We start from the raw sequence: 115,343 nt of genomic DNA on the forward strand, positions 1-115,343 counted from the left end.
ATTTAGTTGTAGTAAACCAAATTTCTCATTTTTGATGCTTACTTTTTTATTCTTTAACTAGCAACTTGAATTAATTAAGTGTAATGGGGGAATTAAATCGCTATCTGCACTAACTAGAATAGAAACATCTGCTTTTTTAAAAATCACATTTCTAATCATTTCAACTGCAATATTTACATCCGTTTGTTTTTCCTCGAAAGTTTTGTGATAACCGCCTTCAATTTTAATTTTTTTAGCTAGGAATTTCCCAAAAACTAATTTAAATTTTGGGTTTAATTTATTTGCAGAGAATAATAAATCTTGCCTATCTTTTTTTCCAATATCTTTTTGAACAGCAGTAAAGTAAAATACCGTTCCTAGTTGCTGGTCTTCTTTTAAAAATGACTCGCAAAACTTAACAATATCAAGCCAATAATATTTCTTCCATCCCTTAGAGCGTAACCCAAAGTAGAAATTGAATCCATCGATGTAGAAATTCACTGTTTTCATAGGCAAAAAAAAAGCCCTCTGTAAAGAGGACTTGGGTCCTATGATTTCTCACATAGGAGGGGTAAGTCACAATTATCGTAAATACTTACGAAATATGCAAGTTTTAAAAGTCATTTATTAAAAAGCCTTTCCGTATAATTTCGAAAGGGCTTTAAACTTTTAACTCTAAACTTTCAACTTAAATCAAACTCACGCTTCTATTCACAAAAGCAGTCAACTCTGCTCCGGTTAGTAAACCTTGGGAAAGTAATGCTAAATCGAAAGCTTGTTTGGCCAATTCTGCTTGTTCTTTTTCATCGGCGGAAGCCAAAATTTTGTTTACTATTTTATGATTTCCATTAATCGCTACTTTATAGCTATCTGGCATATTTCCGTAGAAACTCATACCGCCACCCATCGCAGCCATGTCTTTCATACGGCGCATAAACTCATCCATAGTTACGGTTACTGGCAACTCATCCGGACTTAAAGCTTCAACTTCTACTTGGTAAGCAGGTTTGTTAATGGCTTTTTCGAAGATTTCTTTTACTTGCTTAGTTTGGTCTTCGCTCAGCACATGTTCCAGTTTCTCGCCCTTGTCAATCAGTTTATCGGCAGTGCCAGAATCCACACGTTTCAATTGTGTCTTTTCTAATTTCTGCTCCATCTGGCTCACAAAATGCGTATCAATTGGCGTATCCATCAATAAAACATCATACCCTTTTTTAGTTGCCGATTGGATAAAACCATCTTGCTTCGCCGGGTCAACCGTATATAAATACACCAAGTTTCCGTCTTTATCTGTTTGTATGTCCTTTACTTTATCACGGTATTCGTCCATGGTAAAGTTCTTTTTATCGGTATTGGTAAATAGGGCGAAATCTTTAGCCTTCTCATAGAATTTCTCTTCAGAAATCATTCCGTATTTCACAAATAAGCCGATATCGCTCCATTTTGCTTCATAAGCTGCTCTGTCTTTTTTAAACAATTCGCCCAATTTTTCGGCCACTTTTTTAGTGATGTAGCTATTGATTTTCTTCACGTTTCCATCAGCTTGTAAGAAACTGCGGGAAACATTAAGCGGAATATCCGGAGAGTCGATTACCCCATGCAACAACATCAAAAACTCAGGAACAATGTCTTTCACCTCATCTGTAATAAACACTTGGCGACTGAATAATTTGATTTTGTTTCTTTGGATCTCCACATCGTTCTTCAATTTAGGGAAGTATAAAACGCCAGTTAAATTGAAAGGATAATCTACGTTTAAATGGATCCAGAACAATGGATCTTCTTGGAAAGGATATAATTCTTTATAAAATTGCAGGTAATCTTCATCTTTTAATTCAGATGGAGATTGGGTCCAGATTGGCTTTGCTCCGTTAATTACATTCGGAACCTCAACAGATTTGTATTTTTTCTTTCCTTCTGCATCCTCGCCATCTTCTACGCTTTCAGATTTAGTACCGAAAACCAGTTTTACCGTTAAAAACTTAAAGTATTTTTCTAAAATCTGTTGTAGTTTGTATTGGTCTAAGAACTCCTCAGACTCCTTATTGATGTGCAAAATAACATCCGTTCCGCGGGTTTTGCGCTTTCCGTCTTTAATCTCAAATTCGGTACTGCCATCACATATCCAAGCAGCGGGTTCTGCACCTTCTTGGTACGATAAAGTTTGAATTTCTACATGATCAGAAACCATAAAGGCCGAGTAAAAACCCAAGCCAAATTTACCGATGATTTCATTGGCATCTTTAGCGTCTTTAAATTTCTCTACAAATTCGGTTGCGCCAGAAAATGCGATTTGGTTGATGTATTTCTTGATTTCTTCGGCGGTCATGCCCAAACCATTATCAGAAATGGTAATGGTTTTTTTATCCTTATCAAAAGAAACGTTCACTTCTAATTCGCCAAGCTCGCCATTATATTGGCCCAAACCCGCTAATCTTTTGATTTTTTGTGTGGCATCTGCTGCGTTAGAAACCAGTTCTCTTAAAAAGATTTCATTATCTGAGTATAAAAACTTTTTGATGATCGGGAAAATATTCTCCGTGTGGATTGAAATCGTTCCTTTTTCCTTCATGATATATTTATTGTGTTATTAAATTTTATGTTTACGATAGAGCTAACATCAATGCTTGTTCCAAATAGAATTTGGGTGTCAAGTTGACAGAAGTTTTTTGTGAGGTTTAAAGTTTAAAACGGGATGGCTATTGTTTCTAAACCTGATTGTAGTGGAAATCCCCGCCTGCAGCAGGCAGGCTTTTTCTTTTTTTGGAAGCAAAAGATTGCAGCGGAAAACAGGGCTATCGGAAGTAATTGACGGATTGCTTTGCTTTTCCAAAAAAATCCTGTCTGTTTGTGAGATTTTTAGTTCTTCAAATCAACGAAACTGAATAAAAAAAACCGGCATTGAAACGAATCAATGTCGGTTTGTAATTTTTAAAAGACCAATCTTATTTCTTAGGGTTCAATATCAAATCAATCCTTGCCAGGGCATCAACCAAATGTGCTTTTAAAATAGAATTACTATATTTTGGTAATGCTCTTTTAATATCTGATTGCAATTTTGTAAGCTCTAAACGAGCCATTGGCCTAATATCAGATTGCGAGGCATCAATCCTGGTACCTACAAATCTTGCGATATATTCTGCCGGGATCCCTTGCGGAACGGTTTGTTCTTCGGTCATTAAATATTCTAAACGTTCTATATATGCTCTTTGTAAGTTTCTTCGGTAAACATCAATATTCGCTCCGGTAGAAAGCTCTGTAAAAATACCTTTATGCAAATCAGAAAATAATTCGTCGATAGAATAAGCATTGTTGCCATTTTGTGCCGAGTTATCAATTACTCTTGCCAATCTGGCGAAATCTAAAATGCTGCCCAAAACGCCAACTTGCATCCTTCTGATCTTATCAACCATCATGGCGTTGTTAAATTTATTGGTTTCGGCGTTTACAAACATCCATTTTGGCGTTTGAAAAGCTTGATCTACAATAAATTTCATGCTTGCTTCTTGTTTTGCTTTTTCTACATGGGTATAAACCGCACCTTTTTGGTCATACGTTTTATCGTTTTCATAAATACCACCAATACTAGATTTTACATGGCCCATATACCTGCTGAATTGATTTAAAACTTCGCCGTAAATCTCTTCTAAATTATCATAAGGCTTACCTTCTTCATAAGTCCATTTTTCTATGTTTGGGATAATTCGTTTTAAATTTGCGATCCCATAGGTAGATGCTTTAACGGCATCGTCTCCTAAATCTTCTGATTGTGATCTTGGATCAATTGGATTGCCGGTTTGTGCGCCAAAGAAATAAAGTGGGTTACCCGCTCTTTCAATAGTCCATTTGTTCAGAATTTTAGCTTGCTCTTCTTGGGTTTTATTTGGGAAATAAGTGTAACCCCATTTAATTGCCCATTTATCATACGGGCCAATACCTGGGTATAAAACCACGCCTTTATCTTCTGGTTGTGCTATATAATTAAAACGGGCATAATCCATAATAGATGGGGCCGTACCGCCCATTTTTTGGGTAAACGAGGCAGAACGTAAACTATCTACTGGGTAAGCATAAGAAGAACCGAAGTTATGCGGTAAACCTAAAGTGTGGCCAACTTCATGAGAAGAAACAAAACGGATCAATTGCCCCATAGTTTCATCACTAAATTTTGGCATACGAGCAGCCGGATTTACAGCTGCAGTTTGTACAAAAAACCAGTTTCTTACTAAATTCATTACGTTGTGGTACCAACCTATATCAGATTCTATGATTTCGCCAGAACGTGGGTCAGAAATGTGCGGCCCATAAGCGTTTGCGATGTTTGAAGCAAAATATCTGATTACAGAATACCTGGCATCTTCTGGCGACCAATCTGGATCATTGGTTGGTGGTTCTAAACAAGTGATGGCATTTTTAAAACCTGCGGCTTCAAAAGCCTTATTCCAATCTTTTACACCTTGTATTAAATAGGGCCTCCATTTTTTTGGGGTTGCTGGATCTATGTAGTAAACAATTTGTTTTTTTGGCTCTACCAACTCGCCCCTGGCGTAAGCAGCTTCGTCTTTTGGTTCTAAACGCCATCTAGCTATATAACGTGTAACTGTTGCTTTTTGAGCATCTAAACCATAATCTGTTTGTTTTCTAGAAAAATAACCAACCCTATCATCATTTAGGCGAGCTTCCATAGGTACTTTTGGTAACAAAACCATTGAAGTGTTTAGCTCTACGGTAATTGAGCCTAAAGATTCGTCTCCCGGAGGGTTAGCGGCGGCATAAGTTTTAACCGTTCTTGCTTCTATATTTAACGGGTAAGATTTAATAGAATCGATATATGAACGGCTATCGTCTAACCTTGTGATTTTAAATTGCGTTTTGGTACGTTGTTGTATGCCTAAAGCTTGAACATCCTTTGCAAAGAAATCGGTTACATCGATCACCACTCCTGCAGAATCTTTACTTAAGGCCTTAATATCAAATGATGCTAAAATTGGGGAAAGGTTAGAGTTTCTTACCGATTCATACATATCTGTTCCTTCTGCGGCGATATTGGTATAAGAAGGTACACGTATCAAAACTTGTTTATCCCTTTTTTCCCACTTCCATACCTGCTCGTTCAATTCTTCGCCTCCGTAAGTACCGTCTTCTGCGGGTACTTTTGAATAACGGGTTACGGCAAGCATTTCCCTGCCAAACAAAGAGTCTGGTATTTCATAATAATATTTACCATCAAGGTAGTGAACCGTAAATAAGCCTGTATCTGTTTTTGCTTTTGAGGTAATAATTTCTTTGTAAGGCTTTAAACCACCTTCTTTTTTTGGAGTTGCTGGTTTAGCCGCCGAAGTAGCGGCCATCTTAGCTTTTTCTGCCTCTTTCTTTTTTTGAGCAGAACAAGCAGATACCGCAACAGCTAGAGAAAATAATCCCGCTAGCTTTAAGGTCTGTAAATTTCTTTTCATATTAAATATTTGGTTTTTCTAATCTCACAATGTAGGGATTAAATAAAAGCGAAGGAAATATTAACCGTTTTGTTACTTTAGGTTGGGGTTTAAAGGTTTATGAAGCCATGAAAACGGAAAACCTTTGCAAGGAATGATTTAGATTTTAGATGAAATTGGCTAAAAGATAGTTCTTGTAGAGATTCTAAAAGCTATAAATTATAATGTTCCTCAAAAAAGAAAGACCAATTTTAGTTGGCATTGTAGAAGATTTTGATTTGAATTACTAACACCTAAAACCATAAAATTTATAATTTAAAGGCTGCAAAAAAAAGGGAGAATTATTTGATCGTAATGTCCCAAAATTTTGAAGGTGTTAAATATCCCAAATTAAGACCAAGGTTTTGGATTTAGTTATGCAAAAAGCACCATGTTTTTAGCAGTAATCTTTTTAATTGTTGGTAAGGTAACTTGGTGTTTTATTCTGGCATCTCTACAATTTAATTTCGAGGATTGCCATAAGCTTGTAATTAATTAGAATAAAGTTAGAACAACAACACTAAAAACACGCTCATTGTTGTTGCATATCAACAAACTTTCTATAAGAATTAATTGGGGCGGTTTCTAAGCCATAAACAGGGTCGGTTTGTTCTAAAGATGGGAGAGGGTCGTTTTCATAAGCAACAGAAACTTTTACTTCTAATTTATGATTGGAAGTACCCTTATATATTCCTTTTACCGGGCTACAATCTACAAAATTACGGCCTACCGCCAATCTAACATGGGTATCATCCACAATGCAATTATTTGTTGGATCAAAACCCAACCAACCATAATCTGGCAAATAAGCTTCTACCCAAGCATGGGTTGCGCCTTCGCCCCTCATTCCGTTTTTATTGGGGCAAATATAGCCACTAACATACCTTGCTGGTATTTTCATATACCTTAACATTACCAATAAAATATGGGCAAAATCTTGGCAAACACCAGATTTTATCTTCCAAATTTCTTCTACGGTGGTTTCTACGGTGGTTACCCCTTTTATGTACCTAAAATTTTTAAATACATAATCGCACAGGTTTTTTGCTACTTCAAATGGAGAATTGTTTTCTTTTTGAGAAAGGTTTATGGCGGCTAATATTTCTTCTTGGGAAGCTACGATTTCTTGTTTTAAAAAATTGATATAAGGGAGTTGGTAGGATAATACCTTGAGGTTTGCCCATTCATCTTCTTTAAAGATAGAGGTCTCTGGCATTATTCGCTTTTTTACGTTTACGATAACTATAGATTCTATCTTTAACTCTCTATGTGCCTCGGGATGGGTAAAAGTACCAACTTCGTTACCATAATAATCGGTATAAACATCTACGGTTGGATCATTAGTAATTTTTATTTGTTGCTCTACCACTTCTTGCTGTTTATCTTTTATGGGATAAAGCATGATCTGGTTTGCGCTATCATATACCGGCGTTTCGTAAGAATAGTTGGTACTATGATGGATAGTAAATTTTGGCATTAGGTTTAAGCTTGGTACAATTTAGTTAAATGCAAAGTAATAATGATTAAACGCACTTCCAATAGCTAATAGTTCTTGTTTTATATCGTGAAGATACTCTTTCAATCCTTTTTCTTCTAAATCTTTTAGATCTGAATAACGGATATGGCTTTCTAATTTGCCAATCATAAAGCTTATTGCCTTGTAAGCCTCGCTATTACGATCTGTTTTTAGGGTCTCAAAAGATTGTTTTAATCTTTTTACCGAGTAAATAATTGATCTTGGGAAATGTTCGTTCCAAACAATTTGATGCAAGATGTTTCTAGAATCTAAAGCAGAGCGGTAACTTTTCAAGAAAATTTCGTAGCCAGAAATAGAGAGCAATAGATATTTCCAATAGGTAGGGTCAGATCTTTCTTCCAAAGAATAACCTAGCTCACTAAACTTCACGTTTAAAATATCTACGGATTGCATGGCCCTTTCTAGATATTTACCTATGTTCATGAAATAATAACCTTCGCCCCTGGCCATCGTAATTTCGCAAATGCCATAATAGTGCATCCCTTGTTGCACCAGATCATCCAAAACAGAAATTGGATCCTCTACTTTTAAGGCGGTTACTAAATCCTTATTTCTGGTAACGTGGTAATAATCGTTAAGGCATTGCCAAAGCTCTTTGGTTACATTATCTTGTACCGATCTTGCATTCTCACGAGATTTGTTAACTAAACTAAAAACAGAGTTTTTGTTCAGTTTATCTGTTACCATAAACTCTAAAACCTTTCTGCCTTCGTATTTGGTTTTTTCTATGGTAATGGGCAACATATCCGTAAAAATCATCAATACTGGTCGCCAGCTAAATTTATCGAACTCATCTTGCGAATAAGCATAATTAACCCTTAACAACCTTAAAATGCCATCGCAACGCTCCATATAACGAGACATCCAATACAAAGAATTTGCAACCCTACTTAACATATTTATTTCTTTTAAAGTCTGTATCCCAAAGACCAAAGCCAGCTTTGTTGACTTTCAATTCTAATGAACCAATGCCTAATGAACTGTTTCCTAATCAACTAACTATTCAAAACCCAAGTATCTTTACTGCCACCCCCTTGTGATGAGTTTACCACCAAAGAACCCTCTTTTAGGGCAACCCTTGTTAAGCCGCCCGGCACAATTTCTATACCCGATGGGCCAAAAATTGCGAAAGGTCTTAGATCTATCCTCCGAGGTTGTAATTTGCCGTTGATATAACACGGTGCCGCGGATAAACTGATGATAGGTTGTGCTATAAATGATCGAGGATCTAAAACCACTTGCTTTTTATATTCTTCAATTTCGTTTTCTGTTGCCGAATTACCAATAATCATCCCATAGCCACCAGAAGCGTTGGTTTTTTTGATCACCATATTTTCTATGTGCTCAAAAACATATTTTCTTTCAGAAACATCTTCCATTTTATAAGTTGGTACGTTTTTGAGGATTGGTTCTTCGTTCAAATAATATTTGATCATATCGGGTACGTAGATATAGATTGCCTTATCATCTGCTACGCCATTTCCGGGAGCGTTTACAATGGCAACATGGCCTCTTCTATAAGCCGACATTAACCCTGCAACACCTAACATGCTTCCAGAATTAAAAACCAATGGATCTAGATATTCATCATCAACACGTCTGTAAATCACATCTACCCTCTGTAAACCTTCGGTGGTTTTCATAAAAACCCGATGGTTATCCACCACCAAATCCCTCCCTTCTACCAACTCTATACCCATTAACCTAGCCAGTGTAGAATGTTCAAAATACGCCGAATTATAAATTCCCGGTGTAAGCATCACAATATTTGGGTTAGAATTATGCCTTGGTGATAAAGCGGCCAAACTTTTATAAAGCAATTGAGGATAATTTGTTACCGGCCTAACCGAATTTTGGGGGAGCAAATCGGGGAAGATACGTTTAGTGATTTCCCTGTTCTCTAACATATAAGAAACACCAGAAGGCGTTCTTAAATTATCTTCTAAAACGTAAAAAGTGCCATCGGCATCCCTAATGATATCGATACCAGAAATATGAACAAAAATATCATGTGGTACTTTAAGGTTGTGCATTTCTCTTAAATAATGCTCACAAGAATAAATCATATCAATAGGGATAATTTTATCCTTAATGATAAATTGATTGGAGTAAATATCGTTGAGAAAAAGGTTGAGCGCTTTTAATCTTTGCTTAATGCCGCTTTCAATATAATTCCATTCTTCTGCTGTTATGATGCGGGGTACAACATCAAAAGGGAAAATTTTTTCTATCCCTTCATCTCCAGAATAAACCGTAAAAGTTACACCTTGGCTCATAAACAACCGTCTGGCCATTTCCTCTTTTTTATTGAGTTCTTCGGCAGGATAATTTTTTAAAAATTCATACAGCTTTTTATAAGGAGCTCTAATAGAACTTCCATTGTACATCTCGTCGTAAAACTCGTTACCCGAAGTGTAATTGTTAAATATTGCTGATGAACCCATGAACAAAGTGGTTATTTTTTTAAAAACTGCTTAAAAGGTATAGATAATTTGATAATAAACAAAGAAATAATTACCATATTTTTATATGTAGCATTATTTTATTAATAATAATTGAATTTTAAATCCTAATATTTGGGATTTATTAAAATTAAGATTGAGAAATAAATAAAAAAGCACCTTGTTTAATTAACAAAGTGCTTTAAATCTTTTTAATGTTTAAACTTTATATGCTGTCTAAAACTTGTTGGTTAAGCCTCTCATATTCTTCGTTGTTTGCTGCTTTAGCTAGTTCTTTACCCTGCATGGCGGTTTCTCTAGCGGCTTTTTTGTTTCCCATTTTTAGTTGGATTTTGGCTTTCCATAATTTAAACCAAGGGGCTTTCATGTCGGTTTTTTCGGCTTCATTAATCCATTCTAAAGCTTTATCCAGATCTTTACCATTACTGTAATAATATTGGGCAGCTGCGAAGTAAGGTTTTTTATCGCCCATCATGGCTTTATCAATATTGGCCATTACTTTGGCATCGTAATCTATTGTCATAGGGATGCTAATGGCAACATTTTCCCACATCAAATTTAGGTTCATGCTCCCAGGGGTAACGTTAGAGAACTGCATGGTAAAAGTTTCAGTTAGGTTTTTGGTCATCATAGGTTTAACCGTGAAACGTAAAAGATCATCATCTTTTTTATAATCATAAGCTCCCCATTGATCTGATGTTTTGTTTAAAATGATAGTCCACCGATCTTTTTCTGGGATGGTAAATAGCGCATACTTACCGGGGGGCACTTTATTACCCGCAATAGAAACTTCATCTGTAAACGCTATGGTGGTTGCATTATTTGCTCCGGTACGCCAAACCTCGCCGTAGGGAGTTAAACCGCCAAATATTTTCCTGCCTTTTACATTTGGCCTAAAATAGGTTAAAGTAACTTTTCCCAATCCAAAATCTTGGATAATGGTTTGCCCTGTACTTGGCATTGGCATCAATGCTTGCGCCTTAAGGCAGTTGGTGCTAGTTAAAATTGCTAATAATGCAATAATACTTGATAAGATTTTTTTCATTTGATTAATTTTAATGGTAACCTAGTTCTTTTAAAGATATGTATTTAATTTTATTCACCCTTATTTGGCCGCTAAAAGGCTAGGATGATAAATGTTTGCAATAGAAATTTTACCTAATAGATTTTCTTCTAAAAAATTGGCCCAAGTTTCAAGATAAGTAATTACGTCTTTTTTAACGTTATGCTTTAAAAACCTATCTTCTAAAGGTAATTGCTTTAAAACCTGAGGGTCAGAAAGTTTCTCTAAATGGGAAAGATCATTTCTTGTAAAACCTAAGGCAAGAATTTCATCTATAATATGGTCTATTGGCAAACCGCTAGTTGGGCAATAATCTATCAATTGCTCGTTCCAATCGCCATGGCCCCTCATGGCAGATTTATGGATTTCTGCTTTGCTCTTATTGGTGATTACTTGGGCCAAGTTACCGCAGTTACAGCTTCCCATGTGACCCCATTGGTATTTAGAGCCTTTTTCTAAATTACTGGCAGTTTTTCTTAAAACCCGGATAATTTCTATTGTTACTTTCGCCATTGATGATTAACAATTGAGGGTTTAAAAAGTTTAAGCATTAAGATTTCTTCAATAAAAAAGAGGCTGTCTTAAGCGTGGTGTCATTCCGTTAGCCAGCTGGCTAATCGGAATCTTATGAAAATGAGCTCTTATATAACTTGAAAACCTACTGATGAGATGCTGAATCCGCTAGTTGTCGGACAGCATGAATTTGTTCCTTTTGTGACATTCTCTTGTAATTATTTAAAAGATATTTACTTAAATCTCAAATTCATGCTCACAATATTAGAATTTAAACCATTGCTTCTATTATAATGTCCGTATCTTAACTCTATCATTGAAAGTCTATTAACACCAAATACACCTGTTGGAGGCGCAAATCTAATTCCTGCGCCATAATAATCGCTATGAAACTTTGATAAATCGTTATCACTAGTATAAAACTCGTCGTTGGCATCGTGTTCTCCATATCCAGCAAAATATCTTACAGCGGTTTGCTGATAATATCTATAAAAAGGACTAATAGAAAAAAACGGATTTATCTTTATTGAGGTCTCTAATTCTGCTGTTTCAGAACTTAGACCCCAGTCATCGGTATAATATCTTAAGAAAGAACGAAGCACTAAATTATCTCCCAAAAAGTAATTTAACCTTGCTCCAATAGGTAGTTTCAATCTATTGTTAGGTAAGAATTCTGCTAAATGAGAAAAATTTGTGAAATAAACCCTTTGGTATCGAGTAGCCAATAAACCTTTTTGATAGGCTGGCTCTACCATTAACAAAGCTTGAAAATTCTTGGTAAAAACATGCGACAAACTAATTGCCCCACTAAAAGAATTTCTTGGTGCTCGATCATTTTGTTGGTAACCCGGCCCACCGTTATCATCCGGTCGTAGTTCATAAGGCAAAATAACTTTCCAAGTATCAAAAAATGCTTTTAGCTTTATCTCTACATCTGTATTTTTATCTTTTGATGATTTAGCGTAATGTAAGCCTGTGCCAAAAGAAGTATAATCAAATTCATTAGAGGTAGAAACATCAAAACCAAAACTATGGCCTTTTTTCTCATTCGCAATATCCCAACTTAAAGAAGGATAAATACGAACATCTGAATATGAAGGCCCAGTATGGGTGCTTGGGTCTATATTATCTGAAGATGCCGAGCTATAGGTATCAAAACCCAACTCAAAATTATAAGTATGTTTTAAGCCAGTTTTACCGTAACGGGAAAGTTGTAAATCAAAAGTGTTAGAAAAATCCGTCAATTTTTCTGTCCCAATTCCTCCTGTTACAGCAGAGTTGTTCCCATCTTGGTGGTAATAACTATTCACCAAATCGGCTTGTTCAAATTTTAACTTTCTCTTTTCATAAGATACAGTATCCTTTTTGATAGCCTGGGCAAAACTTGCTGCAATTCCTAAATAAAGCGCAACTATGGTTAATGAAATATATTTCATTTATTATTAAGATTTTTTAAGGTAGTTTTAACACGCCGCCAGCTGGCGGATATATCTTTTGTCTTACCCTTCGACTCCGCTCGGGATGAAAAAAAAGCCAGCCCGACTACTGACGGGATGTCGCTGCTATCGTTAACGTAAATTATTAATTGCAACCACAACCGCCGCCACTTTTTCCTCCGTTAGCACCAGCAGAACCTTCGCGATAGAGCTGAAAATTTTGTTCAAACTTCTCGGCTTTTCTTGCGCCAAGTTCCATTTCGGCATCTTTTAATTTTATTTTATCATAAGCTTTAACGCTACCGCAAGAGCTAAAAGCAACCAGCATAAAAGCTAAAATTGCATAAGGAGTTATTTTTTTCATTTTGGCTTTAAGCATTAGATATTTAATTCTTAACCTTATTGATGTTGACGTTTTTTGAAGTGTAAAGTCTGTTTTGATCATCTATGATAATACATGCAACGTTACTTAATTGGTTAATTAAATTTAAACCAATTGTTACGCCCATTACCATCACAGGTGTTGCCAAAGCATCGGCAAGCTCTGCTTGGGGGCAAATAATGCTAACGCTATTGATTCCAAAAACAGGAAAACCAGTATTTGGATCAATGGCATGAGAATATTTTTTACCATCTATAATAGCAAATTTTTCATAATTGCCAGATGTTGCAATAGACATGTTGCTAATATCCATAAAAGAAAAAGGCGTTAATTTATGTTGAGGACTTGCAATGCCAACCGTCCAAGGTTTGCCATTTGGCTGAAACCCCCACGTTGTTAAATCTCCAGAAGCATTAACAATTCCGTTTGATATTCCTGCTTCTTGTAAAACTCTTTTAGCTCTATCAGCAGCGTAGCCCTTTCCTATACCTCCAAAACCAATGCGCATTCCTTTTTCTTTTAAAAAAACAGTTTGATTTATGGCATCTAACACTACGTTTTTATAGTTTATTAAAGAGACCGATTGTTTGGCCAAATCTTTATCTGGAAGACTGACCATATTGGCATCAAAATTCCAAAAACGTTTATCTAAAGAGCCATAAGTAATATCGAAAGCTCCTTGGCTAATCTCTGATATGCGAATAGAACGCTGAATGAGATAAAAAACTTCCGCATCTACTTTTACAGCGGCAACGCCTGCATTTTCATTAATTTGATTGGTTTGGCTATCAGATTTAAAAGTGGTTAGTAATTGCTCTATCCTTTTAATTTCTACAATTGCTTTTTCTATATTTTGATCGGCGAAAGCCTGGTCATCTGCAACAACGGTAATCTCAAACTGATTTCCCATCAGTTTTAAAGATTGTTTAAATATTTGTTGTTGTTCTGTATCAATGAGCGGCATCTTGTATTTTCTTTACAAATTCATCAGAAGAACAATCAGGAAATCCTTTCCATTCTTTAATCACTTTTCCTTCTTCATCTGTTAAAACCGTTAAAGGGAAATCTCCTTCAGGATTGTATTTTACGGCCAACTCATTATTTTTTTTTAGTTGATCTTCTGGTAATTGGTTCTTTTTTAATCGAGGAAAATCAGCCTTAACCAATACTAAGTTTTTATCGGCATAATCTATAAATGCCTGTTTTTCAAAAATTTCTTTATGTGTTCTAATACAAGGGCCGCACCAATCCGATCCAGAAAAACTGATTAGAATAAGCTTATGGCTTTCTTTTGCCTGATTTTCTGCTTGTTGGAAATCCAATACCCAAGAGTTTCCAGAAATTAAGAATGATAAAAATAAAATACTCAAAATTTTCATACTAAAATATTTATATTTTAAGAAAAGATGCGAAGATTTGTACCCGTAAGTTGGGTGTTATATTTTGTTAATGGTAAATTGGTTTCAATACCGGCAGAAACCCCCGTTTCTGAATAAGTTGCACCATGCCTTTGGCAATAAAATTGATGATTATTTGCCCTATAAATTACATTGGTGTTTTCATGTCGGCAAGTTTGCGAAACGGCAATATACTCGCCTGCTGTTGTACGGGCAACAATTATCCCGTTGGCATAAATATAATTGCCATTAGTATTTAAACTGGTATTTGCAGAACTTGTTAGATCTAAAGTAAAATCAACATTAGTTGGAGCAGGAATTAAGGGGCCAGAAGTAGGAGATTTTGAGCACCCAATGCAATTAAAAACAGCAACAGAAACGGCGCCCATTCCTATGGAAGCTAAAAATTCTTTTCTATCCATTAAACAGTGTTTGAATTAATCCGATTAAAACGGGCTTTACCCTAACTTTATTTTAATTAAAAATCAATTTCAATATTGAGTATTTTCTGAATTTTTAAACGTTTTTTATTCCATTTTATTAAGTTTTAATTATTTTAATTTTCAGGATTCTAACTGTTTCGATTAAAGTTTCTTAAACCCAAAAAGCCCATTCCAAAATAAGAACGGGCTTTCAATAAGTTAAAATGAGATATTAAATATGTATAAACAAATCTTCTTTAGATTTTCTCACTTTAGCAAAATGTTGGTAAGCATCGTCTGCTGATCTAAAACCGGTTGGTGCAATTACAACAGCAGTCAGGTTTTTATCTCCCAAATCTAAAATCTCATCAAATTGAGCGTTGTTGAAACCTTCCATTGGGCAAGCATCAATTTTTGCTATTGCAGCGGCCTCTAATAGAACGCCCAAAGCAATGTAAGCTTGCCTTGCGTTCCAAGCGGCTAATTCTTCTTGCGAACGAGAATTAACAGTACCTTTCATGGTATCTACAAAACCTTGTATGTCTGCTACTTCTATAGTTCTGGTAGCGGCAATGTTATTTGCATAATCATCTACGTGTTGGGTGGTGTAATTTTTTGTGATCGCAAAAACAAAAATATGCGAAGCATCTGCTAACTGTGGTTGCCCGTAAGCCGCGGCTTTCAATTTTTCTTTAACTTCTTGGTTGCTAACTACAACAATTTGGTAAGGTTGCAAACCATAAGAACTTGGCGCCAGCTGCACCGCATCTAACAATAACCCCAGTTCATTTTGGTTTAATTTTTTAGTAGAATCAAAAGCTTTTGTTGCATACCTCCAATTAAGGGCACTTATAATTTCTTTGTTATTTTCCATGATTAATATTTTTCTTCAAAAATAGATGTTTAAACTTATATTTTGTGTCGTGTTAGTTTATATGACGGTTTTATGATTTTTTTTGGGTTAGGTTTTTGGGTTCTGTAAGCTCTGCCCTTGTTCTTGGTAAGCTTTCTGGATAGTTTTTCTGGATAAAAGAAACAAGCCCTTCTCTTATCTCGCAACGTAAATCAAAGGCATCGGAAGAGTTATTTGCGCTCATCAAAATCCTTACTTCCATTACGCTTTCTTTGGTATCGGTAACCTGTATCACCTTTACTTTTTTATCCCAAAGTTTGTTATTATCAATTAGCCTGTCATATTCTTTTCTTAATTCTTCTAGCGGGAGCGTGTAATCAACATATAAAAAAACGGTTCCTAAGATTTCTGCAGAAATTCTTGTCCAGTTCTGGAAAGGTTTTTCGATAAAATAAGTAATGGGTAAAATCAATCGCCTTTGGTCCCAAATATGTAGTACCACGTAGGTTAAAGTAATCTCTTCTACCTTGCCCCATTCTCCTTCAACCACCAAAACATCATCTATACGAATGGGTTGCGTAAACGCTATCTGAAACCCCGCAAGCAGATTCCCTAAAGATTTTTGCGCCGCAAACCCAATAATGATACCGCCAATCCCAACGCTGGTTAACAACCCCGTACCAATTTTGCGCATTCCCTCAAAACTAAAAAGTATAGCCGCTACGGTTAAAACCAAAATTAAGGCTACCATAAATTTTCTTAAAAATTGGAGCTGTGTCCGTATTTTACGTTCTTTTAAATTGTTCTCTTTTTGGAGGTTATAGGTAGATACCACAAAATCTTGTACAACCTTTATCAGGTTGATCAAAATGTATGAAAAAGCGATGATCAAACCTATTTCTACCGCTTTATTTAAGAAACCTCTCTCTATTGCAGAAAGCCTCATCAAGCTAGAAAACGAACTGATGAAAACCAATGGCAGAAAAAAGTTTAAGGGTTTGCTTAGGTACAAAACAATAGACCTTAAGAAACTAAATTCTTCTTGCTTTCTATAATAAGAGGTTAATCTATAAAATATTGCTTTTAGTAGAAACGCCAACACAACAGAAATCAGTAAAATAATAATGTTGAACACTAAATCGGGCAGATGGCTGATGTTAGAAATGAAATCATTATCAAGATTTAAGGAAAGAAAAATCATATATCAATATATTTTTGTAATTTAAGCAAATAACAAGCCAGTAAATTGTATTTTTTTGTCTTATAAACTTATTTTTTTATTAAAATATCAATTCTGATAATCTTTAAGCTGTAAACTGGTCGTATTATTGCTTATCATTATCCCGAAACAAAATTACATCCAAAGATCATGAGCAAAACCATTATAGTTTCTAACCGCCTACCGGTTAGGATCGCTAAAGAGAATGACGAATACCAACTTAAAGTGAGCGAAGGCGGATTGGCCACGGGCTTAGGATCTATTTATAAGCAAGGAGATAATGTTTGGATAGGTTGGGCGGGTTTAGATGTAGATAAAGGCGATGAAGCAGAAATAACCAATAAACTTAAACAAGAAAATCTTTGTCCGGTTTATTTAGATCCAGAAGAGATACAAAACTATTACGAAGGTTTTTCTAACGAAACGCTTTGGCCAATTTTTCATTACATGAGTACTTACGCCCAGTACGAACAGGTTTATTGGGATTATTACCAATCTGTAAACGAAAAGTTTAAAAAAGTGGTACTAGAGATTGCCGAGCCTGGCGATATCATTTGGATCCATGATTATCAATTGCTTTTGCTTCCGCAGATGATTAGGGAAGCGTTGCCAAATACCACCATCGGTTTTTTTCAGCATATCCCGTTCCCGTCTTATGAGCTATTTAGGCTGATACCTTGGCGGGCTGAATTATTGAACGGGATGTTGGGTTCTGATCTGATAGGTTTCCATACGTATGACGATGTGAGGCATTTTACCAGTTCTGCAACAAGGGTTTTGCCCATACAAACTACCGCAAACGTTATCCATAAAGACGATAGGAATATCACTATTGATGCTTTCCCGATGGGTATCGATGCAAAAAAATTTAACGATCTAACCCATACAGAAGCGGTTTTGCAAGAGAAAGAAGTTTATAACCAAATTATTGGCGATACCAAGATCATCCTTTCTATTGATCGTTTAGATTATAGTAAAGGTATTATCCAAAGGTTATTGGCTTTTGATAAAGTATTGAGCGAAAACCCAGATTATATAGAAAAAATATCCATGCACATGATCGTTGTACCATCTAGGGATAACATTCCTCAATACAGGGATTTAAGAGACGATATTGATAAGTTGGTGGGCAACATCAACTCAAGATATAGGACCCCAAGCTGGCACCCTATACATTATTTCTATCGCTCGTTTCCGATAGAAACACTTTCTGGCTTATACTCTAGAGCAGATATTTGTTTGGTTACGCCAATGCGTGATGGGATGAATTTAGTGAGCAAAGAATATATCGCCAGCAAAACCGATGAAACGGGTGTGCTGATCTTAAGCGAAATGGCGGGCGCTTCAAAAGAGTTGATCGAAGCGATAATAGTTAACCCAAATAATTTGGGAGAAATGTACCGGGCAATTGTACAAGCTTTAGAGATGCCAGAAGAAGAAAAAATATCGAGGATGAAAAACTTGAGGGAAACGGTAATGAAATTTGACATTAACCATTGGGTAAAGATATTTATGGACCAATTAGCGGCGGTAAAAAACCACGAAAAATCTAGAAGGGCGAAACACGTGAATAGCGATTTAAGACATCAATTTAAAGAGGCCTTAAATTCATCAAAAAAAAGGGTTTTCTTTTTAGATTATGATGGCACACTAGTAAATTTTAAAGGAAACCCATTAGAAGCAAAGCCAGATGCAGAGCTTTATCAGATTATTGATGATTTGAACAAGGATGAAAAAAACCATATCGTAATTATCAGTGGAAGAAAATACGAGACCTTGGGAGAATGGTTTGGGCATTTGCCCATAGATCTAATTGCAGAACATGGGGCGTGGAAAAAATTTGATGGTGGCGTTTGGAAAGAAACACCCAATTTATCTGATAAATGGAAACAAACGGTACGCCCCATGTTAGAATCTTATTCTGATAGGACCGCAGGAAGTTTTATTGAAGAAAAGCGTTTTTCTTTAGCTTGGCATTATAGAAAAGTAGAAAAAGGTTTGGGAGATTTAAGGGCAAATGAATTGATCAGTAACATGAGGTACCTAACCCGTGAAAAAGGTTTACAATTATTGCCAGGGAACAAGGTTGTAGAAATCAAGAACTCAGAGATCAATAAGGGAAAAGCGGCACTAGCCTATGTTTACGGAAAAGGGTTCGATTTTATAATGGCCATGGGCGATGACCATACCGATGAAGATATTTTTGAGAGTTTGCCAGAGAAAGCTATTACCATAAAAGTAGGCAGTAGCGTTTCTGAAGCAAAATTTTATTTAAGGAGTGTTGATGAAACCAGGGCTTTACTTCAGCATATCAGTAGTTAAATAAAGTGGTTTATTTAACCTGTTAGAAATACGGTAAGCGGCATTCATTAAACCAACATGGCTGTAGGCTTGTGGGAAATTACCCCACATTCCTCCGGTCTTTTCGTCCACATCTTCACTAAAGAGCATTAAATGATTGCAGTATGGCATTAATTTTTCAAATTCTTTAATGGCATCATCAACCCTACCCACACAGGCCAAGGCTTCCACGTACCAAAAAGCACATATTAAAAAAGTAGTCTCTGGTTTTCCAAAATCATCGCTATGCAAATACCTGTAAAACAAACCCCCTTCTGTTTTCAACTCTTTTTCTAGAGCTATCAAATGGTCTTTTGCTTTTTGAGAATGAGGATCTAAATAATTCATCATGATCAATTGCAGCGTACTTGCGTCTAAATAAGGGCTTCCTACTGCGTGGGTATAAACTTTGCGTTCTGGATCATAACAATCTTCAATGTGCTTTGCCGCCCTATCCCTTAAATCCATTGCCTTTTTCTCTAGCTTTTCATCTTTGATGCTTGTGGCTATTTTTAAAGCAGCACAACAACCCGCCCACTGAAACAAGTTACTGTAACAGTGTATATAGGCACTATTTCTAAATTCCCAAATTCCGGCATCTTTCTCGTCAATAGTATGTTCTATCCTATCTAAGGCAACCTTAACCAGGTCTGCAGAATCTTTTCTTTCAGAAAAAACAAAACGATGATCGGTGTAAAGTGGCAGTAAAGAAATTAAGGCTTGCCCATAAATATCGTTTTGTATATGCTCATAAGCTTGGTTTCCTATCCTAACCGGGCCATTTCCTTCATAACCTTTTAGGTGATCGGCAATCTCTTCTACCAGATTTTTTTGGCGTGAGATGCTGTACAAAGGTTGGTACCTTAACCCTTCCTCAAAAGAAATATCGGTGATGTAATCAAAATATCTTTCGGTTTCTTCAAAGTGCCCAATATGGTGCAATGCGTTTATCACATAATAAGTATCCCTTAACCAACAATACCTATAATCCCAATTGCGCCCGCTACCCGGGAACTCTGGCAAACTGGTTGTACTTGCCGCAATTATTGCCCCAGTATCTTCATATTGATGGATTTTTAGGGCCAAAGCAGAACGAATGACGTACTCTTGGTAAAAATCTCCGATAGAAGATCTTTTTATCCATGTGCGCCAGTAGGCAACCGTTTCTAACAAGAACCTCTCTGCGGTGGCTTCTACAGCGGCTTCCATGGGTTGCCCGTAGGTTAAAATCACATATTTTGTTTCTTTCAGAATAAAATATTGGTCTTCTACTATGTAGGCGATGGTTGCATTTGTGGTTAAACGGATATTATCATCGCAACCAGAATATTCTATATGATTGCTTCCTCTTACGGCTTTTAAAACATCTTTTCCATAATTATATACGGGTTTGCATTTAATTTTTATATGAGGGTTTCCTTCTAAAGGCTCAATTTTTCTGATGAGCATCAATGGTCTAAAATATCTTTTAGATTGCTCAAACCGCGGTGCAAAATCGGTTACTTTGTATTTACCAGAGTCTGTTGTAACCTCGGTACAAAGAACATTGGTGTTTTCTAAATAATATTGTTTAGAGGTAAAATCGCCGCTGGGCTTAACAGAAAATTCTCCGCCTTTCTCGTCGTCTAATAATCCTCCAAAAATGAAAGAACTATCAAACCTGGGCCAACACATCCAATTGATGTTGGTGTTTTTGTGAACATGGGCTATAAAGGCACAATTCCCAATGATACCTGTTTCATAAATGTGTCGTGACATATTTTAAATTATAAGATTTAATATAGGTGTTGCCTATATTTAAGTAAATAGATGGCATTTGGTTTTAAAAAATTAAAAATTTGTTTAATTGTTACCTTCCTGTCTCCTTCTTCTCCGTTCTTGCCGTATTTCTTTTGCTGATTTTGTTGAGGTATCTTTTTTAAGAGCCTCACCGCCAAATATCTTTTTTAAAAAGGTTTCTCTTTTCTCTATGGTATCTTTTTTAATGGTCTTAAAAATATTGAGGTTAAAAAAACCATTATCTTCGTCTTCGGCCTGTAAACTATCTGGTACATAATCAGAAGGGGCAATTTGCTTGCGCAAACTTTCTTTAAGTTTTACGCCATAAAAGCCATAGTTGCTGCTATCCTGTTCAATATATCCACGCCTCGCCATTAAACCACCGATCATGTTAAAATATCCGGTAAGATAACTTTTTAAGCTCCCGTTTGGCTGCCAACAGTAAAGGGAAGATTTTGGTTTTGGCACAATATGAGCCAGATAAATAGACTCGCCAACCGTTAGATCACTAGCGTTTTTACCAAAATAATAATGGGATGCTTCGCCAATACCATAAACATTCCTGCCCCATTCTATAATGTTTAAATAAACCTCGTACATTCTGCTTTTGCTGGTTAAATGTTGGTTTTCTATCAACCAAACAATCAATATCTCCTCAATTTTACGGGCCAGGGTTTTTTGCCGGTTTAAATAAACGTTTTTTACCAATTGCATAGAAATGGTGCTACCGCCTCTTTTAAAAGATTTTGCCTTAAAATTGGTAGCGATAGATTGCCTGATGGATTCTTCTACAAAACCATGATGAGAGAAAAAGGATGGGTCTTCTGAAGTAAGCAAAGCGTTTTTTATGTTTGATGATATTTGATCGAAGGGAACGAAATTTGGATTGCTTGGTCCTATCACAATATCCCTTACGGGTTTTCCCTTCTCATAGGGCGTATATGTAAAAGGGGCGTTAATTTTTTGGAAATTGGTTTTCCCAAACTTCAAGATCTTAAAATCATTAGTCCCGTTTAGATCAGATGAGAAAACAACTCGATCTGGTTTGCTGCTATCCAAATAAAAATTTAGGGCGTATTGTAAGTTGCCCTGTACCTTGATCCCCTCTAGAGATTCAAACAAACCTTTTGGGAAAGCATCAAAAATATCTTGTGCATTTTGATCGTAAGCGTTTACTTTAAGTTCATAGATCTTGTTTTTGCCAAGGGTTAATTTTATATAAGGATTAAATTGGGCTTTACCTAAAGAAACAATTGAAGAACTATCTAGGGCAACATAGTTTGGGCCAATTAAAATTTTTGCATCAATAGATCCGTTTTTAATAATTACATCGTTAGATGCAATTCTGGGCTGGTTGATCAATAAGTTAGAAACAGACCAGCTCCCCTCGATCTCGAATCTATCGCCAGATTTTTCTGCGCTTCTCATTACCGTTCTAACGGTATCAAAGTTTAGTTTTAATCCAAATTTTCTGTCAAGATATGGAAATTCCACCTTTTTATTATCGGCAAAAAGCTTTAAATCTAATTGTTGTTTAGATGGGTTTGCTGTGCCTGCAACATGCCAAACAGCTTGGTTTTTATTGTATTTGATGGTAGAATTTACATTTCCGTTTGTGATCGTTGCCGATTCTGTTAAAAGGCTAAAATGGGTGGTATCTTGGTTATAGGTTATCAAAAAATCCTTAATATCCATATCGTCGGGGATTTTATCTAATGCTTGGTTTAGCAATTTATTCGCCAATTCTGATAAATCTACCTTTGGGTTATTATCTAATGTATCTTTATTTTTCCTCTTAAATAGAAAATCGTAATTACTGATGCTGTCTTTTTTTATAAGGAAAACCAATGCTTTGTGGATTGCCAATTCCGAAATTTTTACGCTACCAAAAATCAAAGGGAAAAGCTTTACACCAACTTCTAAATCGTTGATTTTTGCTAGGGTATCTTTTTGATCAGGAACAATAGAGACGTTTTGAAAATGGACTTTACTTAAACCACTAAAGCCATAAGAATTTATTTTTACGTTTAGATCATAATCTGTTTTTGCTTTCTTTATGGCTTTGGCGATGGCTGCATCAAGCAAGCTTTGTCTTTTATTAAAAGCGATAGTTATCCCGATAAGGAATAACATAAAGATGCTTATAAGAGAGATAATAATTGGTTTTTTATATTTTTTCCACTTTATATCGGTATATATTTTTCTCATAAATAATTTAAGACTGCTGCTTTCTTTCCCCAAAAAAATAATAATCTTCTAATTTAAGTCAAAAACAAAGCCTAAACAAAAGTTATCCACCTAGTTTTTGTAATTTTGGGGATAAACTTTAAAAATGTCTATTAGCAAAGAGAATATACTTGCCGCATTAAAAAATGTAGAAGATCCCGACTTAAAGAAAGATTTGGTAACGCTTGGGATGATAGAAAACTTATCCATAGATGGAAATAAAGTAAGTTTCTATGTTGTTTTAACCACGCCCGCTTGCCCCTTAAAAGATATGTTAGAGAATGCTTGCAGAAACGCGATCAAGCATTTTGTGAGTAAAGATGCCGAAATTGAAATTGTGATGACCAGTAGGGTTACTTCTACGCCAACCCAATTAACAGGGAACATTAAAAACATCATAGTGGTTGCATCTGGAAAAGGAGGGGTTGGCAAATCAACAGTTGCAGCCAACCTGGCTATTGCCTTAAACTTAAATGGGGCAAAAGTGGGTTTAATAGATGCAGATATCTATGGGCCATCTGTACCTATTATGTTTGGTTTACAAGGCGCAAAACCCAAGGCAACAGAAGTAAATGGAAAAACCAGCATAGAACCGATAGAAAAATACGGTATTAAATTGCTATCGATAGGCTTTTTTACCGATCCTAACCAGCCTGTGCCATGGCGAGGCCCAATGATCTCTACCGCAGTTAAACAATTGTTTAATGACGCTAGTTGGGGAGAATTGGATTACCTAGTTGTTGATCTGCCCCCGGGAACAGGGGATATTCATATCACGGTTGCACAAAGTTTCCCGATATCTGGGGCGGTAATTGTTACCACACCACAACAGGTTGCTTTGGCAGATGCTAAAAAAGGTATTGGTATGTTTAGGATGGAGGCGATAAATATTCCCTTGTTGGGGATCGTAGAAAATATGTCTTATTTTATTCCGGCAGAATTGCCCGATAACAAGTATTATGTGTTTGGCAAAAACGGCGGAAAGGAATTGGCAGCGCTATATAATGCTCCGTTTTTAGGCGAGTTGCCCTTGGTACAAAGCATCAGCGAAGCTGGTGATGCCGGTAAACCCGTTGTTTTGCAAGAAAACCATCCAACTGCAACCGCATTTATACAATTGGCGCAAAGAGTGGCCCAACAAGTGGCCATACAAAATGATAAAGCCAATACAAATAAATAGCAATAAATCCCTATTTTTAAATTAAAATTAGCTTATGAGTGATCAAGAAAATTTATTAAAACAAGTAGAGGAAGCTTTAGATACCATTAGGCCCTATTTATTGGCAGATGCCGGAAACGTATCTATCTTAGAAATTACCGAAGATAAGGTTTTGAAGATAAAATTATTGGGGTCTTGTGAGTCTTGCCCAATGAGTATCATGACTTTAAAAGCAGGCATAGAGCAAGCTGTATTAAAGGCGGTACCAGAAATTACCGCCGTGGAGGCCATCAACATTACACCTGTTGATGACCCTAATGCTGTTTTGCCCCACACTTTGAAGTAATCTAAAAACATTATAAAATTTATATCGTTGTAATAATAAAGTGTTTTAACTTTATTTAACAAATAATATCCTTTAAGGGTAATAGATTTGAGAAATATAAATTTGAAAAAGATACTAACCATATTATTGATCGCCATAGGCTTTGCGGCACATTCACAAACGGAGAAACCCTTGGTGCAATTTAGTGGCGTAGTGTATGATTTGGATAGCAATAGTATAGTACCTTATGTTTCAATTAAGAATGTAAGCAACCATAATAATTCTTTCGCATCCAACTATAAGGGTTATTTTTCTTTTGTTTTACAAGAAGGTGATACCGTTGTTTTTAGTTCTATTGGCTACAAGAATTTAGAGTTGGTTATCCCATCTAACCTTAAAGAACATAAATATACCGCAATAATTAGGTTAAAATCAGACAATATCCAACTGCCGATGGTTAGGGTTTTTCCTTGGGCTAGTTATGATGAGTTTAAGAAAGATTTCTTAACAATGAAATTTGCGGACGATGACCTTGAGATTGCCAGAAAAAACCTCTCAAAAAAGAGTTTAAGAGAGCTTTCTGAAAATATACCCAGAGACGGCGAGGAACACAACGCTATGAGCTTTAATAATCTGCACCAGGCCTTGGGTAATAAAAACATGGTTCAAACCAACCCATTGCTAAACCCTTTTGCTTGGGGGGCCTTAATAAAACAGATTACCGAGGGCAATAAAAAAAGAAGCCAAGAATAATAACCACATTTTATCTTCCTTTTTTGGCCAAGGGGAATTTCATTTTATAATCCACTGTTATTGTTCCTTTAGAGATAGCATCCAGTTTTCCTTTTAACATGGTTTTTCTTAAAGGATTTATCCGATCGGTAAATAGCTTGCCCTCAATATGATCGTATTCATGCTGTATAACCCTTGCTGCCAATCCGTTAAATTTCTCTTCGTGGTTTACCCAGTGTTCATCGTAATAGTTAATGAGAACATTTTCATGTCGGGTAACGTTTTCCCTAATATCCGGTATGCTTAGGCAGCCCTCGTTAAACTCCCATTTTTTACCATCTTCATCAATGATATTGGCGTTGATAAACACTTTCTTAAACTCTTTAAGATCTGGTTGATCTTCCGCAAACGGAGAGGCATCAACTATAAAAAGTCTAATGGGTAAACCAACCTGTGGTGCAGCAAGCCCAACGCCATTTGCGGCGTACATTGTTTCAAACATATTGCCTATTAAAGCCTCCAATTCAGCATAATCCTCATCAATATCTAAAGCTTTTTTCTTTAATACAGGGTCTCCGTAAGCAACAATTGGTAATTTCATTTTACAAAAATAAACATTTATGTATCTATTTATAAAAAAACGGGTATAACTATCATAAATTGATATTGTTTGAAATACTAATTTAATTACCTTTAAAAAAAATTATCTTGTATGAAGAGATTTCTATCGTTTCTAATTGTTTTTCAACTATTTGCAATAATTGCTAAATCTCAAACTTGTACACCGCCCACAGGTGGCTCTATAGATGGCAGCGACAAAGGTTGTGTTGATAGGGTTGGCACTTATAAAATCACGGGAGTTACAGGAGCTACCACCTATCAATGGGCCGTTTCTGGGCCAGCTAGTTTATCTAAAGTATCTGATGATACTTACAGTTTGGTTTTTAATGGCCCCGGTAACGTAATTATTTCTGTTACTCCTATCAATGCTTCAAATGGTTCTTGCGCTGGGGCAACGGTTACAAAACCAGTTGCGGTTTCTTCTACTCCAAATAAACCCGTAGTAACCCAAACTGGGCAAACCCTAAGTGCTTCTATTAACCCGCCTCCCACAGTTGCCATTACTTATCAATGGTATTTAGGCAGTACTGTATTAACAAATCAGACTGCACAAACAATTAGCCCTACACAAAATGGCCAATATAGGGTAGAGGTTAAAAACCCATCTGGCTGCAGCATTTTCTCTGATCCTTTTAATTATACGGTAACGGCTGTTAAAGAAGATAATAAGTTTGATGGTTTAACTTTTTATCCAAACCCGGTTACAACGACCGTCCATGTAGAGTTTCCTCAAAAATTCGACATCGAGTTTTTTGATATCTCTGGCCGGAAAACCTTACAGAAATCTAATTTAAAAGGTAATGAAGAAATAGATTTAAGCCAATTAAACCGAGGGATTTACATTATGCGTGTAAATAGTGGCGGCAAATTTGCGGTAAGGAAGCTAATACTACAATAGAACAAAAGAAATTTTATCATCTTAAACCCTGAAATTTCCTTTTCGGGGTTTTTCTTTTTATAAAACAATGACTACAAAAAATATACAAATAGAAACAGTTGAATTAAGGACTTTAAGAACAGAAGACTATGCCGATCTAAAATCAGCAATGCTATCTGCCTATGAAGGGATGGGAGAGAGTTATTGGAGGGAAAAGTCTATCGATAAATTAATTGCCATTTTCCCCGAGGGGCAACTTTGCGTAGAGGTAAACGGGAAGGTGGTGGCCATTGCATTAAGTATTATTGTAGATTATGCCAAACTTGGCGAAACACACACCTATTCGCAAGCAATTGGTAATTATACTTTTAGTACCCATACTTATGATGGCGACATACTTTACGGGATCGAGGTATTTGTTCATCCAGATTACAGGGGGATGAGGTTGGCAAGAAGGCTATATGATGCCAGAAAGCTGCTTTGCGAAAACCTAAATCTAAAATCCATCATCTTAGGCGGAAGGATCCCTAACTATGAAAAATTTGCTCAAGATAATACACCAAGGCAATATATAGATAAGGTTAAGATGAAGGAAATCTATGATCCCACCTTAACTTTCCAAATCTCTAATGATTTTCACGTAAGAAAGATTTTAAAGAATTACTTACCAGAAGACCAACAATCCAAAGAGTTTGCCACCCTTTTAGAATGGAACAATATCTATTACATAGATGAACATAAAGACAATCTGCTCAAAAAAACCACCGTAAGAATTGGTTTGGTTCAATGGCAAATGCGTTTGTTTAAAGATGCCAAAGACCTAATGGAAAGCGCAGAGTATTTTGTTGATGCCGTGAGTGATTATTCGTCTGATTTTGTGGTTTTCCCCGAGTTTTTTAATGCGCCTTTAATGGCAGATTATAACCATTTAGGCGAGGCAAAAGCCATTAGGGAATTGGCAAAACATACCGAAGAAATTAGAAATAGATTTTGTGAACTAGCCGTTTCTTATAATGTAAACATTATTGCCGGCAGTATGCCATTGCTAGAAAATGATAAGCTTTTTAATGTTTCATACCTATGCAGAAGGGATGGAACTTTTGACAGGGCGGTAAAAATACACCCAACCCCATCAGAAATTCACTCTTGGGGAATGAGCGGTGGCGAAAGTTTAAAGGTTTTCGATACCGATGCTGGCCGCATAGGGATATTGATCTGTTACGATGCCGAGTTTCCAGAGCTGGCAAGGTTGCAGGCCCTAGAAAAAATGGATGTTTTATTCGTCCCGTTTTGGACCGATACGCAAAACGCCTATAACAGGGTTAGGATCTGCTCACAGGCCAGGGCAATAGAAAACGAATGCTACGTAGCCATTACAGGCTCTGTTGGTAATTTGCCAAAAGTAAACAATATGGATCTGCAATACGCACAATCTGCCATATTTTCCCCATCAGATTTCGCATTCCCCTCTAACGCCATTGTTGCAGAAACAACCCCTAATAATGAAAACATCTTAATAGCAGATGTAAATCTAGATTTATTGAAAGAGCTTCACGAGCATGGCAGCGTAAAGAACCTAAAAGACAGAAGAACAGATTTTTACGATTTGAAATTGAAAAAGAAGCCCTGATTTTTTTTAACGGCAAAAATAAATTTGGCGCAACACAAGTTTTTAAAAGGCTATGAGATACTCCTCAAAAAAACTCTTAAAATCTTTAGGATAAAGAATATCAATTTATTTGCTTCAATAAAAAAGATTAAAATTATAGCATAATGCCCATTCCCAAAAGCAAAACAACCGCTTCTGCAATTGGTCTAGTACAAACGTAAACCTAATTATTACAAACCTTAATCGTTGCATTTAAAACAACATTAATTATATTTGCATTCCTTAATTAATTTTAGAGACATCATAATGAGAGAAATACAATTTAGAGAAGCCCTACGTGAAGCGATGAACGAGGAAATGCGCAAAGACGACAAAATTTACCTGATGGGTGAGGAAGTTGCCGAGTATAATGGTGCGTACAAAGTGAGCCAAGGGATGCTAGATGAATTTGGTGCGAAAAGAGTGATCGATACACCAATTGCCGAACTTGGTTTTGCAGGTATCGCCATAGGTTCTGCCATGAACGGTTTGCGCCCAATTGTAGAATTCATGACTTTCAATTTCTCTTTAGTTGCAATAGATCAAATTATTAACGGTGCCGCTAAAACCTTATCTATGAGCGGCGGCCAGTTTGGTTGCCCAATAGTTTTTAGGGGCCCAACCGGTAACGCAGGGCAATTAGGGGCGCAACACTCCCAAAATTTCGAGAATTGGTATGCCAATTGCCCCGGTTTAAAAGTGGTTGTTCCATCTACCCCTTATGATGCAAAAGGCTTATTAAAATCTTCTATTTTAGATAACGATCCAGTTATATTTATGGAATCTGAATTGATGTATGGCGATAAAGGAGATGTACCAGAAGAAGAATATTATTTAGAAATTGGTAAGGCAAACATTACCAAAGAAGGTACTGATGTAACTATTGTTTCTTTTGGTAAGATGATGAGCCGCGTGATCTCACCAGCACTAGAAGCATTAGAGAAGGAAGGCATCAATGCAGAAGTGATAGATCTAAGAACGGTAAGACCTATCGATTACGATTGTATCATCAATTCTGTAAAAAAGACCAACCGTTTGGTAGTTGTTGAAGAGGCTTGGCCATTAGCTTCAATCTCTTCAGAAATCGCTTTCAATATTCAAAGGAACGCTTTTGATTACTTAGATGCGCCGGTTATCCGTATCACTTGTGCCGATGTGCCACTTCCTTACGCCCCAACTTTAATTGCAGCTAGTTTACCAAATGCAGAACGTGTGGTTAAAGCCGTGAAAGAGGTGATGTACGTTTCAAAATAGAATCAAGAAAATTATTTAAGATATATAGAGGCTGTCTCAAAAAATAAATTGAGCCAGCTTTTTTTGTTCTTTGGATTTCCTGTGGTAGTGATTTGTGGAGGTGCCTATTTCTGGCTTGACCAAATTAGGTCAGCAAGTTCAAACTGTTTGAGGGTGTAAATAAAATACAGATATAATTAATTGTGATAACATTTAAAATTTAACGTATCACTTATAATGCTCAAAATAAAATCTTTTACAAAATATCTCATATCCAAAAGTTACCTAAACACCATATAAAATAGTAATTTTGCAGCCCAACAATGCCATAATGGCTTATACTCGCCCATGGCTTAATTGTTGATTTTATCATATTTTAATTACAAGAAAACAAAGATGTTAAGTTTTATCAATAAATTGTTTGGGAGCAAGTCTGATAGAGACGTAAAAGCAGCCAAACCTCTAGTAGAAAAAATAAAAGCCGAATACGAAAAACTGGGTAGTTTAAGCAACGATGAGTTAAGGGCAAAAACCACAGATTTTAGAAATAGGATAAAAGAAGGTTTAAAGGAAATAGACGATAAAATATCGGAAATAAAAAGCAATGTAGAGGCAAACCCAGATATGCCCTTGCAAGAAAAAACCAACTTATACGATGAAGTTGATAAGCTTGAAAAAGACCGTAACAAATCTTTAGAAATAATTTTATTAGAGATCCTTCCCGAAGCATTTGCGGTAATGAAAGATACCGCAAGAAGGTTTACAGAAAACGAAACAATAGAAGTTACCGCTTCAGATTTCGACCGTGAACTGGCCGCCAAAAAGCCAAACGTAATCATTAAGGGAGATAAGGCTATCCATCATAATTCTTGGTTGGCCGCCGGTACAGAAGTAAAATGGAACATGGTTCATTACGATGTTCAGCTGATAGGGGGTATTGTTTTACACGAAGGTAAAATTGCCGAAATGGCCACGGGTGAAGGTAAAACTTTGGTTGGTACCTTACCCATTTATTTAAACGCCCTCTCTGGCGAAGGTATCCATGTGGTAACCGTAAATGATTATTTGGCAAGAAGAGATAGCGAGTGGAACGGCCCAATTTTCGAGTTTCATGGTTTAGCCGTTGATTGTATCGATAAACATCAACCCAACTCTCCACAAAGAAGAAAGGCTTACCAAGCCGATGTGGTTTATGGCACAAACAACGAGTTTGGTTTCGATTACCTGCGTGACAATATGACACGCTCGCCAGAAGAATTGGTTCAAGGGAAATTACATTATGCCATTGTAGATGAGGTGGATTCTGTTTTGATTGACGATGCCCGTACGCCTTTGATCATTTCTGGGCCTATCCCAAAAGGAGACGAGCATGAATTTTACGATCTTAAGCCACGTATTGAGCGTTTGGTTAATGCACAAAAAAATTACGTTACCACCGCTTTAAATGAAGCAAAGAAATTAATTGCAGACGGCAAAACTGGCCCTAGCGAGGGCGAAGGAGGTTTGGCATTATTTAGGGCTTATCGTGGTTTGCCAAAAAACAAAGCTTTGATCAAGTTTTTGAGCGAGAGCGGGATGAAGGGCATCCTCAATAAAACCGAAAATTACTATATGCAAGATCAAAACAAAGAAATGCCATTTGCAGATGCAGAGCTATTCTTTGTAATTGATGAAAAAAACAACCAAGTAGAATTATCAGAAAAAGGCATAGATCTAATTACAGCCTCTGGTGAAGACCCACATTTTTTTGTGATGCCAGATGTAGGTACCGAAATTGCCGACATAGAGAAATCTAACTTGAGCAATGAAGAAAAAATCACAAAAAAAGACGAACTAATTCGCGATTTCTCCATAAAATCAGAGCGTATCCATGCGGTAAATCAATTATTAAAAGCTTATACTTTATTTGAAAAAGATACAGAATACATTATTGACGAAGGCAAAGTAAAAATTGTAGATGAACAGACAGGGCGTATCATGGATGGCCGTCGTTACTCTGATGGCTTACACCAAGCAATTGAAGCCAAAGAGAACGTAAAGGTAGAAGATGCCACACAAACCTACGCAACCATTACGCTTCAGAATTACTTTAGGATGTACCACAAATTATCCGGCATGACGGGTACTGCGGTTACAGAGGCTGGCGAACTTTGGCAAATCTATAAACTGGATGTGGTAGAAATACCTACCAATCGCCCAATCATCCGTGATGATAGACAGGATAAAGTTTATCGTACCATGCGAGAAAAATATAACGCCGTTGCAGAAGAGATTGTAGAATTAACGCAGGCAGGCCGCCCGGTTTTAGTGGGTACAACATCAGTAGAGATTTCTGAACTGTTAAGCCGTATGCTTAAAATGAAAGGAATTAAACACAATGTATTAAATGCCAAACTTCACCAACGTGAAGCGGATATCGTTGCCGAAGCGGGTAAAGCAGGCCAGGTAACCATTGCCACCAACATGGCTGGGCGTGGTACCGATATTAAATTGGGCGAAGGCGTTAAGGCAGCGGGTGGTTTGGCAATTGTGGGCACAGAGCGTCATGAATCTCGCCGTGTAGATAGGCAGTTAAGGGGTCGTTCTGGTCGCCAGGGCGATCCTGGTTCTACACAGTTCTTTGTTTCTTTAGAAGATAATCTGATGCGCCTATTTGGCTCAGAACGCATTGCCGGACTAATGGTAAGGATGGGCATTGAAGAAGGGGAGGTTATACAACATTCAATGATCACCAATTCAATAGAAAGGGCACAAAAGAAAGTAGAAGAGAACAACTTTGGTATTCGTAAACGTTTATTAGAATATGATGATGTGATGAATTCACAACGTAGCGTAATTTATTCTAAACGTAAAAATGCGCTTTTCGGAAACCGTTTAGATGTGGATATAGAAAACATGATCTTAGACGTGGTAGATGATGTGGTTTTTGAGTATAAAGAAGAAAACAATTATGAAGGCTTAAAATTAGAGCTTTTAAGGTTATTTGCTTTTGATAGCAATGTTTCTTTAGATGATTTTTCTAGCCTAAACGCAGATAAACTGGCAGATACGGTTTTTTTAGAGGCCATTAACCATTATAAGCACAAATCAGAAGCCATTGCCAATCAGGCTTACCCGGTTTTAAAAGAGATTTATGATAGCCGTGGGCAAAACATAGAAAGCATCATTGTTCCTTTTACAGATGGTACACATGGCATACAAGTTGCTGCCCCATTAAAAAAATCAATCGAAAACAAGGGCAAAGAGGTGGTAAAAGCTTTTGAAAAAACCATTACGCTTTCGCTGATAGATGATAGCTGGAAAGAGCATCTGCGAGAAATGGATGATTTAAAGCAATCTGTACAAAACGCAGTTTATGAGCAGAAAGACCCATTGGTTGTTTATAAGGTAGAAGCTTTTGATTTGTTTAAAGGTATGCTTACGGTGGTAAATAAAGATGTTGTAAGCTTCTTGTTTAAAGGGGGGATCCCCGTTCAAGGCGATGCCCCGTTAAGAGAAGCCCGTCCACAGCCAAAAACAGACATGAGCAAATTAAAAATCTCTAAAGCAGAAAGCGTTCATGAAAACAATGGCGTACCCGCAGAAGATACTCGTGAATTACAAAAAACACAACCAATTAGGGCAGAAGTTAAAATAGGCCGTAACGATCCTTGCCCTTGCGGAAGTGGCAAAAAGTACAAAAGTTGCCATGGGGCAAACGCATAAATGAAGTTTAAAAACAACATATTAATTATAGCCTTTACCTTGGCCTCGTTTTTTGCCTCTGCACAAAACGAAGCTAAGGTTACCGTTGTTAAAAACCCTTTAATTGATAGCTTAATAGCAAGAAGAATTGCCCTTACCAAGGGTGTATTAAAAGATGGCACCACTATTCCTGTATATGGTTATCGAGTGCAGATCTATTATGGGCCCGATAGAAAACAAGCTTATAATGAACAAGCAAGGTTTAAATCTTATTATCCCGAATATGAGACCTATCTTTCTTATATGCAGCCCAATTATAGCATTAAAGTTGGGGATTTTAGAAACAAAGCCGATGCCCAAAAATTATCGAATGATCTAAGGCCCGCATTTCCCACCGTTTTTGTGTTTAACCTGCCTATTAATCCGCTTAAAGCCGATGAATAATCCATTAAAAGATAAAACCAGAGCCCTTGCTGCTCAAATTCATGAAGAGGTAACGCAAAAAAGAAGACATCTACATTCGCATCCCGAGCTTTCATTTGAAGAATATAACACCTCTTTATTTGTTAAAAACGAATTAAAGAAATTAAACATTCCGTTTACAGAAATGGCAGGGACAGGCGTAGTGGGCATTATCAAAGGAGACAAAAATTCTGATAAGGTAATTGCCTTAAGGGCAGATATGGATGCTTTACCTATTTTTGAAGCTAACCAAGTTGAATACAAATCTAAAAACGAAGGTGTAATGCATGCCTGCGGACATGATGTACACACTTCGTCATTATTAGGGACCGCAAAGATTTTAAGCGAGTTAAAACCTGAATTTGGAGGAACCGTAAAATTAATTTTTCAGCCCGGCGAAGAACGCTTGCCGGGTGGCGCCAATCTAATGATACAAGAGGGCGTATTGGACAACCCCAAACCAACTGCGGTAATGGGGCAACACGTAATGCCATTGATAGAGGCCGGCAAAATAGGCATCAGGTCTGGCAAATACATGGCCTCTACAGATGAGATTTACGTTACCATTAAAGGTAAAGGTGGCCACGGTGCCCAACCACAACAAAATATAGATCCCGTGGTGATCATGGCACAGATGATCACCGCTTTACAAACCATTATAAGCAGATCATCAGACCCCCGCTCCCCCTCTGTGCTTTCTTTTGGGAAAGTAATAGCCCAAGGCGCAACCAATGTAATCCCAAATGAAGTTTACTTGGAAGGAACCTTTAGAACCTTGAATGAGAAATGGAGGGCAGAAGCCCACCTCAAAATGAAAAAATTGGCAGAAAACATTGCAGAGGGTATGGGCGGTAGCGTTGATTTCAGAATAGAAAAAGGTTATCCTTTTTTGGTAAACGAAGAAAAACTAACTGCCAGAACCAAAGAGGCCGCTATAGAATATTTAGGAGAGGAGAATGTTTTGGATCTGGATATTTGGATGGCCGCCGAAGATTTCGCTTACTTTTCTCAAGCCTCTGATGCTTGTTTTTACCGCTTGGGCACTAGAAACGAAACAAAGGGAATTACCTCATCGGTACATACGCCAACCTTTGATATTGATGAAAAAGCATTGGGCTTAAGTACTGGTTTAATGGCTTATCTGGCTTTAAAAGAATTGGGGAACTGATCAACTATCTTAGGCTAATTTTAATCCACATAAATTTAAGGGGTTTAAAGAAATTTGCGTTAACCTACAATTTATCATTGCCTTTATAGTTTTCTAATCAAGAATAAAAATAAGTTTTAATGCTGTATTTTAATTTATCCTATTGAAAACATCCTCTACAAAATATCTTATTATCCTGTTTTTAGGCCTTGTATTTAATTTTAAATATGCTTTCTCTCAAGCCATCCCTCGTTTTAATCCCGATACCCTTCTAACTGTAAAAATAGATAAAGATGTGGTTGTTAAAGTGGGCAAATCTGGTTTAAATGTAGAAGATTTTATTCATGAAATTGTAACCGATACCAGTTTTTATGAGGCTTTTAGAAATATGAAAAAGTATTCTTTTACCGCTGAAAACAGTATCTACACCTATAATAAAAAAAATAAAGTGGTAGGCAGCATCTACCGTAAGCTGCAACACTCACCTACGGGCAATCATCTAAAAATAATTTCAGAGAAATCAGAAGGCGATTTATACAAACGCAATGGCGATTATGATTTAACAACACTGAAGCTTTTCGATTATATTTTTATGCGGGCCTATAAAAGCGGTTATACCGCAGAAGATGATAAAAGTGATGATGGCAGCAAAAGCGAGTCTTATAAGGATAAGTTAAAAACACTTATTTTTTCGCCCGGAAGGCCTGTGAAAGGGGTCCCGTTTATTTCTAGTAAAACAGAAATTTTTACCGCTAATATGCGCCAAGATTATGATTACAGGTTTTTTAAAGGGATGTATTTAGATTCTATCCCTGTATATCGCTTTAAGGTAACGGTAAAAAATGATTTAAGTAAAGGAGAAAAAGACGGCATCATGATCAAAGAACTAACCACCATATTTGATCAGCGCAATTTTCAAATTTTGGGCCGATATATAGATATGAAGCTTAATAATTTAGCTTTTGATTTTGATGTACAAATGAATATTGAAATGGGTTATTTTGATGGCGAGATATTACCCACCAAAGTAAGCTACCAAGGAAACTGGGATGTTCCGTTCAAGAAAGAAGAAAGAGCAAGCTTTTTAGTTTTACAAAAAGGATATAGCATGCCTTAAACAATCATATTACATCAGCGGCTTAATTTATACTCCTTCTAAATAACCTCAATTGACAAAGGGTTGACACATCATACGCCCCGCTCGGTTACTTTTGTGATGTTTAAAAAAAACTAATTGAAGTATCTAAAAGTAATAGCATTCACACACAAACTTATCGATTTGAAAGAATTGGGATGCTTGGTTTTATGTGAAGAAGCTATATACAGTAGGCTTGAATTAGTAAAATCTACTTTTGACATTCCCGAAATTTTTTATTTAGCCACTTGTAACCGAGTAGAGTTTGTTTTTACGGCAAACAACCAGTTAGATAAGGCTTTTGTTAAATCTTTTTTACAGGCTTTACACGCCGATGCTTTAAGCGAAACCCAATTGCAAAGCATTACCGATAACAGCGAATTATATGAGCAAGAAGAAGCCTTAAATCATTTAATGCGTGTTTCTAGTTCTTTAGAAAGCCTGGTAGTTGGCGAAAAGGAAATTTTAGCACAAGTAAGGAAATCTTACGAGAACTGCCGCTCTAAAAAGTTTACTGGTGATTATCTAAGAATGGTAATGAATACCGTGGTAAAAACGGCCAAGGAGGTTTATACCTTTACCAACATCGCAAAAAACCCTATTTCTATTGTTTCATTGGCTTACAGAAAACTAAGGGATTTACAGGTTTGCTCCAATTCCCGAATTTTGATCATCGGTGCAGGCGAAACCAATCAGAACATCGCAAAATATTTGAAAAAGCATACTTATACCAATTTCGCTATTTTCAATAGAACGTTAAGTAAGGCTCAAGATTTAGCCAATGAATTGGGCGGAAATGCTTATCCGTTAGAAAGTTTAAAAACTTTTGATAAAGGCTTTGATGTAATCATTACCTGTACCGGCTCAAAAGAACCAGTAATAACAAACGAGATATATAAACAATTGTTAGCTGGGGAAGAAAATGCTTCTAAGGTAATTGTTGATTTGGCAGTTCCTGGAGATACCTCACCAGAAATCTTGCAGAATTATAAGGTACAATATATTGAGATTAACTCCTTAAAAGAAATTGCAGAGAACAACCTAAAAGAACGCTACCAAGAGTTGATCAAAGGAGAGGCAATTATTGCCGATAACATTGTACAATTTAGACCTGTTCTGCAACAAAGAAGGGTAGAATTGGCCATGAAAGAAGTTCCGCAGAGGATAAAAGAAATAAAAGATCGGGCGTTAAATTCTGTTTTCGCCAATGAAATCGAGGCATTAGATGAAAACTCTAAACAAGTTTTAGAGAAAGTAATGGCTTATATGGAGAAAAAGTATATTAGTGTGCCCATGGTAATGGCTAAAGATATTCTTATCAATTGCAAATGATATAAATTTCTATGATCAACCACTAAACTTTATTGCGTTTTTAATGGTGTTCTTAATCCAGAAACGGTATTGATCTCTAGGTTTATGGAACCCACCAAAACCTCGGCTTTAGCCTTTACGGGAATCCTGTTCGCATCGTCGCTAATCCATAGATAAAGCTTGCTATCTTTTCTAAAAACCCTGCCCGGCCTAATTGAGGGGCTAAATTTAAGACAGGCTATTTTGCCTAAATTTGTCCTAATTGTTTCTTTACCCAGATACTCTATGTCCAAAGGGGTAATTTCATCGTCTAAAAAATAATTGATACTAAGTTTGTCGCCAATCTTTACGCCAGATAAATCTAAATTTCTGGCAAAATAATAAGCAGAAACCAGATCAAAGGTTTGTGAAACCGGGGATTTAAAAACACCTTTTGTGGCTACAACTTTTCTTTGGTCTTGATAAAACCTGGCTTTATCGTTTCTGGTATATTTATCCTCTCTTATGTTTTCTGTATATAAATAAGGGGTGTACTCCTTTTGGTCTATGTAAGAATCATACCTGTTCCTTACTTTATAAAAAATATCGAAACTGCCTGAGGTTCCTCCTTCAACCATTAAATGGTAGGTGGGCTTATTATCAAACTTAATATCTGTTGGCAATACCTGTATGGTTGCCTCGGCAGCGGTAAAAAACCCATATTTCAATTTATAGGTTATTTTTTCGCCTGCTTTAAAAGATGATCTATTTAGATAGTCTAAATCTTGTGCTGATATTATTTTGATGGTTAAAAACAGCGATAATAAGACGGTGGATAGTTTCTTCATAATTGATTTAAAATCAATAAACGCACCAATTTAATCTTTACGTTTATAAATAGGTACGGTAGAACAAGGTTCGCCGTACATAACGCTTTTGGCAACATTATTTAATTTATTGGTTATTGCCATAAACGCAGAAGTTGGCACATAGGTTTCCCCACAACCTTTAATTACAATTCGCTGATCTTTAAACCGAGTAACATCCAAAGCATCAATAGACTTTAGATACAAAGCTGTCTCTAAGATTTCTAGATCGCCAAAAACAAAGAAATTAGCCATTGGGCTTAGTTTTGATGCAATTAACATATAAGCCCAAGTTGGCACAATGGCATCTGCAGAACAGATCACGCTCACATTTTTATCTTTATATTTTTCCCAGTCGTTCTGCTTCACAAATTCCCTGAAATCCTTTTCTCTAAGTATCAAGCCCTGAAAAAGATTGTCTTTAATATCATAAACAACACGTTCTCCCGCAACCTTCAAAGTTGCCAAATCAAAAGATACCAATCCGCTTTGGGCAACTTTATTTACTATGTTTTCTTGAATATCCATTTCTTTAAAATAAAAAAACCGAAGACATAACGAGCCTTCGGTTTTAAATTTAAGCAAATTACCGTTAATAGAAATTTGCCCTGTTATCTTTAATATTAGCTTTTTTCTTTAAAACTTCAAAAACCGCTGCGTCAACTTGCTGTGAGATAGCTTGTTCCATCTGTTCTTTTACTTTTAAAGTGTTGGCAAGCGGTGCCGGGCTTGTAAAACTTTTTACAGTATAAACATAAATTCCCCTATCGCCTTCTATTGGTTTAGAAACTTTATTAGGTTGTGCGCCAAAAACGCTACCGATCACTTTGTTTTCTTGCGCAACGCCCGGTATTACCGGATTCGCAAAAACAATGTTTTCTACCGGCACAACCTGTGCGCCCATTTTTTGAGCAATTTGTGCTAAACTTGTTGCGCCATTGGTGTTTTTCTCAAACTGGGCTTTTAAAACCTTAGCTTGTACCAGCCTTTTAACATCTGGTTCAATTTGTTTTTTTACATCCTCCAAAGATAGGGTTCCCTCTGGTTTAATTGCCGTTAAAACCGCAACTACGTATTTCTCGCCAATATCAAAAATCTCGTTAGAAACATCTCCTTTATCGGCTTTAAAGGCCCAGCGTACCAAGTTACGGGCATCATCTAAGCCGGGTAAAGAGCCTTGTATCGGCGTAACATCTGCCCCAACTAGTTTGTTTAACCCCTCTTTTTTAACGTTATCGTCAAACTGTTTTTCATTGCTCACATTGCTTAAGAAACTTTGTGCTTTTTGATAGGCCTCTTGCTCTGTTTTAGAGCTTGGGACCAAAGATTTATCAACAACTGCCACTTTAACAACTTTTGAGGAACCAATTTGCTTTTCAATTTCTATAACGTGAACCCCGTATTGAGTGGTAATTACCATTACTTGGCCCGTTGTACCATTAAATACCGCATCTTCAAACTTAGGTATCATTGCGCCTCTTGCAAATGTTCCTAAATCCCCGCCTTTATCCTTAGAGGCATCTGTTCCGTATTTAGCTGCCAGGGCGGCAAAATCAGCCCCGTTTTGGATCAGGTTCTTTAAAGAATCTGCTTTTGCTTTTGCTTTATCCATTCCCCCTTCTGTTGATGGGTTAAGTAAGATATGGCGGGCTTTAACAGAATCTGGACTTATCCTAGAATCGATAAGTTTGGCTACTTTGTAACTTCCGTTAGAAAAATAAGGCCCATAAACAAATCCTTTATTTGCGTTAAACATTACAGAATCTAAGGCTGGGTCCAATTGCCCTTTCTTTTGATAAACAATAGGTGTTTTAGTATCGGCATTAATGGCCACAAATAAAGAATCGTTTGTAGATGCTTTTAAACCTTCGGCAATTTTATCAATTTTTACCTTTGCGTCTAAAGTGTCTTGTTTAGATGGTGCTGCATCAAAAGCTACATAATCAAAAGTCCTGGTTTCGGTTGGGTTTTTGAATTTGTATTTGTTTTGCTCGTAGTATTCTTTATAATCTGCATCTGTAATGTTAACCTGTGCATCGGGCACACTCGCATATTCTTTAAAAACATATTCAAAGTTTACCAACTTATTACGGTTGTTGTAATCGTCCTTAGCATCTAGCGAGTTTACATAAACCCCGTTTTTAACCAAGTTGATGTATTTTTCATTAACACGTTGCTGCTGTACGTTGTCTTCTAATGCCACCCATTGTTGCTTTAACTGCCCGCTAGGGTCTGTATCTGCGCTTTTTCTAGAGTTTATAGCGGTAGATCTATCAAAAACCCCGGTTTGCGGGTTGCTAAAAATCTGTTTAACTTGTTGTGTGGGGTTATTGAATAACAGATCAAACAGTTCTTCTTCTCCAACGGTTAATCCTAATTTTTCTGTTTGTTTTTTTAAGATGATGGAAGAAACCGTCTGATTCCAAGTGTTTTCTACCACATAGCTTGTCATTTGGCTGTTCAAACTTCCCATTTGCTGTTTAAACTGTTGAGAGTTTTGATCTACACGTTGGTTAAAATCTTTATAAGATACAGACTCTCCTGCAACCTCTCCAACTTCTGTTCTAGAGTCTGAAATAAACCCTTGTCCGCTTCTAATCGCATCGCTTAATAAAAATGCTACAATTGCAACACCGATAGCAACCACAATGATTACCCCTGCTCGGTTACGCAAAAAACCCATTATACCCATACTGTATTTTTTATTTTTAGAGGGCGCAAGATACAAATTTACTTATGAAAGCTTAAAATTTTTGTAATCATATATAGGTAAGTTAATTAAGCTAATTTGTTTTTTAAACTTTATTGCAAAAAACCAAAACAAATAACCCCTTTAATTGCTCATAAAGTGTGAAAAAACCAACTTTTTTAACCGCACAGTGGCGAAAGCTGATTATGGCCAATTACCTTGTAGATGCAAAAGTTTTAAAAAAATATATCCCGCCGCATACACAATTAGATAGTTATAATGGCAAATATTACGTCAGCTTGATCGGCTTTATGTTTATGGATACCAGAATTAAGGGTTTTAAAATCCCCTTTCACATCAATTTTGAGGAGATAAACCTAAGGTTTTACGTGAAATATAACTCCGGAGAAAACCAGAAACGTGGTGCAGTATTTATTAGTGAGGTGGTTAGCAAGCCCATGATCGCTTTGGTTGCAAACACATTATTTCACGAACATTACGAGATATTGAAAACCAAACACTCTTGGGAAAGATTTGAGCATCATCAGAAAATCAGTTATCAGTTGAAAAAGAAGCAATGGTATGAGCTTTCTGTTTCAACAGGTTTAGAAGCCCGAAAAATCATCAGCGGAAGCGAAGAAGAATTTATTACCGAACATTATTTTGGCTATACCAAAGCTGGAAAAAACAAATCTTTAGCATACGATGTGGAACACCCAAGATGGGAGATTTACGATGTAAAAGATTTTACAATTAAAGCCGATTTTGAAGATCTATACGGGGCTGATTTTGGTTTTTTAAATCATGCCGAACCTAGTTCTGTGTTTTTGGTAGAGGGATCGGATGTTTTGATAAGGGATGGTAAAAAAATTTGATGGGATTGTTTAGTTTAGTGGTTCAAAACAGATTTATGAAAAACCTTTTGTTTTATACCTTCTTCATATTAAGTTCCCTAAATGTTTTTTGCCAAGAAGCAAAAAACGACAGGTACACGAGAAGAACGCTGTCCCAAGAATGGGAATTGGATCCTGCCGATAAAAAAGGGACTTTTAGGATCACTTCGTATAAACAAACTTATGTAACCGCCGGAAGATGGTCTAGCAGCCCAAACAAGCAACCTTATAGTGAAAACCCAGATTTTAGTGCCGCTAGCCCCGTAGATTATAATGCCAGGGAGGCCAAGTTTCAATTAAGCTTAAAAATTAAGGCCATACAAGGCTTGTTTTGGGGAAGTGCAGATGTTTGGGTAGCATATACCCAAAAAGCTCATTGGCAAATTTACAATACCAACATTTCTAGGGCTTTTAGAGAGCTAAATTATGAGCCAGAAGTGATATTGAATTTCCCTCTAGATCTAAATTTATTTGGCTTTAAGGTGAAAATGGCCGGTATCGCCTTCAATCATCAATCTAACGGAAAAGATCTGCCACTATCAAGAAGCTGGAACAGGATCATATTTAATACCGGTTTTGAGGGTAAGCATTGGCAATTGGCTTTGAGGCCATGGATCAGGTTAAAGGATGAAGAAGACGAAAATCCGTTGATCGTGAATTATATTGGAAAGGGCGAGGCGGTGGTTAGGTATGGTTTTAAAAAGCATCAATTCATGTTTCTTGCCACCAGCCCTTTCGATAATTGGAAGAGAGGGAGCTGTCAGTTAAACTATCTGTACCCTATAAGCGGGAAATTGAACGCCCAAATCCAATTGTTTAATGGTTACGGAGAAACCTTGGTAGATTATAATCACAAGCAGTTTACGGCAGGTTTGGGCATCTCTTTTTCTGAATGGTGATCAAGCAAAAGTTAAAACGCGATAAAGTGGTTTTATTGGACATAAATAGCCTTAACCATTAAAATGCCGCTTTTTTTCAATAACCATTTTGTGAACGGCAAAAAAATATCAGTTAATTTTTAATGTGTTAAAACACCTGCAAATAAAGCTTGCAAAAACGGATTTCAATAGGATGGCTATGGTTTGTTAGTCATTTCTTCCTTAACCGCATTATAAAACTCTGATTGCTTTTGGGTACCGATGATGTAAACCAAACCGTCTCTATCCACCAGTTTAAGTGCATCTTTACCGCCGGCATAAAACCTTATAGTCCCATTTCTGTGAAGGTTATAAACAGGGTTGTTCAAAAAGTAGCTGCTATACTTTATTTTTTCTATCTTTATGATACTGTTCAAATCAATTTTTACCAAACGGGTAGTCCATAATCCGTTTAGCACAACAGATTTATTGTTTACAATGGTACGATAATGGATCATGAACAACATAATAATGCTCACCACCAAAATCCCGCAACCAACTACCAACAACAAATCGCCGTTACGTTCACGGTTCTCTGTCCAGTAATAGGCCAAAAAGCAAAAAATCGCCATAACCATCCTTATGCTTATATAGTTATAATCCCTGCCCAGGTATTGGTTTTCGTGAAATGAGTATTGTTCTGACATTTTAAGGTTTCTCTACTTCGAAGATAATTATTTTTTTGGTGTTTGATCTAACTTTAAATCTATCATCGCCACGCAAACCGCAAACCCAAATAATTTTGCCATCACCATTTATTAAAATGGGGATGCTGGCTTTTTGTTTTACATTAACTTTCTGATTGATAAAAAAATCGCTGATTTTTTTTACGCCCTTCATCCCGAAGGGTTTAAAAACATCTCCTTGCTGCCAAAACCTAAGCTTTAAGGGGTAAACCAATAGGCTTTGATCTACAAAAATAGTGTTTTCATTACTTGTAAAAGAGCTTGGAAAAGCCGTTAATTTGTTTTGTTTAAAACGATAATTATCAAATTGAAAAGTAAGATCGCTTTCAAAAACAGCTAAATCTGACAAGTGTTTATTTTCAATTTTATGGATAATGATGTTTTCCCTATCAAGGATGATGTGGTGGGTATCAGAAAAAAACTGTTTGCCAGGGATGCCATTTAAAGCGTTGATCAAATCGGTTATTGAGGTTTCATTAAAGCTAAAATCTTTTAAAACCTCATAAAGCAAAAGTTTTTGGGGTTTTAAATTTTGTATCGCTTTTCTTTCTATTTGATAACCCCGATCATTTTTTATCAAAATATCCGCTTTGATTTTAGCAACCTCGCTATTTAAAAAAGCTTCTAGATCGCTAAAATATTTAAGATGATGATCAAAGGTTTTCGCCAACGAAGGGTTGATTTTTTCCATTTCGGGGATAATATCCATCCTGATCTTATTGCGGATGTACTTATTAGAGGCGTTAGAACTATCTTCTACAAAAGCCCAGTCGTTTTCTTTAACCAATTTCAAAATATCATCAGCTGTAAAGCAAAGCATAGGCCTTATAATGTTATTTCTATCGGCTTTAATGCCATGCAAACCTGCAATCCCGGTTCCCCTTATCAGATTGAGCAAAACGGTCTCCATAGCATCGTTTTGGTGTTGTGCAACGGCTATTTTTTTATAATCAAATCCTTTTCTGATTTCCTCAAAATAAGCATACCGTAAATCCCGGGCGGCCATTTGTGTGCTTATCTTGTTTTTTTCGGCAAATTTTTGGGTATCAAAAGATTTGAGGTGAAAATCGGTTTTTAGGGCCTTTGCCAAACTTCTTACAAATTCTTGGTCGCGGATCGTTTCTTGGCCGCGTAAATTAAAATTACAATGCGCAATACCAAAACTAAAACCAAGCGAACGGAACAAATGCACCATGGCAACAGAATCTTTGCCGCCACTAACCGCCAACAGAATTTTATCTGTTGGTTTAAACAGGGCGTTAGATTTGATAAATTCTTGTAGTTGCTTTTGTGCCGATAACATCAATCAAAATTAACCGTTTAAAATCGATAGCAAAAAACTAATTTTGCCAAGTGAAAAAATCTCTGCTGCTTTTATGTACAATTTGCTTTTCTGTAGCCGCAATGGCGCAACAGATTACGCAGGTCCAACTGTTAAAATCAGATTCTTTTATTGGCTTAAAACGTAACGGAGAAAACACCAATAAGGTAATTAACCCTGTTTTTCAGCAAGATAACGCTACTTTAACTTGTGATAGCGCTTATTTTTACCTTACCAAAAACAGTTTTGAAGCGTTTGGAAATGTGCACATCAACCAAGCAGACACCATTAACATTTATGCCGACCATTTGAATTATGATGGTAACACCAAATTGGCCATTTTAAAAAACAACGTAAGATTGACCGATAAAAATGCCGTTTTAACCACCAACGATCTTGATTATAACCTTGGTACAAAAATTGGCCAATATTATAACGGCGGTAAGATTGTTAATGATAAAAATACCCTAACCAGTAAAAACGGCTATTATTTTACCGATAACAAAGATGCTTATTTTAGATATAATGTAGAGGTAAAATCTCCGGATGTGCTGATAAAATCTGATACCCTAAAATACAATACCATTTCTAAAATTGCTTATTTCTTTGGCCCAACCAACATTTATGGCAAAACAGATACGCTTTATACAGAAAACGGGCAATACAACACCTCTAACGATAGGGCTGAATTTGGGAAAAACAACCTCTACACCCAAAACGCAAAAAGCCTAAAAGGAGACAGCCTTTTTTACGATGGAAAGGCAGGTTATGGAAGGGCCGTAAAAAACATTCTTTTTATTGATACCGCACAAAAAGTAGAATTGCGGGGCGATTTGGGCATTTATAAAAAGGCCGATGAAAGCATAACCGTTAGCAAAAATGCTTATACGGTTTTTATTACCGAAAAAGATTCTGTAACAAAAGATAGTATTTGGCTTACCGCCGATACCCTAAAGAGCAGGGTAATACGTAAAATGGATTTATATGCTTTGCAACAAGCAAACATTGAAAAAATCCCCTCTGTTAAATTAGATAGCATTGGCAACAAAGAGATTGAAAAAAAAATTGGAAATAATATAACCATCATTACCGATAGCGTGGTTAAAGACAGTTCTAAGCTAAAACCCGCAATTATCAAAAACAACAAAACAGATTCCCTTGCCGAGGCATCGGTTGTAAAACCAACAGAAAAACAAGAAAAAGCTAAAGCAAAGGAGGCAAAGCCAAAAAACAGTCGCCCAGAAGCAATTGATGTGGGCATTGTAACCAGGGCCCCAAATATTTCGGCAAAAATTGTGGAGGCAAAAATCGATAAAGAGAATAAATTGGGTTTGGTTGCTATTAAACCCCAAAATAAATCGGTGCCAAGGATATATGGTTTAGACTTGCCCCCAGAAGCAACCGATACGGCAAAGATCAGGATCGTGTTGGCTTACCATAAAGTTAAGATATTCAAATCTGATTTACAGGCAAAGGCCGATTCTGCGTTTTTTAGCTATGGCGATAGCACCATCAGGATTTATAAAAACCCTTTGGTTTGGGCACAAGGCAGCCAATTGAGCGCCGATACGATGTACATACAAATGAAGAACAAAAAGATCGACAATATGGACCTGATAAGGAAATCCATCATCGTAAATACCGATAAAGATTCTGTGAAGTTTAACCAAGTGGCGGGCAAAAACATGAAAGCCTATTTTAAAAACGATAAGCTGGAAGTTGTTTTTGTGAACGGGAATGCGGAAAGCATTTATTTCCCAAAAGATAGTTCGGGCAGTAACGGAATGATGCGTTCTATTACCTCAAAAATGCGCATCAATTTTGACAAGGATAGCGTGATGAGCATTGCATTTATCCGTAAGCCAGAACACACTTATTATCCCTTAGAAAAACTAACGGAAGAATTAAAAACGCTCCCCAACTTTAGCTGGAAACCTAAAGAAAGGCCTAAATCTAAGAACGAGATCATCCCGAATAAAAAAGTTTCTGCTACAAAACCCACTAAAAAGAAACCTTTGGAAGAAAAGCCCAAAGAAGACAAGCCTTTGTATAATGATAAGGTAAAACAGGCAAAGCCAGCTTATGAGCCTAAAAAAAAGGTTGATTAAGGGTTTAAAGCTTTAAAAGCTATTTTAAAAAGTAGGATTTTGCCTGTTATCCCAAAAATATAATATTATGATTTTGTCTCCTTCAACTTTATAAAAAAAAGATGTTTGTTTTGAGATTGCTGCTTTTCTAACATTTGGATTATCCTCAGAAGCTTTAAAAATAAAAGGCTGTTTAGAAATCGTTAATAATGTCGAATTAACACTTTTAAAGAACTTTGCTGCTTGCTTTGGACTCCAATTAGATTCTAGGTGGTTTAAAATTAGTTCGAAAATCTCTTCTGCCTCTTTAGTCCACGCTATATCCAAGCTCATAGATACTTTTCGTGTTTTTTCATAACCTCTTCATGAGGAGTTACCAAACCTTCTTTTGCCTGATTTAAACCTCTATATATGCCGTCCTTAACTTGCTTTGGCAACTCATCCCAAAAATCACGCTCTCGCTTAACAAATAAATTTTTTATTTCATTTAATAAAGAAACATCCTCAGTCTCTAAAAGCATTTTAGCTAATTCTATTTTTTGAGTTTGTAAGTCCATTACCAAATTTAAGGATTATTCTTAATATCCGAAATTGGAATAATTAATAGGCTCTCTATCACATTTCCCCTCAATTAAAATTCCCTAAAAATATATTTAAACTTATATTTGGCTCTCATAAATCGGCGTAAGCCAAAACAAAACAAACGATAATGCACAGAACACACACTTGCGGGGAACTAAGCCTCTCAAATTTAAACCAAGAAGTAGTTTTAAGTGGTTGGGTACAAAAATCTCGTGATTTAGGCGGCACCACTTTTATTGATGTTAGGGATAGGTATGGTTTAACGCAATTGGTGGTAAATACTGATGATGCTGCCGATCTACGAACCAAAGTAAAAGATTTAGGCCGTGAGTTTGTGATAAAAGTTACGGGAACTGTTGTAGAACGCTCTAATAAAAACCCAAAAATCCCTACCGGGGAAATAGAAATCAAGGTTTCTGATTTAGAGATCCTGAACGTTGCAAAACTGCCCCCTTTTATGATCGAGGATGAGACCGATGGCGGCGATGAACTGCGCATGAAATATCGTTACTTGGATTTACGCCGTAATCCGGTTCGTAACAACTTGATTTTACGACATAAAATGGCGCAAGAAATACGCAAATATTTAGATGCTCAAGGATTTCTAGAAGTAGAAACTCCGGTTCTCATTAAATCTACGCCGGAAGGTGCAAGAGATTTTGTGGTGCCAAGCCGTATGAACCCGGGTGAGTTTTATGCTTTGCCGCAATCGCCGCAAACTTTTAAGCAATTGCTGATGGTTTCTGGTTTTGACCGCTATTTCCAGATCGTAAAATGTTTTAGGGATGAAGATTTAAGAGCGGATAGACAACCTGAATTTACCCAGATTGATTGTGAAATGGCTTTTATTGAGCAAGAAGATATTTTAAATATGTTTGAGGGTTTAACCCGACATATGTTTAAAAACGTGAAAGGAATTGAGTTTGAAGATTTTCCAAGGATGCATTATGCCGATGCAATGCGCTTGTATGGCTCTGATAAACCAGACATTAGGTTTGGGATGGAGTTTGTGGAACTGAACGATATTGTAAAAGGTTTCGGGTTTCCGGTTTTTGATAATGCCGATTTTGTAGTTGGAATCAATGCAAAAGGTGCGGCTTCTTACACCCGCAAACAAATTGACGAGCTGACAGATTTTGTGAAAAAACCACAGATTGGTGCAACAGGCTTGATTTATATGCGCCACAATGAAGATGGGACTTTAAAATCTTCTGTTGATAAATTTTATAACGAAGAGCAATTACAAAAATGGTCGGTTGCGTTTAAAACCGAGCCCGGAGATTTAATCTTGATTTTAGCCGGTGCAAAAGAAAAAACCCGCAAACAATTGAACGAATTACGTTTAGAAATGGGAAACCGCTTAGGCTTGAGGGATAAAAATAAATTTGCGCCACTTTGGGTAATAGATTTCCCTTTGTTAGAGTGGGATGAAGAAACAGGGCGCTACCATGCTATGCACCATCCGTTTACTTCGCCAAAGCCAGAGGATATTGCGATGTTGGATACCAATCCTGGTGAAGTAAGAGCTAACGCTTACGATTTGGTAATCAACGGTACCGAGATTGGCGGTGGTTCTATCCGTATCCACGATAAAAAACTGCAATCTTTAATGTTTAAGCATTTAGGGTTTTCACCAGAAGAAGCTCAAAAGCAATTCGGTTTCTTGCTAGAAGCTTTTGAATATGGTGCGCCTCCGCATGGCGGTATCGCTTTCGGTTTTGATAGATTGGTTTCTATCTTAGCCGGTTTAGACAGTATCAGGGACGTTATCGCCTTCCCTAAAAATAATTCTGGCAGGGATGTGATGATTGATTCTCCTTCTACGATTGATGATAAACAGAAAAAGGAGTTGAGTATTGAGACTACAGTTTAGATTTGGGTATTGAGATGTGAGAATTGAGTTTCCTGCTGAATGATAAAATTAAGCCTAACCGATTTGGTGAGGCTTTTTTGTTTTAAAATTATTCTTATTGAGCAACAAAACTTACGGTTAGTGAACCTGTTCCAAATTTATCTACCAAATTATTTGGATCGTTTGGGCTAAGGGTTTTAGAAACGGTGATATGAACATCTACATCTTTACGGTTAGAGGTTAACGTAAGCGTTTGGTTTTGCCCTTTAATGTAATCTACATCTAAAATATAGCTTCCGCTAAAGTCTTTAAGCGTTTCTATATTTGTGCCAGAAAGTGTTAATAAAGCGGGGTTTCCGGTGTAAATCCCTGTAGAAGCTAAGATGTATAGTTTTATCTTTTCTTTGTTAGAATTAGCGTCTTTTTTACATGCCAGTAAAAATAAGATTGGCAATAAGAGTAATAGTTTTGTTTTCATAGAATAGATTTGAGTTTTTCAAAAATCAGAAAATATTTCAAATAAAAAAACCTTAGTTTTTTATTCTAAGGTTCTTAAAATATGAAGGTTTTCATATTAAATTTTCACTACCATTTTACCTTCGTTTTTGCCTTCAAACAAATCCATAAATGCTTGTGGGATATTTTCGAACCCTTCAACAACGGTTTCTGAATAAGTGATCTTACTTTCTTTTAGCCAAGTAGCCAATTGTTTAATTCCCTCAGGGAATTTATCGGCATAATTAGAAACAATGAAGCCTTGCATCAAAACGCTATTTTTAATTAAAATGGGTTGAGGCCGTGGGCCTGTTGGTATTTCTTCATCATTGTAAGATGCAATTGCGCCACAGGTTGGGATCCTCCCAAATTTATTGATGTTCATTAGAACGGCATCGGTAATTTCTCCTCCAACGTTATCAAAATAAACATCAACCCCATTTGGTGCAGCTTCTTTAATTGCTGCATTTATATCTTTTGTGGTTTTATAATTGATACCCTCATCAAACCCGAATTTAGATTTTAATATTTCTATCTTTTCATCTGTCCCTGCAATCCCAATCACTTTACAGCCCAAAATTTTACCAATTTGCCCAACTATACTTCCCACGGCCCCGGCCGCCCCAGAAACCACCAATGTTTCTCCTTTTTTTGGTTTCCCTATTTCTGTTAAACCGAAATAAGCAGTTAAACCTGTCATCCCTAAAACCCCTAAATACGCCGTTAAATCTGCGGCTTTATGATCTACTTTATTTAATCCTTTTGCATTAGCTATTTGGGTTTCTTTCCAAGCTAAATTTCCGGAAACAAAATCGCCTTTCTTAAAATCATTGTTTTTTGATCCTGTTACTTCTGCAATGATAACAGAAGTTATAGGTTTGCCAATTTCAAACGGTGGAATGTATGATTTAACATCGTTCATCCTACCTCTCAAATATGGATCAACAGAGACAAATTTTGTTTTTAACAAAAGTTCTCCGTCTTTTAATTCTGGAACTTCTTCTTCGCTAAATTTAAAGTTTTCTTTTGTTGGCTTAGCGCTTGGGCGGCTATTCAGTAATATTGTTTTAGTTTTCATGATATTTATTATTTGATGATTAATAGGTTCAAATACCTTACCATGATGTCTTAAAATAGAAATATCCCATGTTTTAAAACATAGGATATTTGTACGTTCTTGTTTTCCCATGGCTTCAGCCATGGGCTATGTGGTTTTATCTAATCGGCTTTTATCCCATATTTATCGGCATATTTTTTATACAATTGCTTTTGAACGTTGTTTAGATCAATCATTCTTCCTTGTATAAAAGCGCCTTCAATGTTATTTGTTCTCATATCCAAAGCATCGCCAGAAGAAATGATGATGTTTGCATCTTTGCCAGCTTCTAAAGTACCTGTTATGTTATCAATCCCTAAAATTTTTGCTGTGTTTGAAGTAATCAAAGCCAATGCTTCCTCTTTGCTCAAACCATAAGCTGCGGCTGTACCTGCCATAAACGGAAGGTTTCTTTCTTGCCAATAACCTTCAACGCTCATGGCGATCAATAAGCCTGCATCATGCAAAATTTTAGCGTTTTTATACGGGAGATAAACATCATCGTCATCATTATAGGGCAAAGAATGGCTTTGATACATGATAATCGGTACGTTATGTTCTTTTAAAAAAGGGGTAATCTCTACGGCTTCTTCTGCCCCTACCAAAACCGGGGCAATACCAAATTCTTGAAAGAATTTTACCGCCAAAATAATGTCCTTTTGCTTATCAACATTTACAAAAGCTTTTTTTGTGCCATTAAAGAGGCCTTTCATCGCATCAAATCTTGCGTTAAAAGTATTCGGTTTATCAACATCGGCGTAAGCTTTGGCTTCTTCAAAATAGATCTTTAAATCTGCCATTTGCTTTTGGTAACGTTGTTTTTGCTGCTCTTCTGTAAGCCCACCCGCTCTTCTGCCATATCTCAATGCAGAAGAAGGCCAATTAAAATGAACGGCAATATCTTTTTTATAGGCTGCATCTTCCCAATTCCATGCGTCTAATTGCACCACAGAAGATGTCCCAGAAACCAAACCGCCCTGTGGCGTTGGTTGTGAAAGTAAAATCCCGTTAGATCGTACGGTTGGGATAATCCTAGAATCTGTATTATAGGCAATTAAAGACCTTACGTGAGGATTAATTGTGCCTGTTTCTTCTGCATCTACCGTTGCCCTAACGGTTTCAATTTCTACCAAGCCCATCATATTTACAGGGGCAATAAAACCCGGATAAATCTGCTTGCCTTGCGCTTGCACCACCATTATATCTTGAGGTTGTGCATTGCCCTCTTTTACCGAGGTGATTTTACCATTAGAGAAAATAATAGTTCCGTTTTCAATTATTTTTCCGTTGCCAATATGGATGGTACCGCCAACAATGGCAATGGTTTGGCTTTGAGGTTTTGCCGGAGAAATGGTTGCTTGTGCAAATGTTGCAGTAGTAGCAAAACAGATGGCAAAGCATTGATATATCAGTTTTTTCATGTTTTTACTGTTTTAGAGCTGTAATTAATTAGAATGTATAACCGAGTAATCTTCTTCAATGGTATCACAAGTATTTAAACTTGGTTTTACATAAGATGGGCGTTGGGTTTTAGCACCTCCGTTTTTAGAGTCGATCATTTTTTGGATCAACCTAGCTTCATCGGCCTTCATCTCTTTTTGCTTTTGGGCATCTTTATCAAGATCCCAATATTTTACGCCATCAACAAAGGTTTTTTCTGCCTTAGCATAAATAGAAAGCGGGTTATCTGACCATAAGACCAAATCTGCATCTTTACCTACTTTTACACTGCCTACCTTATCATCTACATGAAGCATTTTTGCCGGGTTTAGCGTTACAAATTTGAAAGCTTCCTCTTCGCTAACGTTTCCATATTTTACCGCTTTTGCAGCTTCTTGGTTTAACCTTCTCGCCATCTCAGCATCGTCAGAATTAAAGGCTACCAATACGCCTTCATCATGCATAATTTTTCCGTTGTAAGGGATTGCATCCCAAACTTCCATTTTATAAGCCCACCAATCTGCAAAGGTAGAACCCGCAATACCGCGTTTTGCCATTTTATCGGCTACTTTATAGCCTTCTAAAATGTGGGTAAGGGTATTTATTTTAAAGCCCACAGAATCGGCAACATGCATTAACATATTAATTTCTGACTGTACGTAAGAATGGCAAGTGATGTGGCGGGTATCGTTTAAAATCTCTACCAGGGCATCTAATTCCAGATCTTTTCTTGGTTGGGTTAAACCCGATTTATTCTTTGCCGCATTATAAATAGCCCATTCTTTTTGATATTCTTTTGCCCTAGTAAAGGCATCCATATAAACCTGTTCTACGCCCATGCGGGTTTGAGGGAAACGGATGGTATTGTAATCGCCCCAATTACTTTGTTTTACGTTTTCTCCCAAGGCAAATTTGATAAAGCCCTCCCAGCCCGCAAACTTTAATTCTTCTGGCGTATGTCCCCAACGCAATTTTATCAATTGGGTTTGCCCACCAATTGGGTTTGCAGAACCGTGTAATATATGTGAAGTGGTTACTCCGCCCGCCAATTGTCTATAGATCTCGATGTCTTCAGAATTCAAGACATCCCCAATCCTAACCTCAGAAGTTACCGCTTGTGTGCCTTCGTTTACGCCTCTGCTTATCGCGATATGCGAGTGCTCATCTACAATCCCAGGGGTTAAATGTTTACCCGTTGCATCAATTACCGTGGCATTTCCCGCAGATAAGTTTTTACCAATAGCTTTTATCTTTCCCTTTTCGATCAGTACATCTGTATTTTTTACGATGCCTTCTTTTTCATTGGTCCAAACGGTGGCGTTTTTAAATAAAACAGTTTCTTGTTGTGGAATTTCTTTGTTGCCGTTTGCGGTAAACGGATAGATAATATCGCCCACTTTTAAGGGTGTTTTCTCTTCTTCCTTTTTCTCTTTTTCTTTAAACGGGGCGGTAAAAGTCGCGGTAAAATTAGATTGATTTCCGTCGCTGGTTAAAGCGTCTCCTTTTAAAACAATAGGGTCGTTTTTATCTAAATATCCCGTTAAGCGAATATCGCCGGCAGGCATTTTTTTTAAATCAAAAAAAGCACTAACCAAATCTCCATTACGGGTTAAATTTCCTTTTGTTTTAACGCTATCGGCCCCTGTTCTCTCGATATTTAGATCATAATTGCCAACGCTGCCGCCAATCTTCATTTTCAAATTGCCAACGCCTCCTATCGTTAAATCATACTCGCCACGCAAATCTTTTATATCCATTTGCGAAACGATATAGCGTTTCCCTTGCGTCCAGTTTTCATAAATGATATTCCCCTTTTTGAAGAGGGAATCTGAGGTGATCAAAAAGTTGGCTTCTTTTCCTTTAGTGATAGAACCTACCATAGCATCAATCCCCAACATTTTGGCGGGGATTTCTGTCAATGATTTCAAAGCCTGTTTTTCGCTCAAACCATTATCTATGGCCGTTTTCAATTTAGTCCAAAAATCTTTGCTGTTTTCTAAATCTGCCGAAGTAATGGCGAACTCTATCCCTGCTTTTTCTAACCTTGCAGGATTTGTGGGCGCCAATTCCCAATCTTTCATCTGGGCATAACTTACCGCTCTTGCATCTGCAGGGTCTTCTACATCATAAGCTTTGGGAAAATTGATTGGGATAATGAATTTTGCCCCTGTTGCTTTAATGGCATCAATTCTTTGATATTCATCTCCTCCAGACTTAAAAATATATTGTTTACCAAACTCTTTGGCAATTTTATTTGCCCTTAACACATCTTCCCAATCTCCAACTTCAAAAATTTGTGGGAGGTTTTGTTGATCGTTAAATTCTTTTAGAGAAATATTATATTCTTTATTTTGGTTCTTATACCAAGCCGCATCTAAATAGGTTTGGCGGATCAATGCGATTGCGCCCATTAAAGAGCTGGGATAATCGGTTTTTGCGGTTCCCTTGTTAAAAGAATAATTTGCAGCGGTTTCTCCTTTTAAAACCACCAAGTTGGTGCTTTCATTGTTTAAGGTAACCGCTACAGAGGTTCCTCTGGCTATGCCATCGGTAATTATCGTATTTACTGTACCAAAGCCGTTTTTCTTTAGCTCTTCTGCTTTTTTTGCATCAACACTAAAAATGGTATTTGCATGCATTTCGGGCCTTATAGCTTCGTTCCAACTGTATGCACCGCTTTTTGTGGATGTAAAAATGGGCGTACTCCCCCTAAAGCTGAAACTTTGCTTAGGGCTTTCTGGTAAACCATAAGTAGAAAAAGCATCTACCAAAGATGGATAAATGTATTTTCCTTTTAGATCGATAACCACATATCCTTTAGGGATGGTAATGCCGCTGCCAACATTTTCGATTTTATTGTTTTTAATCAATAATGTGCCGTTGTTAATGGCTTTATCGGCATTAACAACTATAGTTGCATTGGTAAAAGCAAATTGGCCGGTGCGGTAATCCGCAGAACCATTTACGGGGTATGTTTCTTGTGCATTTATAAAGAAACTACATCCAAAAAGAAGAAGAAAGAGTAATATTTTTTTCATACAAAAGGGTTTAATCTCTAAATTTAATGAGTTTAGATTAAAATGTTTAATCCCCATTGTAATTTTTTTGTGCGATAATAAAATCTAAACGCTCATCAATGCCGTAATTGCCAATATAGTGTTAATAATAATATCAATATTTTGATAATTTTTGAGTGTTGTTGAGTGGAGCGGCTTGTAATTTTACGAGCCGCTTTTTTTGTGATATAATTTTAAGATTAAACCGTTTTAACAGATAAAAGTCTATGCTTTAAAAAATAAGTATGTATAAATTTAAGATCATTTTATTTTCGATATTAATATTTTGCTTTTTTTCTTCATTTAACGGTGTGCAAAAAAGCCGCCCCCTTTTAGAAAACAACAAAATGTATTTCCCTCCAAAAAATTCTAATGATTGGGAAAAAATTAGCCCTAAATCATTAAACTGGGACGAAGAAGAATTAAACAGGCTATATCCTTATTTAGAAAGTAAACATACCAACGCTTTTATTATCTTAAAAAACGGAAAGATGGTATGCGAAAAGTATTTTGGGAATTTTACCGATAAAAGTTTTTGGTATTGGGCTTCTGCGGGCAAAACTGTTACCGGGCTTTTGGTTGGTATTGCACAAAGCGAAGGCTTGCTTAACATCAACCATAAAACCTCTGATTATTTAGGTGAGGGTTGGACGGCAGCCCCAATTGAAAAAGAGAATCTCATTACTATAAAGGATCAGCTATCAATGACAACCGGGCTAGATGACAGCGAGGCAGAGATACAGTGCACACAGCCCAGTTGTTTTCAATACAAAACAGATGCGGGTACTAGATGGTCCTATAATACCGCAACATATACCGTTTTAGATCGGGTTATAGAAAAAGCAAGTGGTAAATCTTTTAATGATTATTTTAACGCTAGAATAAAAAATAAAATTGGGATGATCGGTTTCTGGAAAACAACAAAAACCAACAACAATGTATTATTTAGTGATGCAAGAAGCATGGCTAGGTTTGGATTGTTATTATTGAATAAAGGTAAATGGGGCGAGAATTATATTCTAAAAGATGAAAATTATTTTAATGCCCAAATAAATAGTTCGCAAGGCATAAACCCTAGCTATGGTTATCTAACCTGGCTAAATGGTAAAAACGGATATATGTTGCCTACATCGCAAAGAAAATTTAGCGATTATTTAATTCCAAATGCACCAGCAGACCTTTTTGCCGCTTTGGGAAAAAATGATCAAAAAATTTATGTGGTGCCTTCGCAAAACTTAGTGGTTATTAGAATGGGAGAAAAATCTGGTAATTCACACGCTGCTCTTTCTAATTTTGATAACGAATTGTGGGGAAAGTTGAAGCAAATAATTAAATATTAAAAAAATAGTTGGTTATATATGCCTTTTTATTTGTGCTATATTTGTTAAAAAATAAATATCATGTACACAGGATTACTGCATTTACATTCCTTTTTAAGATACGTTGTCTTAATATTGGTTCTTTTATCAATCTTTCAGGCTTTTGCTGCTGGCAATAAACCATATACCCCCGCAAATAAAAAAGTGAATTTATTTGCGCTCATTTCTGCACATACCCAATTACTTATCGGTTTGGTTTTATATTTCATTAGCCCAAATGTTAATTTTTCTGACATGAGCAATCCAACTACAAGGTATTGGACGGTAGAACACATTACCATGATGGTTTTAGCTATCGTACTGATTACCATTGGCTACTCAAAATCTAAAAAAGCGGTCGAACCAAAAGCAAAGCACCGAGCTATTTATATCTATTACACCCTTGCAATAGTAATTGTGTTGCTGGCAATTTTAACCATGAAGGGCAGGCCAATGTGGAATATTTAAAGATTTCTCTAATTATTTCAATAAAAAAATTTCAAAAACCGATATTCTTTATATTTTTGCTTCGCAATGAAAATCAAAATAAATACAAAAAGATGGTGGTGGCACAATAAAAATGTAGCCTCGGTAGCTTTATTTGTATCTTAAAAAGAATTTAATCCAAACCCAAACAAATATGACCCGACGCTTCAACCCGTTGGGTTTTTTTATGAGTTAGATTTGATAATTAATAGCTATGAAAAATTTTAATTTAGACGTTTCTTTTAAAAAATTATTGGCAGATACCACCACGCCGGTAAGCATTTATTTGCGCTTACGCGATGTTTTTCCCAATAGCCTGTTGTTAGAAAGCTCTGATTACCACAGCAGGGAAAACAGCATGAGCTATGTATGTTGCGAGCCGATTGCGGGTATCGTTCTAGAAAACAAACAACTAAAAAAATCTTTCCCCGATGGTTCTAAAGAGGTTTTATCTGAAGAAGGATTTACTTTAAGCGATGAGGTTTACAACTTTAGAAAAAGCTTTAGCAGCAATGCCGATACCGGTTTAAAATTTATTGCCGATGGTTTATTTGGCTATTTTACCCATGAAGCGGTAGAGTATTTTGAAGACATTAAACTAAAAGAAACCGAACAGAACGAAAGGGAGATACCAACTTTTCAATATCACGTTTACAAGTATGTTATTGCGATAGACCATTTTAAGAACGAGCTTTACATTGTTAAAAACACCACAGAATTTGACCAAGAAGAAAGCGGATTGGAGAAAATAGAATACCTTATCCAAAACAAAAACTTTCCAGAATATCATTTTACCCTTAAGGGCGATGAAACCTCAAACCTAAAAGACGAAGAATTTATCTCTTTAGTAGAGAAAATGAAAACGCATATTTTTAGAGGCGATGTTTTTCAAATTGTGCCTTCTAGAGCCTTTCAAACAGCTTTTATTGGCGATGAATTTAATGTTTATAGGGCGTTGCGCTCCATAAACCCATCTCCTTATCTTTTCTACTTTGATTATGGAAATTTTAAAATTTTTGGGTCTTCGCCAGAGGCCCAATTAACGATCAAAAACAAAGTGGCTTCCATTTATCCGATAGCGGGCACTTTTAAAAGATCCGGCAATGATATCCAAGATAAAGCCATCGCCGAAAGGCTAGAAAACGACCCCAAGGAATCTGCAGAACACGTAATGTTGGTAGATCTGGCAAGGAACGATCTAAGCAGGCATTGCATAAACGTAGAGGTTAAAGCTTACAAAGAGGTACAATTTTATTCTCATTTGATCCATTTGGTTTCTAAGGTGAGCGGCGAGCTGAAAGATGGTGTAAATCCGTTTAAAATTGTTGCAGACACCTTCCCGGCAGGTACTTTAAGCGGTGCGCCAAAATATAGGGCAATGGAACTGATCGATGGATACGAAAACATAAAGCGCAGTTTTTATAGCGGCGCAATAGGTTTTATGGGGTTTAACGGAGATTTTAACCACGCCATCATGATCCGTTCTTTTTTAAGCAAAAACAACAAGTTACATTACCAGGCGGGTGCGGGTATTGTTGCCGGCTCCGATCCACAATCTGAACTAAACGAAGTAAACCATAAAATAGCCGCATTAAGAAACGCATTGAAACAAGCACAAGAAATATGAGGAAAGATGTGAGGTTTTTGGTTTAGGGTTTAAGGTTTGATAAAACTTATAATAAATTCTGCAAAACCCTTAACCATGTACCTTTAACCTAAAACCTTAACAAAATGAAAATACTAGTCATAGATAATTACGACTCTTTTACCTATAACCTTGTCCATTTATTAAACGAGTTGGGCCAAGATGCCACGGTTTGGAGAAACGATAAATTTAAGATCGAAGAGATCGAACAATTCGATAAAATATTGTTATCGCCCGGGCCGGGGATACCTTCTGAAGCGGGCTTGCTTTTAGAGGTGATTAAAAAATACGCAAACACAAAAAGTATTTTGGGCGTTTGCTTGGGGCAACAAGCCATTGCAGAAGTTTTTGGCGGCGAGCTTTATAATTTAGAAAAACCCGTACACGGTACGGCTACTAAGTTGATGATTACCGATACCGATGAGATTTTATTCAAAGGTTTAAAAACTGGTTTTGAGGTTGGCCGGTACCATTCTTGGGCGGTAAAACCAGATAATTTACCCGCTGAACTATTGGTTACAGCTACAGATGAAAAAGGCGTAATGATGGCTTTAAGACACAAAACTTTAGATGTTAGAGGTGTGCAGTTTCATCCAGAGTCTGTGTTAACTGCGTTTGGAAAAGAAATAATCGGGAATTGGCTTTTTAATAAGTAAAAGATGTGTAAGCTGAAAAATGAATATCTTTGATAATGGATAGAGTTTATTTAGACACCTCTGTTTTTGGGGGTTATTTTGAGCCAGAGTTTGAATTATACACTAAAATTTTATTCGATAAAATTATCAACGGAAAATTAAAAATAATTTATTCTCGCTTAACAGATATAGAATTAAATCCTGCACCATCTAAGGTTAGAGATTTGGTAAAAATCATTCCTAAACAATCAATGGAGGTTATTGAAACTTCACAAGCGGCTTTAGAACTTGCTAGTATATATACAAGAAAAAGTGGTGGGCAAAACTAGCCTTTCTGATTGTATTCACATCGCATTAGCCACCTTAACAAATGCTGATGTTTTGGTAAGCTGGAATTTTAAACATATGGTAAACGTTCATAGAATTAGGGGCTATAATTCTGTCAACTATAAGTTTGGACATAAGATGTTGGAAATTCGCACACCTAGAGAAATTTTAGAATATGATGAAAATGGAAACTAAGAAAACAGAAGAAAAATCTCTTTTAATCGAATTAAGAGAGATTAGAAATAAATTAAATGATGATATGAAAGATATGTCTTTAGAGCAAATTGCCGCGTTTTTAAAAAACAAAGAAACACTTCATAAAAAAGGCTTTTGGGCTAAATAATCATCTATTTTAAGCGTTCAGGCATCCAAAAATGAACATCCTAGATAAAATAATTGCCCGTAAGAAAGAAGAGGTTGCATCGGCGAAAGCCAAAAAAACCATTGCAGAATTAGAAAGCAGTTTTTCTTTTGAGAGACAAACTTATGCTTTAAAAGATTTCTTAACCGACCCTTCTAAAACTGGAATCATTGCAGAATTTAAAAGAAAATCTCCTTCTAAGGGAATCATCAACGATAAACTTTCTGTACAAGAAGTAACTACGGGCTATGCTGCTGCGGGTGCTTCGGCATTGTCTGTTTTAACCGACCGTGATTTTTTTATGGGGCATGATGATGATTTGATCGCGGCAAGGAAAGTTAACGAAATCCCGATCTTAAGAAAGGATTTTATGATCGATGAATATCAAATTATTGAGGCCAAGGCTTTAGGTGCCGATATTGTTTTGTTGATTGCCGCTTGCTTAACGCCAGCTGAAATACGGGGTTTTGCAAAATTGGCTAAATCTTTAGGATTAAGCACTTTATTAGAAGTGCACAACAAAGAAGAATTAAACAGAAGCTTAAATCCTTACCTTGATGTAATTGGTATAAATAATAGAAATTTAAAAGATTTTACGGTTAGCATAGAAACGTCCTTATCACTGGCAGAGATTATCCCAAAAGAATTTTTAAAGATTTCTGAAAGTGCCATCAGCAATATAGAAACTATAAAAACATTGAAAAAAGCAGGTTTCAATGGTTTTTTAATAGGCGAGAATTTTATGAAGACCGATAACCCGGGAAAAGCGATGACCGAGTTTGTGAAAGGGATTTAGTATGATTAACTAAGAAAAAAGCTAAAGGCCATTTTATTCTTTAAAAATATCCCCCAGATAACGTTTTCGGGCTTGGCATTATCGGTTTTATTTAGTTCTCTGCCTAAAAAATAATTTACATACCTGTCGGCTTCCTTAAAATAAAACAAATCTGCTTTATCAACTTCAGTAATTACTATTTCAAAGTTTGGATATTTCTCATCAATCAATTCGGCAATTTCGTCTTTAAGTTGCCAGTACGAAAATTGGTAGCTTACAAGAAATGTATTGCCAAAAACTTTCACAGAGTTTGCAGGGAACTTGCGCTTAATTTTATCTAATGAGAATGTGTAGTCTGTAACGTTTTTGGGCTTGGCGAAGGTGGGGTTTAAAAAGTGCTAAAGTTAAAATTTAGAACAAAAGTTTATACAAAGTACAAATGTTCAGCCTATTACTAAAGCCCCACTTGCGCCAAACCCATGTTAGCGGTTCGGTCTTTTTGTCCTGCGTTTTATTTCGGATGGAACATATGAGTTGAAACGGCGATTCTGTTCCAAGTATTTATTAATCCAATTAACATAATCATTTGTGCTATTTCATTTTCGGAAAAGTGATTTCTTGCAGTCTCAAATGTTGTATCACTTACCCCTCCTTTCGAAATTTGTGTAATTTCATCTGTCATAGCAAATGCGGATTTCTCCTTTTCTGAAAATAAAGGTGATTCCCACCAAGCACTTATCGCAAAAACCTTATTTTGAGGCTCACCCTCTTTTAAAGCACCCTTAGAATGCATTTCAATACAATAGGCACAACCATTAATTTGAGATGCTCTAAGCCTAATAAGTTCAGTCAAACCTACCTCTAATGTTGAGGCTGATAAATACTTTTCCATTGCCATCATAGCTTCGTAAGCTTTTGGTTCCAATTGTCCAATTACAATTCTATTTTTCATTTTTCATCTTTTTTTAATGTTCTACTAATTGCTAAAGTATATTCTTTGTAATGTTGTTGTCGTAGTTATGTGTCGTCATAGCCTGACGGCTAACTACTAAATTACTGGCATTATTCTACTGTTTTAATTGTTTCGTCTCCGCTTATATTTCTCACTTTTATTCTCAATGGTTTTTTGTCGCTTATAATTTTACCGTTCCAAAAGTTCTTTGATTTTACTCCGTTGGTAATCACATAACCGAGTTTATCAATCTTAATTTCGGTGCTGCTGTGCCATTGCCCTTCTGTGTTTTCACAGTCGAGGGCAATTAGTTCTATGAGTTCTAAACCTTCTTCGCTGATGTTGATTGGATTGAATTGTTTGCCTCTTTTTATTGACTGTAAATTTCCTTTTTGGTTAAACTCGCTAATTTTCTGAATTAAACGGTCGCTCGTAAAATTGTTAATGGTTAATTGATAATGGTTAATTTCTTTTTCGGTTGTAGTTTTTTCTCCTTTGCCATTAACAATTAGCAATTGATAATTAAAACTGTCTTCAATTACCACATCGTGAAGCAGGTTTTTAAGGTCTTTGAGTTCTACTTCAATTTCGGTTGCATTGTTGTCTTTTATAAATTTTTCTAATGCCTTTTGGTCGTCTATGTCAATATAATACACGATAACCTTTTTGGCGTTGACTTCTAAGTTTTGCAGTTCTTGATTGATGATAGTATTTATGGTTGGAATATCCAAAACTTTTTCTTGTGTATTGAGCAAGTTAGGAACGTAAACAGGCACAATGCCTTCTTTGCTTTTTGTAATTGCACCAAACCAATAGTTACTGATGCCTTTTACTCCTTTTTGTAAACCCGGAATAAGCGTTGCCAACTTATCCATTGTTTGCTGTGGATTACGAAATAAACTAACCCCATCTTTTATTTCTAAAATTTGAAAATTGGCTTAGGCTTCTTTTAATCTATCTCTTACGGTTTGAATGCTGTTGATACCAATATCAACGTGAATAAATTTACGTTTTAAGTCATTTGCAACTTTGGCGGTTACACCACTTCCTCCAAAAAAATCTGCTACAACCATTCCTTCGTTACTGCTTGCTTTAATGATTCGTTGCAAAAGAGCTTCTGGTTTTTGAGTAGAATAACTAACGTTTTCAACTCCTCCTTTTATCTGAGGGCAATCTGTCCAGAGAGTTTGCAATGGAACTCCTGAATGTTCATCCAGATAAACTTTATAAAATGGTCTTCCGGTTGAAGTATAATGAATATGTCCATTCTTATCAGCTTCCAAAAATTTTTCTTAACTCCATTTCCAAGCCATTGTAATTCCATTTATCTCATAAGTAACGCCTCTACCTCCAGGCCCGGCTAAATCACCAAGCCTAAAAAGTCTTCCACTTTTCTCGTCTTTTTTATAATCCCTATCTATTGTTTGTTGAGTTATTTCTGATGTTGGACTATTCCATACATAAGTTTCTAAACTTTTGGAGAAGAAAAAAATGCTATCGTGGATATTGCCATAGTTGGTAAGTGTTTTGTCATTATGAGCATCTGACCTTCTCCATACAATTTCATTTCTAAAATTATCTTCCCCAAAAACTTCATCCATTAATATTTTTACATAATGCCCGACGTGATAATCAATATGAACGTAAATACTTGCTGTATCTCTCGTTATGCTTTTGATGGCGATTAAATTTTCATACATCCAATTCAAGTAATCTTCCTTCTGCCAAATATCTCCGTACATTTTTTCCTCAAACGCTTTTAGTTCGTCAATGTCCATTTCTTGCTCGGCTGCTGCTATTTTCTCTGCCAATTTTGGATTTTTCCGCAAGTAAACTTTCTTTGCATAATCTGCACCACTGGCAAAGGGTGGGTCTATGTAAACCAAATCAACCTTAATACCTTGTTCTTTCAAATAAGCACAAGCAGAAATACATTCGCCACGGATTACCAAGTTTTCAGAAGTTGTTCCTACTGTTTCCACGGGTTCTACTTCGTAGTAAGGCATACCTCTTTTAATACGGTCATAAACCTTATCGTTTTCACGGTAGCGCAAAACCCTTTGTGTTCGGGTTATGTTGTCAAGTATCGCTTGTCCTTCAACCGTGTTTGGGTAATATGGAATGTATTTTATTGGCATTTTATTTCTTCTTTTTTAATTTTTTCACTTCTTTATCAAAGTCACTTACAAAGTTTTTATCTTGCGTAATCCTAAATTTTTCAAATTCGTTTTCCGCTTTCAGTTTTGCTTGCTCTTGACTAATTTTTTCTTTGTTCTGCAAAATGGGATAATTGGATAGTTCTAAAAAGTTATCTAGAAATTGTACCCAATCTTCCATTTTCATTAAAATACCTCTTTCAGCCCTGTTCTCGGCAAGGTCTAAATAAGCCGAAACCATTCGTTCCAACTCTTTAATATGCTTTTCAGAAAGATAATTTTTAGCAACCGTTGTATCTGTTTTTATAATTTTTCCTTCGGGTGCATTTTTCCAAGTTTGTAAGCCCATGTACAATTTTTTTGCATCAACTTGTGCGTAAATTATTTCAGCGGCCGTTTTACCTGTAATTGCCCAATGCAATTTATTTTGAACGGATGCAAAAAAATCTTTGGTAATGGGAGCATTTTTATTGTAGTCAACTGCGAGCGAATAGATGTCGGTAATTTTTTGATAAAAACGTCTTTCACTTGCTCGTATCTCTCTTATTTTTTCTAAAAGTTCATCAAAATAATCTTTATCAAACAGGTTTCCACCTTGTTTAAGCCGTTCACTATCAACCGTAAATCCTTTAATGATATATTCTTTTAAGGTTTTGGTAGCCCAAATACGGAATTGAGTAGCTTGTGCAGAGCTGACCCGATAGCCAACCGAAATAATGGCATCCAGATTATAGAACTTTGTTTTGTATTTTTTACCATCGGAGGCAGTTGTTTCCAAAATGGAAATAACTGAATTTTCGTCTAATTCTCCTTCATCAAAAATATTAGTTAAATGTTTGCTGATTGCAGGAACATTTACTGCAAACAACTCACTCATCGTTTTTTGAGTAAGCCAAACGGTTTCATTGCCAAGAACAACTTCTACAGTTACTTTTGCATTTTGATTATGGTACAATAAAAAATTAGTGCTTTTATCAGGTAATTGCCCCATATCTTAATCGTTAAAAAACCCGCTTAATTTGTTATTTAATTTGGCAATGTTGGCTACAATGTTTTTACTGTCTTCCAAATACAGGAAGTCGAAACGTTGGTAGCCGAATTTTTCTTGGTTGAGTTTTAAAAACTCGGTTTCTACAAAGTTTTTCTTTTTCACAAAGTCAGGATTATTGCTAAACCCTTCACCTTTTGTTTCAATCATTAAAACCTTGTGTATTTTTTCTTTATCGGTTCTTTTAATGATGAGAAAGTCAGTTGTGTATTCTCCAACTTTATTCCAACGCTTTAAATTATTTTTTGCAAAGCAATCTATTTTAAATTGCGTTAGATAATTATCACCATTATAGTAAATTTCTAAGTTTTTAGTTTTGAGCTCTGCCAAACGCAATGTTTCTTGAATGGCTTGCATTTCAAAACCACTGCTTCCACTTGCACCAAAATTGTATGGTAAATAATGGAAAGTATTATTTTTAGATTTTATTGGTAGAGAATAATCTTTATCGGATTTGAAAGTTTCATATTCAGGAACCCACTTTTCCATTCCTTGCCTTATCATTGTTTCCTTCATTACCTGATAAGCCTTTTCAACTTCTGCCCAGTCAAATTCTATATCTGCATTTGCTTTATCTAATTCAAGAATTTTGTTTGTTTCGGCTTCGCTAGGATAAAGTTTTGGATTTTTCTCTACATCGGTCAAACGTTCTGCAATCAATAATTCCGCTTGTTTTGGAATTACCTCTGTGTCTGTTTGTAAATCTCTTTTGATACTAAATGCAACACGGATTTTAGATTGTATCAAATGCAGATCATATAATTCATTAAAAAATCTGTTTCCGTATTTTTCAAATGAAACGGTTTCAAATATTTCTCTTATTTCTGTGTCGAATTGGTGCAATTGTGTTTCCGAAATCAACCCAAAACTTTGTCGGCTTATTTCAAAAAGCCATTGATTGTAATTGGCAAATGCAATCCCAGTTTCATTGATGATGTCAATCGTTCCGGTATCAATGTTAGAAATTTCACTGGTGCTTATCAAAGCCGAAGCCTTGTAATCTTCCATCTTTTTTAAGATGGCTTTTAACTTGGCTTTTGTGTTTGCTGTTTCTTCCTCGTCAATACTCTGATAGGTAACTTTCATTTGATAAAATTCCACTTTCGGCAATTGCAGATATTCCATACGGCTGTGGCGTTTCACCATTTCGGCTTTGCCAATGCGTTTAATTCTGTTCAAATCGTCAATACTGCTGTTTTGTTCTTGCTTCAATTGTTTGTTCAGTGTATCGGCATTGTCTTTATTCAGCCAAATCAATGCGGTTTCTTCTTTGCCTTTATCTACTTGGCGTAAACATCTGCAAGAAGTTTGCAACACCATATTTTGAGGGCTGTCGCCTTTTTGCGAAAGGATTACGCCTGTTAAACTTGGGCAGTCCCAACCTTCTTTGCCTACTTGCACTAAAAGAATGTAACGCTTTTTTGAAATTGCCAAATCCAATGAGCGAAACTCTAATTCATTCTCTTTTGGCAAAGTGTATTTTTTATTTCCTCCGTGAAATTTTAAAATCTCGGCAGGATTGATTTTTAATTCGCTTGTCAGGAAAGGATAAACTTCTTCTTCTAAAACCTCAATGTTACTGCAATAGATAGCAATTTTAGCAATAGCACCATTTTCATAAACGGTTTTCTTGTATTGCGAATCAAAGTCCTCAATTCCCTTTTTTATGATTTGAAAGCGGTCAAGGTTTTGCCCGATTTTAACAGTTGGTGTTTTCAAGAATTTTTTAATTGCTGTAACCAACGGATAATAATAAACCGTGTTGGTTATTTGCGAAAACTTAAAAGCGTAATCACCTGCTTTGATGGTTTCGGCACCTTGTAAATATGGCGTTCCCGAGAATCCTATAACGCTTGTGATATTTCCTTTGCTATGCCAATAAATTACGGCTTGCCGTAATTTAATATCATCGGTTGCGGCGTGGTGAACTTCATCTATTAAAATTGTAAGGTTCGGAATTTGTCCAAACAATCTTTTTAAATCGTTGCTTGTGTCCTTTTCTTCTTCGTCGAGTTCCAATTCTGTTTGAGCATTGAAATTGAAACTTTCTAAAATCACTTTCTCTGCATTTACAACAAACACTTGCCCGAATGGATTGGGCAAACAAGCGTTTACTTTTTGAGCATTTGGGTTTCTTGCCTTGTTACTTTTCTTTGCTGATTTTTGCTCGTCTAAAACATCAAACTTCAATAGTTTTTTCAGTTTGCTTGCCGATGGTTCGGGCAATACCCAAGAAGGGTCGTAATTTTCAATTGTCTTTAAACTCGGAACGATAGAAGATTTTAAACCCGAAGGAATAAGCACTAAAAAATTATGTGCAAATACTTTGTTACCGGGTTCATTGTCGGCAAAATACAAGTCCAAATAAATGAAAGCGGCCATTAAAAAAGTTTTACCTGCACCCATTGGCAAACTCATTAAATAATCGGCATAACTTACATTGTAGAAAATGCTTTTTATAATAGTGTCGTAATCTAATTCAGTTGGTTTGTCAACAATTAGTTTTTCCAGTTCGGGAAGTAAAGAATTGTTTCCGTTTTTTGTTCTTGCAAAGTTATACAATGCAAAAGCATTTTTGTTGGTGGTTAAAAAATCTCTCGCCTTTTGATTAATATTCAGTTTAGATAAGTCTGTGTCGTTAGCGAAAAAGCCTTCTGAAAATAATTTCCAAAGTGGTTTATTCTGTCCTTGTATTTTCAAAAACAAATAAGTCTCAATAGCTTCAATCTGTGTATCACGCAACTGTCCTTTGTCACGGATATACTTAATCAAATCACTAATGGTGCAGTCATCAGACTGCAACCATTTGTTTTTCTTTTCTTGTATGATATAATGAAGCATTACTTTTTCTTATATTTAATTTTCTGTTCGGCGGCTTTCAAAACTTTGTCAGCCAAATTCTCGTCTTGCAGGTCGTAAGCCACTTTGTCGCTTAACCATTCAACCAATAAAGTTTCGTTGTCCAGCTTGTAGAACTTAGCAAATTTCAGCACTTGTTCCTTTGTCGGCTTGCGCTCGTTGCGTTCAAATTTACTAATGATAGCTTGGTCAATTTCCAGTTCGGCTGCAACCTGTCGCAGAAAAAAACCTTTCTCTTCTCTTGCTAAGCGTATTAGGTCTCCAAAGTTACTCATAAGACAATATATGTTTTGACAATACTGGTCGAATGTAATGCTTATTTTCTGAATGTCCGTTTGTGCGATTAGAAAATTTTAGGTCTTTTGTTTTTCTATGGGTTGGCTTGTGTGTCGGGCAAAACCAAATGTATTAAAATGTGCTACTGGCTTTTTCTTGTCGGGTAATAGACTGTCTTTCAGTCTGTTAATTTTTTATGTAACAGCTTAACTAAGTTAGTACTATATGTTTTATTAATGATAGTGAAACCTGCCCGAATAAACAGATGGGCATCATACAATTATGTATTCTGTAAAATGGCGCCTTTGTAAGTGAGATGTTTTCTATCACCAACATAATACGTTCAAAAAAGAAAATCTCTTATAAAAAACAGTCTCTATTAGTAATTACCTATTCTTATGATCTTTACCTCGTTTTAAATACAATGCCCAAAGCTAGGCCTTGGCTATATTGTATCTTGTTGCTAAAATCATCATCATATAAACCCGTTGCGCTTACGGTAACGTTTATTATCCTATTAACCTTTGCGGTAATTGTTACGTCTAATCGTTGGTCAATACCGGTAAGTTTTTCATACGCGGCAAAAAGCAAATACCTCGATTTTAAATTAAGGTTGGGCATAATATCTTTATCAAAGTTTGCTACCGCCTGGAAAGCCAGTTCGTTTCTAAATGTTTTCCCTATGGGCACACCAAAGTTTTTAGGGTTGTTTTTGTATAAGGTAGTATCTAATAAAAACGTTTGCCTTGCGGTACCGGTTCCTAAACGCACACTAAAATACTTTACCGGTTTATATTCAAACCCGATTGATTCTGTTAAATAACCGGGCGCCATAAATTTAGAGATCAGCTTTCGTGTTTCATTGCCAGATGCGTCTTTGGCATAAGAATAGCCCAAATCAAATTGAGACTCGAAACTTAGCGAACCGAAAAAACTCCAGTTTTTAGATATTTTCATTGCTGCCTTGTTATCAAAAAACATCCTATCGTTTGTTTTGCGCTCTAATTGTCCTTCGTTTTTTAGTTTCCCATATTGTAGCAGCACTTCAGAAGTAAGGTTAATGTCTTTCTTGTTGTATTCTGCCTTGTAATTTAAAACCGAGCCTAACGCTATTGAATTTACCCCGCCCGAACTCCAGTTATCACTAAACGCCGCTTGGTTAAGGTTTATGCCAAAACTTAATTTTGTTTTCCAATAATTCACCTTCGTTTTAAGGTTGCTTACCGGAATGTTTCTGGTGTAGATAAAAAATATGGATGGACGTGTTGGGAAAGGGTTTTTTTTTGGTTGTATAAGATTTACATCAATGCTGTCAACCCTATAAACCTGAGCTTTGACAGATTTTGAGAAAATTAAGGCCGTGGTTATCAAAAGAAATATAAGACATCTTTTTTTAATCATATCGCAAAGAAAACCATTTAGATAATATTTATGAAATCAAAAACGCTTTATGACCCATTTTTAATCAATTAAAGAACAAGAAACGTAGGGGTAAAAATTTAAAGCTAATAAAACTTTGTCCAAATTATTTTCTATTGTTTAATTTGCGCCATGGCAAATGTGAAGGCAACTATACCAAAAGGAACCAGAGATTTTGGCCCAACGGTAATGGTTAGGCGCAATTATATTTTTGATACGATTAAAAAAGTGTTCGGAAAGTACGGTTATCAAGAAATACAAACCCCAACAATGGAGAATTTGGAAACCTTGACCGGTAAATACGGAGACGAGGGCGACCAGTTGATCTTTAAGGTTTTGAATAGCGGAGATTATATGCTAAAAGCACAAGGCCTAAAACTGAGTGCCGAGGAGAATACATCTAAGAAATTACTCCCGTTAATTTCTGAAAAAGCCTTACGCTATGATTTAACAGTGCCTTTTGCCCGGTACGTGGTTATGCACCAGAACGAAATTACCTCGCCTTTTAAACGTTTTCAGATACAGCCCGTTTGGCGAGCAGATAGGCCGCAAAAAGGAAGATACAGAGAGTTTTACCAATGTGATGCAGATGTTGTTGGTTCTGATTCTTTACTAAACGAAGCCGAATTTATCTGTATTTATGATGAGGCCTTATCAAACCTTGGGTTAAAAGATTTTACCATAAAGGTCAATAACCGTAAAATTTTATCGGGCATTGCCGGGTTGATAGGCAAGCCCGATAAAATTGTTGATATGACGGTTGCCATTGATAAGCTAGATAAAATCGGATTAGATGGCGTTGAAAAAGAACTTTTAGAAAAAGGTTTTGAAAACAAAGATCTAGCCATCTTAAAACCCATAATTTTATTATCTGGCAATAACGAAGAAAAGTTAAATTCCCTAAACTCTATATTAGAGACATCTGTTATTGGCCAAAAAGGCATCGAAGAAATAAAAAAAACATTTTCTTACTTAGCCAACTTTACTTTACAAAAAGCAAAAATAGAATTAGACTTAACCTTGGCCCGTGGCTTAAATTATTATACGGGTTGTATTTTTGAGGTTAAAACCAACGAAGCCGCTATGGGTTCTATTGGCGGCGGAGGCAGGTATGATGACCTTACGGGGATGTTTGGTAAAGAGGGCTTAACCGGAGTGGGTATTTCTTTTGGTGCAGATCGCATCTATGATGTTTTAGAAGAATTAAACCTATTCCCATCCACGGTTATGGAAGGCACAAAAATTTTGATCTGCGTTTTTGGAGAAGCTGAAGAGAATTATGCCCTTCCCCTTTTAAATAGATTAAGATCGGCCAATATAAAAGCAGAGCTTTTCCCCTTTGGGGCCAAGATGAAAAAGCAGATGCAGTATGCCAACGAAAAAGATATTCCTTTTGTAGCGGTAATAGGCGGAGATGAAATGCAGAGCGGCCTATTATCTCTTAAAAACATGGCAAGCGGTGAGCAGGTAAAAATTACAGTAGATGGTTTGATCAAAAAGATGTTGGCTTAAGCGTGTGTTAAAATCCTTTAAATTGCCTTAATAAAAAAATCAGCTGATAATTAGCTGATTTTTTGAGTTTTAAGAACATAATAAACACTAACCGATCACGCTTCCATCTTCAATAACGGCATTTTTCTTAATCACGATGATACCTTCTTTGATGGTATATTTCTCATTATCCGTTGCTTCTAAATGCGGCCCCCCTTTAATAGATACATTGTTGCCGATAAAGCAGTTCTTGTCTAAGATCGCATGGTCTATAAAACAGTTTTCTCCTATCCCTGTTAAAGGTTTATGACATTTTGCAAGCCCTTCAATCTCTTCTAAGGTTTGGTAATAATCACTTCCCATCACATAGCAATTATGGATCTTTGTCCCTTTTCCAATACGGGTCCTAATGCCTATTACCGATCTTGTTATTTCTTCTGCGCCAATAATACAACCATCGGCAATAATAGCTTTATCTAACCTGGTGCCCGTTACCTTGCTTGGGGGCAACATTCTTGCCCTAGAGTAAATCGGGTTTTTATTGAACAAGTCGAATAATGGCACATCATCCGTTAAGCCCAGATTTGCCTCAAAAAACGAGTCGATGTTACCAATATCTGTCCAATAGCCCTCATATTGATAACTTAAGATTTTCTTGTTGCCAATTGCGTCTGGTATGATCTGCTTTCCAAAATCATGACGTTCATTGCCTTCTAGCATATCAATAAGAACGTCTTTGTTAAAAAGGTAAATACCCATTGATGCTAAATATAACCTGCCTTGGGCTTCCATTTCTGGGCCAACCTCAGATTCCCAACCTATAATTTTTTCGGCGTTGGGCTTTTCTGTAAAAGTGGTTATCTCCTTTTCGTCGTTGGCTTTTAATATCCCAAAGCTGGTGCCGTCTTTTGCGTTAACCGGGATGGTAGCTAAAGTAATATCGGCTTTCTTTGCGATATGGTTTTCTATCATCTCACAAAAATCCATCTGATAAAGCTGATCGCCAGAAAGGATCAAAACATATTCAAAATCATGCTGCTTTAAGTGGTGCAAACTTTGGCGAACGGCATCTGCGGTACCTTGATACCAGCCCTCGTTTCCTGGGGTTTGTTCTGCCGCCAAAATATCAACAAAGGCATTGCTAAAAAAACTGAAGTTATAGGTGTTTTTGATGTGCTTATTTAATGATGCGGAATTGAATTGGGTAAGCACAAACATTCTCCTTAACCTAGAGTTGATGCAGTTTGAAATTGGGATATCAACCAATCTGTATTTCCCCGCAATAGGAACGGCCGGTTTAGATCGGGTTGCGGTTAATGGTGAGAGACGAGACCCTTGTCCGCCGCCTAAGATAATGGAGATAACTTGAGATTCTATCATGATATTTTTATTAAGCGTTTATATAATTGGTGATATTCGTTTGCAGATTTGTTCCAAGAAAAATCTAGACCCATCATTAGCTTGTGCAATTGATCTATCTTTTTTTGGTCTTGATACAGTTTAATGGCTCTTTGTAGGGCAAGCACCATTTCCATCAACTCTAAATTATCAAATCTGATACCATAACCGCCCTGGTTCTCAAAATCTATAACAGAATCTTTTAAACCGCCTGTTGATCTTACAATTGGAATTGTACCATACCTTAAAGCGTACAATTGGTTTAAACCACAGGGCTCTACTCTAGATGGCATCAGAATAAAATCTGCGGAGGCGTATATTTTATGAGACAATTCCTCATCGTAACCAATATAACAATTATAATTTTTTAAATAGGTTTGTAGCTCTTTTAAATCGTTTTCTATTTCTTTCTCTCCGGAGCCTAAGATCAGAAAGCAAAACTCATCAAGGTTTCTTAGGCTTATTTCTCTTATCAACTCCATTAACTTATCAGCTCCTTTTTCGGCTACCAACCTCCCAATAAATGTGATCAATGGTTTTTCTGGGTTTAGGCCAAACTTTTCACAAAGCTCTATTTTGTTTTTTTGTTTGTTTGCCTTAATGGTGGTTTTAGAATAGTTAAAAGACAACATTGGGTCTTTTGAGGGATCCCAAACTTCTATATCTATACCGTTTAAGATCCCGATGCCTTTTTGCTGCTCTAACTCAAATAAAAACTCTAAACGGTTTGAGTGGTGTTTTAATTCTTCTAAATAGCTTGGCGAGACCGTAGTATAAGCCCAACAACATTTTATGGCAGAAGCTAAAGGGTTAATGCAATCTCCCCATTCTAACATACCGCCCTTGGCGCCATCAATTTCTGGTAAATAATATAGTTTTTCCCAACCCAACCAACCTTGGTATTGTGCATTGTGGATGGTAAAAACGCTCACTTTATTGGCCAAAGAATTAAATTTTGCCGAGTATTTTATCAGAAACGGGACCAAACCCGTATGATGATCATGGCAATGAAATACATCTACCGGTTTATTTGTGGCAACAACCCACTCTAAAACAGCCAATTGGAAGGCTATAAATTGCTCGCTTTCATCTGGATAAGAATAAATATCGGGGCGATCCAATAGATCTGGGATTTTTACCAAGTAAAGCTCAAAGCCCAATACGTTATTTGTTTCTTTTAATATATTGAAATCAAAAGTTCTGTAACCTAGTTTAGAGCTGCCTTTATAAACCGATTTGAATTTGTTTTCTGACACAAATTTTCTCTCGTAATAAGGCATAACAACCATCGCGTTTACGCCTAATCCTTTTAAGTATTTTGGCAATGCGCCAACCACGTCTCCCAAACCTCCGGCTTTTGCCACGGGATAACATTCGGCACTTAAATTTAATACGTTCATTGTTTAATTTGTGAAGCTTAAATTAGAAAAATCTTTTCCAGATTTCAAGTTTTACAATTAAGAATTTGCTTAATAGTAAAATTTGCCAAAATTGCAATTTTTGAGGGTTATATAATGAAAACCGCAATATTTAAGCAAAAAGCTTTGCTGTATTTTAACGCCCTTCTTGTCTATTTATAATTGGATAACTAAAATAGCTCTTTTCTTCATCATTTTGATAAATGTTAAGCGTAATATTCAGATCATCGGGGATTGTTTTTCCATTAATGTATGATGGGATCCAATATGGGACATTGGTTAAAACCTGTTTTAATACATTTGATAAACTAGTATTTAAACTATCGGGAGTTGCAATATCTGTAAGTTTACCGTTTTCATCAATTTTTATTTTTACGATAAAAGGAGCTGTTGGTAAAACATCTGATTTTTCAAAAATAATACTACTGTTTAAAAAATTTTGCAAGTAAACATTGTATCCTTGGTTATCATCTATTGTGCAGCCTTTAAAAACTAACCCTTCTGCATTTTCGGCTAAAAAAGCTGGGTAAAACCTTATTAAACTGTTTTTGTGAGAAAAGTTTTGGGGAAAGCTGTAATTAGATCCTTCAAATTTTCCGTCATTAAACTTTTCTATTCCGATATATTCTGGCGAGCCCTTAGGGTAACTTAAATACGTTGACCAAATTCCTTCTGGTTTGCCTTCTTTTACCCTTCCTTCAAACGTAACGCCTGTGTAGCCAAACTCATTAAAATCTAAAGCAGGCTCTGTTAGTACAAGCTTTCCCTTACCGTCTTTAATTTTTTGCCTGCCTTTTTCATCGTAAAAATCTTTGATAAAAAGCTGTTTATTTATGTAAGCCAAGTTTAACCAAAGGTTTCCGCTGGGATAAAAGAATTTCCAATCCCCGTTTGGCAGGTTGTTTTTAAAGCTTATCGTAAACTTCGGTTTTCCTGTTTCATAAAAACCCTTAAACTCCCCTTCTTTTTTTTCTTCAATATATTTCCCCGATAATGCCGGTTGGTTATTATTATAGTAATCGGTAAAAAAACTATTGAACCCGCCCTTTTCTTTATCGTATTTAATAACCCGGGTAAACTTTTTGTAAACACAGTTTTGATCCACTAAATAATATTGCTGATCAAAATACAAATGGATATAGCCATCTATACTTTGCTCCATATATTTTGCGCTAGGTGCCTGGGCGAAAGCTTGTACCGCCATAAAAGAACCCAACAAAAAAACAAACAAGGTTTTCTTCATCTTTTTAATGCGCTGCCAACCAATTTTCTCCCTCTCCAATTTCTACTACCAACGGAACTTTTGTTTTTATGGCCGATTGCATCCTCTCTGAAATGATTTTTTTCATTTGTTCTTTTTCAGCTTTAATCACATCAAAAACCAATTCATCATGCACCTGCATGGTCATTTTAGATTGTAGTTTTTGGTCTTTAATATCTTTATGGATGTTGATCATGGCAATTTTGATCAAATCTGCGGCCGAACCTTGTATTGGTGCATTTATGGCGTTTCGTTCTGCAAAGCCCCTAACGGTTTGGTTTGCCGAATTGATGTCCCTTAAATATCTTCTGCGCCCCATTATGGTTTCTACATAGCCGTTTTCCCTTGCAAAATTCATAGTATCTGCCATGTATTTCTTTATGCCGGCATATTGCTCAAAATAATTTTGGATAATTTCTGCCGCTTCTTTTCTTGGGATGCCCAAGGTTTGCGATAAACCAAAAGCAGACTGGCCGTAGATGATACCAAAGTTTACCGCTTTTGCGTTTCTTCTTTGGTCTGGTGTTACTTCATCTAGTTCTATTCCATAAACTTTTGCTGCCGTTGCGGTATGGATGTCCAAACCGTTGGTAAAAGCCTCCATCATATTCTCATCCTTACTTATTTCTGCAATGATGCGCAGTTCTATCTGTGAATAATCTGCTGATAGCAAAATATGGTTTTCATCTCTTGGGATAAAAGCTTTACGCACTTCCCTTCCCCTTGCTGTCCTTATCGGGATATTTTGCAAATTAGGGTTGTTAGAACTTAATCTTCCGGTGGCAGCAACTGCTTGGTTATAAGAAGTATGTACCCTACCGGTTTTGGGGTTTACCAACAAAGGTAAGGCATCTACATAGGTAGATTTTAATTTACAAAGTTGCCTAAAGTCTAAAATTTCTTGTACAATGTCAGATTTTGGTGCTAAAGCCAAAAGCACATCTTCGCCCGTTTGGTACTGGCCTGTTTTGGTTTTTTTTGCTTTATCATCAAGCTTTAGCTTATCAAACAAAACTTCGCCCAATTGCTTGGGCGATGCCAAATTGAATTTTACCCCTGCTTTTTCGTAAACCGTTTTTTCTAACCGATCGATCTCTGTTTCTAGCTCTTTAGAATAATTTTGGAGCTGTTCCATATCAATCCTAACGCCTTCAATTTCTATATCTGCCAATACATAAACCAATGGGTTTTCAATTTCTTGCGCCAGCTTTACCGCATTAACCTCGGCAAGCATTGGTTCAAAAACCTCTTGTAGTTGCAGGGTAATGTCGGCATCTTCGGCGGCATATTCTTTTACCGTTTCTATTTCCACATCACGCATATTCCCTTGGTTTTTTCCTTTTTTACCGATCAACTCGGTAATAGAAACCGGCGTGTAACCCAAATAATTTTCAGAAAGAACGTCCATCCCGTGGCGGGTATCGGGATCTAGAATGTAATGTGCCAACATGGTATCAAACAGTTCTCCCGCAACTTCAATCCCGTACCATTTTAGAATAAGGATGTCATATTTTACATTCTGCCCAATTTTTCTGATGCTCGGATTTTCTAAAACAGCTTTAAACTCATTAACTATAGCTTTCGCCGATTCAAAGTCTTCGGGAACAGGAATATAATAAGCCTCGCCTTTTTTGAAACTAATAGATAAGCCTACCAGCTCGGCATTGTTGGCATCAATCCCTGTGGTTTCGGTATCAAAGCAAATTGCTTTTTTAACCGCCAATTCTTTTATTAAAGCTTGTCGTTTTTCTTTGTTATCAACTAAATGATATTGATGGTCAACATTTTCGATGTTTTTCCCTCCTTCTAAAACTGTTGCTGCTTGAGCCGGGGAAATGGTTATGTTTTTAATGTCTGCGGGTTGGTTGTTTCCAAAAAGGTCCATTTGCCCGTTGGTGTTCCCTTTTGTTTCTGCAACAGAAAAATCTTCTCCAAAAACACGCCTCCCCAAGGTCCTAAATTCAAGCTCTGCAAAAAGTGGTTCTAATTTTTCTTTGTTTGTTGGGCCACATCTAAAGCTTTCTTCATGAAATACAACCGGCGCATCTAAAATAATGGTCGCCAATTTTTTTGATAACAGCCCTTGCTCTGCAAAATTCTCTACGTTTTCTCTTTGTTTTCCTTTTAACTCGTGGCTATGGGCAATGATATTTTCCATTGAGCCATAGGTTTTGATCAGCGCTTTTGCGGTTTTTTCGCCAATCCCGGGAATCCCGGGGATGTTATCCACGGCATCGCCCCATAGGCCTAAAATATCTATTACTTGGTGTACATGTTCTATCTCCCATTTAGCTAAAACTTCGTTTACGCCTAAAATCTCCATCTCATTGCCCATTCTTGCGGGTTTGTATATAAAAATATTTTCTGAAACCAACTGGGCAAAATCCTTGTCGGGTGTCATACAATAAACCGTGAAACCTTCTTTTTCTGCTTGTTTGGCCAATGTTCCAATCACATCATCGGCTTCAAAACCATCAGAGGTAATAACCGGTATGTTAAAACCCTCGATCAATTTTACAACATAAGGCAGTGCGGCAGAAAGATCTTCTGGCATGGCTTGTCGGTGTCCTTTGTAGGCCTCAAAATCAGTATGGCGCTCTGTTGGTGCGTCAGTATCAAAAACAACAGCAATGTGCGAAGGCTTTTCCTTTTTTAAAACCTCTAATAAAGTGTTGGTAAAGCCCATAACAGCAGATGTGTTAATGCCGTTAGAGGTAAACCTTGGGTTTTTGCTTAATGCGAAATGTGCCCTGTAGATCAGTGCCATCCCATCTAAAAGAAAGAGTTTCTTGGACATGTGTTTTAATTGATTTTAGTTTTATAGCTATTATCCCAAATTTAATATTCTCAATTCAATTACCATTATCACATTAAAGAAATAAGGTTTAAATCTTTGTTGTTTTTGTTTTTACCATGAAGGCTTGAAGAAAATGGAAGGTTTGCTGGAGCTAAGGTTACTGTTCAATTTTTTACAATAAAAAAATTAAGGTAAAGCCCTAAAAAACTCATTCACAAATGGTTTATAACACTTAGTTATATTATCGGTATAAAAGTTGGTCCATAAACCTGAGGCTTTTTAAGCGGGTTCGTGTAGGTAAGCAGTTGTGCCTCGTGAACAGGCAAAAGATTTTAGCAAGCTTTAACCTCAACCATCAACAAATAAATCAATTTTTAATTCGGTATATAGCGTTATCTCCCCATACAAAACCGTAACCCAAATTTGTGACCGTATCTCATGTCCGTTGCCCTCCAATTCATATTTTAAGCCTCGTTTATAAAAGCTTTCTAACAATCCGGGCCTTAATTCTTTGTGCACTTTAATTGCATATCCCGTAATGATATAAATCTTTTCTAATATTAATACCCTGCTAATAAGGCCAATGCGGGTATCAAATTATATGCTGCATGCATCATCATAGATTTTGATAGTCCAAACCTCATTCTTACATATCCTAAAATAAAACCTAAAAAAAGTTGCGGTAACACCAAAAGGACAATTGAAATGCCATAAGCCAAGGGGTTTGAATAGTTGGTGATATGAACCAAGCCAAAACAGATAGCCGTTAAATAAAAATGAATTGGAAAAACCCTTTTTACAAAACGATATTGAACCCTTTTATTCTTTGTGTAAGTGATGATGATGAGCGTTATGATGATCGCCACTAGTAAGGTTAGCATAAAAAAAGTTGTCCCGGTAAAGAGTTTATAGATTAAAACGCTTGCTAAAATGCCATAAGCAAAAATGGCCAAGTAAATGTTTTTAAGTTGATACCTAAAGATAGTCTCCTCTAATATGGGCGCAAAAACAGTTACCATAAAAAACAACAGAACCTTCTTTTCTTTTAAATCGAAAAGTTTGAAATCTGGCAAATGTTTAATAAGGTGCAGGTTTTCTAGCGTAGAAACCAACAACACAGAACCAAAGGAAAAACAAAGACCAATGATTACCAAAGGAAATAGTTGATTGTAAAAAACAGTAGATTTATCTTCTTTAATAAAAGGAGCGGGTTTTTTTACATAAGATAAAAAATCTTGAAAGACTTGCTGAATCATGCTTTTATAGCTAACTCCCAAAAAGGATAAATGTTCCTATACTGAATAAATTATAGGTACAATGCAACATAATTGCCGAATATAATCCATATTTCATTCTGGTAAATCCTAAAATTAAGCCCCCAAACATTTGTGGCAATACCCATATAATAATTGCAAAACCGTATTGCTTGTAGTTTATAAAATTTGTGCTGTGAACCAAACCGAATATCAAAACGATGAGATAAAAATAAGTGGGGAAAGTGCTCTTTATAAACTTAAATTTAAATTTAACCCTTATGTCTTTGTTTAACCAATTATTAAAAATTATGATCGCTATTAAAACGAGTAAACACAATGCTACTTCTCCGTAGGTGTTTAAATAATCATAAACACCATAAATTATAGAAAAGCCAACAAAAAAATTGGCTGCTGTAAAACTTCTCAATTGATACCTAAAAATACATTCTTCTAACACAGGCGCAATACAAACCCCTTCCAACAAAAGTTTTAATTTAGAATATTCATTGTTTCTAACAATAGAGGCCGGTTGTGGTAAAATTATTTTTAGCGTTACCAACAAATCTGCGCTACTCTCTAAAATTGAAGAAACTACCAATGCCAAAACCAGCAACACCATCAAATGTTGATAGGGCATAAATTTATATTTCTGCTTTAAAAAAGGGTCTGGGTTTTTTAGGTAACCAAAAAAATCGGCTAGTAATTGCTGGACCATATTGCATAAAAAAGTCCTGCACTAATTTACAGGACTTTTTAAGGTTTATTTTATTAAACCCCTATTTCTTAACATTGGTGTAATATCGGGTGTGTGGCCTCTAAAATCGGCAAACATTTTATTATAATCTTCTGTGTTGCCTCGAGATAAAATCATATCCCTAAACCGTTGTCCGTTTGCCCTTGTTAAACCCCCGTTTTCTGTAAACCAAGTATAAGCATCATCGTCTAACATTTCTGTCCATAAATAGGCGTAGTAGCTAGCCGCATATCCGTTTCCCCAAATGTGTAAAAAGTACGTTGATCTGTATCTTGGCGGCACTTCGTTTAAATTCAAATGTGTTTTGATCAATGCATTGGTTTCAAATTTATCCACATCGGTTACCTTATCGCTTGCAGAGATAGTATGCCATTGCTGGTCTAAATCGGCGGCAGCCAAAAGCTCTGTTAAAGCGTAACCTTGATTAAACTTTGCCGCTTTCTTAATTTTATCAACCAAAACCTGGGGCATTGTTTCGCCTGTTTTATAGTTTACCGCATAGTTTTTAAAAACTGATGGTTCCATTGCCCAATGCTCGTTAAATTGAGAAGGGAATTCTACAAAATCTCTTGCAACATTGGTACCAGATAGGCTTGGGTATTTTTGGCTGGCAAAAAACCCGTGTAAAGCGTGTCCAAACTCGTGGAACATCGTGGTAACATCATCAAAACTAATTAAGGCTGGCTGCCCTGCCGCAGGTTTTGTAAAATTGCAAACGTTATAAATCACTGGTTTTTCTCCCAATAAAGCAGATTGATTAACGATATTAGACATCCACGCCCCTCCAGATTTGTTATCACGCTTAAAGTAATCGCAATAAAACAAACCAATACTGGTTTGGTCTTTATCAAAAAGTTCAAAAACCCTTACGTCTGGTTGGTAAACGGGCAGGTCTTTGCGCTCTTTAAAAGTGATGCCGTACAATTGGGTTGCTGCATAAAAAACACCATTTTGCAACACTTTATTCAGCTCAAAATAGGGCTTAACCTCATTATCGTCTAAATCATATTTGGCTTTTCTAACCTGTTCTGCGTAAAAGTTCCAATCGTAAGGCTCTAATTTAAAACCTGCTTTTTGTTGGTCAATCACAGCTTGTATTTCGGCGGCTTCTTGTTTTGCCTTAGCGGTTGCCGCCGGCACCAATCCGCTTAAAAATTTTTGCACCGCCTCTGGCGTTTTTGCCATTTGATCTTGTAAGTTCCAGGCCGCATAATTATCGAAGCCTAAAATTTTAGCCCTTGTGGCCCTTAAATTTGCGATGTCTAAAATGGTTTGGCGGGTATCATTAGCATCGCCTTTTTCTGCCCTGTTATAAGAGGCTTCAAATAATTTTTTTCGCGTGTCCCTATCTGTTAAAGATTTTAATGGTGGCTGTTGAGTGGTGTTCTGTAACGATAAAACAAACTTTCCTTTATGATCCGGATTGTTTCCTGCCGCTTTGATGGCTTCATCGGTTAGGCCCGCCAATGCTTCTTTATGATCAACAACTAAGGCCCCGTCTTTTGCGGCAGCTAAAAGCTGATTAGTAAATTTTGCGCTCAACGTGGCAATTTGGCCGTTAATTTTCTTCAAACTATCCTGTTGCCCATCAGAAAGTTTTGAACCTGCCATCACAAACTTTTGATAATAATATTCCACCAACTTCTGCGACTCGGGATCCAGTTTTAAGTTCGGTAAATCATCATTAATGGCCTTAACCTTAACAAAAAGCTTTTTATTTAAAAATATAGCATCGTTTAAAGCGGCCAATTTAGGCGCCATCTCTTCTTGTACAGCTTGTAAAGTTGGGTTGGTGTTAGCCCCTGTCAGCAAATCAAAAACGTTGCTTACACGGTGCAATAACGTCCCCGATTTTTCTAGCGGGATAAAAGTATTATCAAACGTTGGTGCTGCGCTATTATTAGCGATGCTATCGATCTCTTGCATTTGCTGCGCTATACCTTTTTCCATTGCGGGCTTAAAATCAGCATCTTTAATTTTACTAAAATCAGGCGCTTCATAGGCTAAACTACTTTTTTGGAAGAAAGGGTTGATTGTTGAGTCGCTAGCATCGGCGGAAGCATTTTTATTATTATTGCATGATGTAACCACCACAGCAGCCACAATTAATCCGTAAACTATTTTCATGTTTTTATTTTTTGTTTCAATATAACGTATATTTTTATTTTTTGTTGATGATAAACGTAAAGATTATGAGACGTTTCTGATAGATTAAATCACAAAGTAGCTAGTGATCATCTAAAATCGCAATCTAAAGCATGATCGTTTACCGCTCCAACGGCTTGCATAAAAGCATAACAAATTGTTGAGCCAAAAAATTTAAAGCCTCGCTTTTTCATGTCTTTTACAATAGCATCGGATATTTCTGTTGTTGCGGGTGTGTTTTTACTGTTTTTTATTTGATTGATGATACGCTTTCCGTTGGGCATAAAAGAATATAAATAATTATCGAAACTTCCATATTCTTGTTGTATATCGATGAATAATTTTGCGTTCTTAACCGTGGATTTTACTTTCAATCGGTTGCGGATAATCCCAGGATCCTGCAGAATTCGCTCTATATCTTCCTCTTTAAAAGCGGCTACTTTCTCCACATCAAAATCGGCGAAAAGCCTTTTATAATTTTCTCTTTTACGTAAAATGGTTATCCAGCTTAAGCCCGCTTGCGCCGATTCTAAAACCAAAAACTCAAAAAAAGTTTGATCATCATGCACTTCTTTTCCCCACTCTTCATCATGGTATTTGATGTATAATTCATCGTTTCCGCACCAATGGCATCTTTTAGTTACTTTCATTTCTATTTAACCTTATGGACTAATTTTTGTTAATTTAGATAACCCAATTATAAAGTTATGGCTAATATTTTTTCAAAGGTTAAAAAAGGTTACGAAATATTTAAAAGCATTGATTTAGCACAGCTAGAAGCACTTTCTAAAAAAGTTGACTTGCGGAAAATGATGGATGCCTTTGGCAAACTTGATGACCAGCAATTAATGGGTTTACAGAAAATGCTAAAAAGCGGCACAAAAAAGCCTAAAGAGTTGCCCCCAATCAATGGTGATTTTTATGCGCTTTCTGATTCTCTTTCTGAGGAGGATAGAGCTTTACAATTGAAAGTGAGGAAATTTTTAGAAGAAGAGGTTAAGCCGATTGTGAACGATTATTGGCTAAAGGATAAATTCCCTCATGAACTGATTGCGAAAATGGCAGAATTGAATATCTGCGGTTTAACTTACGAAGGTTATGGTTGCCCCAATCGTTCTTTTTTGATGGAGGGGATTATAGCTTCTGAAATGGGAAGGATTGATGCTTCTATGGCTACTTTTTTTGGTGTACAAAGCGGTTTGGCAATGGGTTCTATTTACATCTGTGGTTCTGAAGAGCAAAAACAAAGATGGTTACCTAAAATGCAAAAAATGGAATTGATAGGTTCTTTTGGTTTAACCGAGCCCGAAGTTGGTTCTGCCGTTGCCGGAGGTTTAACCACAACGGCCAAAAGGGTTGGCGATAAATGGGTTTTAAACGGCCAAAAGAAATGGATTGGTAACTCCACTTTTGCCGATGTCAATATTATTTGGGCAAGAGATTTAGCAGATAACCAAGTAAAAGGTTTTGTAATAGAAAAAGATACACCCGGTTTTGTAGTGGAAAAAATACAGGGTAAAATGGCTTTACGTATTGTACAAAACGGTTTGATTACCTTGACCAATTGTGAAGTAAAAGAAGAAAACAGGTTGCAAAAATGTGATTCTTTTAAAGATACCGCCAAAGTTTTACAAATGACCAGGGCCGGCGTTGCTTGGATGGCCGTTGGCGTTGCTAGGGGGGCTTATGAAAGTGCATTAAAATATACCCGGGAAAGAAAACAGTTTAGCAAACCAATTGCTTCTTTTCAGTTGATACAAAACCATTTGGTAGAAATGCTTTCTAATTTAACGGCCATGCAAACCATGGTTTTCCAACTTTCTAAATTACAAGATGAAGGCAAACTTACCGACGAACACGCTTCTTTGGCAAAAGTGTTTTGCAGTTTAAGAACAAGGGATGTGGTAAGTAAGGCTAGAGAAGTAATGGGAGGAAACGGCATTCTTTTAGAACATGATGTTGCCCGTTTCGTAGCAGATGCAGAAGCCATTTATTCTTATGAAGGAACCAAAGAAATAAATTCTTTGATTGTAGGCAGGGCGATTACAGGTTTCAGTGCTTTTGTTTAATTGTTAACTCACAAAACGCCTAAAAATTAGATGTTTAAACATGATATAAATCATATTAAACGGGATTAAATTTATTGTTCTGTTAACTTTATTGATAACTAGAAAAGCTATAAAATTCGCTTTAAAACCCTTTTAAACGCAGAAAATCCCGATCTTTTTGAATCGGGATTTTCCTTTATACTGGTTAGTTTAAGCTGGTCGCTTAGTAGCTAATTCGCGATAGAGTGCGTAAGCTAGAATTAAAGATAAAAGAATAGATCCAAATAAAGAAATATTTTCTCCAAAAAAATATGACCGTGGTTCAAATTTCCATTCAATTTTATGATTTCCGCTAGGTAAAACGGCCGCTCTTAGCAAATAATCTGCCCTAAAATATGGCATTTCCTCTCCATCAACATATAGCTTCCATCCTTGGGGGTACCAAATCTCAGAGAAAACCGCAACCGCCTCTTTATCAGTACTGTAATCGTATTTTAATAAATCTGGGTGGTAACTGGTTAATTTAATGATTCCGTTAGTAGGTACGCCCACGTTTTTATCTTTCAACAATGGCTCAAACTCTTTATTAACTATCGCTTCTTTTTTGGGATCAAAAGAACTAATGGCCTGCATCTCTTGATCATTATCTTTTGCATATTGTATGCTTTGCACAAACCAAGCATGGCCGCAGGCCGTTGGGTTTGCCTGCATAGAAGCAGATTGAGCATCTTTACCGGGTGTAATGAAATATTTGGTGTTCAGCATATCCAACACATCTTGGTTGGTGCTGCCGGTAAATTGTTTATCAATAACCTCTTGAAAACGCTTTAATTTTGCGGCATGGTAACCGCCAATAGTTTTATGGAAAGCAGTGGCATCTGCACTTTGAAAAGTAGGGATAGTGGTATCAAAAACCCTATAATCTGGGTCGGTGTCCCTTAAAATAAAATCATCAACCGGTCGCTTTTGTATTTGTTGGCTCATTACAGATTTAGAGACAAATTTGGTGTCGTTTAAATAACGTTTATCTACCGACCATAAATCAACCAAAATAATCACGCCGATTATAATTAGGCCCAACGGTTTGGTTATTTTTTTATTGATCAGTGCCCATAAAGCACCTATCCCCAAAACAATAAAAATTAAAGACCTAAAAGCATCCGCTCTAAAAAGAGAGATACGATCATCGATCAAAGCTTTTGATATAGATGCGCCAAAACTAGCATCGCCGCCGGCAACTTGGTTTAATTGGTTTAAAAAATCTTGGTGGTTGTCTGCTTTAAACGAAAACAGTAAGGTTGGTAAAGCAATTAACACCACTAATAAACCCAATACAATGTAGGCGCTTGTTTTTAATTTTTTGATAACCTCTTTTACATCTACAGTGGGCTTAGTTGCTTCAAAAACAGCCATACAGGCTAAAATTGGCATACACAAACTGGCAATAACCAAATTAAATTCTACAGATCTAAATTTGTTATACAGCGGGAAATAATTAAAAAACAAATCAGACAGTAAAGAAAAGTTTTTACCAAAAGCCAGTAAAATGCTTAATAGGGTTGCGCTCAACAGCCACCATTTTAATTTCCCTTTTACGATAAACAAACCAAAAATAAAGAGGAACAGAACAAAAGCACCAAAATACCAAGGGCCGGATGTAAAAGGTTTTGGCCCCCAATATACCGGCATTTGCTGTGCAAAACCCGCGGCTTGTTGCGCATCTGCACCCTTGGCCATAATTGCTTTTGCTACATCAGATTTTTCGTCTAAAGTTGGTTGCGAGGCACCGCCATAAGCATTTGGGATTAGCAAAGTCATGGTTTCGCCCACGCCCTGGCTCCATTGAAAAGCATAATCTTTATCTAAACCATTATTTGGTTGGGCACTATCTGTGGTGATGTTTGATTTACCACGGGTGCTGTATTGGCCGTATTCGTAGGTTGTCCATAAAGAACCGGCATTAACCGCAACTCCCAATATAACGGCCGCCACCAAAAAGCCTAAAGATTTCCCAACTGTGGCCAATGTTTTATCTTTATAAGCGCTATAAAACTCAATACCCATTAATATCAGCAAGGCGATAAACAGGTAGTACGTCATTTGGATGTGGTTAGAGCGTATTTCCATGGCGATAAAAAAAGCGGTGAGCGCAGTACCTAGCCAATATCTGCCTCTTAAGGTAAGGATTATACCCCCTAAAATAGCCGGAAAAAATGCGATGGCCATTGCTTGGTTACTGTGGCCAGCTTCTAAAAAGATAAAGTTATAGGATGAAAACCCAAAAGCAACGGCTCCAACGGCGGCTAGCCAAGGACTCATTCCCAAAACGATCAATAGAAAATAGGTTGCCAATAAATATATCAAGACGGTATTTACCGGGTTGGGGAAAGTGGCGTTTAAAACATCTATTACATGGGTAGTGATGTTCTTAGGGTATTTTAACCAAATCTGATAAGTTGGCATCCCACCAAACATACTATTGGTCCACAAAGGGGCTTTGCCATCCTCTGCCTTGTATTTCATGATCTCGCTTTGTGTGGCGGCGGCCCTTTGCACATCGCCCTGCATCAGTACTTTTCCTTGGAAAGCAGGCGTGAAATACACAAAGCACAATACCATAAAAAACACGATCATACCCAAATGGATACCATTTCTTTTAAACCAATTGTTCATTCTTTTATGATTAAATTAGTGAGCATCAAAAATAGAAATATACTCATTGAAATGAAATGTAATATCATAACATTTATTATCCGCTTTCAAATTTCTGCCTTAACCGCATTTTTGGCTGTTTTAACCCTTAAAAACTCAAAATAAAAAGCATTGTGTTTTCAACAAAAAACAAACAATTTTAAACGTGTTTTTTAACACTTTTTTATAATAAATGGTTTAAAATTATGATTTACGCAATATAAATCGGTCGGTTTTATCCATTAAGAAATTATTATTCGTTTTTACTTCCTTTTATCAAATTCTCTTCTTATTTTTAAATTTTTTCTACCTCTTAAGCCCCTAAATTCTCAAAATTTTCTTCCCATAACGATGTTAAGAGTTGTAACCGATAAACCCTGCAAGCTGGTTTATTCTTTGGCAAAGCATGAATACCTTGGGTATTTGATTGAACCCCATATCGTTCAACTAAACCCAGATGGCGATTTTTCTTTAACCTACCAACGGCTGTTTACCAGTACGGCATCAGAATTTTATGGTTTTATGGATGCCGCCGATCAAAAACTGATCAAGCTTTTAGAAGAAGTAGAACAGGACCATATCATCAAAAAGCATTTCAAAAAAGCCATAAGGGCAACCGAGTTTTTCACTAAAAATTGGGATGATAAATCTTACGATACCATTAGGCCCAAAATAGAAAAAAAATTGGCCGAGGCCTTAAAGCTTTTAAAAGGAAAAGAGCTTTATATGATGAGCAAAGAGGGTTGGCCGGTAGAAAAGCGCATTCATTTTGCCGATGAGCCCGCAACTGTTTTGTTTCATTTTAGAAGAAACGAAACCGAAACACGCTATTTCCCTACCATAAAATATTTGGATAATCGCATAGATTTTATGTTTAAAGATGCGCAAGTTATCATCAATTACCCGGCTTATTTATTATTGGATGATGTTCTTTACGATTTTGAGCAAGACCTGGAGGGCAAAAAACTTCAGCCTTTTCTAAACAAAAGATATATTTCTATCCCAAAATCATCAGAAGCCACCTATTTTTCAAAATTCGTTTCTCCGTTAATAGAAAAATATCACGTTTATGCAGAGGGTTTTACCATCCACACAGAAAAATATGTTGCCCAGCCCATTTTAAAAGTGGTTTATGTTAGCGGCGGAATATCAGAACTGCAATTGTTTTTTAAATATGGCAATTATACCTTTCCGGCGGGTGGCGATCTAGCCGTTACCGTAAGGATGGAAAAACATGAAGACGAATATTTTTTTCATCGCATCCGCAGGTCTTTAAATTGGGAGAAAAAGAAATTGGAAGAGCTTTTTGACATGGGCTTAAAAAGCAACAGCTCCCTTTTTGTGCATTTAGAGGTTGCCAATAATTCAGAAGATGTAGATAGGTCTTTCTCTATTTTCGATTTTATTAGTGAAAACCACGATGAGCTAATTGAGCGGGGTTTTATTTTTGAGCAAGATACCAGCGCAAAAAAATACGTAATAGGTAGTAGTAAGATAGACCTAGAAATAAACGAAAAAAACGATTGGTTTGATATTGAGGCCATGGTACAATTTGGGGTTTATAAAATTCCGTTCATCCAATTAAAAAACCACATCCTCAATAAAAAAAGAGAATTTACTTTGCCAAACGGCGAGATTGCCATTATCCCAGAAAAATGGTTTTCGCAATACGGCAATTTATTAAGTTTTTCTGAAGGTGTGGATCAATTGCGCTTAAAAAAGCTTCATGTTGGTTTAGTGTATGATTTTGCCAATAGCGACCTGGCAACCATCACCATGGATAGAAAACTACAAAAGCTTTCTGATTTCGATAATATTGATGAGATACCATCACCCGTTCATTTTAAAGGAGTATTGCGCCCCTACCAAAAGGCCGGTTATGATTGGTTTCATTTTTTACAACGGTACCATTTTGGGGGGTGTTTGGCAGATGATATGGGCTTGGGGAAAACGGTACAAACGTTGGCCCTTTTGCAAAAATGCAAAGAAGAACAACAAGAACAGGGCATACACACCACCTCTTTAATAATTATGCCCACCTCATTAATCTATAATTGGATCAACGAAGCAAAAGCATTTACCCCAAACCTTAAAATTTATACGCACACGGGCACATTTAGGGATAAAGACCTTTCTGTTTTTGAGCCCTATGATGTAGTGATTACCACCTATGGCATTACCCGTGTGGATGCTGATCTGTTAAGTAAAATGTATTTCCATTACATTATCTTAGACGAAAGCCAAAATATAAAAAACCCTTCTTCCAAATCGTTTAAAGCGGTTAAGCAATTAAAATCTAAACATAAGCTGATATTATCTGGCACACCCGTAGAAAACACGGTTAATGATCTATGGACACAAATGTCTTTTATAAACCCCGGCCTTTTAGGTTCGCAAGCGTTTTTTCAAACCGATTTTGTGCAACCCATAGAAAAGAAAAAAGACGATGAAAAAGCTTTGAAATTACAGGTTTTGATCAAACCTTTTGTGATGCGCCGCACCAAAGAGCAAGTGGCAACAGAGCTGCCCCCAAAAACAGAAAACCTGTTTTATAGCGAAATGACTTTGGCCCAGGCCGATGTTTACGAAAAGGTAAAATCTGAATACCGCAACGAGCTTTTGAAAGGTTTAGAAACCGGCGAGTATAAACAATCGCCCATACAAATGCTGCAAGGTTTAACCAAATTGCGCCAGATAGCCAACCATCCGTACATGGTTGATGATGAATACGAAGGCGATTCGGGGAAATTTGAAGATGTTACCCATAAATTAGAGAGCGTAGTAGAGGCAGGGCATAAGGTTTTGATTTTCTCTCAATTTGTGAAACAATTGGATCTATACCGAAAATATTTTGATGAAAACAACATCAGGTATTCTTACTTAGACGGCTCCACAACCAACAGGGGAAAAGTTGTGGAAGAGTTTAAAACAGAAAATGACATACAAATTTTCTTGATTTCTATCAAAGCCGGTGGCGTAGGTTTAAACCTAACCGAAGCAGATTATGTTTTTATCCTAGACCCTTGGTGGAACCCCGCCGTAGAGCAGCAGGCAATAGACAGAACGCACCGCATTGGGCAAACAAAAAATGTTTTCATCTATAAATTTATTACAAAAGATACCGTGGAAGAGAAGATCTTGGCACTTCAAAACAAAAAACTGCGGGTGGCTAAAAGTTTGATCACTACCGAAGAAAGTTTTATTAAATCGCTTTCTGCAGATGATATTAAAGAAATTTTGGCGTAGCATCTAAGATATAACCACAGAGCATGGTTTTTCCACAGAGAAAACAAACTCGATTTATCTAAAATTATAAACCAATAGCATTAAAATCATTTTAGATTTGCATTAATATTAGAAAAGGCCACCCGTTCTAAAACAATCAAAAAAATGACTTTTAAAAACCCTATACGTTTTATTTTAATGCTTTTTGTTTACACCTTAATTGGCAGCTGCAGTTTCAACCAAAAACCGCCATCACAAGGATTAAAGTTTTTACAGGGAAAATGGGCCGAGGATTCCGTGGAAAACAAAAACCAATTGGTAACTTATCAAAAACATAAATTTACTTTCACTTGCGACTCTTTTTACCTCACTTTACATTCTTATTCTAGCGTAAATTTGCAAGGCGGTTCTTGTTACGATGCTAAAGAATGGGAAGAATACGCCAAAGGGAATTATAGCATTTCTGCAGATACGCTAAAACTAAACGGCAATTTTGTTAACCAAGATTTTAAATACAAAGCAGAAACATCTTGCTACCGTACCGGTAAATACATCGAGGATTTTATAATTAACGATCATCAAGACTCTACTTTGCTACTTACCAGCTTGCTCACCGGCTTGCGTCATCAAATAAATTTAAAAGAGCGGTTGGTTTGTAAGAAAGGGAAATAAATTTTCTTGAAAAAGCGTCTTTTACTAAAATAATTTGAATTAAAATTTGGAAATAACCATTTTAATTCTACTTTTGCAATCCCAATTGAGAACATTGTTCTTTAGTTGATAAGGGAGATTAGCTCAGCTGGTTCAGAGCACCTGCCTTACAAGCAGGGGGTCACTGGTTCGAACCCAGTATCTCCCACAAAAGCCGACTAAAAAGTCGGCTTTTTTTGTTTACATACTTTTCCCCAGGTTTGTAAATGGTAAGCTTATTGTATCTTTGAAAACATAAGGAGAGATTAATGCCAAAGAATAAGATTTATGAGACCGAAGTAAAACCAGAACGTATTGTTTTGGTGGGTTTGATCACTTCGGGAACCACCGAAGAACAAGAGAAAGAATACCTTGATGAGCTTGCTTTTTTAGTAGAAACGGCCGGAGGGATCACCGAAAAAACATTTACCCAAAAAATGCAAAAACCAGAAAGGGCAACCTTTGTGGGCACAGGTAAATTAGAAGAAATTAAACATTACGTAAAAGCAGAAGAAATAGACATTGTTGTGTTTGATGATGAGCTTTCGCCGATGCAATTACGTAACATAGAAAAAGAGTTAAATGTAAAAGTGCTGGATAGAAGCAATCTTATCCTGGATATTTTTGCTAAAAGGGCACAATCGGCGCAAGCCAAAACCCAAGTAGAATTAGCGCAACTACAATATTTACTGCCTCGTTTAACCCGTATGTGGACCCACTTAGAACGACAAAAAGGGGGTATCGGAATGCGTGGGCCAGGTGAAACACAAATAGAAAGCGATAGAAGGATCATCCAACAAAAAATATCTCTGCTAAAAGAAAGGCTTGCCTCAATTGACAAACAAAACGAAACCCAGCGAAAAAACCGGAAAGAATTAGTAAGGGTTGCCTTGGTGGGCTATACCAACGTTGGTAAATCTACTATCATGAATATGCTCTCCAAATCTGATGTTTTTGCAGAGAATAAACTGTTTGCCACTTTAGATACCACGGTTAGAAAGGTGGTTTTAGAAAATGTGCCTTTTCTGCTCTCTGATACGGTTGGCTTCATCAGAAAACTGCCGCATCATTTGGTAGAGTGTTTTAAATCTACCTTAGACGAGGTAAGGGAGGCGGATATTTTAATCCACGTGGTAGATATTTCACATCCAAATTTTGAGGACCATATCCGTACAGTAAATGAAACCCTTAAAGATCTAGGTGCTATCGATAAAGAAATGATCATGGTTTTTAATAAAATTGATAACTACCATGAGATAGAAGTTGAGCAGGATTGGGAAGTAGAAAACGAAGAAAAACCAACCATGACATTGGCCGATTTTAAAAACAGTTGGATGGGCAAAAACAACAGCCCTGCCGTATTTATTTCGGCAATGGAAAAAGAAAATATAGATGAATTTAGGGATTTGATCTATGAAAGAGTGAAAGCCGTAAACCAACAAATTTATCCTTTCAACAATTTTTTATACTAGAAAAGAAGCAAGCATCAAGATTTTAGAAGCATGATAATTGCGTTTTTTTCTTGATACTTGACACTTAAATCTTGATACTAATAAAAACATGGAATCTAAAAGACAACAAAAATTTGCAAGGGTAATACAAAAAGATTTGGGCGAATACTTTCAAAGGGGCGCAGCTTCTATTTTACCCAACACCATGATCACGGTAACCAAAGTAAGGGCAACGCCAGATTTAGGGATTGCCCGGGTGTATTTAAGCTTTTTTAATACGCCAGATCAGCAATTGGCGATCAATACCATAAAAGCGCAAACATCAGAAATAAGGTATAATTTGGGCAAAAGGATCAAAGACCAGGTTAAAGGAATCCCACAATTAGAGTTCTTTTTAGACGATACCAGCGATTATGTAGAAAGGATGGACCAGATTTTTACCAGCATCAATCATGATGAAGACGAAACGAAATAATTCTTTTGAGAATGTATTCTAACGCCCAAATAATCAATTCGTTATTAAAAAAACATCAAAATGATTTTGGCAAAACCGTAGATTTTGATAAGGGCAGTGAACATCTCATCGAGCTGGATTTTACTCAAAAAAACCGCTCCTTAACAACAGAGATAATCAATGATATTCATCTTTTTAGTGATTATATCGATAGTTTGCTAGTGGGTAATAATGCAAAATTTGGCATTGGTGGCTACATGGAAAACCGAACCGTTTACGCCAGAAGCGAACATTTTGGAAAAACTGGCCAAGAAGAACCCCGCCGCTTACATTTGGGCGTAGATATTTGGGGAGCGGTAAATTCTCCTATCTATGCTTTTATGGATGCCAAAATACATAGCTTCTCTTTTAACAATAATTTCGGGGATTATGGTGCAACCATTATTTTAGAGCACCAAATCGAAGGATCCGTTTTTTACAGTTTGTATGGCCATTTAAGCCTAGATAATCTTAATTATATCGCCAAAAACGATGAAATAAAAAAGGGGACGCAGTTTTGCGATTTTGGAAACGCCCTTGATAACGGGAACTGGCCGGCGCACCTTCATTTCCAGTTGATTTGTGATATGGAAGGACGAGAAGGCGATTACCCCGGCGTTGGTAAATTATCAGAAAAAGAACAATGGCTTTCTAAAATCCCTGATCCTAATATTATTTTGGGTTTTTAACCCGGCGCCATTCGGTAAATCTTTCTACGAAAAAACCATTATGCCTTAATATTATTAGATAGCAAACAATTTGTTAAATTGCATTTAAAAAAACAAGCTTATGAAATGGATGGGCAGGCGCCAAAGCGATAATGTTGAGGATAGAAGAGGGATGACGACCGGAGGAAAGCTTATTACCGGAGGTGGAATAATAGGGGTAATTTTTTTGTTGATACAAGTGTTTGTTGGCGGCGATAGCGCTAAGGTTTTAAACCAGCTACAACAGCAAATTGAGCAAGGGCAAACCACCAATGGCACTGGGCAAAGGGAACTCACTAAAGAAGAAAAGCAACAAGGTGCTTTTATAGCTACCGTTTTTGCAGATACTGAAGATGTTTGGGGAGAACTTTTTAGGAAACAGGATAAAACATATCAAAAACCAACATTAGTATTGTTTAACGATGGTGTACAAACGGCTTGTGGCGGTGCTTCATCTTCGGTTGGCCCTTTTTATTGCCCGGGCGATGCAAAAGTTTACATTGATCTTGGTTTTATGCAAGAACTTAAAACCCGGTTTGGCGCTAAAGGTGGCGATTTTGCGACCGCCTATGTTTTGGCGCATGAAGTTGGGCACCATATTCAAAACCTATTGGGAACATCAAACTGGGTCCAAAGGGCGCAACAAGGTAAAAGCGAAACCAAGGCCAATAAACTTTCTGTTGCATTAGAGTTGCAGGCCGATTTTTACGCCGGTGTTTTTGCGCATTATGACAAGCAATATTTAGATGATGGCGATATTGAAGAGGCATTGAGTGCGGCAAAAGCAGTTGGCGATGATGCCATCCAACAAAAAACCCAAGGAAAAATTGTACCGGATGCTTTTACCCACGGCACATCCAAACAAAGGATGAAATGGTTTATGAAAGGCTATGAAACAGGAGACCTAAGCCAAGGAGATACTTTTTCTGGGATATAACTAAGGATTTTACATAAACCCTTTTTAAACACCAACCCCCAGGTTTTTACAGGTTTTCTGCCACAAAATTTTTGCAGTAATTTTTAATCAACTCCCTTACCGCTTTAAACCGTTCCATAATTTCTGCTTCTGATCCTTGCGCTTTTGCGGGATCTGGGAAATTATAATGATGCTTTTTTGCGTTGCTTGGAAAAAACGGGCAACGTTCTTTAGCATGGTCACAAACCGTAATTATAAAATCGAAATCAATATCAAAATATTCGTCAATATTGTTCGATGTCTGGTTTGAAATATCGACCCCGTCTTCTTTCATTGTTAAAACCGCTCTTGGGTTTACTCCATGGGTTTCAACACCGGCACTATAAATAGTTGCTTTTTCTCCCAAAAAACTCCTTAAATAGCCTTCCGCAATTTGGCTTCTGCAACTGTTTCCGGTACAAAGCACCAATATTTTTTTCATGTTGGGTTTTTTATCTCTATCAAAGTTAAACCAATAGCCAAATCAAATTTATGAAACAAAACTTGGGGTCAAAACCCCAGATCAATTGCAAAACGGTTATTGAGCCAGTTATCACTATCGCTCTTTTGTATTTGATGATAAATTGTTTAGGCATAATGCTTTTAGGGTTAACAACAACCCCCTCCGGGCGTACAGGAAGTTTTTTGTGGAGTTTTTTCTGTGGGGATGCCACAATTGTCTTTTGCCAAACAATCCGTTTGTTTGTTGATCAACACAAAAACGTTATTGATAAACCCTAAATCGTATTTCCCAATCGTTCCCGATTGATATTCTACTTCGATTTCCAGATCTTCTAGCCCCAATTTTTCTTCAGAAAGTTTAATGATGTCCAATAGTTTTATGGGCTTCAATCTGTGATCAAAATCATTGGCATTCCACAGCTGAAAGTTGATTGTCTTTTCGCTTCTAACCGTACCGCCACAATCAATAAAGTTTTTTGTAACCATCCCAACTTCTGTTACGTGAAAATGATCTGGGACATTAGCGCCGTTTTCTAGCCTAAAGCTTACCTTTTCTAAATTTGATAAAATCTTTTTTATAGCTGATAGTTTCATGTTTTCGTTTTAATTTAACAACAATTAGATTTCTTGTTTTTCGTTTTTTCAGAGATCATCATAAAATAGTTTTGCAAAAGGTTTAAAGCATCCTCATTAATACAATAACAAATCGCATTTCCCTCAACACTCCCTTTTATAAGGTTGGCGTTCTTTAACTCTTTTAAATGCTGCGAAATGGTAGGTTGCGCCAAGGGCAATTCATTCACAATATCGCCACAAATACAGGTTTCAACTTTTAGCAGATAATCTAAAATCGCAATTCTTGCCGGGTGGCCCAACGCCTTCGCAAGAACCGCCAACTTATTTTGTAAATCTGTATAATGCTCTGTTTTGGTTGCCCCCATCGTAAAAATATAATATTGCAATATTACGATATTTATTTGGGTTTTGAAGGTTTGATTTTCATTTTTGTGATTAATCCTTTAGAAAGCCGCTCTTGTTAATTTAGATTACTGTTTTAAAGCTTTTTACGCATTATATAATCGTCTAAGATAAAACTGTAATACGGAATATCGATTTCCTCAAAAACATCATAGCCCATCTTTTTGTAAAAGCCATAGGCCTTGTTCCCCCTGTTAACATTCAAGTACAAATATTCGGCTCCTAAATCCTTTACGCGTTTTTCCACCTCCTCGATCAAAGTTTTTCCCGCTCCTTTACCTTGTGCCTTTGGGTGTAAATATAGTTTCTGGAGCTTATAGCCGTTGCTTTTAGCGTCTTTAGAATAAGATGCAAACCCAATGTTGCTGTTTTTGGTTTTTAAAAGAACAAAAACATGCCCTTCTTCCATTTGCTGCTCTAAAGCCAAAATACTGTACATCTTTGAAAGCATAAAATCAATCTGTTCATCAGAAATAACATTTTTGTAGGCTATTGGCCAAGTTTCTTTAGCTATGCGATGTATGGTTTCTAAGTGCCTTAAATCTGCGGTAATAATTTTCATTTATATTTCTTCTGCTATAAAAATGCTTTCTTTATCAAAAGAAAAACTAAAAAACCCGTTCTTTTCTGTTTTAAAAACCTTATCGTCAACTTCCTTTAACCCTACAAAAGAAAATCCTTCAATCGGTTCGTGGTTCATCAAAACCACTTTCTCTCCCGCTGCTTTCCATTTATTGAAACCAGATTTTATCGGGTATATCTTTTTATCGTTATTAAAAACAACTATGTCTATCCCCTGCAGGTACGCCGAAAAATTTTCTGTAGAAAAGTTTTTTGTGATAATATTTACAGACGGAAATCCTTCGTTTAACAGAAAATCCATTGCGGTTGCTAATGCGCTATTTTCAACCGCTAAAAATTTGGTGTGCTCTTGTGCCGGCCTGTTGGTTTTGGCTTTCGCCGATAGAACAACATCGATTTTTATACCTAGTGATAAAACTTCTTCCGCTATATCTTCGGCAACCAAAACCATTGGCGACCACTCCAACAGCTGCCCCAGATTTTCTAGCTCAAATCCCGCTAAATTGATGATAATCAATGCGGGTTCTTGCTTTTCCCTTACAATATGATGGCTAGACATTCTGTTTTTTCTTGCTAAATTAAATATTTTGGAGAAAGAACAAGTTGGTTTTAGGTTTAGGCGCATTCTTGTCGCAAGTATAATTCTAATAAAGGCAATTCACGGCCTCAATAAAACGATGTTCTGTTTATGAATATTTTTTTCTAAATTTCATTCCTTAAAATCACGGTATTAAATGAAAAAAATATTTACGTTTCTTATATTTCTTGGCTTCGTAACATTCCTAAAAGCACAAAGCAGAATTCAATATACTGTTTCTTTTGAAAATGCAGCCCATCACGAAGCAAACATCAGTATGAATATCGCTAAAGTACCCAATGGGAAATTTTTGGTTCGGATGAGCCGCTCTTCGCCAGGCAGGTACGCCACACATGAGTTTGGTAAAAACATCTACGATGTTCATGCCTATAATTCTGACGGAAAAGAGATACAAATAAACCAGGTAGAAGGCGATGTTTACGAGGTCCCAGAGCATCAATCCTCCTTAAAAATAAATTATACCTTATTTGGGAATTTGGTTGACGGCACCTATACAGCAATAGACACCAAACATTTTCACCTAAATATGCCGGCAACTTTTATGTGGGCGCCCGCTTTACAAACAGATACCCTGTCGATAAAATTTATTGTTCCGGATAATTTTAAAATCGCAACGCAATTAACACTAAAAAATGGGCTTTATTATGCTCCAAACCTTCAATATTTTATGGATAGCCCCGTAGAAATTTCTAATTACACTTTAAAGAGTTGGGAAGTTGAGAATAAAGACGGGCTTAAGCAGAAAATAAGTATCGTATATCATGGTGCCGGCTCTGATTCTACTTTAAATGATTTTGAAAGCAAGGTAAAGAACATCGTTAACCAGGAGCGGGCTGTTTACGGAGACCTGCCCAAATATGATCATGGGGAATATAAATTTCTGATCGATGTTTTGCCAAGTAATGATGGGGACGGCATGGAACATAGAAATTCTACCATCATCACCAAAGAAGGCGAAAACTTAGAAACTTCTGAATACGGGGTTTTAAGCACTGTTGCCCATGAATATTTTCATAGCTGGAACGTAGAGCGAATGAGACCTAAAACCCTAGAGCCATTTAATTTTGAGAAAGCAAACATGAGCGATGCCCTTTGGTTTGCAGAAGGTTTTACCCAGTATTATGGCAATTTGATTTTGAAAAGGGCAAACATAAAATCTTCTGATGAGTTTGTAGAAACCCAAGGTGCGTATTTAAATGCTGTTTTAAATTCTCCCGGGGCAAACACCTATTCGCCAATATTTATGAGCCAAAGAGCCGTTTTTGTAGATGCTGGCGTAGCCGTAGATCAAACCAATTATCCAAATATATTCAGTTCGTATTACATCTATGGCGATATTACCGCTTTGGCGCTAGATTTAACCTTAAGGGAGCAATTTGGCAAAACATTAGATGATTACATGAGGGCGGTTTGGGTAAAATATGGTAAAACAGAAATTGCTTATAGCTTAGAAGATCTGCAGCAAACTTTGGCAGAATTAACAGAAAGCCAAGATTTTGCGAAGAAATTCTTTCTAAGCTACATTTATGGAACAGAAAAAGCCGATTATAAAACATTACTCGCCAAAGCTGGGTATTTATTAAAAAGGAGCAACACGGCATCATCATGGATCGGAAATGAAAGATTGATTGAAAAAGATGGTAAAATTGTAATTACATCGCCCGCAATAAAAGGAAGTCCGTTATATTTAGCAGGTTTAGATGCTGGCGATACCCTTCTTAAATTTAACGATATTGCCATATCTGGGTTAAAAATTATGCCGTCTTTTTTAAAAGCCACGGCTGGCACCAAAGTAAAAGTAACTTTTGAGAGAGACGGGAAAATACATGAAACATCGCTTACCTTTTTAAACGACCCTAATTTAGAAGTAATAAGTTTTGAGAAAGCGGGCATGGCCGTTACACCAGAAATTACTGCGTTTAGAGAAAATTGGATGGGGAATAAGCAATAAAACAAACCAAAAAACATGAACATTATTAAAAATTTAACCTTTGCCATTACTTGCATCAGCATATTTCAATCTTGTGCGGCACAAAACAAAATAACCGTACCAGAAATTTCACAAACAGATGTCGGTAGAATTATTAAAACGCTTTCTGCGGATGAAATGATGGGCCGAAACTCGATGAAGCCCGAACAGATCGCCAAAGCGGCTGATTTTATAGCTTCAGAATTTAAGGGTGCCGGCCTTAAATATTTTGATGGTTTAAACACGTATCGCCAAAACTTTGAATTGGTACAAAGCAAGTTCTCTAGTGGCGAGCTATTTATCAACGGTAAAGAAATTGATCCCGAAGATTATGCGCTCTCATCTACAGAAAAAGAATTGGCGTGGGAGTCATTACCTAAAATAGAGCATATAGGTAAAGACGATAATTTTCTGGTTAAATCTCAAGGTTATTTACAAAACGATGAAAACTTGATAATTCTGGTTGACCCCTCTGAAGCCGCTTATTTTAAAAGGGTTAAGGCTTTTTTAAGCAGGGGAGGGATGAGGGTAGGTTCTAGTAAATCTGCTTCAAAGTTATTTGTTTTGGGTAACCAAGAGGTTAAAACCATAAAAGCCCGTTTCACAAACACCGTTAGCAGTATTCCGCTGTTTAATGTGGTTGGGGTACTACCGGGAAAATCTAGACCAAATGAGTACGTGGTTTTTAGCGGCCATTATGATCATTTAGGGATTATAAAGGCGGTAAACCAAGATTCTATTGCCAACGGTGCTGATGATGATGCAAGCGGAACAACCGCGGTAATAGAATTGGCGAAATATTTCTCTAAGAAAAACGATAATGAGCGAACCCTTGTTTTTGTTGCATTTACCGCAGAAGAAATTGGCGGTTATGGCTCTCAATATTTCTCTAAGCAACTAAACCCTAATCAAACGGTGGCAATGTTTAACATCGAAATGATCGGTAAGGAATCTAAATTTGGTAAAAACAACGCTTTTATTACGGGTTATGAGCGTTCTGATTTCGGAAAAATATTACAGAGAAATTTAGAAGGAACAGGTTTTAAATTTTACCCAGATCCTTATCCGGCACAAAATCTTTTTTACAGATCCGATAATGCTACATTGGCAAGGCTGGGCGTTCCTGCGCATACCATTTCTTCTGATCAGATTGATACCGATAAATTATACCATTCTGTAGATGATGAGTTTGAAACTTTGGATGTGGGAAATATTACCGAAATAATTAAAGCAATAGCAATAAGCTCTACTTCTATTGTGGATGGAAAAGATACGCCAACAAGGGTTAGTGGGGTAAAGTAAGGTTGTTTCTAGTTGAGAATAACAAACAAACAAACATTTATCCCGCAAATCTTAATGTTATAGGGCATTTTGACCGAACGGAACGGCGTAAATCACCGATTGAATTGTTTCACTTTAGGTAAACTTTGTTTATCTTTGTTTTCGTGGGACAAAATCAGAAACATAGAAAGATTGTCTTTTTCAGGAATTACTTCCAAGAATTTTTTGACAAACAATCAAAGAAAGTGAAAGCAAAGATTGTTTGGACTTTTGATTTGATTGAAGATTTACAGAGAGTTCCTGAAACATATTTAAAACACCTCGAAAATACAGACGGGCTCTATGAAATCAGAGTTCAGGCAGGGAGCGACATTTTTCGCATTTTTTGTTTCTTCGACAAAGGTAAATTAATTGTTTTAGCCCACGGTTTTCAAAAGAAAACACAAAAGGCACCGAAACAGGAAATTGAAAGGGCACTTAAAATAAAAGCAGAATATGAAAGCGAAAAATAGCATCATGACTCTTGAAGAGTTTAAAGAAAAAAATTATGGAAAAAGTGGCACAGCCGAACGTGACGAACTTGAAGCTGGTTATGAAAATTTCAAAATCGGTGCTTTGATTCATGCCACTCGACTTGAAATGGGAATGACCCAAGAACAACTTGCTGAAAAAGTAGGAACGACCAAATCTTATATTTCAAAAATTGAAAACAACATCAAAGAAGCTCGTATTTCTACACTTCAAAAAATTGTTGAACTTGGTTTTGGTGGCCAATTAGAACTTTCAATCAAACTTTAAAAAAGAAGAAAGCCCTATAACAGCAAATTTGTTCAAAAAAGGCTGACGGTGGTTTACGTTAATTCATCAGTTATTTATTTAGTACGGTGCGAAAATGGTTCTGCAAGCAATGCCATCTCTGTACAAATTTTCAAAACGATTAGCGCAGAAACAAGATAGCAAGAAAAAACCCTTCGTCAATCATTCTAAATCTGTGGGCGAAAAACTTGATGTTATAATCATGACAGAAGACGAGATTTCCTATAAAATAAGAAGGGCAATTTTCAATGTTTATTATAATCTTGATCCCGGCTTATTAGAGAATGTATAAGTTTATAGCTTCGTTATGAATAATTGAAAGAAAATCTTTTGGGTAAAAACTGAAGTTGCTTTTCCGGTTTATTATGAGGGAGAAGTTTTAGATACAGGTTATCGGCTTGATGTTTTGGTAGAAAACAAGGTAATTATTGAAGAGAAATCAGTAGAAACATTAACAAAGGTTCATCATAAACAAATTTTAACTTACCTAAAACTAACAGAAATGAAATTAGGAATATTGGTCAGCTTTAATATTGATAATATAACAGAAGGAATATTTAGAAAAGTAAATGGTTTATAACAAACAACATGAAAAATAACATCAAACAAAAACTACTCGTTTTATTATTCATCTGCATCAGCTCTTCTGCTTTTGCACAATGGGGGCAAGGCACTTATTGGTCTTTAGATGGCAACAATATCATGGAGGTAGAGAATGGCGAAATAGTTTCTAAAAACGCCTCTGACAACTCCAAATCAACCATTATTATATCCAAAGAAATGCTTACCCCTAAAGGAGAGAAGGCTTTAGATGTAGTAAGGTTTGCTTTCGCCGATGGAAACCAGAAAGTTTTGATCAATACCAACACCAAAAAAGTTTGGCGTTATGATACCCGTGGCGATTCTTGGGTTTATGATTTGCAAAACAAAACGTTAAAGCAGATAGGAAAAGACAAGCCCGCTTCCTCTTTAATGTTCGCAAAATTTTCTCCCGATGCAAAAAAAGTGGCTTATGTAAGCGAGCATAATATTTATGTAGAGGATTTAGAAACGGGCGAAACAAAGGCTTTAACCAACGACGGTACTTTGCGTTTGATCAACGGCACTTTTGATTGGGTTTATGAAGAAGAGTTTGATTGCAGAGATGGCTTTAGGTGGTCTCCAGACAGTAAATCTATTGCATATTGGCAAATTGATGCCCGAAAAATCAAAAATTATTTAATGTTGAACACTACGGATTCTCTTTATCCTTTTACCGTTCCGGTAGAGTATCCGGTGGTTGGCCAAGATCCAAGTTCTTGCAAAATTGGGGTTGTTGATGTTGCTACGGCACAAACAAAATGGATGAACGTTCCGGGCGATGCCGTACAACATTATATCCCAAGAATGGAATGGGCCAATAATTCTAAACAATTGATCTTGCAACAATTAAACAGAAGACAAAACGAGAGTAAAATTATATTGGTTAACGTTGTGCCAAATACAAGCAGAACCGTTTACAGCGAAACGGATAAAGCATGGGTTGATGCAAAAGCCGATGCCACCGGTTGGACATGGATCGATGGAGGAAAGAAATTTATTTGGATGAGCGAAAAAGACGGCTGGAGACATATTTATGCCATCGGTTTAGATGGTAAAGAAACCCTGTTAACGCCGGGAAATTATGACGCTATTGAATTGAGTTTGGTAGATGAAAAAGCGGGCAATGTTTATTTTATGGCTTCGCCGAGCAACGCGACCCAAAAGTATTTGTATTGGGTGCCACTTAAAGGGGGGAAGGCAATCCGTTTAACCCCGGCTAACGAAAGCGGAACCCACAGTTATGATATTTCTCCAAACGGAAAGTTGGCTTTCCACAATTATTCAAGCGCAACAACCTTCCCGGTTTCTGATGTTGTGTCTTTACCCGCACATAAAAGATTAAGCGGAGGAGAAGAAAACCCGATGGCCAAAAACTATCCCATTCCAAAAGTAGAGTTTTTTAAGGTTACCACTTCTGAAGGCACACAAATGGATGGTTGGATGATAAAACCAACCAACTTTGATTCTACAAAGAAATATCCGGTGGTTTTTTATGTATATGGCGAGCCGGCATCACAAACCGTTGTAGATCGCTTTGGAGCAGGTTTTAACAGGTTATATGATGGCAACATGGCTGATGACGGCTATATCTACATATCTGTTGAAGGGCGTGGTGCGCCTGCGCCAAAGGGCAGGGAATGGCGTAAATCTATTTACCATAGAATTGGGGACATCAACATCAAAGACCAAGCGTTGGCGGCAAAAGAAATTTTAAAATGGAGCTATGTAGATAAAAGCAGGATTGCCGTTTGGGGCTGGAGCGGCGGCGGTTCTTCTACTTTAAATTTATTGATGCAATATCCCGATGTTTACCAAACAGGTATTTCTATTGCCGCTGTTGATAATCAATTAAATTACGATAACATTTATCAAGAACGCTATATGGGTTTGTTGCCAGAAGACAAACATTATTTTGTAGATAACTCGCCCTTGGCTCATGCTAAATATTTGCAGGGAAATTTATTGTTGGTGCATGGTACCGGAGACGATAATGTGCATTATAACAATGCAGAACAAATGATTAATCAATTGATAAAATACAATAAAACTTTCCAGATGATGAGTTACCCAAACAGGACACACTCTATTTCTGAGGGAGCCGGTACAAGCAGGCATTTAGCCTCTACCTATACCAAATTTTTGAAAGAGAACTGCCCGCCGGGAGGGAGGTAGTTCTTGGCTATCGAACTAAGTTTGTTTAAACATATAATAAGCTTAGTTCGATAATCAAAAGTTTCTTATATTGATTAAATGTGATTTTTTGAGTTTTGTGGAAAGTTTAACGATTGTTGTGATGAGATACTTTTGGTACAAAGCGGCATCCCGTATTTTGTCCTGTCAGTTCGGGTTTTTTTCATACTGCCCTTTATCGGTCTGTTGTCGGTCTGAGCGAAGTAGAAGAGGGGGTGGAAGGATAAGACAAAAAATATAGTGGAAAGGGTGTCAAAACGCCAGAAAATAAAGATTTATGAGCTATATATATTTTCCAAATGTTTCTTTCGTCTTGTTGAAAATTTTGCCTAGACAATTTTGGTAAATTTACAATTAAGTTGGGTTACTTGGTGTCAATTAGCAAAAAACTAATCGGTTTACTTTTGTTCGGCTTGTATTTTATGCTGGGGTATAACAATAAAAATTTGAATCTTTTATAAAAGTTCTAAGACTTTGGGTTTTGCTTTTTAGGCGGCTTTGTGCTTAAGGTGTTTACTTTTTATCTGCAACAACAACCCTTATGCCGGCATCGCTAACCGCTTTTAAAGGGTTATCTCTCATGTTTTGTTCTACAATAATGGTATATTTTCCGTTGGTAGGGAATTTATAGTTTTCTTTATAGATCAATTGATAGCTATACAAATTTCCTGAGCCGTTTCCCAACCATTCGCCATCTGGCAGGGCCAATTGAAATTCTTGGCGGAGGGGTTCGTCTTTTAGTTGCGGCCCTATTAAATGGAACCTTAACCAAATATTAGAATATTTATAATCTGCCGTGTGCCTAAAGTTTACGTAAATATTATATTTTTTTTTGCTATCTGTAATGTTAACCGTTGCTTTAATCGGTTTTATATAGGTCCAATTTTCATTCGGAATATGATCAAAAGTATCTATTAATGCTTTATCGTTACAAGCTTGTAAACCTATAATTATCAAAAAAGAAATAAAGAAATAGTTTTTGGCTTTCATTAATCTTGACTAGGCTTTTGATTGTTGTTGTTCCTTCGTTTCTTGTTCCTGTTTTTATTGTCCTTTTGGTTCGGATTATTCGGTTTTGCCTGTGCCACCCCACCCGCTTTCACCGATTGGTTAGGTGTTTTATCCGTTTTGTTTCTGGCTTTGTTTTTATTGTTGTTTTTGCTTTTTCTAGCCCTTTCATCTAAACGGGTTAAACTATCTTGCCCAACAACGTTTTCATAATCAAACGCCTTTTCTGTTGCTTTTAGCTCTTCCATTACCAATGCGAGATTACGCAAATCATCGGGTTTTTCCCCTCTTTTGTTCATCTCTTGGATTTCCTTTACCCTGTTTACATCCAAAGGGATCCAGGTATTATCTTCTCCAAAATATGTAAACCACATGATTTGTTTAAATATATCGGTTTTTTGGAGTCTTGCTTCGCCTTTTTCTGTTTTTAATCTATCGGCATTGTTGGGGATGGTTTTTAACGCATCCATATAAGTGTCTAGCTCGTAATTTAAACAGCATTTTAATTTACCGCACTGCCCCGCTAGTTTTAAGGTATTTAAAGAAAGGTTTTGGTACCTGGCGGCAGAGGTAGAAACGGTTTTAAAATCTGTTAACCAAGTGCTGCAACACAATTCGCGTCCACAAGAACCTATTCCGCCTAACCTGCTTGCTTCTTGGCGCATCCCTATTTGGCGCATCTCTATCCTTACCCTAAAAGCTTCTGCTAGTTTTTTGATGAGTTCCCTAAAATCTACCCTTCCTTCTGCGGTATAATAAAATGTTGCTTTCGAACGATCGCCCTGGTATTCTACATCGCTCAGTTTCATTGCCAAGCCTAGCTCTAAAGCAATCGTCCTGGCTTTGTGCATGGTTTCAGACTCCCGTTCTTTGGCGTTTTTCCATTTATCCACATCTTGTGGGGTTGCTTTTCTATAAATTTTTAAGGGGGCTTTTTCTTCGGTAACTTTTTTACGGTTCATTTGCATACGCACCAACTCGCCCGTAAGGGTAACATGCCCAATATCATAACCGCCAGTAGTTGTTTCTACCGCAACTAGCTCGCCTGCTTCTAGGTAAATATTTTCTTCGTTTCTGTAAAAATCTTTTCTCGCTCCTTTAAACCGTATCTCTACATAAGGAAAGGGTTTATAGTTTATCGGCAGGTCCATATCGGCCAACCAATCATAAACATCCAATTTGCTACAGCCCCCATCGGTTAAACAAGAACCGTTACTTTTACACCCCGCAGGCGCACATCCGCCTGATGAACAACTTCCACATCCCATAATCTATAATAATATGCTTGAGTCCGCTTTGTGGCGGAACGTACTAAACTTTAAAATTTTAACTAACATCAAAGATACATCTAAAAATAATATTTTAGGGTTTGCATTTCTTTCTATATGATAAATGGCTTTTTCCAATTCGTTTGATATGGCCTCGGATTTTTCTAAATCCAAAACTGCAGAAAATTTGCTGATAAAATCTAGCTCTCTTTCTGGCAAATGGATAAGGCCGGGGGTTTCTGCAATAAACAGCATACATTCCCTCATTAAACTAATGCCGTAGCGCAAAAAATTCTTTTGGTTTTCCCTGCCCATTTTCGCCAAATCGCCCTCGGTATATTCTACAATTTTTAACCCGTTATTTTGCCAACAGGCCCTTAGCCAAAGTAAGAAAACCTCATGGTAATCATTATCTTGTGTTGTTAAAAGCTGCAATGCCGTTTGTAGATTTCCGTTGCTTAAATATGCCAATTGCTTTGCTTGATCTAAGCTTATGTTTTTTTGTGCGGATAAATAATTTGCTATTTCTTCGTTTTTTAGTTTGGGGATTTTTACCAACTGTGTACGAGAAATAATAGTATTTAAAATTTGATCTTGGTTTTGGGCAACCAATAAAAACAATGTTTTTTGGGAAGGCTCTTCAATTACCTTCAATAAAGCGTTTCCTTCTTTTTCTAGATATTCTGGTAGCCACAAAATCAGCACCTTATATTCAGACTCGAAAGGTTTTAAACTTAATTTTGAAATAATGTTGTGCGCCTCGGCAATATTGATATTTGCTTGTTTGTTTTCTGCATTGAGCTGGTTTCTCCATTCGTCCAAACCTAAATAAGAGTTGTTCAAAAATGCTTTTCGCCATTCTTCTATAAATGTTAATGCGGTATCTTCTTTATGCTTTGCAAAAAACGGATAAGAAAAGTGCAAATCTGGATGAACCAATTTATTGTATTTTCTACAAGAAGCGCATTCGCCACAAGAATCGTCTTCGGTTTTATTTTCACAGCAAATATATTGGGCATAAGCCACGGCCAAGGCTAAACTTCCGCTTCCTTCTGGCCCTAAAAACAATTGGGCATGGCTTATCCTTTCATCTTTAACGGTTTGTAAAAGATGTTTTTTAACCCCTGTTTGCCCTACTGTATCTTTAAATTGCATCTTAATTGTATTATCCCGGCAGCTTTTGTTGGCATAATCTATAAATGTCGCAAGTGTTTCTGCCTAAACCCTTATAGTCCATCCCAAAGCCAACTACAAAATCATTAGCGATTTCAAAACCTATAAATTCCATTTCTTCAATTTGGTGTTCTAGTGCATCTGGCTTTAGCAGTAATGTTGCTACTTTAATAGATGCGGGTTCTTTTTCTTTTAGTTTATCGATAAGGAATTTTAACGTTTTTCCGGTATCTACAATGTCTTCTACAATAATAACGTCCCTTCCTTTTATATCAATGGCCAAAGCCAATTCTTCGGTTAATATACCAGAGCTTCTTGTGCCTCCATGATAAGAAGCAATCTTTACAAATGAGGTTTCGCAGCTTATTTTAACTTCTTTAAGCAGATCTGCCATAAACATTAATGCGCCATTAAGTACTCCCACAAAAATCGGAACTTTGTTTTCATATTCTAGGTTCAATTGTATCCCGATCAAACGAATCCTTTTCTCTATCATATTATATTCTATAAAAGGTTCAAAGGTTTTATCGTCTATGGTCATTTTATTGTGCATCCTTTTCAATTTTCTGGTTCAAAAACCAATGTACTTAATTTATCCGTACTAAAAATATCGTTAGCGATATTGATCAAATCATCTTTAGAAACATTGTTTATTTTTCTGAAAACTTCGGTTAAAGAATCTATCTTATCATAATCTAACAAGCTTTTGGCCATAGAAATTAAAACGCCCATTCTGTTTTCTTCGCCCAAGGCAATTTGCCCAATAAACCTTTGTTTTGCTTGTGCCAATTGGATAACGCCTAGTTTGTTTTCCCTTAATTTTCTTAATTCTTTGTGTACCAGTTTTGTGGCTTTGGCTACTTTTTCAGTATCTGTCCCAAAATAAATAGAAAATATTCCGGTATCGCTTAGGGGAGAATAATTAGATTCTATGGTGTAAGCGATGCCGTGTTTCTCCCTAACCTCTAGGTTTAACCTTGAACTCATTCCCGTACCGCCCAAAAGATTGTTTAATAATAATAGCCCTGTTTTGTTTTGATGATGAAAACCGTAAGCTTTGGTTCCGATCATACAGTGGCTTTGGTTAATAGGCCTCTTTTGAATTATATTTATTGGCTTAATTTCTTGGGGTGGGTTTCTCTGTTTTATTTGGGTGTTTTCTGGGATTATCCCAAAATATTTTTCTGCTAATCGGGCGACCTTAGTTAAAGTGTATGAGCCAGAAACAGCAAAGATCATTTGGTGGGTATTGTAGTTTTGGGCTATAAAATCTGTTACATCTTTTCTAGCAAACGCTTTTACCGTTTCTGGGGTGCCCAAAATGTTTTCTCCCAAAGTATGGCCTGCAAAAATTAGGGATTCAAAATCATCATTTATAGCTTCCTCTGGTTGGTCTTCATAACTGGCGATCTCGTCTAAAATCACGTCTTTTTCTTTACCCATTTCTTCTGATGGAAAAGTGGAAAAAAAGGCAATGTCTTGCAGCAAATCAATTGCTCTTTCTAAGTGAGGCTCTAAAAACGAGGCTTGCAAACAGGTGTATTCTTTTGTTGTATAGGCGTTTAAATCTCCACCAACAATTTCTAACCTATTTAAAATCTGGTTGGTGTTTCTTTTTTTGGTCTGTTTAAAAAAAAGGTGTTCTATAAAATGCGCCAAACCCGGCCTTCCTGCTTCCTCGTCTCTTGATCCTGCGTTTATAATTAAACAACAATGTGAAACCGCAGATTTAACAGGGTTTAATATAATTCTAATACCGTTTTTTAGGCTATAAAGTTGGTGGTCCATGTTCAATATTTTCAAATATAGAAATTTTAAACGCTGGGTTTTCTGCTCATGCCTGTTTTAACAAAAAAAGGACTAAAACAAGTTTAGCCCTTTATGTGGTTTCGGTAAAACCCCGGTTGCAAAAAAATTATCTTTATCCCATTGGCACTTCTATCAATAAAACTTTCGTATCTGCTTTGGCCAAGATATTTAATTTGTCAATTTCATAAATCCCCACTGCGTCCCTGTCCTTCAAGTTTTTATCGGCCACTTCTATTTCTCCCTCTAAAACAAAAACATATACGCCATGCGCTTTATCTCTCAAATCATAAATTATTTCTTTCCCTTTGTCTAAATTAGCCATAGAAAAATAAGCGTCTTGGTTAATCCAAATGCTTTTTCCGTTTTTTTCTGGCGATACAACCGTTAAAAATTTGTTCTTTTTATCTTCTTCAGAAAAAGTTTTTTGCTCATACCTAGGTTCTATATTTTGTTCTTTGGGGATAATCCAGATTTGCAAGAACTTCACAGGATCTGTTTTAGAGTTGTTTATTTCAGAATGCTGTATTCCGCTGCCGGCAGACATAATTTGTACATCTCCCTGATTAATGATTTTCTCTCTTCCGGTACTATCGTTGTGTTTTAAGGCTCCAGAAAGCGGAATGCTCACAATTTCCATATTATCATGCCCGTGGGTTCCAAAACCCATACCCTTTTCCACAAAATCATCATTTAAAACCCTTAGCAAGCCAAAGTTCATTTTATTCTCATCGTAATACTGACTAAAACTAAATGAATGATAGCTTTTTAACCAACCCCTGCTAGCAAATCCTCGCTCACTCGCAGGATGAAATATTGTTTTCATAATTTCTTTATTTTAAAAATAATACGTGTTTAAACACACAAATTTTATTCCAATAATTTTATGTGTATTTTTGCCGTTTATACCATCTATTTATGGCAATGAGGGCAATAGTTTTAGGAGCGAGCGGACTTATTGGCAGCAATTTGCTGTCAGGTTTGTTAATCAGTGATTGTTTTAATGAAGTAACCGTTTTTGTAAGGACTGCGCTTAACCAAAAGCATCCAAAGTTAAAACAGGTTATAACAGATTTTAAAAACTTAAAAGAGTTAACGGGTAGCATAAATGCTGATATTGTTTTTTGCTGTTTAGGCTCAACAAAAAAGAAAACCCCTGATTTAGAAAAATATAAATATGTAGATCACGATATTCCATTATTTTTTGCAAATGAGGCGTTAGCCAACGGAGCTAAAGAATATCACTTGGTATCGGCCTTAGGGGCTAATCCAAATTCTTCTAATTTTTACGCTAAATTAAAGGGTAATATAGAAAAAGACCTGAAGTCTTTAAACTTCCCTTCATTATATATTTATCAACCTTCATTTTTAGAGGGCGAAAGGGATGAAAACCGACCTTTGGAAAAAATGATGACGCCAATAATGAAGGCACTAAACATTATTTTGATTGGGCCGTTAAAAAAATACCAGAGCATAGCAGCAAGGGATGTAGCTAAAGCGATGGTAAACAATGCAATTAAAAATAAAAGAGGCATCTTTGTAATCGAATCTGATAAAATTAAAGAATTAGCGTGAGTATTGTATCGGCAGAACAATTAGGTCATAATTTTAACGATTATTGGCTTTTTAAAAATTTAACCTTTGGAATTCAGCAAGGACAAAGGGTGGCTTTGGTGGGTATTAACGGAGCGGGGAAATCTACTCTTTTAAAGTTATTGGCAGAAAAAATCAAGCCCTCAGAGGGAAAAGTTGTAAAAGCTAAGGACATCCGTTTTGGATATTTAGAGCAAGACCCCCAATTTGAGAGTGGGCAGCGCATCAATGATTTTGTTTTTAGCTTGGACAACCGTCAGCAACAGATTATTAGAGAGTATGAAGAGTTGCTAGAAAACGAAAACCCAGATGTGGATGAAATTAGCAGGCTAACAGAAGAGCTTAGTAATTTAGAGGCCTGGGAGTATGAGCATAAAATCAAAACTATTTTAGGCCGTTTAGATATTCATCATTTAGACCAAAAAATAGATACTCTTTCTGGAGGGCAGAAAAAGCGATTAAGCTTAGCGAAGCTTTTGATTGATGAGCCTGATGTTTATGTGATTGATGAACCAACCAACCATTTAGACATAGACACCATAGAATGGCTCGAAAGCTTTTTAACAACTGGCGGTAAAACTATTTTAATGGTTACCCACGATCGGTATTTTTTAGACAATGTTTGTAATGAAATTATTGAACTAGAAAACGGCCAAGTATTTACCTACAAAGGCAAATATGCTTATTATCTAGAAAAAAAAGCAGAACAAGATGCTATAAACGCCACGGTTTTAAGCAAGAATAAAAACTTATTGAAGAAGGAGCTAGAATGGATGCGGAGGATGCCACAGGCAAGGGGCACAAAATCTAAAGCCAGAATAGATGCCTTTTACGATTTAGAAAAAAAGACGCAAGGCCAATTTAACAAAGAGTCCGTTAAATTGGATGTTAAGGTTAGCCGACAAGGAAATCAGATTTTAGAAATTGAGGAAATTTCTAAAACCTTTCAAGATAAAAAGATAATCGATGCCTTTTCTTACACTTTTAAAAAAGGAGATAAGATTGGGTTAACGGGGAAAAATGGTTCGGGGAAATCTACTTTTTTAAATATCATTACACAGGGCTTAGAGCCTGATAGCGGAACCATAAAGGTTGGAGAAACTACTGTTTATGGCTATTACCATCAATCGGGTTTAAGTTTTGATGGCGGAGAAAAAGTGATAGATGTAGTAAAAAACATTGCCGAATTTATTACCATGTCTGATGGTAAAACCATTTCAGCATCTCAACTATTAACACATTTTTTATTCCCCCCAAAAAAGCAACATGGCTTTGTAAGTTTATTGAGCGGTGGGGAGAAAAAGCGTCTCCATTTGATGAAGGTTTTGATAAAAAACCCAAATTTTTTGATTTTAGATGAGCCAACCAATGATTTGGATATAGATACTTTAAATGTTTTAGAAGAATTTTTAGAAAATTATCCCGGGGTATTAATATTGGTTTCTCACGATAGGTATTTGGTTGATAAACTAACCGAACAATTATTTGTTTTGGAAGGTAACGGCAATATTAGAATATACAACGGTAATTATTCTTCTTACAGATATGAACAAGAGTTGTTGAAATCACAAACAAAAGAAGAAAAAACGTTAGTTATTAAAGAACCAATAAAAGCTTCTTCTATAAAGAAGCTGACTTATAAAGAAAAATTAGAGATTGAGGATTTAGAAAAAGATATTTCTATTCTTGAAAATAAGATTAAAGATTTAGAAGAGAAGCTAAACAAATCCGGGTATTCAGCAGAAGAACTGATGGAAACGGCTTCTTTAATTGAAACAACAAACAAGCATTTAGAGGAAAAGAGTTTAAGATGGATGAGTTTAAGCGAATAGGATGAGTTTGCAAAACTGGATTGCTTCTTTTGGGGTTGGGGTATTATTAATAGGTTTTTTTATGAATGTTTTTGGTTATTTAGATAGCAAAAGTAAAACATATTCTATTTTGAATGCTATTGGAGGCTTAATAAGTTGTTATGCCTCTTGGATGGCTGATTTTTATCCCTTTGTTGTTTTAAATATTATTTGGTCGGCAACCGCCATAATATCTTTGATAAAAAAAGGTGTTCCACGTGAAACACCTTAGTGTTATTAATGATATGTAGTAAAGTTTAAATGTTTCACGTGAAACAAAATTCATATGTTTTATAAGTACGATGTAATTGTTGTTGGGGGCGGGCATGCAGGTTGTGAGGCCGCTGCTGCAGCCGCAAACCTTGGCTCCTCTGTTTTGTTAATCACCATGAATATGGGCGTTATTGCCCAGATGAGCTGCAACCCGGCAATGGGTGGAGTAGCCAAAGGGCAAATTGTAAGAGAAATTGACGCGATGGGCGGATATTCTGGGATTATTGCGGACAAAACAACTATCCAGTTTAGGATGCTAAATCGTTCAAAAGGACCCGCAATGTGGTCGCCAAGGACACAAAATGACAGAATGCGTTTTGCCGAGGAATGGCGTTTAGCTTTAGAGCAAACCCCCAACGTTGATTTTTGGCAAGACATGGTTTCTTCCTTATTAGTAAAAGAAGGTAAAGTTTGTGGTGTTAAAACCTCTTTAGGTGTAGAAATAGAATCTAACGCTGTTGTATTAACAAACGGTACTTTTTTAAACGGGGTTATCCATATAGGGGAGAAAAAAATGGGTGGTGGCAGAACCGCAGAGAAAGCAGCCACAGGTATCACAGAACAATTGGTGGGATTAGGTTTTGAATCTGGTAGGATGAAAACAGGAACCCCGCCAAGGGTAGATGGCCGTTCTTTAGATTATTCTAAAATGGAAGAGCAGTGGGGAGATGATGATGGAGGAAAATTCTCTTATACAGATACGATGATTCCGACAGAAAAAAGATGTTGTTGGATAACCTACACAAACCCAGAAGTTCATGAGGTTTTGAAAGAAGGTTTTGAAAAATCGCCCATGTTTACCGGCAGAATTAAAGGTTTAGGCCCAAGGTATTGTCCATCTATTGAAGATAAAATCAATCGTTTTGCAGAAAGAGAAAGACATCAGATTTTTGTAGAGCCAGAAGGTTTTAATACCGTTGAAATTTATGTAAACGGCTTTTCTACTTCTTTGCCAGAAGACATACAGTTAAAGGCATTAAGATTGATTCCCGGTTTTGAAAAAGTGAAAATGTTTAGGCCCGGTTATGCCATTGAATATGATTACTTCCCACCTACCCAATTAAATTTAAGCTTAGAAACAAAATTGATCAATAATTTGTTTTTCGCTGGCCAAATAAACGGAACTACAGGATACGAGGAAGCGGCGGCACAAGGGTTTATAGCAGGGGTAAATGCACATCAAAAAATAAACAACAAGGCTGCTTTGATATTAAAAAGAAGCGAATCATATATTGGGGTGCTGATTGATGATTTGGTTACCAAAGGAACCGAAGAGCCTTATAGAATGTTTACCTCAAGAGCAGAACATAGATTGCTTTTAAGACAAGATAATGCCGACGAGAGATTATCTCCGATTGCTTTTGAGCTAGGATTGATTAATCAAGAGCGTATCGATAAAGTAAAAATTAAAGTAGAGAATTCGCTTAACATCGTAAAATATACAAAAGAGCATTCTGCAAATAAAGAAATTGCAAACCCTATTTTAGAAGAACTGGGAACTTCTACATTAAACCAAAACGTTAAACTGTTTGCATTATTAGGTAGGCCGCAGATTACGATGTCTAATCTAAGAAGAATAAATTCAGACTTTGATACTTTTCTAAAACAATTTGATAGAGAAACCATTGAGCAGGCAGAAATTAAGATAAAGTATGATAGTTACTTTGAAAAAGAACTAGAAATAGTTGCCAAGATGAAAAAGATGGAAGACAAAGAAATTTATGCAGAATTTAACTATCACCAACTAAATTCTTTATCAAAAGAAGCAAGGGAAAAACTGATGAAAATAAAACCAAGAACTTTGGGACAAGCTTCTCGCATTTCTGGCGTTACACCATCAGATATATCTGTTTTAATGGTTCATATCTCAAAATAAAGTTAAATATTTGATAATCAGAAAATTATAAAAATTGATTATAAGCGATTATTTCTAATCTTTAACCATAATCTTCATAAAAAAAGAAAAATTGATTAAATCCCTTAAAAAACGCCTTAATTTAGATTTAGTAAAAAACGCCTTTTTACTGATTGCTCTTTTTACAGTTTTATTTTATACCGGCTGTGCGAGTTTGCAAACACCAGACGGTGGCCCAAGAGATACTATTCCTCCAAAAGTTATCGAAGAAATGCCGAAAAATCTCTCCAGAAATTTTAAAGGGAAAAAAATAGATATCACATTCGATGAATATTTTAAACTTTCTAACGAATACCAAGAGATAACCATATCGCCAGAAACCGGCATTGCGCCAACCTTCAAAGTAAAAAAGAAAACTTTAGAAATCGATTTTAAAGATTCGTTAGAAAACAACACCACCTATTCTATACACTTTGGAAAAGCCATTCAAGATGTAAACGAGTCTAATATATTGAAAAATTTTAGCTTCGTTTTTGCTACAGGCCCTAAATTAGATTCTCTACAAATTTCTGGCAAAGTAATAAGTTCACAAGATAATCAGCCAGTT

Annotated in this window: 103 protein-coding genes and 1 tRNA gene (1 of these 104 running past the window's edge); 45 read left to right on the forward strand and 59 right to left on the reverse strand. The window is 36.5% G+C overall.

The genetic code is table 11. The features are described 5' to 3' along the window. Positions 1-57: 57 nt before the first annotated feature. The 15 genes from I5M32_RS00005 to I5M32_RS00075 form a co-directional block, all read right to left on the reverse strand. The gene (locus I5M32_RS00005; RefSeq protein ID WP_200583571.1) at positions 58-489 is read right to left on the reverse strand and encodes an NYN domain-containing protein; all 432 of its coding nucleotides are present in this window, start codon (positions 487-489) and stop codon (positions 58-60) included. 178 nt (positions 490-667) lie between these two features. Beyond that, positions 668-2,551: a molecular chaperone HtpG gene (gene htpG / locus I5M32_RS00010; protein ID WP_200583574.1), complete on the reverse strand. Its 1,884-nt coding sequence runs from the start codon at positions 2,549-2,551 to the stop codon at positions 668-670. A gap of 373 nt (positions 2,552-2,924) precedes the next feature. Next, a complete protein-coding gene (locus I5M32_RS00015; RefSeq protein WP_200583577.1) occupies positions 2,925-5,435 on the reverse strand; it encodes a zinc-dependent metalloprotease in 2,511 nt (836 codons plus the stop codon). Between the two features lie 550 nt (positions 5,436-5,985). Next, positions 5,986-6,930 carry a transglutaminase family protein gene (locus I5M32_RS00020; protein ID WP_200583580.1) on the reverse strand — a complete coding sequence of 315 codons (945 nt, stop codon included), beginning with the start codon at positions 6,928-6,930 and terminating at the stop codon, positions 5,986-5,988. Positions 6,931-6,951: 21 nt separating this feature from the next. Beyond that, positions 6,952-7,887 carry an alpha-E domain-containing protein gene (locus tag I5M32_RS00025; RefSeq protein WP_200583583.1) on the reverse strand — a complete coding sequence of 312 codons (936 nt, stop codon included), beginning with the start codon at positions 7,885-7,887 and terminating at the stop codon, positions 6,952-6,954. A gap of 98 nt (positions 7,888-7,985) precedes the next feature. Beyond that, on the reverse strand, positions 7,986-9,434 hold the full coding sequence (locus I5M32_RS00030) for a circularly permuted type 2 ATP-grasp protein (RefSeq protein ID WP_200583586.1): 1,449 nt from the start codon (positions 9,432-9,434) through the stop codon (positions 7,986-7,988). A 223-nt stretch (positions 9,435-9,657) separates the two neighbouring features. Then, positions 9,658-10,497: a DUF2911 domain-containing protein gene (locus I5M32_RS00035; protein WP_200583589.1), complete on the reverse strand. Its 840-nt coding sequence runs from the start codon at positions 10,495-10,497 to the stop codon at positions 9,658-9,660. Positions 10,498-10,557: 60 nt separating this feature from the next. Continuing rightward, positions 10,558-11,028 (reverse strand): hypothetical protein, encoded by a 471-nt coding sequence (locus I5M32_RS00040; protein ID WP_200583592.1) that lies wholly within the window; start codon positions 11,026-11,028, stop codon positions 10,558-10,560. Positions 11,029-11,261: 233 nt separating this feature from the next. Further along, complete coding sequence (locus I5M32_RS00045) at positions 11,262-12,464, reverse strand: DUF3570 domain-containing protein (protein ID WP_200583595.1); 1,203 nt, start codon at positions 12,462-12,464, stop codon at positions 11,262-11,264. Positions 12,465-12,609: 145 nt separating this feature from the next. Next, positions 12,610-12,828 carry a DUF4266 domain-containing protein gene (locus tag I5M32_RS00050; RefSeq protein ID WP_200583597.1) on the reverse strand — a complete coding sequence of 73 codons (219 nt, stop codon included), beginning with the start codon at positions 12,826-12,828 and terminating at the stop codon, positions 12,610-12,612. 22 nt (positions 12,829-12,850) lie between these two features. Further along, positions 12,851-13,810, reverse strand: a complete 960-nt coding sequence (locus I5M32_RS00055; RefSeq protein WP_234461812.1) for an FAD:protein FMN transferase — start codon at positions 13,808-13,810, stop codon at positions 12,851-12,853. Further along, positions 13,797-14,225: a thioredoxin family protein gene (locus I5M32_RS00060; protein ID WP_200583599.1), complete on the reverse strand. Its 429-nt coding sequence runs from the start codon at positions 14,223-14,225 to the stop codon at positions 13,797-13,799. The genes I5M32_RS00055 and I5M32_RS00060 overlap by 14 nt, the downstream gene beginning before the upstream one ends. Positions 14,226-14,242: 17 nt before the next feature. After that, the gene (locus tag I5M32_RS00065) at positions 14,243-14,665 is read right to left on the reverse strand and encodes a Rieske 2Fe-2S domain-containing protein (RefSeq protein WP_200583609.1); all 423 of its coding nucleotides are present in this window, start codon (positions 14,663-14,665) and stop codon (positions 14,243-14,245) included. 232 nt (positions 14,666-14,897) lie between these two features. Then, a complete protein-coding gene (locus I5M32_RS00070) occupies positions 14,898-15,539 on the reverse strand; it encodes an NAD(P)H-dependent oxidoreductase (RefSeq protein WP_200583612.1) in 642 nt (213 codons plus the stop codon). A 70-nt stretch (positions 15,540-15,609) separates the two neighbouring features. Further along, positions 15,610-16,719, reverse strand: coding sequence for a mechanosensitive ion channel family protein (locus tag I5M32_RS00075; protein WP_200583614.1), 1,110 nt, complete (start codon positions 16,717-16,719; stop codon positions 15,610-15,612). A 168-nt stretch (positions 16,720-16,887) separates the two neighbouring features. Between I5M32_RS00075 and I5M32_RS00080 the strand changes: the two genes are divergently transcribed. Further along, a complete protein-coding gene (locus I5M32_RS00080) occupies positions 16,888-19,059 on the forward strand; it encodes a bifunctional alpha,alpha-trehalose-phosphate synthase (UDP-forming)/trehalose-phosphatase (RefSeq protein WP_200583616.1) in 2,172 nt (723 codons plus the stop codon). Here the strand turns inward: I5M32_RS00080 and I5M32_RS00085 are convergent. Further along, positions 19,036-20,835: a glycoside hydrolase family 15 protein gene (locus I5M32_RS00085; protein WP_200583618.1), complete on the reverse strand. Its 1,800-nt coding sequence runs from the start codon at positions 20,833-20,835 to the stop codon at positions 19,036-19,038. The genes I5M32_RS00080 and I5M32_RS00085 overlap by 24 nt on opposite strands. A gap of 84 nt (positions 20,836-20,919) precedes the next feature. Beyond that, positions 20,920-22,989: a biosynthetic peptidoglycan transglycosylase gene (locus I5M32_RS00090; protein ID WP_234461813.1), complete on the reverse strand. Its 2,070-nt coding sequence runs from the start codon at positions 22,987-22,989 to the stop codon at positions 20,920-20,922. Between the two features lie 199 nt (positions 22,990-23,188). On the opposite strand from I5M32_RS00090, the gene I5M32_RS00095 reads away from it, so the two are divergent. The 3 genes from I5M32_RS00095 to I5M32_RS00105 all read left to right on the forward strand — a co-directional run bounded on the left by I5M32_RS00095 (position 23,189) and on the right by I5M32_RS00105 (position 25,319). Beyond that, on the forward strand, positions 23,189-24,262 hold the full coding sequence (locus I5M32_RS00095) for an Mrp/NBP35 family ATP-binding protein (RefSeq protein WP_200583622.1): 1,074 nt from the start codon (positions 23,189-23,191) through the stop codon (positions 24,260-24,262). A 34-nt stretch (positions 24,263-24,296) separates the two neighbouring features. Then, positions 24,297-24,587, forward strand: coding sequence for a NifU family protein (locus tag I5M32_RS00100; RefSeq protein ID WP_200583624.1), 291 nt, complete (start codon positions 24,297-24,299; stop codon positions 24,585-24,587). A 102-nt stretch (positions 24,588-24,689) separates the two neighbouring features. After that, positions 24,690-25,319 (forward strand): carboxypeptidase-like regulatory domain-containing protein, encoded by a 630-nt coding sequence (locus I5M32_RS00105; protein ID WP_200583627.1) that lies wholly within the window; start codon positions 24,690-24,692, stop codon positions 25,317-25,319. 10 nt (positions 25,320-25,329) lie between these two features. On the opposite strand, the gene def is transcribed toward I5M32_RS00105, so the two are convergent. Then, positions 25,330-25,899 carry a peptide deformylase gene (def, locus tag I5M32_RS00110; RefSeq protein ID WP_200583629.1) on the reverse strand — a complete coding sequence of 190 codons (570 nt, stop codon included), beginning with the start codon at positions 25,897-25,899 and terminating at the stop codon, positions 25,330-25,332. 111 nt (positions 25,900-26,010) lie between these two features. Here def and I5M32_RS00115 point away from each other — a divergent pair, with 111 nt between their 5' ends. The 8 genes from I5M32_RS00115 to hemA all read left to right on the forward strand — a co-directional run bounded on the left by I5M32_RS00115 (position 26,011) and on the right by hemA (position 37,437). Next, entirely contained in the window at positions 26,011-26,817 is an 807-nt protein-coding gene (locus tag I5M32_RS00115) for a T9SS type A sorting domain-containing protein (protein ID WP_200583632.1), read from the forward strand. A 67-nt stretch (positions 26,818-26,884) separates the two neighbouring features. After that, entirely contained in the window at positions 26,885-28,426 is a 1,542-nt protein-coding gene (locus I5M32_RS00120) for a bifunctional GNAT family N-acetyltransferase/carbon-nitrogen hydrolase family protein (RefSeq protein ID WP_200583635.1), read from the forward strand. A 285-nt stretch (positions 28,427-28,711) separates the two neighbouring features. After that, positions 28,712-29,698 carry a pyruvate dehydrogenase complex E1 component subunit beta gene (locus I5M32_RS00125; protein ID WP_200583637.1) on the forward strand — a complete coding sequence of 329 codons (987 nt, stop codon included), beginning with the start codon at positions 28,712-28,714 and terminating at the stop codon, positions 29,696-29,698. 375 nt (positions 29,699-30,073) lie between these two features. Next, a complete protein-coding gene (gene secA / locus I5M32_RS00130) occupies positions 30,074-33,382 on the forward strand; it encodes a preprotein translocase subunit SecA (protein WP_200583639.1) in 3,309 nt (1,102 codons plus the stop codon). Beyond that, positions 33,383-33,805, forward strand: coding sequence for an SPOR domain-containing protein (locus I5M32_RS00135; RefSeq protein WP_200583641.1), 423 nt, complete (start codon positions 33,383-33,385; stop codon positions 33,803-33,805). It begins immediately after the preceding gene. Then, a complete protein-coding gene (locus I5M32_RS00140) occupies positions 33,798-34,991 on the forward strand; it encodes a M20 metallopeptidase family protein (protein ID WP_200583643.1) in 1,194 nt (397 codons plus the stop codon). The genes I5M32_RS00135 and I5M32_RS00140 overlap by 8 nt, the downstream gene beginning before the upstream one ends. Before the next feature lie 142 nt (positions 34,992-35,133). Then, the gene (locus tag I5M32_RS00145) at positions 35,134-36,087 is read left to right on the forward strand and encodes a hypothetical protein (RefSeq protein WP_234461814.1); all 954 of its coding nucleotides are present in this window, start codon (positions 35,134-35,136) and stop codon (positions 36,085-36,087) included. 117 nt (positions 36,088-36,204) lie between these two features. After that, entirely contained in the window at positions 36,205-37,437 is a 1,233-nt protein-coding gene (hemA, locus tag I5M32_RS00150; protein WP_200583645.1) for a glutamyl-tRNA reductase, read from the forward strand. 29 nt (positions 37,438-37,466) lie between these two features. Here hemA and I5M32_RS00155 read toward each other — a convergent pair whose 3' ends face one another. The 3 genes from I5M32_RS00155 to I5M32_RS00165 all read right to left on the reverse strand — a co-directional run bounded on the left by I5M32_RS00155 (position 37,467) and on the right by I5M32_RS00165 (position 40,953). Beyond that, positions 37,467-38,243: a DUF3108 domain-containing protein gene (locus tag I5M32_RS00155; protein ID WP_200583647.1), complete on the reverse strand. Its 777-nt coding sequence runs from the start codon at positions 38,241-38,243 to the stop codon at positions 37,467-37,469. 30 nt (positions 38,244-38,273) lie between these two features. Then, positions 38,274-38,789 (reverse strand): DUF2480 family protein, encoded by a 516-nt coding sequence (locus I5M32_RS00160; RefSeq protein ID WP_200583649.1) that lies wholly within the window; start codon positions 38,787-38,789, stop codon positions 38,274-38,276. A 64-nt stretch (positions 38,790-38,853) separates the two neighbouring features. Then, on the reverse strand, positions 38,854-40,953 hold the full coding sequence (locus I5M32_RS00165; RefSeq protein WP_200583652.1) for a peptidylprolyl isomerase: 2,100 nt from the start codon (positions 40,951-40,953) through the stop codon (positions 38,854-38,856). A gap of 158 nt (positions 40,954-41,111) precedes the next feature. Between I5M32_RS00165 and I5M32_RS00170 the strand changes: the two genes are divergently transcribed. Both I5M32_RS00170 and I5M32_RS00175 read left to right on the forward strand, forming a co-directional pair. Beyond that, positions 41,112-41,825, forward strand: coding sequence for a YqjF family protein (locus I5M32_RS00170; protein WP_317193074.1), 714 nt, complete (start codon positions 41,112-41,114; stop codon positions 41,823-41,825). A gap of 35 nt (positions 41,826-41,860) precedes the next feature. Further along, a complete protein-coding gene (locus tag I5M32_RS00175; RefSeq protein WP_200583655.1) occupies positions 41,861-42,742 on the forward strand; it encodes a phospholipase A in 882 nt (293 codons plus the stop codon). A gap of 176 nt (positions 42,743-42,918) precedes the next feature. Here I5M32_RS00175 and I5M32_RS00180 read toward each other — a convergent pair whose 3' ends face one another. Both I5M32_RS00180 and tilS read right to left on the reverse strand, forming a co-directional pair. Then, positions 42,919-43,407 (reverse strand): hypothetical protein, encoded by a 489-nt coding sequence (locus tag I5M32_RS00180; protein WP_200583657.1) that lies wholly within the window; start codon positions 43,405-43,407, stop codon positions 42,919-42,921. 1 nt (position 43,408) lies between these two features. Next, the gene (tilS, locus tag I5M32_RS00185; RefSeq protein WP_200583659.1) at positions 43,409-44,749 is read right to left on the reverse strand and encodes a tRNA lysidine(34) synthetase TilS; all 1,341 of its coding nucleotides are present in this window, start codon (positions 44,747-44,749) and stop codon (positions 43,409-43,411) included. Between the two features lie 50 nt (positions 44,750-44,799). Here tilS and I5M32_RS00190 point away from each other — a divergent pair, with 50 nt between their 5' ends. Continuing rightward, positions 44,800-46,875, forward strand: a complete 2,076-nt coding sequence (locus tag I5M32_RS00190) for an OstA-like protein (protein WP_317193075.1) — start codon at positions 44,800-44,802, stop codon at positions 46,873-46,875. A 24-nt stretch (positions 46,876-46,899) separates the two neighbouring features. On the opposite strand, the gene I5M32_RS00195 is transcribed toward I5M32_RS00190, so the two are convergent. Both I5M32_RS00195 and I5M32_RS00200 read right to left on the reverse strand, forming a co-directional pair. Then, positions 46,900-47,187 carry a type II toxin-antitoxin system RelE/ParE family toxin gene (locus I5M32_RS00195; protein ID WP_200583662.1) on the reverse strand — a complete coding sequence of 96 codons (288 nt, stop codon included), beginning with the start codon at positions 47,185-47,187 and terminating at the stop codon, positions 46,900-46,902. Continuing rightward, positions 47,184-47,411, reverse strand: a complete 228-nt coding sequence (locus I5M32_RS00200) for a hypothetical protein (RefSeq protein WP_200583664.1) — start codon at positions 47,409-47,411, stop codon at positions 47,184-47,186. The genes I5M32_RS00195 and I5M32_RS00200 overlap by 4 nt, the downstream gene beginning before the upstream one ends. 152 nt (positions 47,412-47,563) lie before the next feature. Here I5M32_RS00200 and aspS point away from each other — a divergent pair, with 152 nt between their 5' ends. Further along, positions 47,564-49,309, forward strand: coding sequence for an aspartate--tRNA ligase (aspS, locus tag I5M32_RS00205; protein ID WP_200583665.1), 1,746 nt, complete (start codon positions 47,564-47,566; stop codon positions 49,307-49,309). A 94-nt stretch (positions 49,310-49,403) separates the two neighbouring features. Here the strand turns inward: aspS and I5M32_RS00210 are convergent, their stop codons facing one another. The 4 genes from I5M32_RS00210 to I5M32_RS00225 all read right to left on the reverse strand — a co-directional run bounded on the left by I5M32_RS00210 (position 49,404) and on the right by I5M32_RS00225 (position 55,357). After that, positions 49,404-49,766, reverse strand: coding sequence for a hypothetical protein (locus tag I5M32_RS00210; RefSeq protein WP_200583668.1), 363 nt, complete (start codon positions 49,764-49,766; stop codon positions 49,404-49,406). Positions 49,767-49,862: 96 nt separating this feature from the next. Beyond that, the gene (locus I5M32_RS00215) at positions 49,863-50,861 is read right to left on the reverse strand and encodes an NADP-dependent oxidoreductase (RefSeq protein ID WP_200583671.1); all 999 of its coding nucleotides are present in this window, start codon (positions 50,859-50,861) and stop codon (positions 49,863-49,865) included. Between the two features lie 140 nt (positions 50,862-51,001). Continuing rightward, the gene (locus tag I5M32_RS00220; protein ID WP_200583674.1) at positions 51,002-52,300 is read right to left on the reverse strand and encodes an amidohydrolase family protein; all 1,299 of its coding nucleotides are present in this window, start codon (positions 52,298-52,300) and stop codon (positions 51,002-51,004) included. Positions 52,301-52,324: 24 nt separating this feature from the next. After that, positions 52,325-55,357, reverse strand: a complete 3,033-nt coding sequence (locus I5M32_RS00225) for an amidohydrolase family protein (RefSeq protein ID WP_200583676.1) — start codon at positions 55,355-55,357, stop codon at positions 52,325-52,327. 365 nt (positions 55,358-55,722) lie between these two features. Here I5M32_RS00225 and I5M32_RS00230 point away from each other — a divergent pair, with 365 nt between their 5' ends. The 8 genes from I5M32_RS00230 (at position 55,723) to trpC (ending at position 60,983) form a co-directional block, all read left to right on the forward strand. Further along, positions 55,723-56,715, forward strand: coding sequence for a serine hydrolase domain-containing protein (locus tag I5M32_RS00230; RefSeq protein ID WP_200583679.1), 993 nt, complete (start codon positions 55,723-55,725; stop codon positions 56,713-56,715). Positions 56,716-56,775: 60 nt separating this feature from the next. Beyond that, positions 56,776-57,201 (forward strand): cytochrome B, encoded by a 426-nt coding sequence (locus I5M32_RS00235; RefSeq protein ID WP_200583682.1) that lies wholly within the window; start codon positions 56,776-56,778, stop codon positions 57,199-57,201. 232 nt (positions 57,202-57,433) lie between these two features. Continuing rightward, positions 57,434-58,846, forward strand: coding sequence for an anthranilate synthase component I family protein (locus tag I5M32_RS00240; protein ID WP_200583684.1), 1,413 nt, complete (start codon positions 57,434-57,436; stop codon positions 58,844-58,846). A gap of 104 nt (positions 58,847-58,950) precedes the next feature. After that, the gene (locus I5M32_RS00245; RefSeq protein ID WP_200583686.1) at positions 58,951-59,520 is read left to right on the forward strand and encodes an anthranilate synthase component II; all 570 of its coding nucleotides are present in this window, start codon (positions 58,951-58,953) and stop codon (positions 59,518-59,520) included. Between the two features lie 35 nt (positions 59,521-59,555). Further along, a complete protein-coding gene (locus I5M32_RS00250; RefSeq protein WP_200583687.1) occupies positions 59,556-59,828 on the forward strand; it encodes a PIN domain-containing protein in 273 nt (90 codons plus the stop codon). Continuing rightward, entirely contained in the window at positions 59,815-60,021 is a 207-nt protein-coding gene (locus I5M32_RS00255; protein ID WP_200583689.1) for a PIN domain-containing protein, read from the forward strand. The genes I5M32_RS00250 and I5M32_RS00255 overlap by 14 nt, the downstream gene beginning before the upstream one ends. Then, on the forward strand, positions 60,011-60,169 hold the full coding sequence (locus tag I5M32_RS00260; protein ID WP_200583691.1) for a hypothetical protein: 159 nt from the start codon (positions 60,011-60,013) through the stop codon (positions 60,167-60,169). Before I5M32_RS00255 ends, I5M32_RS00260 begins: the two co-directional genes overlap by 11 nt. Before the next feature lie 31 nt (positions 60,170-60,200). Continuing rightward, complete coding sequence (gene trpC / locus I5M32_RS00265) at positions 60,201-60,983, forward strand: indole-3-glycerol phosphate synthase TrpC (RefSeq protein ID WP_200583693.1); 783 nt, start codon at positions 60,201-60,203, stop codon at positions 60,981-60,983. A 5-nt stretch (positions 60,984-60,988) separates the two neighbouring features. Here trpC and I5M32_RS00270 read toward each other — a convergent pair whose 3' ends face one another. From I5M32_RS00270 to I5M32_RS00310, 9 genes are all read right to left on the reverse strand, one after another. After that, positions 60,989-61,267 (reverse strand): hypothetical protein, encoded by a 279-nt coding sequence (locus I5M32_RS00270; RefSeq protein WP_200583695.1) that lies wholly within the window; start codon positions 61,265-61,267, stop codon positions 60,989-60,991. Between the two features lie 206 nt (positions 61,268-61,473). After that, the gene (locus I5M32_RS00275; protein ID WP_200583697.1) at positions 61,474-61,914 is read right to left on the reverse strand and encodes a carboxymuconolactone decarboxylase family protein; all 441 of its coding nucleotides are present in this window, start codon (positions 61,912-61,914) and stop codon (positions 61,474-61,476) included. Positions 61,915-62,024: 110 nt separating this feature from the next. Continuing rightward, on the reverse strand, positions 62,025-62,789 hold the full coding sequence (locus tag I5M32_RS00280) for a hypothetical protein (protein ID WP_200583700.1): 765 nt from the start codon (positions 62,787-62,789) through the stop codon (positions 62,025-62,027). Positions 62,790-62,852: 63 nt separating this feature from the next. Continuing rightward, entirely contained in the window at positions 62,853-63,197 is a 345-nt protein-coding gene (locus I5M32_RS00285; protein ID WP_200583702.1) for a DNA methyltransferase, read from the reverse strand. 9 nt (positions 63,198-63,206) lie between these two features. Continuing rightward, on the reverse strand, positions 63,207-64,052 hold the full coding sequence (locus I5M32_RS00290) for a DNA methyltransferase (RefSeq protein WP_200583705.1): 846 nt from the start codon (positions 64,050-64,052) through the stop codon (positions 63,207-63,209). A 1-nt stretch (position 64,053) separates the two neighbouring features. After that, positions 64,054-65,061: a virulence RhuM family protein gene (locus I5M32_RS00295; RefSeq protein WP_200583708.1), complete on the reverse strand. Its 1,008-nt coding sequence runs from the start codon at positions 65,059-65,061 to the stop codon at positions 64,054-64,056. Positions 65,062-65,064: 3 nt separating this feature from the next. Further along, complete coding sequence (locus I5M32_RS00300; protein WP_200583711.1) at positions 65,065-67,959, reverse strand: DEAD/DEAH box helicase family protein; 2,895 nt, start codon at positions 67,957-67,959, stop codon at positions 65,065-65,067. Beyond that, positions 67,959-68,252 carry a helix-turn-helix domain-containing protein gene (locus I5M32_RS00305; RefSeq protein WP_200583714.1) on the reverse strand — a complete coding sequence of 98 codons (294 nt, stop codon included), beginning with the start codon at positions 68,250-68,252 and terminating at the stop codon, positions 67,959-67,961. Before I5M32_RS00305 ends, I5M32_RS00300 begins: the two co-directional genes overlap by 1 nt. A gap of 406 nt (positions 68,253-68,658) precedes the next feature. Beyond that, positions 68,659-69,654 (reverse strand): DUF3078 domain-containing protein, encoded by a 996-nt coding sequence (locus I5M32_RS00310; protein WP_200583716.1) that lies wholly within the window; start codon positions 69,652-69,654, stop codon positions 68,659-68,661. A 150-nt stretch (positions 69,655-69,804) separates the two neighbouring features. Here I5M32_RS00310 and hisS point away from each other — a divergent pair, with 150 nt between their 5' ends. Next, entirely contained in the window at positions 69,805-71,184 is a 1,380-nt protein-coding gene (gene hisS / locus I5M32_RS00315; protein ID WP_200583719.1) for a histidine--tRNA ligase, read from the forward strand. Between the two features lie 87 nt (positions 71,185-71,271). Here hisS and I5M32_RS00320 read toward each other — a convergent pair whose 3' ends face one another. The 9 genes from I5M32_RS00320 to I5M32_RS00360 all read right to left on the reverse strand — a co-directional run bounded on the left by I5M32_RS00320 (position 71,272) and on the right by I5M32_RS00360 (position 82,842). Next, entirely contained in the window at positions 71,272-72,540 is a 1,269-nt protein-coding gene (locus I5M32_RS00320; RefSeq protein ID WP_200584237.1) for a glucose-1-phosphate adenylyltransferase, read from the reverse strand. Next, positions 72,540-73,961, reverse strand: a complete 1,422-nt coding sequence (locus tag I5M32_RS00325; RefSeq protein WP_200583722.1) for a glycogen synthase — start codon at positions 73,959-73,961, stop codon at positions 72,540-72,542. Before I5M32_RS00325 ends, I5M32_RS00320 begins: the two co-directional genes overlap by 1 nt. A 154-nt stretch (positions 73,962-74,115) precedes the next feature. Next, positions 74,116-75,222, reverse strand: a complete 1,107-nt coding sequence (locus tag I5M32_RS00330; protein ID WP_200583725.1) for a toxin-antitoxin system YwqK family antitoxin — start codon at positions 75,220-75,222, stop codon at positions 74,116-74,118. Positions 75,223-75,226: 4 nt separating this feature from the next. Beyond that, positions 75,227-78,037, reverse strand: a complete 2,811-nt coding sequence (polA, locus tag I5M32_RS00335; RefSeq protein ID WP_200583727.1) for a DNA polymerase I — start codon at positions 78,035-78,037, stop codon at positions 75,227-75,229. A 348-nt stretch (positions 78,038-78,385) separates the two neighbouring features. Continuing rightward, positions 78,386-78,622 carry a GxxExxY protein gene (locus I5M32_RS00340; RefSeq protein WP_317193083.1) on the reverse strand — a complete coding sequence of 79 codons (237 nt, stop codon included), beginning with the start codon at positions 78,620-78,622 and terminating at the stop codon, positions 78,386-78,388. Further along, the gene (locus I5M32_RS00345) at positions 78,598-79,293 is read right to left on the reverse strand and encodes a CPBP family glutamic-type intramembrane protease (RefSeq protein WP_200583729.1); all 696 of its coding nucleotides are present in this window, start codon (positions 79,291-79,293) and stop codon (positions 78,598-78,600) included. Before I5M32_RS00345 ends, I5M32_RS00340 begins: the two co-directional genes overlap by 25 nt. A 10-nt stretch (positions 79,294-79,303) precedes the next feature. Then, entirely contained in the window at positions 79,304-80,008 is a 705-nt protein-coding gene (locus tag I5M32_RS00350; protein WP_200583730.1) for a CPBP family glutamic-type intramembrane protease, read from the reverse strand. A 45-nt stretch (positions 80,009-80,053) separates the two neighbouring features. Continuing rightward, positions 80,054-82,174 (reverse strand): peptidyl-dipeptidase Dcp, encoded by a 2,121-nt coding sequence (dcp, locus tag I5M32_RS00355; protein ID WP_200583731.1) that lies wholly within the window; start codon positions 82,172-82,174, stop codon positions 80,054-80,056. Positions 82,175-82,281: 107 nt separating this feature from the next. Continuing rightward, positions 82,282-82,842 carry a DNA-3-methyladenine glycosylase I gene (locus I5M32_RS00360; protein WP_200583732.1) on the reverse strand — a complete coding sequence of 187 codons (561 nt, stop codon included), beginning with the start codon at positions 82,840-82,842 and terminating at the stop codon, positions 82,282-82,284. 57 nt (positions 82,843-82,899) lie between these two features. Between I5M32_RS00360 and I5M32_RS00365 the strand changes: the two genes are divergently transcribed. Then, positions 82,900-84,261 (forward strand): acyl-CoA dehydrogenase family protein, encoded by a 1,362-nt coding sequence (locus I5M32_RS00365; RefSeq protein ID WP_200583733.1) that lies wholly within the window; start codon positions 82,900-82,902, stop codon positions 84,259-84,261. Between the two features lie 189 nt (positions 84,262-84,450). On the opposite strand, the gene I5M32_RS00370 is transcribed toward I5M32_RS00365, so the two are convergent. Next, positions 84,451-86,913, reverse strand: a complete 2,463-nt coding sequence (locus tag I5M32_RS00370) for a glycosyltransferase family protein (RefSeq protein WP_200583735.1) — start codon at positions 86,911-86,913, stop codon at positions 84,451-84,453. 369 nt (positions 86,914-87,282) lie between these two features. Here I5M32_RS00370 and I5M32_RS00375 point away from each other — a divergent pair, with 369 nt between their 5' ends. The 7 genes from I5M32_RS00375 (at position 87,283) to ypfJ (ending at position 94,434) form a co-directional block, all read left to right on the forward strand. Further along, on the forward strand, positions 87,283-90,177 hold the full coding sequence (locus I5M32_RS00375) for a DEAD/DEAH box helicase (protein WP_200583738.1): 2,895 nt from the start codon (positions 87,283-87,285) through the stop codon (positions 90,175-90,177). Between the two features lie 144 nt (positions 90,178-90,321). Continuing rightward, on the forward strand, positions 90,322-90,828 hold the full coding sequence (locus I5M32_RS00380; protein ID WP_200583741.1) for a hypothetical protein: 507 nt from the start codon (positions 90,322-90,324) through the stop codon (positions 90,826-90,828). Between the two features lie 112 nt (positions 90,829-90,940). Beyond that, positions 90,941-91,015 (forward strand) — tRNA-Val (locus tag I5M32_RS00385). Between the two features lie 100 nt (positions 91,016-91,115). Beyond that, entirely contained in the window at positions 91,116-92,318 is a 1,203-nt protein-coding gene (gene hflX / locus I5M32_RS00390; protein WP_200583744.1) for a GTPase HflX, read from the forward strand. An 88-nt stretch (positions 92,319-92,406) separates the two neighbouring features. Continuing rightward, positions 92,407-92,772 (forward strand): 30S ribosome-binding factor RbfA, encoded by a 366-nt coding sequence (rbfA, locus tag I5M32_RS00395; protein ID WP_200583747.1) that lies wholly within the window; start codon positions 92,407-92,409, stop codon positions 92,770-92,772. Positions 92,773-92,783: 11 nt separating this feature from the next. After that, positions 92,784-93,479, forward strand: a complete 696-nt coding sequence (locus I5M32_RS00400) for a peptidoglycan DD-metalloendopeptidase family protein (RefSeq protein WP_200583750.1) — start codon at positions 92,784-92,786, stop codon at positions 93,477-93,479. Between the two features lie 100 nt (positions 93,480-93,579). Further along, complete coding sequence (gene ypfJ, locus I5M32_RS00405; protein ID WP_200583753.1) at positions 93,580-94,434, forward strand: KPN_02809 family neutral zinc metallopeptidase; 855 nt, start codon at positions 93,580-93,582, stop codon at positions 94,432-94,434. A gap of 46 nt (positions 94,435-94,480) precedes the next feature. Here the strand turns inward: ypfJ and I5M32_RS00410 are convergent, their stop codons facing one another. From I5M32_RS00410 to I5M32_RS00430, 5 genes are all read right to left on the reverse strand, one after another. Next, positions 94,481-94,894, reverse strand: a complete 414-nt coding sequence (locus I5M32_RS00410) for an arsenate reductase ArsC (protein WP_200583756.1) — start codon at positions 94,892-94,894, stop codon at positions 94,481-94,483. A gap of 167 nt (positions 94,895-95,061) precedes the next feature. Continuing rightward, the gene (locus tag I5M32_RS00415; RefSeq protein ID WP_200583758.1) at positions 95,062-95,508 is read right to left on the reverse strand and encodes a DUF6428 family protein; all 447 of its coding nucleotides are present in this window, start codon (positions 95,506-95,508) and stop codon (positions 95,062-95,064) included. A gap of 14 nt (positions 95,509-95,522) precedes the next feature. Further along, positions 95,523-95,855, reverse strand: a complete 333-nt coding sequence (locus tag I5M32_RS00420; RefSeq protein ID WP_200583760.1) for an ArsR/SmtB family transcription factor — start codon at positions 95,853-95,855, stop codon at positions 95,523-95,525. 113 nt (positions 95,856-95,968) lie between these two features. Continuing rightward, on the reverse strand, positions 95,969-96,454 hold the full coding sequence (locus I5M32_RS00425; protein ID WP_200583762.1) for a GNAT family N-acetyltransferase: 486 nt from the start codon (positions 96,452-96,454) through the stop codon (positions 95,969-95,971). After that, complete coding sequence (locus I5M32_RS00430; RefSeq protein WP_200583764.1) at positions 96,455-97,033, reverse strand: thiamine pyrophosphokinase; 579 nt, start codon at positions 97,031-97,033, stop codon at positions 96,455-96,457. Positions 97,034-97,208: 175 nt separating this feature from the next. Here I5M32_RS00430 and I5M32_RS00435 point away from each other — a divergent pair, with 175 nt between their 5' ends. The 7 genes from I5M32_RS00435 to I5M32_RS00465 all read left to right on the forward strand — a co-directional run bounded on the left by I5M32_RS00435 (position 97,209) and on the right by I5M32_RS00465 (position 103,892). Next, complete coding sequence (locus I5M32_RS00435; protein ID WP_200583766.1) at positions 97,209-99,023, forward strand: M61 family metallopeptidase; 1,815 nt, start codon at positions 97,209-97,211, stop codon at positions 99,021-99,023. Positions 99,024-99,038: 15 nt separating this feature from the next. Next, on the forward strand, positions 99,039-100,343 hold the full coding sequence (locus I5M32_RS00440) for a M20/M25/M40 family metallo-hydrolase (RefSeq protein ID WP_200583768.1): 1,305 nt from the start codon (positions 99,039-99,041) through the stop codon (positions 100,341-100,343). 143 nt (positions 100,344-100,486) lie between these two features. Then, on the forward strand, positions 100,487-100,834 hold the full coding sequence (locus I5M32_RS16795) for a type II toxin-antitoxin system RelE/ParE family toxin (protein ID WP_200583770.1): 348 nt from the start codon (positions 100,487-100,489) through the stop codon (positions 100,832-100,834). Beyond that, complete coding sequence (locus I5M32_RS00450) at positions 100,818-101,120, forward strand: helix-turn-helix domain-containing protein (protein ID WP_200583773.1); 303 nt, start codon at positions 100,818-100,820, stop codon at positions 101,118-101,120. Before I5M32_RS16795 ends, I5M32_RS00450 begins: the two co-directional genes overlap by 17 nt. Positions 101,121-101,214: 94 nt before the next feature. Further along, positions 101,215-101,430 (forward strand): GxxExxY protein, encoded by a 216-nt coding sequence (locus I5M32_RS00455; protein WP_200583776.1) that lies wholly within the window; start codon positions 101,215-101,217, stop codon positions 101,428-101,430. 33 nt (positions 101,431-101,463) lie between these two features. Further along, complete coding sequence (locus I5M32_RS16955; protein WP_200584240.1) at positions 101,464-101,718, forward strand: GxxExxY protein; 255 nt, start codon at positions 101,464-101,466, stop codon at positions 101,716-101,718. Between the two features lie 8 nt (positions 101,719-101,726). Beyond that, positions 101,727-103,892 carry a S9 family peptidase gene (locus I5M32_RS00465; RefSeq protein WP_200583779.1) on the forward strand — a complete coding sequence of 722 codons (2,166 nt, stop codon included), beginning with the start codon at positions 101,727-101,729 and terminating at the stop codon, positions 103,890-103,892. 531 nt (positions 103,893-104,423) lie between these two features. On the opposite strand, the gene I5M32_RS00470 is transcribed toward I5M32_RS00465, so the two are convergent. The 6 genes from I5M32_RS00470 to I5M32_RS00495 all read right to left on the reverse strand — a co-directional run bounded on the left by I5M32_RS00470 (position 104,424) and on the right by I5M32_RS00495 (position 109,991). After that, a complete protein-coding gene (locus I5M32_RS00470) occupies positions 104,424-104,900 on the reverse strand; it encodes a gliding motility lipoprotein GldH (RefSeq protein WP_200583781.1) in 477 nt (158 codons plus the stop codon). Next, positions 104,900-106,186 (reverse strand): PSP1 domain-containing protein, encoded by a 1,287-nt coding sequence (locus tag I5M32_RS00475; RefSeq protein ID WP_200583784.1) that lies wholly within the window; start codon positions 106,184-106,186, stop codon positions 104,900-104,902. Before I5M32_RS00475 ends, I5M32_RS00470 begins: the two co-directional genes overlap by 1 nt. A 3-nt stretch (positions 106,187-106,189) precedes the next feature. Further along, complete coding sequence (locus I5M32_RS00480; protein WP_200583787.1) at positions 106,190-107,341, reverse strand: DNA polymerase III subunit; 1,152 nt, start codon at positions 107,339-107,341, stop codon at positions 106,190-106,192. A 10-nt stretch (positions 107,342-107,351) separates the two neighbouring features. Next, positions 107,352-107,912 (reverse strand): hypoxanthine phosphoribosyltransferase, encoded by a 561-nt coding sequence (gene hpt, locus I5M32_RS00485; RefSeq protein ID WP_200583790.1) that lies wholly within the window; start codon positions 107,910-107,912, stop codon positions 107,352-107,354. 5 nt (positions 107,913-107,917) lie between these two features. Beyond that, complete coding sequence (locus tag I5M32_RS00490; protein WP_200583793.1) at positions 107,918-109,147, reverse strand: M16 family metallopeptidase; 1,230 nt, start codon at positions 109,145-109,147, stop codon at positions 107,918-107,920. 133 nt (positions 109,148-109,280) lie between these two features. After that, the gene (locus I5M32_RS00495; RefSeq protein ID WP_200583796.1) at positions 109,281-109,991 is read right to left on the reverse strand and encodes a pirin family protein; all 711 of its coding nucleotides are present in this window, start codon (positions 109,989-109,991) and stop codon (positions 109,281-109,283) included. Between the two features lie 98 nt (positions 109,992-110,089). Here I5M32_RS00495 and I5M32_RS00500 point away from each other — a divergent pair, with 98 nt between their 5' ends. From I5M32_RS00500 to I5M32_RS00520, 5 genes are all read left to right on the forward strand, one after another. Then, entirely contained in the window at positions 110,090-110,740 is a 651-nt protein-coding gene (locus tag I5M32_RS00500; protein ID WP_234461816.1) for an NAD(P)H-binding protein, read from the forward strand. Further along, positions 110,737-112,590: an ABC-F family ATP-binding cassette domain-containing protein gene (locus I5M32_RS00505; protein ID WP_200583802.1), complete on the forward strand. Its 1,854-nt coding sequence runs from the start codon at positions 110,737-110,739 to the stop codon at positions 112,588-112,590. The genes I5M32_RS00500 and I5M32_RS00505 overlap by 4 nt, the downstream gene beginning before the upstream one ends. 1 nt (position 112,591) lies before the next feature. Then, a complete protein-coding gene (locus I5M32_RS00510; RefSeq protein ID WP_200583805.1) occupies positions 112,592-112,840 on the forward strand; it encodes a CBU_0592 family membrane protein in 249 nt (82 codons plus the stop codon). Positions 112,841-112,894: 54 nt separating this feature from the next. Beyond that, on the forward strand, positions 112,895-114,757 hold the full coding sequence (gene mnmG, locus I5M32_RS00515) for a tRNA uridine-5-carboxymethylaminomethyl(34) synthesis enzyme MnmG (protein ID WP_200583808.1): 1,863 nt from the start codon (positions 112,895-112,897) through the stop codon (positions 114,755-114,757). Positions 114,758-114,848: 91 nt separating this feature from the next. After that, on the forward strand, positions 114,849-115,343 hold the start of the coding sequence (locus tag I5M32_RS00520) for an Ig-like domain-containing protein (protein WP_234461817.1). The gene runs 1,161 nt beyond the window's last position; 495 of the gene's 1,656 nt are visible here — the first part of the coding sequence; it begins with the start codon at positions 114,849-114,851; its stop codon lies off the right edge, out of view.

It is taken from the genome of Pedobacter segetis (assembly GCF_016623585.1).
In the GTDB taxonomy this organism is placed as follows: domain Bacteria; phylum Bacteroidota; class Bacteroidia; order Sphingobacteriales; family Sphingobacteriaceae; genus Pseudopedobacter; species Pseudopedobacter segetis.

Coding starts and splice junctions, on each gene's coding strand:
- tilS (WP_200583659.1), bottom strand. CDS start 44,749: ATGTTATCGGCACAAAAGCAACTACAAGAATTTATCAAATCTAACGCC.
- I5M32_RS00500 (WP_234461816.1), top strand. CDS start 110,090: ATGAGGGCAATAGTTTTAGGAGCGAGCGGACTTATTGGCAGCAATTTG.
- I5M32_RS00140 (WP_200583643.1), top strand. CDS start 33,798: ATGAATAATCCATTAAAAGATAAAACCAGAGCCCTTGCTGCTCAAATT.
- htpG (WP_200583574.1), bottom strand. CDS start 2,551: ATGAAGGAAAAAGGAACGATTTCAATCCACACGGAGAATATTTTCCCG.
- secA (WP_200583639.1), top strand. CDS start 30,074: ATGTTAAGTTTTATCAATAAATTGTTTGGGAGCAAGTCTGATAGAGAC.
- I5M32_RS00020 (WP_200583580.1), bottom strand. CDS start 6,930: ATGCCAAAATTTACTATCCATCATAGTACCAACTATTCTTACGAAACG.
- I5M32_RS00290 (WP_200583705.1), bottom strand. CDS start 64,052: ATGCCAATAAAATACATTCCATATTACCCAAACACGGTTGAAGGACAA.
- I5M32_RS00100 (WP_200583624.1), top strand. CDS start 24,297: ATGAGTGATCAAGAAAATTTATTAAAACAAGTAGAGGAAGCTTTAGAT.
- I5M32_RS00425 (WP_200583762.1), bottom strand. CDS start 96,454: ATGAAAATTATTACCGCAGATTTAAGGCACTTAGAAACCATACATCGC.
- I5M32_RS00155 (WP_200583647.1), bottom strand. CDS start 38,243: ATGAAGAAACTATCCACCGTCTTATTATCGCTGTTTTTAACCATCAAA.
- I5M32_RS00350 (WP_200583730.1), bottom strand. CDS start 80,008: ATGGTCCAGCAATTACTAGCCGATTTTTTTGGTTACCTAAAAAACCCA.
- I5M32_RS00260 (WP_200583691.1), top strand. CDS start 60,011: ATGGAAACTAAGAAAACAGAAGAAAAATCTCTTTTAATCGAATTAAGA.
- I5M32_RS00345 (WP_200583729.1), bottom strand. CDS start 79,293: ATGATTCAGCAAGTCTTTCAAGATTTTTTATCTTATGTAAAAAAACCC.
- I5M32_RS00195 (WP_200583662.1), bottom strand. CDS start 47,187: ATGAGCTTGGATATAGCGTGGACTAAAGAGGCAGAAGAGATTTTCGAA.
- I5M32_RS00160 (WP_200583649.1), bottom strand. CDS start 38,789: ATGGATATTCAAGAAAACATAGTAAATAAAGTTGCCCAAAGCGGATTG.
- hpt (WP_200583790.1), bottom strand. CDS start 107,912: ATGCACAATAAAATGACCATAGACGATAAAACCTTTGAACCTTTTATA.
- I5M32_RS00165 (WP_200583652.1), bottom strand. CDS start 40,953: ATGGGTATAATGGGTTTTTTGCGTAACCGAGCAGGGGTAATCATTGTG.
- I5M32_RS00225 (WP_200583676.1), bottom strand. CDS start 55,357: ATGAAAAAAATATTACTCTTTCTTCTTCTTTTTGGATGTAGTTTCTTT.
- I5M32_RS00430 (WP_200583764.1), bottom strand. CDS start 97,033: ATGTCTAGCCATCATATTGTAAGGGAAAAGCAAGAACCCGCATTGATT.
- I5M32_RS00095 (WP_200583622.1), top strand. CDS start 23,189: ATGTCTATTAGCAAAGAGAATATACTTGCCGCATTAAAAAATGTAGAA.
- I5M32_RS00495 (WP_200583796.1), bottom strand. CDS start 109,991: ATGAAAACAATATTTCATCCTGCGAGTGAGCGAGGATTTGCTAGCAGG.
- I5M32_RS00070 (WP_200583612.1), bottom strand. CDS start 15,539: ATGGAAAATAACAAAGAAATTATAAGTGCCCTTAATTGGAGGTATGCA.
- hisS (WP_200583719.1), top strand. CDS start 69,805: ATGGCAAATGTGAAGGCAACTATACCAAAAGGAACCAGAGATTTTGGC.
- I5M32_RS00120 (WP_200583635.1), top strand. CDS start 26,885: ATGACTACAAAAAATATACAAATAGAAACAGTTGAATTAAGGACTTTA.
- I5M32_RS00200 (WP_200583664.1), bottom strand. CDS start 47,411: ATGGACTTACAAACTCAAAAAATAGAATTAGCTAAAATGCTTTTAGAG.
- I5M32_RS00025 (WP_200583583.1), bottom strand. CDS start 7,887: ATGTTAAGTAGGGTTGCAAATTCTTTGTATTGGATGTCTCGTTATATG.
- I5M32_RS00135 (WP_200583641.1), top strand. CDS start 33,383: ATGAAGTTTAAAAACAACATATTAATTATAGCCTTTACCTTGGCCTCG.
- I5M32_RS00210 (WP_200583668.1), bottom strand. CDS start 49,766: ATGAAAACAAAACTATTACTCTTATTGCCAATCTTATTTTTACTGGCA.
- I5M32_RS00440 (WP_200583768.1), top strand. CDS start 99,039: ATGAACATTATTAAAAATTTAACCTTTGCCATTACTTGCATCAGCATA.
- I5M32_RS00325 (WP_200583722.1), bottom strand. CDS start 73,961: ATGAACGTATTAAATTTAAGTGCCGAATGTTATCCCGTGGCAAAAGCC.
- I5M32_RS00085 (WP_200583618.1), bottom strand. CDS start 20,835: ATGTCACGACACATTTATGAAACAGGTATCATTGGGAATTGTGCCTTT.
- I5M32_RS00280 (WP_200583700.1), bottom strand. CDS start 62,789: ATGGATAAGTTGGCAACGCTTATTCCGGGTTTACAAAAAGGAGTAAAA.
- I5M32_RS00215 (WP_200583671.1), bottom strand. CDS start 50,861: ATGAAAACTAAAACAATATTACTGAATAGCCGCCCAAGCGCTAAGCCA.
- I5M32_RS00220 (WP_200583674.1), bottom strand. CDS start 52,300: ATGAAAAAACTGATATATCAATGCTTTGCCATCTGTTTTGCTACTACT.
- I5M32_RS00480 (WP_200583787.1), bottom strand. CDS start 107,341: ATGCAATTTAAAGATACAGTAGGGCAAACAGGGGTTAAAAAACATCTT.
- I5M32_RS00115 (WP_200583632.1), top strand. CDS start 26,011: ATGAAGAGATTTCTATCGTTTCTAATTGTTTTTCAACTATTTGCAATA.
- I5M32_RS00125 (WP_200583637.1), top strand. CDS start 28,712: ATGAGAGAAATACAATTTAGAGAAGCCCTACGTGAAGCGATGAACGAG.
- hflX (WP_200583744.1), top strand. CDS start 91,116: ATGCCAAAGAATAAGATTTATGAGACCGAAGTAAAACCAGAACGTATT.
- I5M32_RS00415 (WP_200583758.1), bottom strand. CDS start 95,508: ATGAAACTATCAGCTATAAAAAAGATTTTATCAAATTTAGAAAAGGTA.
- I5M32_RS00050 (WP_200583597.1), bottom strand. CDS start 12,828: ATGAAAAAAATAACTCCTTATGCAATTTTAGCTTTTATGCTGGTTGCT.
- I5M32_RS00180 (WP_200583657.1), bottom strand. CDS start 43,407: ATGTCAGAACAATACTCATTTCACGAAAACCAATACCTGGGCAGGGAT.
- I5M32_RS00490 (WP_200583793.1), bottom strand. CDS start 109,147: ATGGACCACCAACTTTATAGCCTAAAAAACGGTATTAGAATTATATTA.
- I5M32_RS00410 (WP_200583756.1), bottom strand. CDS start 94,894: ATGAAAAAAATATTGGTGCTTTGTACCGGAAACAGTTGCAGAAGCCAA.
- I5M32_RS00295 (WP_200583708.1), bottom strand. CDS start 65,061: ATGGGGCAATTACCTGATAAAAGCACTAATTTTTTATTGTACCATAAT.
- I5M32_RS00230 (WP_200583679.1), top strand. CDS start 55,723: ATGTATTTCCCTCCAAAAAATTCTAATGATTGGGAAAAAATTAGCCCT.
- I5M32_RS00065 (WP_200583609.1), bottom strand. CDS start 14,665: ATGGATAGAAAAGAATTTTTAGCTTCCATAGGAATGGGCGCCGTTTCT.
- I5M32_RS00365 (WP_200583733.1), top strand. CDS start 82,900: ATGGCTAATATTTTTTCAAAGGTTAAAAAAGGTTACGAAATATTTAAA.
- I5M32_RS00090 (WP_234461813.1), bottom strand. CDS start 22,989: ATGTTATTCCTTATCGGGATAACTATCGCTTTTAATAAAAGACAAAGC.
- I5M32_RS00275 (WP_200583697.1), bottom strand. CDS start 61,914: ATGAAAAATAGAATTGTAATTGGACAATTGGAACCAAAAGCTTACGAA.
- I5M32_RS00435 (WP_200583766.1), top strand. CDS start 97,209: ATGAAAAAAATATTTACGTTTCTTATATTTCTTGGCTTCGTAACATTC.
- I5M32_RS00455 (WP_200583776.1), top strand. CDS start 101,215: ATGGTTCTGCAAGCAATGCCATCTCTGTACAAATTTTCAAAACGATTA.
- I5M32_RS00330 (WP_200583725.1), bottom strand. CDS start 75,222: ATGAAGAAAACCTTGTTTGTTTTTTTGTTGGGTTCTTTTATGGCGGTA.
- I5M32_RS00035 (WP_200583589.1), bottom strand. CDS start 10,497: ATGAAAAAAATCTTATCAAGTATTATTGCATTATTAGCAATTTTAACT.
- I5M32_RS00175 (WP_200583655.1), top strand. CDS start 41,861: ATGAAAAACCTTTTGTTTTATACCTTCTTCATATTAAGTTCCCTAAAT.
- I5M32_RS00300 (WP_200583711.1), bottom strand. CDS start 67,959: ATGCTTCATTATATCATACAAGAAAAGAAAAACAAATGGTTGCAGTCT.
- I5M32_RS00400 (WP_200583750.1), top strand. CDS start 92,784: ATGTATTCTAACGCCCAAATAATCAATTCGTTATTAAAAAAACATCAA.
- I5M32_RS00470 (WP_200583781.1), bottom strand. CDS start 104,900: ATGAAAGCCAAAAACTATTTCTTTATTTCTTTTTTGATAATTATAGGT.
- I5M32_RS00370 (WP_200583735.1), bottom strand. CDS start 86,913: ATGAACAATTGGTTTAAAAGAAATGGTATCCATTTGGGTATGATCGTG.
- I5M32_RS00075 (WP_200583614.1), bottom strand. CDS start 16,719: ATGATTTTTCTTTCCTTAAATCTTGATAATGATTTCATTTCTAACATC.
- polA (WP_200583727.1), bottom strand. CDS start 78,037: ATGTCCAAGAAACTCTTTCTTTTAGATGGGATGGCACTGATCTACAGG.
- I5M32_RS00080 (WP_200583616.1), top strand. CDS start 16,888: ATGAGCAAAACCATTATAGTTTCTAACCGCCTACCGGTTAGGATCGCT.
- def (WP_200583629.1), bottom strand. CDS start 25,899: ATGAAATTACCAATTGTTGCTTACGGAGACCCTGTATTAAAGAAAAAA.
- I5M32_RS00375 (WP_200583738.1), top strand. CDS start 87,283: ATGTTAAGAGTTGTAACCGATAAACCCTGCAAGCTGGTTTATTCTTTG.
- I5M32_RS00510 (WP_200583805.1), top strand. CDS start 112,592: ATGAGTTTGCAAAACTGGATTGCTTCTTTTGGGGTTGGGGTATTATTA.
- ypfJ (WP_200583753.1), top strand. CDS start 93,580: ATGAAATGGATGGGCAGGCGCCAAAGCGATAATGTTGAGGATAGAAGA.
- dcp (WP_200583731.1), bottom strand. CDS start 82,174: ATGAAAATAGTTTACGGATTAATTGTGGCTGCTGTGGTGGTTACATCA.
- rbfA (WP_200583747.1), top strand. CDS start 92,407: ATGGAATCTAAAAGACAACAAAAATTTGCAAGGGTAATACAAAAAGAT.
- I5M32_RS00475 (WP_200583784.1), bottom strand. CDS start 106,186: ATGGGATGTGGAAGTTGTTCATCAGGCGGATGTGCGCCTGCGGGGTGT.
- I5M32_RS00250 (WP_200583687.1), top strand. CDS start 59,556: ATGGATAGAGTTTATTTAGACACCTCTGTTTTTGGGGGTTATTTTGAG.
- I5M32_RS00465 (WP_200583779.1), top strand. CDS start 101,727: ATGAAAAATAACATCAAACAAAAACTACTCGTTTTATTATTCATCTGC.
- I5M32_RS00235 (WP_200583682.1), top strand. CDS start 56,776: ATGTACACAGGATTACTGCATTTACATTCCTTTTTAAGATACGTTGTC.
- I5M32_RS00055 (WP_234461812.1), bottom strand. CDS start 13,810: ATGCCGCTCATTGATACAGAACAACAACAAATATTTAAACAATCTTTA.
- I5M32_RS00310 (WP_200583716.1), bottom strand. CDS start 69,654: ATGATTAAAAAAAGATGTCTTATATTTCTTTTGATAACCACGGCCTTA.
- I5M32_RS00240 (WP_200583684.1), top strand. CDS start 57,434: ATGAAAAATTTTAATTTAGACGTTTCTTTTAAAAAATTATTGGCAGAT.
- I5M32_RS00045 (WP_200583595.1), bottom strand. CDS start 12,464: ATGAAATATATTTCATTAACCATAGTTGCGCTTTATTTAGGAATTGCA.
- I5M32_RS00060 (WP_200583599.1), bottom strand. CDS start 14,225: ATGAAAATTTTGAGTATTTTATTTTTATCATTCTTAATTTCTGGAAAC.
- I5M32_RS00360 (WP_200583732.1), bottom strand. CDS start 82,842: ATGAAAGTAACTAAAAGATGCCATTGGTGCGGAAACGATGAATTATAC.
- trpC (WP_200583693.1), top strand. CDS start 60,201: ATGAACATCCTAGATAAAATAATTGCCCGTAAGAAAGAAGAGGTTGCA.
- mnmG (WP_200583808.1), top strand. CDS start 112,895: ATGTTTTATAAGTACGATGTAATTGTTGTTGGGGGCGGGCATGCAGGT.
- I5M32_RS00015 (WP_200583577.1), bottom strand. CDS start 5,435: ATGAAAAGAAATTTACAGACCTTAAAGCTAGCGGGATTATTTTCTCTA.
- I5M32_RS00245 (WP_200583686.1), top strand. CDS start 58,951: ATGAAAATACTAGTCATAGATAATTACGACTCTTTTACCTATAACCTT.
- I5M32_RS00305 (WP_200583714.1), bottom strand. CDS start 68,252: ATGAGTAACTTTGGAGACCTAATACGCTTAGCAAGAGAAGAGAAAGGT.
- aspS (WP_200583665.1), top strand. CDS start 47,564: ATGCACAGAACACACACTTGCGGGGAACTAAGCCTCTCAAATTTAAAC.
- I5M32_RS00030 (WP_200583586.1), bottom strand. CDS start 9,434: ATGGGTTCATCAGCAATATTTAACAATTACACTTCGGGTAACGAGTTT.
- I5M32_RS00005 (WP_200583571.1), bottom strand. CDS start 489: ATGAAAACAGTGAATTTCTACATCGATGGATTCAATTTCTACTTTGGG.
- I5M32_RS00040 (WP_200583592.1), bottom strand. CDS start 11,028: ATGGCGAAAGTAACAATAGAAATTATCCGGGTTTTAAGAAAAACTGCC.
- I5M32_RS00450 (WP_200583773.1), top strand. CDS start 100,818: ATGAAAGCGAAAAATAGCATCATGACTCTTGAAGAGTTTAAAGAAAAA.
- I5M32_RS00380 (WP_200583741.1), top strand. CDS start 90,322: ATGACTTTTAAAAACCCTATACGTTTTATTTTAATGCTTTTTGTTTAC.
- I5M32_RS00420 (WP_200583760.1), bottom strand. CDS start 95,855: ATGGGGGCAACCAAAACAGAGCATTATACAGATTTACAAAATAAGTTG.